Here is a 115,343-nt window from a genome sequence, read left to right as displayed (position 1 = left end):
GGTGGAGACCCGACCCGATCGAGACCTCACCGATCGGGGGATCTGACCGGCCAAGACCTCACACACCGCGATCTCAACGTCAGGGGTCTGACCGGCCCGGATCCGACCGGCCCGGATCCGGCCTAGCGGCGGGTGAGTGCCGGGAGGAGGTCGGCGACGCCGCGGCGGCCGTTGGTGGAGCCGTCGGGGGCCGGTGCGCCGTAGGTGACGTCGACGCCTCGGTCCTGGGCCGCCTGGACTATGGCGGGGATGGCGCGTTCGGCCAGGGCCGAGATGGTCATGGCGGGGTTGACGGTCAGGGCTCCGGGGACGGCGGAGCCGTCCGTCACGAAGATGCCGGGGTGGCCGCGGAGTTCGTGGCGGTCGTCGAGGGCCGAGGTGGCGGGGTCGTCGCCGATGCGGCAGGAGGCCAACGGGTGGACGGTGTAGGCGCCTACCACGTCGTTGGTCCAGGCGGCGACCTCGGCGAGGCCGTCGCGCTCCAGGATGTCCTTGCACTCGGCGTCGGCGAGGGCCCAGCCGCGCAGGGTGTTGGGGGTGGGGTCGTAGCGGAGGCGGCCCACTCCGAGCATCTGCTGGGAGAGGCGGTCGGCGTTGCCCTTGGCCGGTGGAGGGCCGAAGACTCCCTCGTTGTCGTCCTCGGTCATCTGGAAGATGATCAGCCAGGAGCGCCAGCGCTTCAGCATCTCCTTCTTGTCGACGCCGAACCAGCTCGGGCCCTGCGCGCCGGGGACCTGCGCGAGGATGGTGCCGAGGCCCGGCGGGAAGTAGAGCTGCTCCAGGGAGAAGCGCTCGTACTCCGGCAGGGAGCCGTCGAGGCGGTCCCAGTTGGCGACCACGGGGCCCTTGCCGATCTGGTTGGCCTCGTAGGCCAGGCCGTCGCCGCGTTCCAGGCCGAGGACCTCGCGGACCTTGTCCTCGTTGAGAATCGCGGTGTTGAGGCGTTCGCCGTTGCCGGAGAAGTACCGGCCCACGGCGTGCGGCATGGTGCCGAGGGTCGGCTCGCTGCGCTGCAGGATGACGGGGGTGGCGCCGGCGCCGGCGGCCAGCACGATGATCTTGGCGTCGATCGCGCCGCCGTCCGACCTGAGACGGTAGTCCTCCTCGTCCATCAGGTCGTAGTGCACGCGGTACGAGCCGTCGTGGTTGCGCTCGATCTTCTGCACCTCGTGCAGCGGCCGGATCTCGGCGCCGTGCGCCAGCGCCGCCGGCAGGTAGGTGAACAGCAGCGACTTCTTGGCGTCGAAGCGGCACCCGGCCATCATCCAGTTGCAGTTGACGCACTTGGTGGTGTCGATGGCCGCCGGCACGGGGTTGGCGGTGCGGCCGGCGTGGTTGCAGGCCGCGGCCCACAGCCCGCCGGCGTACGGCACGTCGGTCCAGGTCTGCTGCGTGATCGGGATGGACTCGGCGACCCGGTCGTACCACGGTTCGAGGGTGTCGCGACTGACCGCGGACGGCCACATGCGGCGGCCGATGCTGCCGTGCCGTTCGAACACGAAACGCGGCGCGCGCGGCATCGCGGCGAAGTACACGACGCTGCCGCCGCCGACGCAGTTGCCGCCGAGGATGCTCATGCCGTCGCCGACCACGAAGTCGAACGCGCGGGTGTAGGACGAGCCGAGCTTGTAGTCCTGGTCGAAGTCCTCGCCGTTCAGCCAGGGGCCGCGTTCCAGCACGACGACCTTGGCGCCGCCGGCCGCGAGGTGGTAGGCGGCGATGGCGCCGCCGAAGCCGCTGCCGACGACGAGGACGTCGGTGCGTTCGATGCCGGTCATGCGGGGCTCCCTGAGGGGGTGGTGTCCGGGTGCAGGTCGGCCAGCTCGCGGCCGTAGGAGAACTCGGGGAAACGCCACAGCCCGTCGGGGCCCGGCTTCTCGATGCCGAGCGCCAGCAGACCGGGGTGCCCCGCGGCGAGCGCGTCGACGGTGTGCATGTGGGCCGCCGAGTCGAAGGCCATGTTGCTGAACAGCGCGAGGCTGACCCACAGCGCCTTCTCGGGGTGGCCCGGGGTGGTGAGAATGCGCACCAGCTCGGTGCGCTGCGCGAAGTCGAGCGCCACGAAGGGTGGCACGCTGTCATCGAGAGTGACGCCGCGCTCGGCGGCGTAGTTCGTGGCGTGCGCGTCGAGCGCGGACGAGAAACCGTCAAGGCCCTCGGTGAGACCGGTGGCGTCCCATTCGAGCAATTCGATGGCGCCGGCCTGCACGGCGCCTCCACCGGTGGACGCGCCGGCGACGGAACGGTCGCCAGGAGAACGCTTCTCGCCGGGGACGATGGTGTCCGCGAACGCCTCAAGCGTCATCGTCCGCAGCTCTTCCTCTGGGGTACGCATAGGCGTTTTCCTCACGCGTGAAGTCCCTCTGGGTACTCGTACATCGTCGGCTCGGCCTCCGGCGTCCGCATCTTCCGCGTTGCCCTGCGGGCATTGACTGGGGTGACCCTGATGCCGCTATCCGGGTGCCGGTTCCGGCTATCGAACAGGCCCTTTTTCAGGCGCGATGCGGCGCATATCAGCAGGCAGGGGGCGAGTAGGGGTTGTCCCTGAGGCCCCTGAAGCCAATTGTTGATGTCATCGGCTCCGTGCTGTTGATGTGGCGTGTTCGGGCTCATTTCCCGGGTCGCACACCAAATACGGGCGGAAATCAATCATTTCCCCCGTCCGGTCCAGGCGGGCGTGTTTCACCTCCGATGCGCGGGAGGAGCGATGGAGAAGGAACTCGAACAGGCCGTCATGCGTGTCGTCAAAAGCATGCACGAGAACCTCAGTGAACAACTCACCATCAACGACATGGCACGCACGGCGATGTTCAGCAAGTTCCACTTCTCACGGGTTTTCCAACGTGTCACGGGTCTGTCCCCTGGCCGTTTTCTGTCCGCCGTGCGGCTGCAGGAGGCCAAACGGCTGCTCGCCTCGACGTCGCTGACGGTGACCGACATCAGTCACCGGGTCGGGTACTCCAGCGTCGGGACGTTCAGCTCGCGGTTCACCAGCAGCGTGGGTGTCTCGCCGACGAAGTACCGGCAACTGGAGGGAGCGGTGCCGGGGACGGCCCTGGCCGGCGCACGCAACGGCACGAGGAACGGCTTCACCTCGACCGTGCGCGGCGCCATCACCTCACCCCTGCTCGACCGGCCGGTGTTCGCCGGCCTGTTCCCCGACCGCATCCTGGAGGGTCGGCCCGTCCGGTACACGATCTTGAACCGGCCGGGCCCCTACGTGCTGGAGGACGTCCCCCAGGGGGAATGGCATCTGATCGCGCAGTCGGTGGCCGCGGGCCGCGAGGACGCGATGGACCACGCGCCAGGCGGCGACGAGGCGCTCTGCGTCGGCCGGCACGGGCCCATCACGATCCGTCCCGGCACGGTGCCACGACCGGCGGACGTGCAGCTGCGTCCGATGCGTCCCTTCGACCCGCCGGTGCTGCTCGCGCTGCGCGACCTGCTGAACGAGGCGGTACGCCAGGCGGGCTGAGCACCCGCGTACACGAAGACGCCGCCCGGACCGTGACGGTCCGGGCGGCGTTCGCGTTGCCGTATCAGCCGGCGAGGCCCGCCACCTGCCGTCCGCGCGCGGAGGACGACCCCCGCGCGGGGTGGACGGTCATCGGCAGGCCGCCGCGGATGCGCAGCGACAGCATGGGCTCGGGCACGACCTTGTACCCGGGGACCGTGGCGAGCCGCAGGTCCCGCGCGACCATGGCGATCACGAACGTGGCCTCCATCATCCCGAGGTGGTTGCCGACGCAGAACCGAGGCCCCGCGCCGAACGGGATGTGCGCGTACCTCGGCCGGCTGGAGGGCCGGTCGGGGTCGAACCTGTCGGGGTCGAACCGCTCGGGCTCGTCCCAGAAGGCGGGGTGCCGATGCAGCGTGTAGGGGCTGATCAGCACGTCCGACCCGGCCGGCACGTGGTACCCGCCGACCACGTCGTCGGCCTGGGCCTCACGCGGCAGCATCCACACCGGCGGGTACAGCCGCATGACCTCCTCGACGACCATCGCGGTGTACCGCAGCCGGTGCAGGTCCTCGTAGACCGGCAGCCGGTCGCCGAGCACCGCGACGGCCTCCTCGTGCAGCCGTTCCCGCACCTCGGGGTGCCGGTCGAGCAGCGAGAACGTCCACGACAGCGTGCTCGCGGTCGTCTCGTGGCCGGCGAGCAGCAGCGTGACCAGCTCGTCGCGCATCCGCTTGCGGCCGACACGCGCGTCGGCCTCCTCGCGCGTCGACACGATGAGCCGCGAGATGACGTCGTCCCCCGTGGCGCCGGTGCGCGCGAGGCGCTCGGCCGTCAGGTGGTCGACGACACGCTGCAGCTCGGCGCGGGCCCTGCGGAAACGCCGTTGCTTCGGCAGCGGCGTCCACAGCGGCACCATGCCGAGTGTCACGAGCTCGAACATCGCCTGGTCCTGCACGGCCTCGAACGACTGCCCGATGCCGCCGAACGCGCCGAGGTCGGCGTCCAGCAGGGTGCGGCCGAGCACGCCGAGGCTGAGCCCCGTCATCTCGTTGACGACGTCCACGGGCCCCTTGCCCTCGTGGGCCCGCAGCCGGTCCACCAGTGTGGCGGCCTCGGCGGCGATGACGCCGGCCTGCTGGGAGATCCGCTTGTTCTGGAACACCGGCTGGATCATGCGGCGCTGCTTGCGCCACAGGTCGCCTTCGCTGGTCAGCAGCCCGTCACCGATGGCGCGCCGCGCCTGCACCAGCCCCACGCCTTTGTGGTAGTTGGCGGCGTTGTCGGTGAGCACGTGCTTGACGTGGTCGGGGTGGTTGAAGAAGTACATCTTCTTCGGCCCGATCCGGAGCAGCGTCGCGTCGCCGTACGACGCGGCCACCGACATCAGCCCGAGCCGGTCCCCGACCAGCCTGCGGTACAGCGCGGGCCCGGCCCAGCGGGGCGGGCCGGGCGGCACCCGGCGCGTCCCGCCGGCCGTCATGTGATCACCTCGCTCCAGTCCGGCCCGACCTGCCGGAACCGGCCCTTGACCACGAGCAGCGCCTCCTGGTCGGTCTGCTGGTGCAGCGACAGCACCTTGCCGATGAAGATGGTGTGGTCGCCGCCGTCGTAGGTGCGCCACAGCTCGCACTCGAAGCTGGCCAGCGTGCCGCTGAGCAGCGGCACGCCGGTCGCCTCGCCGGGAAGCCAGTCGACCGCGTCGAACTGCGCCGCGCCGAGGGTGCGCCAGCGGTTGGCGAAGTGCATCGCCACCGGTTCCTGGTGCGCGGCGAGCACCGACACCCCGAACGCGCCGGCCTCGCTCAGGCACTGGTGCATGACGGCGCCACGGTCCACGCAGATCAGCACGAGCGGCGGGTCGAGCGATACCGAGGTGAAGGAGTTGGCGGTCATGGCGTGCGGGTTCGTCCCGCCGGTGGTCACCACCGTGACGCCGGTGGCGAACGTCCCGAACGCGCGCCGCAGGGTCTTGACGTCCGTCACCTCGCGAAAGGGCACGGTGTCGCTGAGTTTCACGTGCTACCTCCTGGCTCGCCTACGCGGCGTACGGTTCGAGGGCCGCGACCAGGGACTCGGGAACCCTGGCCGGGACCGTGCGGGTGTTGGGTCCGCGCATGCAGGCCACGCGCTGCCGTCCCCTGGCGATGAGGGTCTCGCCGCCGTCGCCGGGGTCCAGCCGCACGTAGTCGAAGGTGAACTCGACCTGGGTCTGCGCCAGGTCGTGCAGGCGCATCCTGATGGACAGCTCGTCGAACGCCGTGATCTCGGCGAAGAACTCGCAGTCGACCTTCAGCGTGAACAGCTTCAGGTCGTCCTGGAGCTCCGCCAGCACCGCAGGCGCGCGTTCCTTGAGGAACAGCTCGCGGCACCGGCCCTGCCAGCGCAGGTAGTTCACGTAGTACACGTTGCCGACGAGGTTGGTCTCCTCGAACCCCACCGTGTGCTGGTACTCGAAGTAGTTGCTCCCGGCCATGGCCTAGGACCGCCCTTCGGTGAGGAGTGCGAACACCACCGGCTGGGGAGCGTCCCGCAGGGTCGTGACGAGCGTCGCGATCCGCGTGTCTCCCGCGGCGAGGACGACCCACGCGTCCCGCCCCGCCGGGGTGAGGGTGAGGGGTACGGCGTCGCCGACGCCGGCGGCGGTGAGGCAGCCGATGGCGGCGAGCACACGCGCACCCGCCACGTCCGGCGACTCGCCGGTCGCCGCGGCCACCTCGCCGGCGAGCGCGGCACGCTCCCCGAGCCGTTCGGCCCACTCGGCGGCCGTCCCCCCGGTGACCGGGGTGACGTCGCAGCCGAGCGGCCCTGAGTCCGCCGCGACGGCGGCCAGGGTGACGCCGGCGCCGTGCGCCGCCGACACCGTGCGGCCGTCGTACGGCAGGGGCCTGCCGTCCGCCGCGAAGCCGATCTCCGCGGGCCCGGCGAGCGCGCGGCCGGCCGCGACCAGGGTGCGGTCCTGCTCGGTGGCCTCACCGGTGTGCGGTTCCACGGCGATGGCGACCCTGGTGCCGGTGAGGTCCTCCAGGGTGCGCTCCAGGTACGACCCGAGGAGCGGCGCGAGCCAGGGGCCGCGTCCGTCCTTCTTGCGCACCGCCTGCAGCCGCAGGCCCTCCCAGCGTTCCACGACGTCGCCTGCGGGGGTGCGCACCGCGATGTCGTAGAAGTAGGTGTCGCCGTCGCGGCTGCGCTCGGTGGCGCAGTACCGCAGCTCGCCGGCCGCGGCCAGGGCCGCGCCGCCGGGGTGGATGCGCTCCACGCCGACCGGCAGGAGCGTGGCGTCCGGCACGCAGACCTGGTTGCCGTGCATGAGAGCGTCGCGCATGCCGGGGTCGCCGAGCAGCAGCTCACCGGGGAGGTACCCGGCGAACCAGTCCGGCGCGTCCAGCGCGGCCACGTCGGCGTCGACGTGGCGTGCGGCGCCTCTGTGGTAACGGCGCAACCGGTGGAACCTGCCGCCTTGGAACAGCACGTCGCCGTACAGTTCGGTGGCGGGGTCCATCGGCACCGGCGGCAGGCCGTCGGCGGCCTGGTCGGGTGCGCCTTCCGGCGCGCCTTCCCCGGTGAGCCGCAGCGTGGCGCGGAAGTGGTCGACGTCGAAGCCGGTCTCCGCGCTGCGGATGGCGACCCGCACCGTGTCGTCGTCGACGACGGTGGCGGCGACCCTGATGGTGCCGCTGCCGGCCGGCGGCACGATGATCGGCCGCATGAACTCGGCCGACTCGATGACCGGCGCGACGTCGCGGCCCGTGACGGCCGCGGCGGCCTGCGCCATGGCCTCCATGCCGAACACCGCGGGGAACAGCAGGTTGCCGTCGAGCAGGTGGTCGGCCAGGTACAGGTCCGTCCCCGCGCTCATCTCGACCTCGGTGACCAGCTCCACGCCGTGGTAGCGGATCAGCGGTTTCTCGACGAACCGCAGCAGCGGCAGCGCCGGCAGGTCGTACCTGACGGTGTCGATGCCCTCGGTACGGCCGCTGACGACCACGACCGGCGGCGTCGCCGGGTCGGACACCAGCCGCCGCATGATGGCGACACCGTGCTCCGGCGAGATCGCCGTGACACCCTTGCGGGCCAGTCCGTCCACCACCGACAGGCGTTCCCCCATGCCGACGTCGGACCAGACCGACCATTCCATGCAGATGACGCGGAGACCGGGGTTGCGCTCCCCCGCCTCGCGGGTCAGCTCGGCGAGCCACTCGTTGGCGGTGGCGTAGTGCGCCTCGCCGTGCAGCCCGGCCCGGCCGATGATGCTGCCGAACGTCACCAGCAGCCGCAGCCGTCCCTCGTCCACGGCGCCGAGCACGTTGCGCAGGCCGTCGATCTTGGGGGCGAACGTGCGGCGGAACGCGGCCGCGTCGAGGCTCGCGATCCCGGCGGGCTCGTTGCGGCCGGCGCCGTGCAGCACCGCCGTGACGGGCCCGAGCACGGTCTCCACCTCGGCGACGGCGCGGCGCACCGCGTCGGCGTCGGTGACGTCGGCACGCGCGTAGTGCACGGCGGTGCCGTTCTCGGCCATGCGCCGGAGGTTCTCGGCGAGCTCCGGGTCCCCGGCGGGGTCGGAGCGGCCGAGCACGGCGAGGGCCGCGCCGGTGTCGGCGGCCACGGCCAGCGCGCACTCGGCGGTGATGCCCTTGCCGCCGCCGGTGACCAGCAGCACGTCGCCTTCGCCGAGCGGCTGCTCGGTGACGGCGGCGCGCACCGGCATGGCGCGCATGGTCGGGACGCGCCGCGTGCCGGCCTCGTCGTAGTACACCTCGGCGTACCGGGTGGTCGCGGCCACCTCGGCCACCACCCGCGCCGTGGCGTCGGCGGCGGACGGCAGGTGGACGATGGTGACGCGCAGGTGCGGCGCCTCCAGCGACAGCGTCTTGGCCAGGCCCGCCGCGCCGCGTCCGTGCTGCACCAGCACGAACCGCGTGCCGGGGCCGCCGCCGAACGCCTTCTGCGCGCCGAGCAGGGCCTGCGTGAGGTGTTCCTCGGCGCAGTCCTGCGGCAGGCACACCAGCACGCCTGACCCGAGGTTCTCCCGTTCGAGCGCCTGCCGCAGCGGCTCGGCGATCGCGGACTCCGGCGCGTAGACCTGCCAGCGGCCCTCCTCGCGCGGCGCGGTCCGCACCGGCAGGCGCACCTCGTCGAGGTCCACGGTGAACGGCCGCGACCAGGCTTCGGCGCCGGCGATCGTGGTGCTCACCGCGGTGCCGTCCTTGGCACCCTTGGCCAGCTCGTCCAGCGCCTCGCCGAGCTCACGCAGGCTCGCGGTGGCGAGGTTGGTCGGCGCCTGACCGGCGGGGACGCCGAGCCGTTGCGTGGCCTGGCTGATGATGTGCATGACCGTGACCGAGCTGAGGTGCAGCTCGTCCAGCGGCCTGCTGTCCTCGCGGACCATCTCCAGCGGCAGCTCGGCCCGCTCGGCCGCGAGGCGGCGCAGCAGGTCGATGCTGGACTCTCCTGCCGGTTCCTCACCGACCGCAGGCGCGGCGGGAACGGCGGCGGGAGCGGGCCGCTGCGCGGGGACGACGGTGCGCGCGCCGACGCCGATCAGCGGGGCCTGCTCGACGGGGCTGGCGAAGAACGAGAACTCGGTCCCGACCTCCAGCGGCCGGGTCAGCCGGCCGTGGAACAGTTCCTCCAGCACCACCGGGACGCCGGTGACGTACGCCGCCGCGGCGACCCGCAGCAGCCCGGCCAGCGACTCGTCGTCGGTGTCGAGCGCAACGGCCGGCACGTCGGAGACCGAGGACGCCAGACCGCTCAGCACCCGGCCGGGCCCGACCTCGACGAACAGGTCGATGTCCTTGGCCGCGAGCTGCACCGCCTGGCTGAACAGCACCGGGTCGGTGATCTGCCGCCGCAGCAGCGCCGGCACGTCGGTCGCGGGGGCCAGCATCTGACCGGTGACCGTGGAGACGACCCTGCGTGTGACGGGGCCGAACTCCTCGTCCGCCAGCGCCGCGCCGAACTCCTCGGCCGCCGGCGCGACCAGCGGCGAGTGGAAGGCGTGCGACACCGCGAGCGCCGTGCAGGTGAGCCCCGCCTCGGCGGCGCGGCGGCCCACGGCCTCGACCGCGTCCACCGGCCCGGCGATCACGGTCTGGTCGGGGCCGTTGTAGCCGGCGATCACCACAGGCAGGCCGATGAGCAGGTCGGCCACGACCTCCGGCGCCGCGCGCAGCCCCGCCATGGTCCCCGAGGCGCTGTGCTCGGTCATGGCCTTGCCGCGCAGCGCGGCGATCCGCAGCAGCGTGGTCTCGTCCATCGCGCCGGCCCACTGCAGGGCCGACAGCTCGCCGAGGCTGTGGCCGAGCGCCACGTCGGCCTCCACGCCGAGCAGCGACAGCGCGCGCAGACCGGCCATCGACCCGGTGACGATGCGGGGCTGCGCCACCGCGGTCGCCACCGTGTCGCCGCCGGACGGCAGCGCCGCCTCCTCGTAGATCTCCTCGACCTCGGCGAACCGGCGGCGCAGCGCGCCGCCGCTGGTGCCGCGGCCCGATCCCTGGCCGGGGAACAGGTACCCGACCCGGCCGGGGCCTTCGGCGTGGCCGAGGAACGCGCGGCCGCCGGTCGCGAGCAGCCGGGTCTCCCCGGCGTCCAGCGCCTCGACGACCTTCTGGATCTGCTGCTCGGCGTCCTGCGGCGAGGTCACCACCACGGCGGCCCGGTACGGCAGGTCGCGCAGCTCCGACTGCAGGGTGGCCGCGAGGTCGGCGAGCTGCGCGTACGACACCGTGGCGGCGAACGCGGCCACCTCGGTGAGCCGCTGACGCAGGCCCTCGGGGGACGCGGCGTCGAAGGTCAGCAGCTCGCGGTCCTGCACCGCGCGCAGCAGTTGCCTGGTGCGGCTGGTCAGCGGCACGCGACGGCGCGGGCCGCTGCGCTCCAGCACCACGTGGGTGTTGATGCCGCCGAACCCCATCGCGGTGACGCCGGCCCGCACCGGGGCCCCCGAGGGCCAGGGCTCGGCGTTGCGCAGCACACGCAGCGCGGCCCCGTCCTCGGTGAGCACCTTGTGCGGCTCGACGCACCCGATGGCCGGCGGCAGCACCTGCTCGTGCACCGCCATGGCCGCCTTGATCAGCCCGGCCACGCCGGCCGCGGCCTTGGCGTGGCCGATCATGCCCTTGATGGACGTGACCACGGCCGGACGCTCGGCGGGCCCCGCCGCGGCGCGGCTGCGCGACAGCGCGGTCAGCTCGGTGAGGTCGCCGACCGCGGTGCCGGTGCCGTGTCCCTCGAACAGCTCGACGGTGTCCATGCCGAACCCGGCGCGCTCGTAGGCGCGGCTGAGCGCGAGCTGGTACCCGCTGACCTCGGGACGGGTCATGCCGCCCTTGCCGTCGGAGGAGATGCCGTACCCCGCGACGCTCGCGTAGACGCGGCGCCGCTGCTCCACGGCGTCCGCCTCACGCATCAGGACGATCATGCCGCAGCCCTCGCCGGGCCAGAAGCCGTTGGAGTCGCGGTCGTACAGCCGCATCTCGCTCCTGGCCAGCGCGCCGGTCTTGGCGAAGCCGACGATCTCGAACGGGTCGATGGACAGGTCCACCCCACCCGCGATCGCGACGTCGACGTCGCCGTCGATGAGGGCCTTGCAGGCGGTGGTGACCGACAGCAGCGACGAGGAGCACGCGCCGTCGACGGTGTAGCCGCCGCCGTTGAGGTCGAAGTGGTTGCAGATCCGGCCGGCGATGGTGTTGGACAGGCCGCCGGCCAGGGTGTCCTCGTCGATGGCGGGGAACGGCGCCTTGTAGCCGGCCTCCAGGTCGGCGAGGAACCGCTCCAGCCGGTCGTCGTCCCAGCCCTGGTCCTTCAGGGCCGCGCCGACGGTGCGCCGCACGTACGGCCAGCGCAGCCGCATCACGTTGGCCCGGGTGAACTCCCCGGTCAGCGTGTTGCCGACGACGACACCCGTGCGTTCGCGGGGCAGGCCCTCGGCGCCGGGGAAACCGGCGTCGGCGAGCGCGCGGCCCGCCATGTCGAGGGCCAGCCAGTGCGTGAGGTCGGTCGAGCGGTACGTGCTTCCCGCGATCTTGTAGCCGATCCGGTCGAACTCGTAGCCCTCGATGACGGCCGCGGTGCGCGCGTAGAACCGGTCCGGGGTCCCCGGATCGGGATCCCAGTAGTCCTCCGACCGCATGCGCACGTCGGGCAGCCGCCGGAAGGCGCGCCGGCCTGCGAGAGCGTTCTCCCACAGTTCCTTAGGCGACGCCGCGTCCGGATAGCGGCACGCCATGCCGACGATCGCGATCCTGGTCATACCGCAGCGACCTCTTTCCGCGCGGTCGCGTCCACGGTGGCCTGCGCGGCGCGCAGCGCCTCGGCCTCACGCTGCTCGCGGGCCTTGTTGGCGAAGTGCAGGCCCCAGAACCAGCAGCCGCGGATGGCGCAGACGGCGGCGGTGGCGAAGAACAGCGCGTACGGGATGTGGACGCCGGTCAGCAGGCCGTACATCGCGGCGATGCCGCCGCCGAACAGCACCTGGTTCATGGGTCTCGACGGGCTGGTGCCGGGGTCGGTGACCATGTAGTTGCTGAACAGGACGAACGCGACACCGGTCATCATGGCGAGCCCGGCGGATATCGAGGTGCCGAACAGCAGCCCGCGGACGATCGCCTGGAGCGCGAACACGCCGACCCAGCCCATGATCAGCGGCATGCGGCCGGTGAGTTTGCCGTTCAGCATGGTGCCGCCGACGATGATCAGGCCGGGGATCAGCCAGTCCACCCAGCCGTCGGGGTGCTCGGTGAAGTGGTACGGCGGCGCGATGCTGGCCCACGGCAGCACCAGCAGGATGATGGCGATGCCGAAGTTGGACGGGTTCATGAAGTGCCGCATGCGGCCCTTCACCGGTGCGCGCAGGATCCACTTGGCGCCGACCGCCACCACCACGCCGAACATCATCACCAGGACCTGGTCGTTGACGTAGATCAGCATGTTCATGGCGAGGCTGGTGATGTGCGCCGGGTAGAGGAACTCGATCAGCCCGCGCTTGCCGTTGCCGGCGTAGCGGGGAGCGCGGCCCTCGACCCTGGCGCCGATCTTCTCAAGGAGGATCTCGGTGCTGTAACCGGTGGCCAGCGCGATGAAGGGCCACAGCCACGGCTGCTCGAATCCGAGGAAGATGTAGCCGATGGTGTTGAAGACACTGATGGAGATCGCGAAGTTGCGCAGCGCGATGACGACCTTCGGGTCGTGCCGCGGCGGAGCGCTCGGCTTCTTGTCGGTCATCTCGATCACTTCTCCTTGGCCTGCTGGCCGAGCTCGAACGAATGCCAGCCCGGGGTGAGCTGGAGAACCTGCATCTGGACCTTGCCTGTGGCGTCGCGCCAGCAGATCTCGGTCTTCACGGGTCCTGTGACGCCGGCGCCGAGACCGATGTGCACGTCGCTGCTGCGCCGGCCGGAGTGGCCGCTGCCGCCGTCGACCCGGCTGATGAGGACGCGTCCGTCCGGAGTCGTCACCTTGACCTGCGCGCCGGTCGCCGGGATGCCGGCGGTCTTCGCCGACCCCGTGGCGGTGGCGGCCAGCGGCTTGGTCAGCTTCAGGCCGAGGAACGAACCGGGGGCCGGGCTGGTGTTCTGGTAGAAGATCGGCGCGTCCCACTGCCGGGCCACCGCCATGTCGATCCGGCCGTCGCCGTCGGCGTCACCGGTCGCGATGCCACGGGTCGGCACCGGCACCGCGAGGCCGAGGCTCGGCGCGATGTTGGCGTACCGGCCGTCGGCACCCTTGGCGAACAGGTGCAGCGTCTGGCTGCCGCCGATGTCGTCGCCCTCGCGGACGTTCGGCCACCAGAACGGGTTCTGCAGCATCTGGTCGTTGGCCGTGGCGAGCTCCTGGAGCTGCGGCCACCGGTCGGTCTGGCCCTTGACGAACCCGGTCGCCTGCGCGATCGCGGGGACGCCGCTGTTGTTGAAGTCCTCGATCTTGACGTCCCAGCCCCAGCCGGACCACGCGGTACCGAGGGGAGCGCTCTTGTCCTCCCACGGCGCCTTGCCCTCGCGCAGCTTGGCGCGCAGCGCGGCCTGGTCCTTCACCGTGGACTCGAACTGGAAGTTGCTCTCCTGGATGCCGAACGAGGTGGTGATGTTGCTGACGAACATGTCGTACACGCCGTCGCCGTTGAGGTCGCCGAAGTCCAGGCCCATGCCCTTGAAGGAGTCGTGGCCGACCGACTTGGACTTCGGGATCAGCGGCGTGCGCACGCCTTCCACCAGGGAGAACTTGATGTTCCCCGGGGTGGACCTGTTGTACAGCATGCGGTCGGGGCCGAAGTCGTTGGCCAGGTACAGCTCAGGCAGCAGGTCGCCGTCGAGGTCGTTGGACGCCGCGCCGAGCTCCCAGCCCTTGGACACCCAGCGAGGCAGGACGTTGTCCAGCTTCTGGTACGTCACCGAGGTCGCGGTGGCGCCGGTGAAGCGGAAGAAGTAGTCCTCACCGCCGTTGCTGGCGTCCGACATCGAGTGGTTCATGTGCACTTCGCCGGCGAGCTTCGGGTCCAGGATGGGACCGTTCTCGAAGTAGTTGCCGATGAAGACGTCGTCGTGGCCGTCGCCGTCGAAGTCGGCGACCGTGGCGACGTTGGTGTTCCACTGCGGGCCGGTGTACTTGCCGCCGGAGGAGTTGGCGCCGGGCACCAGCTCGACCGGGGTGAACGCGGCCGCGTCCAGCTTGGTGGCCGACGCCTTGGCCAGGTACACGATCGGGGTGCGGCCCCACAGGTAGACGAGCAGGTCGCGGCGGCCGTCCTCGTTGAAGTCACCGGGGACGCAGCCCATGGGGGCCATCACGCCGTTCATCGGCAGCACGCCGGGGTTCAGCGCGAACGGCGCGTACCGGTTGGAGCCGGCGCCGGGGGTCGGGGTGACCACGGCCTGGTCGATGCGGGTGTCGACGAGGCACAGGTCGTTGGACAGGCCGTCGCCGTCGAGGTCGTTCATCGAGATGGCCGCGCCGACCGACGAGATCCACGCGTCGATGTGCTTGTACCACTGGTTGACCTCGCGGACGGACTTCTGCTTGTAGCCGCTCGGCAGCGCGACGGACATCGGCGAGAACGAGTACTTGCTCGCGATCCCCGCCGTTTCCGCGGCCGAGTACGTGGGCAGGCGGGCGATCAGGAAGACGCTCGTGATCAGTACCAGAGCGACGACTCCCGGCAATTGCCTGCGAAGCCAGCCAACTGTCGCGGTCACTGGCTCACACCTCCAAGTGAGACGAATTGGTCGGCGATGCGCGCGCGCCACACCTCGTAGGCAGGCACATCACCATGGATCGGCTGGTCGGGAAGGTTGTCGGCGCTGATCCGCGCCGCCTGCTCAGGGGTGGTGCCGCAGAAGACACTCGTGGCGAGCAGCGTGTGCGGCACGACGAGGCCGGCACGCAGCCGCGCCTCGGCCGCGAACACCGAACCCTGGAACAACTGGGGGCGGTACGGCCCGGCGTGCTCGGCCAGGCGGTGGAGTTCGTCCTCCTCGGCGCCGCAGGCGTAGCTCGCGGCGAGGCCCGCGCCGGCGTACATGTCGGCGCGGCGGTGCTCGGGGAAGCCGCCGATCAGCGACGCGACGACGTCGGGGTCGGTGCCGCCGACGAACCACATGGCCCGGCCGATGCCCTGGTCGATCACCCGGTTGGCGTACTCGGAGGAACCGCCGCCGGGCCAGGTGAACTTGGGGTCCTGGTACTGCCCGTGCACGTACTGCGCGGTCTTGAAGTACGCCTGGTGGAAGCCGTAGCCGTCCAGGGCCAGCCACCGGAGCAGCGGGTCGGGTGCGTGCAGCTTCGGCCACAGGAAACGCGGCAGGCGGGCCATGGCCCAGCCGACCCCGACGTACACCATGTAGACGTGCTCGTCACCGCGGCCGGCGAGGAAGTCCGCGACCTTACGTCCGCCGGAGAACGGCATCACGTCGAGGATGCCGAAACCCATGCCGGCTCCCTCGTAGGCGAACCCCCGGAACTGCCGGGGGATCTGCTCGAGGCGTTCCTCCGCCTCGGCGGTGGTGCGGGCCTCGACGGCGTGCGCGAAACCGGTGAGAAAGCTCTCGCCGACCGTTTCGAGCAATTCTCGGGCCGCGTCGCTCTTCACGTGGAAACCACGCGTCGCGAGCTTCGTCTCCGAGACGTCGGGTGTCATGATACGGCGTCTCAATGAACGTAGAACGCTGGCCAAGTTCCTCTCCTCCCCCGGGGGTTCGCCCCTTGTCAACTGGGGTTATTTCTCTATATAGATGTACTCGTGAGGGCTCTTGTCCAGCCACTTTTAACGTGCGCACCGCATTTGCGAGAAGGACGTCCTCAGGGCATGGCGAAACAATCCGCCGCGCTTCGCTTTTCTCAGGCGCGCGAAATCAGATGACGGCCGCTTTCTCGTGCGCGGCTGCGGGGGTCAGGCGGCGACCGTGGCGGCGAGGCGCTCGCGGACGTTGCCGCGCCACAGTTCGTACGCCGGGAGCCGGCCGCCGTCCTTCGGCGTCACGGCGGTGGCGTCGGCCAGTGCGACGGCGTCCTCGACGGTGAGGCCGGTCAGCACGGCCGCCGCGGTCTCGGTGTGCGCGGGGACGCCGAGGCCCGCGTAGTGGCGTGCCTTGGCGGCGAACACCGAGCCCTGCGCGACCTCGGGCCGGTACTCGCCGGCCTCGTCCCGCAGGACCCGCAGCGCCTCGGCGGTGGCGCCGCCGGCGAACGTCGCGGCGAGCCCGGCGCCGCTCCACAGGTCGGCGTGCCGGTGCGCCGCGAACCGCCGGATCCCGGCGGCGACGGCCAGGGGGTCACCGCCGTGGATGAACCACAGGGCCCGGCCGATGCCCTGGTCGGCGGCACGCGGGAAGTAGTCCGCGTCGCCTTCCCACGGGTACGGCGCCAGGGGCCGCTGCTCGTCGACGTACCGCCGGGTGTCGAAGTAGGCCCGGTCGAACGCGTAGCCGTCCACCGCGAGCCAGGTCATCACCGGGTAGTAGTCCGAGCCCGTGAGGTCCGGCATGACCTTCTTCCACAGCGGCCTCGGCAGCCGCGCCATCGCGAACCCCACACCGATGTACGTCAGGAAGATGTGCGGCTGTCCCGGCCCCATCAGGAGGTCACGCGTCTTGTGACCCCGGCCACCCGCCATGGCGTCCAGCACGGTGAACGCCATGGTGGCGCCTTCGTAGGCGAAGCCGCGGAACTCGGGGTCCACGAGGTCGAGCCGCCGTTCCACCTCCCACTGGCTCCTGGCGTCGATCCCCCATTCGAACCCGCAGATCACCGACTGCGGAATGGCCTCAAGCCGCCGCGTGGCGTCGGTAGGCGTGACGGGAAAACCCCGCACCTCGAAAGTCACGTCGGCCATGGACGGTGTCAGCAACAACCGGCGAATCGATCCCAGCAAGGTCGGCATAATGGGCCTCCTTAACATTACGGCGGCCCGATGGCCGTCCGGCGCCACCAACAAGGCCATTTCATCGTCATATGCCGAATAGTTGCGCCACATCTCCCGTATTGCGGTGCTATGCCGCATTACCGCCGACCACCCGGCAGTCAGCTCACCCAGCCGCTCGTCCGCCAGGCGTCGCGGCCCGAAGGCAGGGGACGGCGCGCGGTGCGGGCACCGTCCGACCAGGCGGAGCGGGGGGTCTCGGGGACGGTGTCGTCCGCGTCCTCCAACCAGGCGAGGACGGCGACGAGAGCGGCGAGCTCCTCAGGAGTGGGATTGCCGCGGGTCACCTCGAGGTACGGGAAATGTGCCACGCCAACCTCCGGAGTCCGGCTCTTCGAGCGTCGCTCCGCCGGTGGCGCGGCACAACTTCCGTCGTGCGGAACGGCGCTCAGCCCTTGAAGGCGCCGTCCATGATGCCGGCGACCATGCGGCGGCCGACGAACACGAACAGCACGATCAGCGGCAGAGTGGCGAGGAACGACCCCGACATGGCGAGCCCGAGGTCGATGGCGAAGCTGTTCTGCAGCGCCTTGATCGCGATCTGCACTGTGTACATCTCCGGGGACTTCAGCACCACGAACGGCCACAGGAAGTCGTTCCAGGCCGTGACGAAGCCGAGCAGGCCGAGCACGAAGGCGGCCGGACGCACCAGCGGGAAGACGACGCGCCAGAAGATCTGCCAGACGGTCGCTCCGTCGATCCTGGCGGCCTGGAGGATCTCGTCACTGATGGCGGAGGAGATGTGCTGGCGCATCCAGAAGATCCCGAACGCGTTGGCGAGACCCGGGACGATCAGCGCCTGCAACGTGTCGGTCCACTCCAGCCACGAGATGATCATGTACCTGGGGACGATCGCGAGCTCCGTCGGCACCGTCATGGTGAGCACCACGACCAGGAGCAGGACGTTCCGGCCCCGGAAACGCAGTTTCGCGAACGCGAACCCCGCGAGCGCGCACAGCACCGCCTGTCCCGCGCCGATCGTCGCGGCCACGACCAGGCTGTTGACGATCGACTGCACGAACGGCACCGTCGTGAAGACCAGCTCGGCCAGGTGGAAGAAGTTGCCGCCTGGCACGATCTCGGGAGGCAGTTCGGTCGCCGCCGCCGTGTCGGTCGTGGCGACCACGAACATCCAGTACAGCGGGAAGACGCAGGCGAACACGGCGAGCGCCAGCAACGCGTAGGTCCACCACCGGACGCGGTCGCCGGACCGCCGGTTCGTCGTTGTCATCGTCACTCCGCTCATGGCCGTCCCGGGCGGATCCGGGTGGACAGGTAGAAGTTGATCCCCGCGAACACCACGACCATCAGGAACAGCGCCACGCCGATCGCCGATGCGTAACCGAACTCGAACTGGCCGAAGCCCTGCTCGTACAGGAAGAGGGTCAGCGTCTGGCACTGCCGGACCGCGCCGCAGGTGTTCAGCGTGGTCCGGGAGACCAGCAGGGGCTCGGTGAAGATCTGCAGGCCGTAGATCGTCGACGTCACGATCGTGAACACGATGACGGGCCGCAGCGAGGGAATGGTGATGTGCAGGAACTGCCGCCAGGTCCCCGCGCCGTCGACCGCCGCCGCCTCGTAGATCCCCCGGGGGACAGCTTGCAGCGAGGCCAGGTAGAGCAGCGTGGTGTAGCCGGTCCATCGCCAGGTGACCATCACGGCGATCAGCACGTGACTCCCCCAGACCGACTGGACGAAGTCGATGTGCTCGAAGCCGAACAGGCCGATCAGCCAGTTCAGCAGTCCGTAGTCGCGGTCGAAGATCTGTGAGAACACGATGGCGGTGGCCGCGACCGAGGTGATGTACGGCACGAGCATCGACATGCGGAAGAACACCGCGAAGCGCAGCCGCACGTGGTTGAGCAGGTGGGCCAGCAGCAGAGCGAAAGCCAGTTGCGGCACGTTCGAAAGGAACCAGATGCTGATCGTGTTGCGCACCGCGTTCCAGAACCGTACGTCGCCGAAGAGCCGGGTGAAGTTGTCCCAGCCGATGAACACGTGGTCGCCGATGGGGTTCCAGTCGAACAGTGCCACGTAGAACGTGAACAGCAGCGGGATGAGGCCGAACACCGCGAAGATCGCGAAGAACGGCGCGATGTAGGCGTAAGGCGCCAGGATGTCGGTGAGCCTGCGCCGCGGCGCCGCCGGAGCCGGCGGCGGGGTGATGGTGGCCCGGGCAGGGCTGATGGTCGTCACGCTTTTTCCGTCGCTTCCCCGCCGCCGGGGCCCGGCGCTCAGGCCGGGCCCCGGCGGCGCACGTGGCAGAGTGCCTAGCCGCCGATCGCGGTCCTGATGGCGGTCAGCGCCGCGTCCCAGGCCTTGGCCGGGTCACCCTTGCCCTGCTCGACGTTGGTGATGGCGTTCAGGAACTCCTGGCCCATCACGGCGCTGTCCGGCCCGATGAGGAACGGCTTCAGCCCGAGCAGCGAGTCGGTGTAGATCGTGCCGATGGGAGCGTCGTTGAAGAACGGCTCCTTCACCGAGGTGAGCTTCGGGTCCTTGTAGACCGACGGCGTGGTCGGCAGCGACCCCGCCTCGGTGAAGTGCTGGAGCTGGCCCTGCGGGGACTGCGTCGAGCTGATGTACTCCCAGGCCGCCTTGGGGTTCTTGGCCCGCTTGGGGATCGCGAGGTAACTGCCGCCCCAGTTACCGGCCCCACCCGGGATCTTGGCGAGGTCCCACTTGCCCTTGGTGTCCGGCGCGTTGTCCTTGAGCTGGCCGAGCATCCAGGACGGCGCGGCGATGACCGCGAAGTCACCCTTCTTGATGCCGGCGCTCCAGGCGTCGGAGAACGACGCCTGCCGCGCGGTGATCTTGGCGGCCACGGCCTTCAGCCCGAGGTCGAACGCCGCCTTCACCTCGGGGTTCTTGTCGTACACGGGGTTGCCGGCCGGGTCGTAGTACTTCTGCGACACCTGGTTGACCGCCTGGTAGAAGATCCCCGTGCCGGCGTTGTCGATGAACGCCTTGCCGGTGGCGGCGGTGTACTTCTTACCGGTCTCGATGAAGGCGTCCCACGTGGGCCACAGCTTGGACACCTCGTCGCGGTCGGTCGGCAGCCCGGCCTCCTTGAACAGGTCGGTCCGGTACGCGACCGCCATGCCGCCGACGTCCGTCGGGATCCCGATGATCGAGCCGTCCTTGGCGACGGACTGGCTGATCACCCAGTCCAGGTAGTCGCTCTTCATCTTGTCCGCGCCGAGCGTGCGCAGGTCGACGAAGTTCTGCGGCTGCTGCACGAACTTCGGCAGGTTGTCCCCCTGGATCAGCACCAGGTCCGGCACCTTGCCGCCGGCGAGCGCCGTGGTGAGCGCCTGCGCCGTCTCCGTGGCGCCGCCGACCTCGGTCAGCTTCACCTCGACGTCGGGTCGCTTCTCCTTGTACTTGGCGACGTCGGCCTTCTGGTTGATGCCGGTGAACGACCAGAACTCGAACGACTTGCCGGCGGCACTTTCGGAAGGCGTGCCACCCGACGAGCCGGAACAACCCGACATGGCGAGAACCGCCAAGGCGGAACCGACCGCTGCGACCATGCGGAATTTCACGGCGACCTCTTTCACTGTGCGGTGGTCAGGGGGGTGAGGTGCAGAAGCGGTGCCGACGCCGTCCCTCCGATGAGGACGACGGTCGTTGTCTCACACGAACCGCGTGTGGAATCGGCCCAGCGACCGTCCGATGAATACGGCCGCGTCGGCGGCGAAAGTTACATCGTGACTCCTAAACTTTCGGCCACAGATCGAGGAGAGCCCGCCACCATCTGCGTACCGGCTTACCAGAGCTCTTCTCGCAGAACCGTTTCCGTCTGCCGTACCGTAACGATGCCGAACCGTCACATAGTTCCGGCTCTCCGGCACGCAGCGGAGTCCGAAACTTTCGGCATCGTTCCGATCGGACCTAGCATGCCCCTTCCGCAGTCCCGATAATCCGTCGGCAACACATCCGTAATAATCGGATGTTTGCTCTGGTCAGTCCCACAGTCAAGAACCAGGAGCCACTTCACGTATCTCCAGCCTCGTGTGCCAGGCCCGGTGAGACCGCTGTCACGGCCGGTCGAGCGCGGGGGACGAGGCCTGCGGCACCAGCACCCTCGGGTGACCGGTGCCGTCGGCGGGGACCGTCCACACGTCGTTGACGCCGTCGGGACGCTGGAGGCCGTACGCGAGGGTGCGGCCGTCGAGCCAGACGGCCTGGTCGTCCACGCTCCGGGACTCGGCCGAGGCCGTGACCCTCCCCGTCGCGAGGTCCAGGACCGACAGCCGCCAGCCGCGGGCCGGGTCGCCGTTCACTGCGGACTTGAACGCCAGGCGGGTGCCGTCCGGGGACAGCGAGGGACACTCGATCCCTTCTCTGACGGCGCGCAGGGTTCTGGCCGTGAGATCACCCTCGACCAGGTGGCGGCGTCCGCCGGTGGACATCGTGGCGTAGAAGGTGGTGTCGTCCCGTGCGAAGGTGACACCCCAGACGTTGACGTCCGGCGCCTGGTACCGGCGTCCGCCGAGGGTGATCGCGAAGCGCTCCAGTGAGGTGACGACCGCTCCGGTGCGTGTGTCCAGGATGCCCGCGCCGGTGGAGAACCCGTCCGCCGCGTAGGAGTGGCCGTCGACGAACAACGTCCAGGCGACCATCCGGCCGCTGCCGGACACCTGCAGCCGGTTCGGGAATCCGGTGAGCGGCACCGAGCGCCGTTCCCGCAGGTCCCGGCCGAGCACGACGAGCCTCGTGCGGCGCAGCGCGTCCACCGGCCGCAGGCAGGCGACGGTGCCGCGCGCGGCGTACGCGCGGTCGCACCGCCACGTCGTGACGGTGCGCGGCCCGCTCGGGTCCCGTGCCGTCACCGTGGACAGCACACCGTTGCTCAGCACCTGCAACCGGCCGTCCCCGGCCCAGGCCGGTGCGCCTCCGGCATACGGCTCGCCGGGCCCCGCGCCGGCTCCGTCGCGCGGCGCGCCGGACCCGCTCGGCGCCACGCCACCCGGTGCGGAGCCGCCGTGCCGGGCCCGCAGGACGTACACGGTGGCCGTGGCGGCGAGCAGCAGGGCCGCGCACACGACGACCGCCACGCGCGTACGGACGCTCAGCTTCTCCATCGTCGTCCCGGCCGGTCAGTGGCAGGACGTCGTGCCGCTGTCGGTGAACGTCCCGCCGGCCTCGGGGACGAACTCCCAGGTGTAGGAATCCGGATGCAGGGTGAACTTCAGCACGCCGAAGGTGCCGTTGTCGCGAACCTCGCTGTTGGGGAGGATCGTGCCGAAGCGGTAGAAGGCCGCGCCTCCGGTGCCGGCCACGAAATGACGGATGCCGCGCGCCTCGTCCAGCCTGCCGCGCGGGTCCATCGGAGCGAACCGCTCGTACTGGTGGTTGTGCCCCGTGACGACCACCTCGGCGTCGTTGTCGTACAGCGCGCGCACCAGCGGCCCGACCGACGTGTCCGGCGCGTGGTCGGCGCCGGAGGTGAACCTCGGGTGGTGCCAGTACGCCAGGGTGCAGGGCTTCGCGCTCGCCACGAGATCCGCGCGCAGCCACCGCTCCTGCGGCGAGCCGGCGTCGCAGCCCCCCACCTCCCCGCAGTTGGAGTTCAGCGCCACCACGTGCCACTCGCCGAGGTCGTAGGAGTAGTAGCCCTTGCCCGGATCGCCGGCCGCGGCGCCGAAGTAACCGAAGTACCCGGCGGCACCCCCCGTGCGGTACTCGTGGTTTCCCGGCACCGGCCGCGTGCGCGCCTTGTGCCGGCCCCAGGTGGGCTCGTAGAACTCGGCGAAGTCGGCGGCCCTGCCGCTCGGGTAGGCGTCGTCGCCGGCCGTGAAGACCGTCCCCGGGATGTCGTCGAGCAGGTCGGCGGTGGCACTGTCGCCGTTCCCCGAGCTCGCGATGTCCCCAGCGCCGACCAGCACCGGGTCACCGGACGGCGTGGGACCGCCTGACGCGGCCGGTCCCTCGGACTCCTGCGGACCGGTGGACGTTCCGGGACCGGTGGACTCGCCGGGTCCGGCCGGCGTCCGGGGCCCGCCGGACGTTCCCGGCGTCCCGGAACCGGTGGTCGTGATCACCAGCTGTGGCGCCGTCGGGCCGCTCTCACGGGAGTCGTAGTCGGCGCCGTTCCCGTCGGCGGACGTCACGCCGAAGGCGTACGCGCCGTCACCGCGCACGGCCGAGGTGACGTCGAGTTCGTACCACGTGGCGCGGGCCACCCGGCCGAGGGAGCCGAGGGTCGCGCCGTCGACGGCGGGCTGGTCACGCCAGGTGACACCGGTCTCCTGCCACGTGTGGTCGCTCACGGCGCGGACCGTGCCGCCGCTGTCGCTTCCCGCGCCGGACACGTCGGCGGTGTGGACGTGGAGCCTGGCCGACGTGACGGCCCCGCTCAGCCCGGTGACGTCGAACCGCAGGAACATCCGCTTGACCGGCGAGCCGTCCACCCCGAGGCGCGGGGTCGTGCCGTAGTTGACGGACGCCGCGGAGGCGTCCACGTAGGTGTCGGCGGCAGGCGTGAAGGTGGTGGTGGCCGCGGAGGCGGCCGGCTCGTCACGGGCCATGGTCACCGCGACGGCGACGCCTCCGGCGACGACGGCGACGAGCAGCAGCACGATCACGAACTTGCGCCTGAGCATTCTGGCTTTCCTCCCGGGTGGGTCATTCTCCTCCACCCGGCCTCCGGCGCCGTGGGAGATGCTCGCCTACTGGCCGAACGAGTACCGCAGCCTGGCGTTGATCAGGTAGTTGAGGCGGTACCGGTAGTGGCCGACCAACGCGGCGGCCGGCGCCTCGTCGGGGGTCAGCAGCGTCCAGCGCAGTGAGCAGCCCTGACCCGCCTCACGCAGGTCGAACCGGATGACGTCCCTCGGCCGGGACGGCCACAGTGACGACCACACCACGAGCGTGGGCCGCACCGCCTCGACGATCCGCGGCTCGACCTCGCCTTCGCGCAGGTCCAGCCACGGCCGCGAGCCCGGCCGTCTCGGCTCGTTCAGGCACTCCCACACCACGTGCGGCGGAGGAGCCTGCTTGCGCTCCCGCGCGCCAAGTTCGATCACTACGCACCACGACCCCGTGTCCGGCAGGCAGCACTGTACACGTCCCGGGCCGCGCCACCGGTTTTGTCACCGCCGTCCGGCAGACTTCCCGCATGACCCGTGACATACGACTCCGTCCCGTCCAGGATTCCGACCTCGAGGTCTTCCACGAGCAGGAGCAGGACCCCGAGGCCGCGCGGCGCGCCAACTTCCCCCCGCGCGAGCGCACCCGCTTCATGAACCACTGGCGCACGGTCGTCCTCGGCGACCCGGCCAATCTCATCCGCGCCATCACCGTGGACGGCCGGCTCGCCGGCAACGTCCTGTCCTGGTGGGAGGAGGACCGCCGTTTCATCGGCTACTGGCTGGGCCGCGAGTACTGGTCCAAAGGCGTCGGCACCGAGGCCCTCGCGCTCTTCCTGCAGGAAGAGAAGATCCGGCCGCTGTACGCCGACCCGGCGGCCGGCAACACCGCGTCGGTCCGGCTGCTGCGGCGCCACGGCTTCCAGGACGCCGGCACGGTCCTGCACGACGGTGTGGAGCACCTGCTCCTGGTGCTCGGCGAGAGCTGACCCGCCGGCCGGGTTCCTTGTGCGGTGGCCCGCGGGTCGCGTTCCTTCCGCTCGGCGAAGGGTGTCCCCCCGCCGGTCAGAGCGCGGTGCGGCGGAACTGCTGGTTCTGGTTGGTGGTGCAGGGATACTGCTTGAACTGGACGTTGTCGGCCGTGCTGCTGCTCGGCAGGTCCATGCACTTGCCGGAGTGGCGGGCCACCAGGTTCACGTAGCCGTCGGAGGCGGTCTGCACCCGCCACTGCTGGTTGGCGCCGCCGTTGCAGGTGTACTGGATGATCCCCGCGCCGTCGGCGGTGCTGCCGCTGGTGACGTCGAGGCATCTGCCGGAGTTGCGCGCCACGATCTGCGCGTACCCGCCGCCGGCGTCACGGAAGGTCCACTGCTGGTTGGCGCCGCCGTTGCAGGTGTACTGGATGATCACGCCGTTGTCCGCGGTGGAGCCGTCGCGGACGTCCACGCACTTGCCGGAGTGCCGCACGTTCAGCCGCTCGTAGCGCGCGCTCGACGACGTGATCGTCCCCGCCTCCGTGTCGATGGTGACGGAGTCGGCGTTGGCCATGGTCATCGTCGTGGCCGTCGGGAACTGCAGCGGCAGCCAGACGTACCGCGAGTCGTTCACCGGCCCACCCCACGCGCCGGCCCACCGGTCGCCGAGATAGAGATACGCCGTACCCGAGGTCCCCTGTATCGGCTGCACGTACGCGGTCTGCGAACTGTACGCTGTGCCGTCACCGATGTTCTGCAACCCGCTCCACGAGCCCTCGACGCTGGACGCGGTCGCGTACTTCTGCTGGTTGGGTGACCAGCCGGTGGCGCCGGAGGTGAGCAGGAAGTACACCGATCCGCGCTTGAACATCGCCGGAGCCTCACGATAGGACCCCGGCCACAGCCGTTGCACCTGTGCCGCGATGTCGGTGTAGTTCGCGGTGAGCCGGTAGACGTGCAGGTCGGCGTTCTCGTTCGCCGCCGAGATCATGTACGCCGTGCCGTTGGTGTCCTGGAACAACGTGATGTCCCGCGACATGTAGTTGAGCGGCCGGAAACTCCGCAGATAGGTGTAGTCCCCGTCCACCGTGGACGACACCGCCACGGCCGCGCGCGCCTCACCGTAGTCGCGGCCGTTCTCCTTGTGCATCCACATCACGTACTGACCGGTGCTCGCGTTGTAGACGACCTTGGGCCGCTCGATGTTCGCGACCCGCAGCTCGGAGTGACTGTTCTGCGTGAGCACGTGCCGGCGGAACTCCCAGGTACGCAGATCCGTGGACCGATAGACCGACACGTACCGGAAGGTGGAGTCGGCGTTGCGGTTCTCCCCGAACCAGTAGTAGTACGAGCCCACCTTGAGCATGCCGCCACCGTGCGCGTGCACGGCCGCACCGCTCGTATCGGTGAACCCGGTACCGACCGGGATGGTCACCGGTGCCGCACTTGCGGCCGGCGCCAGGGCCATCGCCAAGATGAACGCACCGACTACCAGGAGAACGCGCCGGACCATCGCCTCGCTCCTCACCGGGGTGCGGCGACCCCGCGCGGCGGACGCTAGATCCGGTGCGCGGGACGGTCAAGGAAAGATCGCCTCTCCGGCGGAGCCGCCGCACGGCACGGCACGGCGGGAAGTGAGCCCTGCCTGCGGGTACGGCCCTCCTCGCGCGGCGGGCCGTACGGACGCCGCTTCTGAACCTTTCGCGGCGCTCGGCGCCTCGGTACCGGCAAACCGGCCGCGGGACGCGACCGGGCCGGACGACGGCTCGCGCTACTCGGCGAGGGTGCCGCAGGTGTGGTCCTGCGGCAGCTCGGGGTCGGACTCGATGGCGGCGAGCAGGGTCGCCTCGATCGGACGGCGGATGGTCTCCCCCTTGTCGCAGTCGTACAGGACGTAGGTCCCCTCGCTTTCGCCGAGCAGCATCATGCGCCGTCCCTCATACAGCGGCTTGTTGTCCTCGGGGTTCTTGAGATCGGCCCACTGGCTCTGGAAACCGACCGCGGCGAGCAGCAGGTCGGTCTGTCCGGTGCGGTGCGCGTCCGTGGCCGCGGAGAGCAGCTGGATGATGAGCAGGAACCCGAGCCCGAGGCCGGTGAGCGCACCGACCAGCAGTTTCATGCCTGCCCTGCCGACCGGCTTGCGGCGCAGCAGCCGGAACGGCACGAGGAACGTCAGCACGCCGAGGCCGACCGCGATGATCATCATGGCCGTGAGGTCCAGATCGCCGAAGACGCTGAAGAAGCCCCAGTACGAGGCGCCGCACCACAGCGCGGCCACCAGCGCCGCGATCCACGGACGGCGGCGCACGGCACGCGACAACCTGCCGATCGACCCGAGGGTCAGCTTGTCGAGCACCCACAGCACTCCGACGATCAGGCCGAGCGTGGGGAGCAGGAGCAGCAGGAGCAGCACCAGCGCACCGGAGAGCCGGCCGAACAGCACGGCCTGGTCGATCCCCGCCTGCTGCGGGCTGACGCCGAAGACCCCGTAGATCTCCTCGATCCCGATGTACAGGACGGCGTACAGCGCCACACCGACAGGCAGCACGACCGACCCGATGCGTTCGAGCAGCTCGACGACGCTTCCGCTCTCGTTCTCCACCGGAGCGTCGGTTTCGGGCCGCACATTATTAGAGGTATGTTCTACCGTTACTTGCGGATGCACGGCGCCAGACTCTAGCGCCTGCTAAATACTCACATCACCGATAAGACAGATTTGATCAGGCTTGTCGACCAATGGTGCATTTGCGGCGCCAACGTGCGCCGCGTCGCCGGTCAGCCCGTCATCTTCAGCAGCGCGCGCATCGTCTCGGCCGGAGTGACGCAGCGGAAGCCGGTGTCGTCGTCGAGCATGGTGGCCGAGGCGTCGTTGAAGGTGGAGGGGGTGGCCCGGGTGAAAGGGCTGGTGAAGGCGCTGCCCTTGAGTTCGTGGCGAGTGGGCTGGGAGCACGTGGCGAGCCATTCCCAGGTGTTGCCGCACATGTCGTAGACGCCGAAGGGGCTGACGCCGCTGTGGTAGCGGTCGACCGGGGTGGTGGTGCCGGGGCCGCTGTCGCGGACGTTGCACTTGGCGGGGGTGAGTTGGTTGCCCCAGGGGTAGACGTCGCCGCGGACGCCGCGTGCGGCCTTCTCCCACTGGGGGGCCGTCGGGAGGGCCTTGGCGGCCCACTCGGCGTACGCGGCGGCGTCGTGCCAGGTGACGTAGACGACCGGGTGGGTGGACAGGTCGCGCGGGGGGCCGGAGTCGGTGGCCCAGTGCGGGGGGCGGCGGTGGCCGGTGGCGGCGATGAAGCGTGCGTAGTCGGCGTTGGTGGTCGGGAAGATGTCGATGTAGAAGGCCGCGAGGTGGACGGGCTCAGCGGCGGGGCCGCACAGGAACACACCGGCGTCGACGAGGGTCATCAGTTTGCCGTCGATGGGGTGGCGCACCTGGGGGTGGCCTGTCGTGACGGGGGACGGGCCCGCTGAGGGATCGGCCCGCGCGGGGACGGCCGGGGTGGCGAGCCCGGCCCGCGCGGGGACGGCGGGGATGACGAGGTCGGCCCGCGCGGGGCCGGCCGGGACGAGGCCGGCACGCGTGAGGGTGGCCGGGGTGACGAGGCCGGCGAATCTCGCGTGTTCGTCGGAGGTGGAGGCGGCCAGGGACGAGTCGAGTGCCGCCTGGTTGACCGGCCGGGGGTGGATGCCGGTGCCGGCCGCCTCCCACTTGGACACCATGCGCTCGCTCACGCCTAAGTGGGCCGCGAACGCTCTGATGCTCATCCGCTTGGCCTCGCGCAGCGCGCGGACCTCACGGCCGGACCAGATCTGGATGGTGGGAGGCATCGGTCGGCATTCCTCAGGGGGCTACAGTCGCTCGGCGGGGATCTCCTCGTATTCCTTCTGCAAAGTCTGGAAGATGGGGTGGTCGCCGGGAAGTGAATGCGCGTTGATGGCCGTTATGGGACGCACGCCGATGGTGGTATTGGTGGCGAAAGCGGCCTCCATCCGCGGGACGTCCTTGATGTGCACCGGAATCGTGACGGTCTGCTCGTGGACCTGCTTCAGCAACCTCATGGTGACCCCCGCCAGCACCGGCGCGCTCGGCCACACCACCCGTTCTCCGTCGAAGAACCCGACGTTCCACGTGGTCCCCTCGGAGACGAACGACGCGTCGTCCACGAAAAGCGCGTCGTCGAAACCGTTGAGTTGAGCGTTCCTGCGGTCGAGCACCGCGCCGAACAGACCGATGTGCTTCACCTCGGGAAGATCGCGGCTGTAGCTGGCGGTACGCACGCGGATGGGAGTGGCCGGCAACCTGCCGGCGGGACGGGTGGTGACGAGCACACTAGGGGTGCCGGACGCCGACGGCTGGCCGAGCTCCATGGCGGGGTCGAACAGCGTCACCCGCACCACGAACGACCCCGTTTTCCCGGCTATGGCGTTTCGTATGAAATGCCTGATCCGCTCTCGGTCCAGCTCGGCGCCGAACAATATCCGGCAGTCATGGACAAGCCTATCTAAATGATGAGACAATCCACGGACCGACTGGTCGTCGACTCTAATCGAAGTAAAGTGACCGTAGTTGAGCAGCCCGAGCGCCTGCAGAGCCTCAGGGGCAACGGGCGTGCCGTTGAGTTCCGCCATGCCGGCAAGTCTCGCACATGCCCCTACCAGGGCATGCACCCTGGTTCAGCGATAATTCAGCCCTGAGGCAGGTGCAGGACCTGTAAAAGGTCCACAGGGTGCGAAAACCTTTGTACATGATCGAACGGCGCGACATTCGTTTCCAGAGAGCTGACCTCCGGCCGCGTCGGGCGGCCTTCGTCCGGCGGAAGGCGGCGCCGTGACCACGACGGAGGACATCGGCGACCGCCGGGCCAGAGCCCAGACCGAAGCACTGGCCGGCCTGCGCGAGGCACTCGCCGGGCCCGCGCTCCGCTGCGTCATCGTCGAGCGCGTCCGCCTGGTGCTCCCCCGCAAGTTCGGCCCCCGCGTGCACCTGCCGCCGTACATGGAGATCCACGGCAGGGTCGGCCTGCTCGCCACCGTGTCGGTCATCGCGCGCAGGACCGGCAGGTTCGCCTTCTCCATCAGCCGGCCCACCGCCACCCAGCCCACCGAGGTCAAGGACGCCGAGTCCCTCGCCGCGCACATCCTGGCCGACATGACCTCCGACGAGAGCCCCCTCCCCGGACCGGCCCGCTGACCCGCCGAGTTCCGCGACTCCTGGTCCACCGGCCACGCCTCACCGGCCCGTGCTCGCCTCACCCCGATCAGGCCAGGGGTGCATGAGGGGCCGGCGCCGGCGCCGGCCCCTCATCCGCCGTCCAGCGCCACCAGAGCCAGGCCCCACGGAAACCCGTCCTCCTCGCCGGAACCCGAGGCGTCCGGCTCGGACTCCCCCACGAGCACGCGCACCCCTTCGGCACGCAGCCGCTCGACGCTGTCCCGGAAGACCGCACGTCCCGCCAGCGCCGCGTTGACGGCGGGAACGACGACGACCGGGATCCCGAGCCCCGGCGCCTCCGCGAGCACGCCGAGCGCGTAGGTGTCGCTGATCCCCTGCGCGAACTTGTTGACCGTGTTGAACGTCGCGGGGGCCACGATGACGGCGTCCGCTCGCGGCGGCTTCGGCTCGCTCGGCCTGCGATGCCGGCTGCGGACCGGCCGGCCCGTGCGCTCCTCCAGGGCCGGCACGTCGATGAAGCCGAGCGCCGACGGGGTGGCGACCACCTGCACCACCCATCCGGCTTCCTGCGCGAGAGCGACCAGGCGTCCGGCGCCGGCGGCGGGCCAGGCGGCGCAGACGACGACGTAGAGGAGCTTGCTCATGAGGACACCTTTCCGCACCGTCCCCTTGGGGGCCCACCCCACCCGCGCGAGCGCCTGGCGGTGGCGCCGGCCACCTCGTTCCACGACCGCCTGTCGCGGCCACCGAACGTGTGCCTGATTTGGAAACTCATTGCGGATGACCCAAACATCGTCACGCTAAGCGCATTACAACGTCCGCTTTAATGCGAATTACCTACAATAATCCTCCATCATGGTGACGCAGCGTCCCGATGGACGGCAAAATCCGCTCGAAACCCCGATCAGGCCATCCATAAGCCGTTGGCCAGGCGAAATGCCGATCGAGGATCTCGCGGTACACGGCGTGGAAATGGTGGTTGAATCACGCGAGGCAGGTCCATTGGACCGTTACAACCCCAACCTAGACAGGGAGTGTCGATGGTTTCCCTCAACCAAGGCGCATACGTCCCCGGAAGCGACAGGTACGAGTACGGGTACAACTCCATCCCCAACATCCCCATCACCGGAGCGCCGGGAGACACCAACTTCCGCCGCTGGTCGATGCTGTACGACGGCACCACCTACCGCCTGTACGCCTTCAAGGGCAGCTCCCGCGACACGCTGTACCAGTTCGCCTGGAACGGCAGCTCCTACGCGTACGGCCACAACTCCATCCCCGTCCTCACCCTCACCAACATCCCCGCCGACGCCGACCCCGGCAGCATCTCCCTGCTGCACAGCGGCGAGGCCTACCACGCCTACCTGCGCCGCCTCGGCGACCCCACGACGCTCTACCAGTTCATCTACGTCCCCGGCACGACCACCTACCAGTGGTCCTACGGCAACTACATCCCCACCCTGCAGGTCACCGGCTTCCCCGCCGACACCGACTGGTCGCGCTGGACGATGCTGCACGACGGCACCGCCTACCGCATCTACGCCTTCCACTACGGCTCCAGCAACCAGCTCTCCCAGGGCTCGTGGAACGCCGCCGCCTCGCAGTACCAGTACGGCCACAACTCCATCCCCCAGTTGAAGCTCGTCAACTTCCCCGCCGACAGCGACGTGGGCCGCGCCGCCATGCTCCACGACGGTTCGAGCTACCGGTTCTACTTCCAGAAGCCCTGACAGCCGCGGGTCGCGCGGGCCCGCCTGCGCGAACCGAGGGACCACATCGGCTCTGATCTGGGAAAACGTGCGAGAAGCCGGGTACCTGTCACTCTGACGGGCCCCGGCCGCGCGCGTGGTCAGGCGGACAGGCGCTCCGCGCGGCCGGCGCCTCGCGACCGCGAACGCGCACCGAGAATCGGAGCAAGAGCATGCCCTACATCACCACCAGCGACGGCACGGAGATCTTCTACAAGGACTGGGGTTCCGGTCAGCCCGTCGTGTTCAGCCACGGCTGGCCGCTGTCCGCCGACGACTGGGACACGCAGATGCTGTTCTTCCTGGGGCACGGCTACCGGGTCGTCGCGCACGACCGCCGGGGCCACGGCCGGTCCGCGCAGGTGGCCGACGGACACGACCTGGACCACTACGCCGACGACCTGGCCGCGGTCACCGCTCACCTCGATCTGCGCGACGCCATCCATGTCGGCCACTCGACCGGCGGCGGCGAGGTGGTGCGCTACCTCGCCAGGCACGGCCAGGATCGTGTCGCCAAGGCCGCGATCATCTCCGCGATCCCGCCGCTCATGCTGCGGACCGAGGCCAACCCCGGCGGCCTCCCCAAGAGCGCCTTCGACGACCTGCAGGCACAACTGGCCGCGAACCGGTCGGAGTTCTACCGCGCGCTGCCGTCCGGCCCGTTCTACGGCTTCAACCGGCCCGGTGCGGAGGCGTCCGAGGCGATCATCGAGAACTGGTGGCGGCAAGGCATGATGGGTGGCGCGAAGGCCCACTACGACGGCATCGTGGCGTTCTCACAGACCGACTTCACCGAGGACCTCAAGAAGATCACAGTGCCGGTGCTGGTCATGCACGGCGACGACGACCAGATCGTGCCGTACGAGGACTCCGCTCCCCTGTCCGCCGAACTCCTGCGCGACGGCACACTGAAGACGTACTCCGGCTTCCCGCACGGCATGCCGACCACCCAGCACGACGTCATCAACGCCGACCTGCTGGAGTTCTTCCGCTCCTGACCCGGCGGCGCCACCGTACGGCCGGCGTGCGGCTCACGTCCGGCCGTACCGCATGGTCACCTGCTCGCTCGTGCGATGACCTCCTCGGTGGTCAGCGGCGCTCTCGGGTGATGGGTCAGGCACAGCGGCGTACGCACCTTCGTGAACGCCGCACCCTCAGGCGCGACGTAGAACTGGCCGCTGCGAAGCGAACCGATGTCGTCGACACTTCCGCCTTTGACGCGGGCCATCGCCTTCGCGGCCTCGATCTGCACGTCCGCGTTCAGCAGACCGTAGAACTGCGTCGCGGCGTTGCCGGGGATCCCGTTGTGCAGGCCCTTCGGCGCCTGGGTCGCGAACACCAGCCCCAGCCCGTACTTCCTGGCCTGCGAGGCCAGTGCGAGCGTGCTGCGCGTACACGCGGTCATCGCACCCGAAGGGGCGAACGTCTGCGCCTCGTCCATGACGAACAGCCCGCCGAGCGGCCGGTCGCCGGCGGGATTCCTCTTGATCCAGGCGAACAGCGCCATCTGCAACTGGTTCACGAAGGACTGCCGCTCGGCCTCACCCTGCAACCCCACGAAGCTGATGACCGAGACCCTGGCCCGCTTCCCGTCGGCCGGGGTGAGGAGCCGCGCCGGATCGACCGGCGTGCCTTCACCACCGAACAGCGGATCGGTCACGACGGCGGCCCGCAACACCTGGGCCAGCCCATCGGCGATCTTCGTCGCGCCGCCGATCCGGCTCAGATCCTCCGGGAAGTCCGCCAGCAGATCGATCAGCCCGCCGAGCCCGCCGCTCCTGTACCTGCCGAAGTGGACGACCGCCTCGGTGAGCACCCCCCGCGCGACCTGGGCCTTGCTGGTGTTCCCCTCCACCTTCGCGCGCGGGCCGAGCGCCGCCATGGCGGCCTGGACGGCCTCGTTGAACTCGTCGACGTCGTCCCTCACGCTCGCGAAGTCAGGCAACGGCTGGAAGGCCAGCGGCCGGCCCTTCTCCCTGCGCGGCGTCCAGACCACGACATCGGTGTCCGCGAGGTACCGGGCCGCGCGTCCCGCGTCACCGGGTCCCCAGCCGGACTGCTCCTCCGGCCAGGGGTCACCGAGCCGCGCCAGGTCGTTGTTCGGGTCCAGCACGATCGAGGACACACCTTGAAGAGCGCACTCCTCGACGATCCGCCTGATCAGCACGGTCTTCCCCGAACCGGAGCCGGCGAAGATCGCGACATGCTTACGCAGGGCCTCCAGCTCGACGGAGACCTTGACGCCGCGCTCGAACGAACGTCCCACGATCAGCGACGGCACACCGGCGGGCCGCGTCTCCGGGGACCGGCCGGGGATGCCGGTCTCCTTCGCCGGGCCGGCGCGGCCGGCGTCCTTGGCCGGTGCGGGCTTCGTCTGTGCGGACTCTCGCACAGGGGCCTCCTGTACCGGCGGCCGTCGCACGGCCGACTCCGGTACGGCCGACTCCTGTGCAGGTGGTTCGTCAGTGGCTTGCCGGGCCGGCGGCTCCGGTGGAACGGTCGGATCCGGCCAGTCGTCCAAGGCGTCCTTGAGGAGCTTCAAATCCGCGACCGGTCTTCTGCTTGCGATCCACTGGTCGAGATGCGCGACGTTCTCCGCGTAGAGGTCCCGCAGCGCGCAGAGCACCTTGAGATCCTCCTCGTCGGCCGTGATCACCCGGCCGCCTCTGGCGTGGAACTCGGCCACCGCCGCCTGCGTCTTCGGCCCCGAATTCCACGGGATGTTCCTGATGATGATCAACCGGCGCTTGGGGGTTCCGTCCTCAAGACCGGCTTTGAGCACCGCCTTCTTGAGACGGGTCAGCGCCGCGAGATGGTGCTTGGCGGCGATGCCGCGGAAGGCCCAGTGGATCTCGTCCTCGGTGGCCTCGTTCAGAACCTGCTTGAGACCGGCATGAAGAGAGGTCTTCTGACCCATCGGGGGGTCGACACGGTAGTGCGCGGACGTCTCGCGCCGCTCCGCGATCCAGGCCCGCAGACCGGCCGAGATCAGATCAGGAAGCACCGCGTCCTCCCGCTGCGCGTCCAGTGCTCCGCTGACCTCTGCCGAATCGGCGAGCATCGCGAACTTGACGTCGATCGCTTGAAGCATCTGCGGTGTCGGACCGGGTGGCTTGGGGATCACGACCATGTTCGAGGGAGCTTCGATCTTGTCAAGCTCGGTGATCTCGCCTTGGAGCTGACATTTCTGAATGTGCCTGGACAGGCATTCCAAGACCTGACGCGGAGTGTAGAAGGAGGCCTGTTCGAATGCCTCCGGTTTGATGGGCCACGTCGGATACGGCCTGTCGAAACCGATGCTTTTAAAGTGCTCCTCAAGCCGGAGAGTGACGAGCTCAGCCCCGACCGCGGGAGTAGGAATACGCCGGAGGAACGCGGCTTTCCGGAAGCGGTCCCGGAAGCTCTGGACCCCCAGATCCTCCATGAGCTCCCACGTTTCCGGCAAGCAGGAGAGAACCGTCAGGGTCCGGCTCGTCAGCTCACGAAGGTTGGTGAGCCCATGCGCGAACTGAAGAACGGCAGGAGTCGCCGAACCGACCCTGCCGCTCTCGACAAAGGGACTGCTCTGCGCGACGAACGCGTCGAGTTGGTCGAACGCCATGACACTCGGACCCGTCAGGGCCAGCAGGCGCGAGATGTCGCGGACGATCTCCTGAGGGGATTTGTGTACCTGCCGGAAGCCCCACTGCAGCCGGTAGCTCTCGCCGTCCTCGACCGAGCAGATGTACGACTCGCCGATGTCCGACAGAGCATGCTGATTGGCCCCCAGGAGGACCAGAGCCCGAGCGGCGTCCTGCGCCTCCTTGGCGACCCGGCGATCGACCCGGAACAAGGCCTCGATGAACTGGTCGAGGTCCTCACGGGTGAGCGTCTGGTTACCGATGATCGTCTGCTGGGTCTTCCGCGGAAGCTCCATCAGGCCCGTCAGACTGCGAAGAAACCGCTTGAGCTGGGTTTCCTCGTCCATCCCCACCCGGGCCAGTCCGTCCTGGATGGACACGACGGCGCTTTCCCAGAAGTTGCGCGCGTCGAGGACACCCATGAGGAAGAAGTAACCATGGCGCTGGATGGCTTGCTCGCGCAGCCAGCTCATGAGGTGCGTCTTCCCGCTTCCCGCACCCCCCTCCAGGACCACCCCGACCGGGCTGGTCACTTGAGAATCGGCGGCGACGTCCAGTCCGGAGCGAAGAGCGTAGTCAGCCGCCGGATGCATGTCGGGTACATGGAACGGAACCGGCTGCCAGACATCCTCACTGGCGTTGACGGTCGAGAAGATCTTCAGACTGTTCAGCGCGTACCACTCGGTGACCATCATCACGCTCCGATGCGGAACTGATGGTTCGGTGTGCTGCCGATGATGATCGCGGCAGCGTGGTCCTCAGGCTTGAGGTCCCCCAGGATCGCGACCGGCTCGATGTCCACCCGGCCCGCCAGCATCATGGCGCGGAGAACCTCGTCCTGGAGGTCCCGGTCGATATCCGTCAGAGCAGCCCGCAACTTCGTCATCGTGGCCCACCGGCCGGGGCTACGCGCGATCTGGCCATAAGCCTCGCGAATCCGGCCCTCTACTTCGTCCGCCGACATTGTTGTGACAGGTGCCTCAACGGACTCCTTGGGGACAGGAACCGCTGCTGTGGAGACCCGGAGCGACCGCAGGTACAGAAGAGCCAGGGTCTTACCCGAACGAGAGGTGACAGCTATCTCCTTCGTGGAGACCTCTTCAATCACGCGCTCCTCACCAGGCGGTGTGATGGTGTACCAATAAGCACCCCTCACCCTCCTTTCCGACTCGATCAACTTGTCATCGACGAGACCGGTGCGGTTCTTGGGACTAAGGTCCAAGCCCCACTTGTCTTTCAATTCCTTATGGGCTACAGAGGTTCCCAGCTCCTTGAGCACAAGCAGAGTGGCGACCTGCTGGTACGTGAGTTTGTCTCCGGACATGGACCTGCTCCTTAGCTGTTTCCAAGGCGACGCGCCTGCAGAATTTCCCGAATGTGCCGCAGAACCCCCCGCAGATCACCCCTGACCTGCTGATTGGTGAACCGCAGCACCGTGAACCCGTCACGCTCCAGATGCCGATCACGAACGAGGTCCCGCTTCATCTGCGCGTATCTCTCGTGTTCCGGCCCGTCGAGCTCCACCACGCACTTCTCCCGGACCCACATCAGATCCGTACGGATCATGACGAACAACGCGTCCGCCGACTGGTACGTCTGATTCCAGGCCCGGCCATGGGCCCAGTCGCACTCGGCCAGCGCCGCCTCCATGGCCCGCTCCACCGCGCTCCCCGGATGCGGCCGGCCGGCGACCGGCGGCACCCCCACGGTCCCGGTGTCCGGCGACTCCGTCATCTCCTCGGCCAGCCGTCTGACCGCCGCCGGCACCTTCAGGTACCGGGTGTCGACGCGGTGCAAATCGGGCCCGACGAGCCAGATCCCCATGCCGCCGCGATGGGCCAGCCACTCGCATCCGGCGACCAGCACCGTCTCCCCGTGGCCGGTCAGCTTCTCCGGCACGTAGACGACCAGCGCCATCGCGTCCCGGCCGAACGTGGCGGCGACGACCCGGGCCAGTCCGGCGGCCCGTATCTCAGCGGGGAACGACCGTCCCTCAGGTCCGCGCCGGCCGGGGACCAGCACACCTCGGTGCTGGACGGCCCGGCCGGCGAGGTCCGCCAGGAACGGTCCGAAATGACGACTGCCGGACGCCAGGCGCATCGCGAGGGACCGCGCCGCCGCCACTCCCCCGCCGCCGGGGCCGGAAAGCCTCTCGCCATCGGGTAACCAGCCGGGGAAAAGCCCGATGGCCAGTATTTCCAGCTCACGGAGGATGGACTCCGCGAACTCCGAAACCGATTCACATTCAGCGGCGGCATATGTGACGACAGCAGGCCCGGTCCCAGGCATGGGGTCCAGCAACAATTCCATTACATTCGCATCGATGTCGGAATCGTGTCCAGCGAGGCGGAGCACCCTCCCCACCGGGAGTTCGCTCCACGGGAATGCCACACCGACCCCCTCCGACCAGTCCACTGAAACGCGACTTTGCGAAGGGTAGCGGGCACGAGCCGTAACTAGCAGGAATTCCTGAGATATCTTCCTTTTCGGAGCTTACAAAACCCTCCAAACAGGTTTCCTGGCCGTCCTTCACCCCACCATTCAGGTCAGCTGGGGTCCGCACCGGCGTCGATCCGGTAGCCGACACCGGGCACGGTGGCGATGAGCCAGGGTTCGCCGAGGCGTTTGCGCAAAGCGGAGACGGTGATGCGGACGGCGTTGGTGAACGGGTCGGCGTTGGCGTCCCAGGCCCGCTCCAGGAGCTCTTCGGCGCTGACGACACCGCCTTCTGCGGCGACGAGGACTTCGAGCACGGCGAACTGCTTGCGGGTCAGCGCGACGTAACGTCCGTCGCGGTAGACCTCACGGCGGAAGGGGTCCAGCCGCAGGCCGGCCAGCTCGCGGACCGGCGGCCTGGCGTGCGCGCGCCTGCGGTCGAGCGCGCGCAGCCGCATGACGAGTTCTCGCAGCTCGAACGGCTTGGTGAGGTAGTCGTCGGCACCCAGCTCGAACCCCGAGACCTTGTCGTCGATCCGGTCGGCGGCGGTGAGCATGAGGATCGGCATGCCGCTGCCGGAGGCGACGATGCTCCTCGCGATTTCGTCACCGGAAGGGCCGGGGATGTCGCGGTCGAGGACCGCGAGGTCGTAGGAGTTGACGCTGAGCAGTTCCAGTGCGGACTCGCCGTCCCCGGCGATGTCGGCGGCGATCGCCTCCAGCCGGAGACCGTCCCGTACGGCCTCGGCCAGGTAGGGCTCGTCCTCCACGATCAGCACACGCATACCCGCAGCGTAGGCGCCACGGCATATCGCCGGCATATGCGAGCCCGCGCCGCCGGTCGGCGCACGACCCTTACCGGTCTCAGGGCCGCATCCTCGGGTCCTCGGTCGGATCGGCGTACATCGGCGGGCAACCGTCGTGGACGGCATCGGGACGCAACTCGTAATGCCACGGCTCGTTGCCGTAGATCTGGCACAGCCCGTAGGCCGTGCCGTGCCTGGACAGCCAGGACGCGGCGTCTGCCGGGCCGACGTCGACCGCCTCACCTTTCACATGTTCGGACGTGCCGGGGGTGGCCACCCACCGCGCGGCCTCTTTCGCCGATCCGTACCTGCGGACCGCCTCCCGCAGCAACCGCCGCTGGTAGGCCGGTGACCGCCAGCCGCTGCTGACCCCGATCCCGACACCGTCGGCTTCGGCGTCCCTCGCCGCCTGGCGCAGGGCATCGAGGAGATCCGGGTCGAGATTCCGCACGGCCGCCTTCTTGTCGTCGAAGACCGAGACCGTCCTCCCGGGAGGGATGACACCGTCCCTCCCGTCCACCGAGATCCGTTCGCCGGCCGACTGGACGGGCCGCACCGGCGGAGCCGACGCCACGAGCGGCCGCCACGCGACCGACGCGGCGATCACGGCACCGACGATCACCAGACCGGCGAGCAGGATCCATCGCCTCCGACGGGCCGGCATTGACAGTGAAGCGCTGTGATTCATGCCTCCACCGAAGGCAGAAGCCTGTGGCGACGACGTATGCGCTTTTCCATACGCCTGCGACACACCACCGTCAGGGCCCGAGGAGCACCGACACGGTGAGTGCGGCTGACCATTCACCACGGACCGGCGCGCGCTCCGGCACACCGGGACGGGTGGCTACGTACCGGCTCCAGAACCGGCGGAGGTGAAGTAGGCGGCGCTCTCCGCGTCCGCCGGGTAGTAGGACTCGATCGTGACCTCGTCCAGGGTGATGTCGAGCGGGGTGCCGAACGTGGTGGTGGTCGAGAACAGCCGTAGTTCCCGCTCGCCGAACCGGAAGATCATCGGGATGGCGATCTCGGACCCGGCCGGATGGCGCACATTCTCACCGCCGGGTGCCAGCAGTTCCTCGTAGAGCGCGGTGAGCCCGGGGTCGGGAGCGGCGGCGAGCTGGCGTGCGATGCGGGTGCGCAGCAGCGAACGGACCTCGGCCAGATTGACGATCCGGGGGGCGAACCCGCGCGGGTCCAGCCCCAGCCGCACCATGTTGACCGGCGGCCGTAGCAGGTCGGGGGCGACGTTCGCGAGGAACGGGTCGATGGCGCGATTGGTCATCACGATGTTCCAGCCGCGATCCACGACCAGCGCGGGGTACGGCTCGTGTGCGCGCAGCACCCGTGCGATCGCGTCCCAGGCCGCCTTCAGCGCGTCCCCGTCCAGCGGTCGCCGGGCATAGCGGGGTGCGAAGCCGGCGGCGAGCAACAGCCGGTTGCGCTCACGCAACGGCACGCCGAGCTGCTCGGCCAGGCGGAGGATCATGTCGGCGCTCGGGTTGGACTTGCCGGTCTCCACCAGGCTGACGTGCCGGGCCGAGACGTCGGCGGCGATCGCGAGATCGAGCTGGCTGAGCCCCCGGCGATGCCGCCACTGCCGTAGCAGTTCCCCGACCGTGTACATGACCGCCGATGCTACTCATCGTGGAGCGAGGCGCCATGAAACGCGAGTTCATCGACACCGTGGCGATCGGCCGGAAACACTGCGTCCCGTGACCACAGACAACAAGACCATCGTCCTGCAGGCCCTGACGACCCTGGTCGCGACCGGCGACGTCGACGCACTGGCGCCCTTGCTGACCGACGACTTCCGCCACCACCGGCCGGACTCGGCCTCGACGGCCAAAGCGGAATGGCTCGCCGCCGTACGCGCCGCACTCGTCCCCCTGGCCGGCATGCGGGTCGAGATCCACCATGTACTGGCCGACGGCGACCACGTCGCGATGTACTCCCACCGGCGGTTACCCGGCGCCGGGCCGGAAATCGCGGTCGTCGACATCTGGCGCCTCGACAACGGCCTGATCGCCGAGGCCTGGGAGCTCATCGAACCGGTGTCCCAGGCGGCCGCCAACCTGACGTGGTGGCGAACTGCCGAGCACTGACCCGGCTTGGTGCCGCTCGCGTCAGGTGATGTTAGCGCTCACATAATGCGTCTACCCGGACTTCCTCTCTCTTGAAATGACGGTGTGTGGTGTGATCGAGTAAATACGGAAAGTCGCTGCCGACGGATGCCGGTGGCGATGGCGTGAGCCGCCGGGGAGGCCTGCCGCGGGATATCGGCATCGACACACCTTCGCGACGAAGGGCCTGTAGTTGAAACTTTCACGTGTGAACTTTCATCTCGCTTCCTCAGGAAACAGTCGCAGGTGTCCGACGACAAGCGCCTGAGAGCCCGCGCGAGCGGCAACCGGACAGTGCCCTGGGACCGCGACCCAACTCGACGCGCTGTCCGAGCAGGAGAAAGTGGACATCACCCGTAGTTCGAGGCTTGACGCCGGCATCCCGTGCACTTGCCTCCATTGGCACACCCTCGCCGTCATCGATGAACCACGACTTTTCCCCTCAAGTCATCCAGGCCGGCAGCCGCCTTTCGAATCTTGACCGCACAGTTGTGACCGCTCACACTGTCGTAACGCCGATGTAACCTTCACTTCCGCTGCGGATACAGGATGCGCGTTCGGCGCCATTCAGATCTAGTGATGGGACAATTCATGGCACTGACCATGGCGTCTGCTGGCTACTCGTCAGGACCATCGCGGAACACCCCGCCGTTACGCCGGCTGCTGATCGCTCTCGTGGTGACCACGCTCACCGCGGCGGCAGCCCTCGTCTCCGCGCCGTCGGCCAATGCCGCCACCGGCCACTTCCGAGGCATGAACTGGGCCGTGTTCGGTGACAACTTCAGCACCGGCCCGCTCGTCCTGCAGGGCCTGAGCCAGTCCGACAGCAACGCGACAGTGCGGGCCAAGGCCAACTCGCTCTACGACCACATGGAATACATCATGGGGGTCAACACCGTCCGGTTGCCGATCAACACCCACACGGTGGCCAACACGACGTGGTGGAATTCCTACCGCGGCGCCATCGACGCCGCCGCCGACCGCGGATTCAAGGTCATCCTGGCCTATTGGGAGGACGGCGCCGCCTCCGGCGGCAGGATCACGAACCTCGCCGCGTGGAACTCGATGTGGTCCACCGTGACCAACACCTACGGCTCGAACGGCAACGTCTACTTCGAGCCGATGAACGAGCCGCACGGCTACTCGTCCGCGGACTGGCGCAACGTGGCGGCGAACTGGCTCAGCACCCACACCAGCGCGGTGCCCGGCCGGGTGCTCATCGGCGGCACCGGCTTCAGCCAGGACCTCCGCGACATCTGCAACGACAGCCGCTTCAACTCGACGCTGCTGTCCTTCCACTACTACGCCTTCTTCTACAGCGCGATGACCTACGACGGCTTCCGGAGCCACATCCAGTCGCTGCTCGGCAACTGCGCCTCCCGCGCCATCGCCACCGAATACGGCGCGCCGATGTCCACCGGCCTCAACTACGCCGACCCGGCCGGCACCGACAACTTCGTGCGCTACATCCGCGCCATGGCCCAGGTCATGCGGGACAACCAGATGGGCGGCACGTACTGGCCGGCCCTCGGCGGCAAGCCGACCGCGAACCTCGGCTACGACCACTACTCGATGTACTCCCTCGGCGGCAGCGGCACCAACCTCACCCTGGCCGTCCGCAACCAGTCCGGCGCCGACCGCATCCGCTACGGCTGGGGCGACACCGTCGGCAACCAGACCCCCACCCCGACGCCGACGCCGACCCTGACCCCGACGCCGAACCCGTCGGCGTTCTACCGCCTGAACGCGCGCCACAGCAACAAGGCCATGGACGTCCAGGACGCGAGCACCAGCAACAACGCACGCGTCGACCAGACCCTCTACGGCGGCAACGCCTGGCAACAGTGGCGCTTCGTGGACGCCGGCAGCGGCTACTGGCGAATCGTCGCCCGTCACAGCGGAAAGTGCCTCGACGTGACAGGCGCCTCGACCGCCGACGGCGCCGAACTCATCCAGTACACCTGCGGCACCGGCGCCAACCAGCAGTTCCAGATGGTCCCCAACGGCGACTACTTCCAGCTCCGCGCACGCCACAGCGGCAAATGCGTGGACGTCCCGGCCGCCTCGACCGCGGACCGCGTGATCCTCAAGCAGTACACGTGCAACGGCGGCACCAACCAACAGTGGTCACGCAGCACGATGATCTGACGGCCGTCCCGGCATGACCGCCGATCCGCCGGTACAGCGCACCCCCGGCGCCGAGCTCGCGCTGTGTGCTCGGCGCCGGGGAACACAGGAATCGTCTGGAATTCTCGAAGGGAGACGTCTCATGGCGCCAAGGACCCGGGCTGGAAAACTGCTCACCACCGCGGCCCTCATCGCCGCCGGCATCACGTTCTCGGTCCCTGTCCATGCCGTGGCCGATCACATCGCAGGCGGTAAGCGGGGCCAGGTGACAGTAGCCGGATACACCTGGTCGAACTGACCCCGAGAACGCACCGTCACGCGCCGGTCGCCTGGATCAGGACGGCACGGGAGGGCTTCGGTGCACCTGGAACGGTGCGAAGCTCTGGGTGACGGGCATGAGCTCGATGACGTTGACGTTGACGTGCGCCGGCAGCGATGCGGCCCAGGACACGGCCTCGGCGATGTCGGCGGGGCCGAGCGGCCGCATCCCGGCATAGAGGGCCCGGGCCCGCTCCCGATCCCCGCCGAAGCGCACGGTGGAGAACTCGGTGTCCCCACACATGCCGGGTTCGACGCAGGTGACGCGGACGCCGGTGCCGTGCAGGTCGCTCCGCAGGTTCTGGCTGAACTGGTGGACGAACGCCTTGCTCGCGCCGTAGACGTTGCCGCCGGGGTAGGGGTAGGTGCCGGCGACCGAGCCCACGTTGACCACGTGGCCCCGGCCGCGTGCCACCATGCCGGGAAGGATCGCCCGGGTGCAGTACATGAGGCCCCTGCAGTTGGTGTCGAGCATCTGGTCCCAGTCATCCAGGTCGGCGTCTTGAGCGGGGAGCAGACCCTTGGCGAGGCCGGCGTTGTTGACCAGCAGGTCGATCTCGGCGAACTCGGCCGGCAGAGACGCGATCGCCTGCTCGACCGCGGCCCTGTCCCGGACGTCCAGTCCAAGAGGGTGGACGGTGCCCGGGTGGCCGGCCGCCGCCTTGGCGAGCAGGTCCGCTCTCCGCGCCGACGCGACGACGCGGACGCCGTCGGCCGCGAGGCGGCGGGTGATCGCGGCGCCGAAGCCACTGCTGGCGCCGGTGACGAACGCGGTCATGGTCATAGGGCTCGTCGCCTGCGGGAGATCGAGTCGAGGAACCTGCTCAGCGCCGCGTTGAACTCGGCCGGCCGTTCGAGGTTGGGCATGTGCGCGGTGTCCTCGATGACGACGAGCGCGGAGCCCGGGATGACCTCGTGCATGAGCCGGGCGTCACCGATCGGGGTGAACTCGTCATCGCTGCCGACGACGATGAGGGTGGGCACGCGGACGCGCGACAATGACGCCAGGTAGTCGGGACGCTCGGCGCGGCCTCGCAGTGCGGCGGCCGCACCCTCCGGAGGCGTCCTCCGCATCATTCCGATGACATGCTCGGCCACCGCGGAGGACCGCCGGATACTGGCCGGCGCCACCATCTTGGCCAGGACCTCCTCCGCGTAACCGTCCAACCCCTCCCGCAGCAGCCGGTCGGCCGTGGCGTTGCGGATCCGCCTGCCTTCTTCGGTCTCCGCCTGCGGGGCGGTAGCGGCGAGCACCAGCCCGCGCAGCCGGTCCGGGAACAGGCGATGAAACTCCATGACGATCTGTCCACCCATGGACAGGCCGCCGAGGACGACCTCTGCGACGTCGAGGTGGTCGAGAAGTGCGGCGATGTCCTGGGCGAAGGTCTGAAGTGGCGTCTTTCCCGGGACGACGCTGCTGCGGCCGTAGCCACGCAGATCCGGGACGATCACCCGGCGTCCGTCCCGGCCGAGATGCTCGACCTGGGGTGCCCACATCGAACGGTCGAACGGGTGCCCGTGGACGAGCATCAGCGGCGGCCCAGTGCCCTCGGGATTGTGGTCGTCATAAGCGATAGCGATCTGACCGGTGATGAAGGTGTCCACCGTGAATCTCTCCTGTTCGGCCAGCCTTGACAGGTCGATGCTATTAGCGGCAATATCTCGGTGCAATAGAGAAATTGCACTCGGAGCAATAGCGACCAGAGGTGACATGGACGACTTCCGGCGGATCGCGGACGCGCTCGCGGCAGAGGTCGCCTCCGGTCGCCTCAGGCCCGGGGACCGGCTACCGCCGCAGCGGCAGTTCGCCCGCAGGCACGGCATCGCCGGCTCCACCGCGGCGAGGGTGTACGGCGAGCTGATCCGCCGCGGCATCGCGGTCGGCGAGGTCGGACGCGGCACCTTCATCCGCGCCGCCGCGCCGTCGAGCGAGCCCGCACTCGCCGAGCCGGCCCGAGCGCGAGTGGACCTGGAGCTGAACTTCCCCATGCCTCCGGAGCAGCCCGCGCTCCTCGCGGAGAGCCTCGGCGGAATGCTGCGTCCCGACGTGCTGGCGGATGCGCTCGCCCCCGTAGGCGCGGCAGGTACGCCGGCCGTGCGGGAGGCGGCGGCCACGATGCTGTCGTGTCCCGGCTGGGCCCCCGAGCCCGGACGCCTGCTGATCACGGGCAACGGCCGGCAAGCGATCGCCGCCGCGCTCGCGGCACTCGTCCCGGCCGGTGACCGCCTCGGCGTCGAGGAACTGACCTACCCGCTGGTCAAGGGCATCGCCACCCGCCTGGGCATCACCCTGGTCCCGCTCACCATGGACGACTGCGGGGTACTCCCGGAAGCCATCCGATCGGCCGGGCCGCTGCGCGCCATCTATCTCCAGCCGACACTCCACAACCCGCTAGGCGTCACCATGCCCGAACGGCGGCGCGCCGAGATCGCCGCCGCTCTCCGAGAACTCGGGATCCACGCGGTCGAGGACCGCATCTACACGTTCCTCCGCGATGACCCACCACCGCTGGCCGCGTTCGCACCCGAACACGTCATCGTCGCCGACAGTCTGTCGAAGCGAGTGGCACCCGGCCTGACCATCGGCTTCGCGGTGACACCTGAGTCCATCGGCGACCGCGTCGCCTCGGCGCTGCGCTCAGGCGGCTGGACCGCCCCGAGATTCGCCGTGGAGGCCGCCACGCGATGGCTCACCGACGGCACCGTCGCCACCCTCCAAGAGCTCAAACGCCGCGACGCCGCCACGCGCCAGAGGCTCGTGCGCGACCACCTCGCCGAGTTCGCCGTCCAGGCCGACCCGCACGCCTACCACTGCTGGTGGCGCCTACCCGACCCATGGCGAGCCGACACCTTCGTCGCCGCCGCCGCCCGTCGCGACATCGCGGTCACCCCCGGCGCCGCCTTCACCGTCGTCACGGCCCACTCCCCCAACGCCGTCCGCCTCGCCCTGTCAGCACCACCGCTCGGCACCCTCGCCCCGGCCCTGGCCACCCTCGCCGCACTGGCCAGGAGCGCTCCCGAGGACACCGAGATCGAGTAGGAGCCGAATCACCGGAGGCACATACCGCGCTCATCGGCGATGGCACCCGAACCGACCCGCCCGCCGCTCGGTAAGCTCGATACGGCTACGGCGCGGGAAACGCTCGCCGGCAAGGACGCCGGCCCCTGGATCGACCCCCACCCATCCGGCCTGGCGAACGTCCCGGTGCCAGCGGCCTCACCGATCAGAAATCCTCCGCCACGTCGTCAGTCCTGTCGGCCCTCGCATCTGTCGGCCCTCGCACCGGTGGAAGGATCGACGACCATGACCGACACCAGACCGCTCGGCGCCGACGAGGCCACGTTCCTCGCGGCGGCCCGCTCGGGCGACACGGCGCGGTTCGCGCTTGTCACCGAGCGCCACCGGCGTGAGCTGCAGGTGCACTGCTACCGGATGCTCGCGAACTACGAGGATGCCGAGGACCTGACGCAGGAGACGTTCCTGCGAGCGTGGAACAAGCGGGAGTCGTTCAAGGGCCAGGCGGCACTGCGGACCTGGCTGTACCGCATCGCGACGAACGCCTGCCTCGACTTCCTGGAGAAGCGCAACGACCGCATACCCGTACCGTCCGAGCTGCCGGACCTCGGCTCCGAAATGCTGTACCTGCAGCCCTACCCCGACCGGATGCTCCCGCAGGACCCACAGGAATCGGTGGTGGCGCGGGAAACGATCGAGCTGGCGTTCATCGTCGCCGTCCAGCACCTGCCGCCGAGGCAGCGAGCGGCGTTCATCCTGCGCGACGTCCTCGGCTGGCCGGCGTCGAAAACCGCCGACGCTCTCGAACTGACCGTCGCATCGGTGACCAGCGCACTGCAGCGGGCCCGTGTGACGATGCGCGAGCAGCTGCCCGACCGCCGCCTCGACTGGCGGAGCCCCGCCACCCACGAGCTGTCGAACGACGAGCGCGGCGTGGTGAAGTCGTACATAGAGGCCCATGAGCGCAACGACCTCGACGGGCTGATGGCCCTGCTGCGCGACGACCTGCGCTTCACGATGCTGCCCCAACCGGGAACCTCGGTCATCACAGCCAAGGACGCCGTGGACGGCTGGGTCTCCGGCGGGCTCTTCCAGCGCGGCCACGACGACTGGCGCTGTATCACCACGACGGTCAACCGCATGCCTGCCGCCGTGCTCTACCTCCGCACCCCCGACGACCCCGAGTACCGGCTGTTCACCATCGCGGTCCTGCACATCGTCGACGGAAAGATCGCCGAACTCACCGGATTCGACGCCACCGACAAACCCTGGCTGGGCCTGCCCCCGACACTGTGATCAGCCAGGGCCCCATCGCCGACGAGTCCAGCGCACGGGCCGCCGTCACCGAAGTCACCGAGGAATGAGCACCCCGACCAGCCGAACACCACCGCCCCGCCGGCAGCGCCGGCGGGGCGGCTTCATGTCCGAGGAACATCGTCACGATCAACGACGCAGTCGTCCCCCATCTCCAGCAAGCCGGCCAGCAGCTCACTCAGAAGGCAAGGAAGGCCCGGGAAGGGTCCCTCATAGCCGAGGGTCACGGTGAGCACACCAGGAAGGATCTCGTCCTGGCCTCACGAGCCGAACATCTGGCCCGTGCTCATCGCCTCGTCTCGTAACGGGTCAGCACCATGCCGCCGGCAAACGTCCGCGTCTCCAGCAGGTTCAGGTTCACCCAGCTGTCCAGTGCCGTATAGAACGGCGTGCCGCCGCCGACCAGGACCGGGTGGGTGACAAGTACGTACTCGTCGATCAGCCCGGCCCGCATGGCCGCCCCGGCGAGCGTGGCGCCGCAGATGTCCATCGGGCCGCCGTCCTCGGCCTTGAGCCGGCTGATCTCGGCGACCGCGTCACCGGTGACCAGACGAGCGTTCCAGTCGACCGTGCTGATCGTCGAGGAGAACACCACCTTCGGCATCTCCCGCCAGCGGCGGGCGAACTCGATCTCCGCCGGGCTGGCGCCAGGCCGCTGGTCAGCGGTCGGCCAGTCGGCGCTCATCGTCTCCCACAGCTTGCGCCCGTACAACGCCAGACCGGTCCCCGCCACCCGGTCGGACCACCACTGGAACAGCTCATCGCTCGGCGCGCTCCAGCCGAGCTCGTCGCCGGCCGCAGCGATGTAGCCGTCCACACTCAGGTTCATGCCGAAGATCAGTTTCCGCATCGTGCCAGCCTCTCGTGAGTCGATCTCACACATACAGACGGACACGGCCCGGAAACCTGATCGGTGCACGATCTGCGTCCACAGGGAATCCCCGTGTTCCGAGACCCGGCCCGGCGTACTCAGCTGAGCCCGAGTGCCGACGGTGGGCATGCCGACCCCGATAGAGGTCGAGACCATGGTCATCGTGGCATCACGAATCCAGTGATCCAGCTCCACGGAGCTTGGAGCACACCAGAGTCTCCATCGACCCGGCACGGTTCGGCCACGTCAATCGCGTCAAGGCCCTCAAGCGCCAGATGTACGGCCGAGCCAACCCCGGCCGTCTGCGCAAACGCGTCCTCCTCGCCGACTGAAGCGGCTCGCTTCACGGAATCAGTGCCAGAGCCCACATCACGCGCCGTCGACAGGTTGTCATCTCTCCAGGGATGATCAACGACCGACACGATAAAAGCCTCAATCCTGGCCATATTGGAAAACGATTTATAGTCAGAATTGTCGCTTTGGCCCCCTTATCACGCCGTATATCTGACTTAACGGATAGAGATATCTCCGCGGATTCGACGCCATCCTGATGATCTGTGCGGGAAGATGACCCCACCATCGGCTTACCACGAGCACGGAGTGCTGGAGAGACATATATGACCGATATGCGCATCCTCGCGATCGTCATCGGCGTTCTGGTCCTGGCCGCGGGGATCGCGATCGGCGTTCTCGCGCGCAGACACCGCCGTGCGGGGAAGGCGACAACGTTCTGGCGGTCGATGGAACGGCTCGGATTCGTGATCGCAGTGCTGAGCGGATCGGCGAGCCTGATCATCACCCTCCTGGTCCTTGTCCTGGAGCGGCCGGCCTCCCCCGTGACGGAGGGACGGCAGCCGGGCAGAACAACCGGCTCGCCGCCGACCACCGCACCGCCCGGGAGCCCGCGGGTGGTGATCGACAGGCAGGGCTTCGCGCTCGGCCCGCCCTCGTCGTTCCCGGCGCCGGAGACGGACAAAGTCGATCTGGACAGCGGCCACCGGGGCTACGGGACGATCGTCGAGCAGTGGGGGAAGGATTTCCAGCCGGACCCGGGCGGACGGACGGACATCATCATCGAGGACGGCGAGATCCACTCATACGACGGGACCGAGCGGTCGATGGTCCTCCTCGCGGACGCGGGATCCGGGGGGTACGCCGCGTGCAGGAGGGCGCTGGCCGAGGAGGACAGCCGGGTCGCCCGGATCCCCCTCGCCGACCTGGCGGCCGGGTCGCAGGTGTGCTCGCGCACCGACCAAGGCCGGACGGCGCTGGTCACCGTCCAGGAGGCCGGCCAAGGCCCCGTGCTGACGATCGCGTTCACCACTTGGGAGAGGTGACAAGCTCTCGGTGGAGAGCTCGCGTCACCCGGTGCGGGGACGTAGTCGAGGCCGGTGAACGGCCAGGAACTGCGCAGCCAGCCCTCGACCAGCTCGTAAAGCGGCTTGTCCAGGTGCGCGACGCTCAGGCGCACCCACGAGCGCACCGTGCGTGGCACGACCGGCCGAAGGGGTAGATGTCCCCGCAGCCCACCACCTCATCGCCGATCAGGACGGAGTAGGTGAAACCGGTCCGCCGACGGGGGCCGCCGACGTACCAGATGAGGTCGCGCAGGTTGTCGTCGAGGCTCATGGGCTCGGGCCAGGAACATCTCGAAGCCAGGTGTGCGGCGGATGTGCGCCACGCTCGACGTCCAGGCGCGGTAGTCGCGCTCGTTGTGCTCCGGACCGAGCGGAACCAGGTGGAGACCGCCATGCGCGACCCCGAAAGGACTGGGCCCCAGAGAACTGCGGCGCAGCCCGGTCATCCAAGAGGGTGCGACCACCATGGACGGCATCTTCCCGATGCCCGAGAACCCTTAGTCACTCACGTTGTCACCCACGCCCCGTTTCCATGATCGGAGATGGGGCGTTTTGGCTGGTGGGCGCTACTGGGTTCGAACCAGTGACCCCTCGCTTGTAAGGCGAGTGCTCTACCGCTGAGCTAAGCGCCCTTCCTGGTGGACCACAACCTTACGGTACCGGTGGGTGGGTGGGCACATCGAGAGGTGGGGTGGGGGGTTGTGTCGATTTCCAAGCCAGGAGGGCGGCGCCTAGCATGCCGGCGTTGGTGCCGAGGAGGGTGTGGTGGATCTGGGGGGCGGTGCGCCAGGTGAGTTTGCGTTGGAGGCGTTCGGCCACGGGGGTGCTCAGGGTTGGGCCTGCTTGGGACAGGCCGCCGCCGAGGACGATGGAGGTGGGGTCCAGGAGGAGGGTGTAGGTGGCCAGGGCCAGGGTCAGGGCTTCCAGGGCTTCGTTCCACACCTCGGTGGCTTGGGGGTCGCCGCGTTCGGCTCGGGTGATGACGTCCTCGGCGGTGGGTGGGGTGGCGGGGGCCGGGGTGGGGGTGATGGAGCTGGCTCTGGTCAGGGACTCGGTGTAGCGGCGGGCTATGGAGGCGGCGGAGGCGTAGGTTTCCAGGCAGCCGGTCTGGCCGCAGGCGCATTGTTCGCCGGTGGGGAAGACGGGGATGTGGCCGATCTCGCCGCTCCAGCCGGTGGCGCCGGGGTAGGGGGTGTTGTTCAGGATCATGGCGCCGGCGATGCCGGTGCCTATGGAGAGGAAGAGGAAGTCCTGCTGGTGGCGTGCGGCGCCTAGGACGCTCTCCGCGAGGCCGGCCGAGCGGACGTCGTGGCCCAGGCGGATCGGGACGTCCAACGGGTTGAAGTCCGATGCGGGGACGTCGCGCCAGCCGATGTTGGAGGAGTAGACGGCGGTGTTGTCGGATACGGGGCCGGGGACCACGACGCCTACGGCGGTCGGAGGGGTTTCGCCGGCGCCGGCGAGGTCGGCGATGAACTCACGGATCGTGGCGATGACCTTGCCGGGGCCCTCGGTGCGGGGGGTGGGGCGGCGGTCGGTGAGGAGGATGTCGCCTCCGGCGGTGACCAGGCCGCCTTTCATCGAGGTACCGCCTACGTCCAGGGCCACGACATGGGTGGTCATACGGCGGCCTCGCCGAGGATGAAGCTGTGCACCGGAGTCTTTCCCCTTCGCCACTCACCGTGTGTCCCGCGCAGTGTCGCGGACGAGTCTCCCGCACGTCAAAACCGCCCTGAGGTCCGCCTCCACCGGCCGGTCACCGTAAGGCGGCGCCGATTTCGCCGTACCACTTCCCACCGCGTCGGCGCCGGAAAGCGTCGCTGCTGGACCGAAACGGAGAAGTTCGGTTGCCGCGGTGGTGGAGTGCAGTGGGTGGAGTGGGTTGTGGCCCTTCGACCAGCACACCTCAGAGGCCAGGTGAGTGGGGTGCAAGAGAGTGAGATCGAGTGAGTCAGGTGCAGTGAGGTGCACTGAGTGAGGTGCTGTGGGTGGGTTGTGACCCTTTGACCAGCCGGACAGCCCGGAGGCGAGGGTGGGTGGGGTCAGGGCACTCGGGTGCGGCGGGGGGGTGGGTCCGGGGGGTGGGGGGTGGTGCCTAGGACTCTGGTCAGGGCGGCGGCTACTTCTTCTGAGAGGCCGGTTATCTGGGGGGTGGGGGTGGGAGGGCTGGTTTGGGTGGGGCGGGTGGTGCCGCAGGTGCGGCATTCTATTTCGCCGAGGCGGCAGATGAGGGTGGTGGAGTCGCAGGTGGTGCAACGGTCCAAGTCCAGGTCGTGGTTGGTCTGGCAGGTGGGGCAGATCAGGACCTGGGAGTCGTGGTGTACGGCGCGGCGCCAGGGGCTGGCGCCGCGGATGGGGTCCGTCTGGCGGATCCCGCATCGGTAGCAGGGCATCGTCGCCACCGCCTTCGTCCTCGCCTTGGCCGTCTCCGGGGCTGAGAGGCGGCCGGTGCTACGAGATGTCGTCGAGTACCCGGAGGTACCCGGAGATGTCGCGCGGCGCGGCGGTGGGGTTGATCGCCTTCCAGCGGACCACGCCTTCGCCGTCGATGACGAAGGTGCCTCGCACGGCGAAGCCCTTGTCCTCATCGAAGACACCGTACGCCTGCGCCACCGCTCCGTGCGGCCAGAAGTCCGACAGCAGGGGGAAGTTGAACTTCTCCCGGTCGGCCCAGGCCCGGTGGCTGAACATGGAGTCGACGGAGACGGTGAGCACCTGGACGTCGGGGGGTGCGGCGACGAGGAAGTCGTCGCGGATGGCGCACAGCTCTCCGTGGCATCCCCCGCTGAAGGCCAGGGGGTAGAACATGAGCACGACACGCTTTCCCAGGAAGTCGGAGAGCCGTACCGGCGCGCCGTGCTGGTCTCTGAGGGCGAAGTCCGGGGCCTTGTCGCCGATGTCGACCGCCATGCCGCTTCTCCCTTCGCACGTTGAACATTTGACCGTCTGGGCACATCCGTCTGCCGTACGGCTCGAAGCGTCAGCCGTACGGCAGCGATGGCGGCGGAGGAAGTCTCTAGCGGCGTCCCTTGGGCGCGACGAGCCGCGTACCCGACCAGTCGCGGGCCGCGCTGACACTGCTGGTCTGCGAGAGGCCCGCAGTGGCGGCGTCCTCTCCGATGTCGCTGGGCTCGACGTGGCCGTCCCTGCCGACCTTCGGCGTGAGGAGCCAGATCTGCCCCCCGTCGGCCAGCGCGGTCATGGCGTCGCTCAGCGCGTCGAACAGGTCGCCGTCGCCGTCCCGCCACCACATGAGCACCACGTCGACGACGTCTTCGGCGTCCTCGTCGAGGAGCTCGTTGCCGGTGAGCTCCTCTATCGACTGCCTGAGTTCTTCGTCGGTGTCCTCGTCCCAGCCGATCTCCTGCACCACCTGACCCGGCTTCAGACCGAGTCGCTCGGCCAGGCCGCGCTCGCCCTGCGCCTGACCCGCGGTCGCGCTCACGTTTGTCCCTCCTGCTTGGATGGCCCCGCACGTATGCGGTTCACCGGCCTCCGTGAGGCCGCTTCGGCACAGTCCACACGCTGTGACCCGTCGTCGTCAACGGTCGCCACGGCCGGTGACCCGCACCGTTATCTGTTAGTTCGACAAAAACGACAAACGAACACGTCGTTCCGTGTTGTCGATGTTGAGGTCCACGATCGCCACAGACTGCCATGTGCCGAGCGCCAGCCGTCCGTCGATGACCGGGATGGTCGCGTACGGCGGGATCAGCGCCGGCATGACGTGTGATCTGCCGTGGCCGCGCGAGCCGTGCGCGTGCCGCCACCGGTCGTCGGCCGGCAGCAGTTCCCGCAGCGCGTCGAGGAGGTCGTCGTCGCTGCCGGACCCGAGTTCCAGCAGCGCCACCCCCGCGGTCGCGTGCGGGACGAAGACGTGCAACAGCCCGTCGCCTCCGCAGGAACGCGCGAACTCCTCGCACCTTCGGGTGATGTCATGCACCCTTTCCGTGCTCCCGGTATTCACCTCGAACGTCTGAGATCTCACCTTCGGATCTTATGGTCCCCGTTGAGCTGGGACGACAATCGCGTCCGGCCCTGGGAACACCAGCCCGACATGGCCGTCGTCGAAGCGCACGACGTAGGGCGGACATCCGTCCGGGCCGCGGACCTCGATGATCAGGCCCGGCCGGTCCGGGTGCCCCACCGTCGTCCCGTGCACGACGAGCCGATCCCCTATGGTCGCGTACACCTTTGTCCTCCTTCCCCTCCTCCTTCCAAGGCTCGTACGACCTCATGCCCGCCGGGAAGAGCCGGGGACCCTCCCCCGGCAGAGGGAGGGGAAATAACTACCGAAACGTTACGCTGCGGGGATGTGGCGGTTCGGGCTGCGGTCACGGATGGCGGCGTCCTACGTACTGGTCACCGCGGCGGCGGTACTGATCGTGGAGAGCGTGCTGCTCGGGCTGATGGTCACCTCCGAATCAAGGTCGGATCTGGTGCGGCGGGTGCAGAACCAGGCCGGCAGGGACGCGAAGGTCATCGGCGCCACGCTCGGCAAGGTGAACGTCTTCGCGCCGGGCCTCAGCCAGTGGGGCGTGCTCGCCATGGCGGCGAAGAACTCCTCCGCCGAGACCGGATTCGGCGACCGGGACGGCAAGAGGCGGGAACTGCCGTTCGACAGCACGTCAGGGGCGGTGGAGGTGCTGACGGATGCCACAGGCCGTGTGGTGACCGGCACGGCGGACGACGTGTACCCGCCGGGGGTGGTGCTCTCCGCTTCGCGGTCGCAGTTGCCGCAGGGCACCGGCGGCAAGGGGGTGACTCCGCTCGGCCTCGCCGTGTGGTGGATGAGCCCGGTGCTCGCCGGTTCCGGCCCGCTGGACAAGGACGGCGAGCCCGGTGTGCCGGATCCGGTGGGGCCGGCGGACGGTCGGACGGGGGCCGCCACGGGGAAGCCCACGGAAACTTTCAGGACCGTCGGGTACGTCTACGTCCAGGCGCCGGCGGACCTGCGAGTGGTCCCGCTCACCGACTCCGTCGGTCCTCTGCTCGCTCCCGGGCTGCTCGTGCTCGCGCTGGTGGTGCCGGTGGGGGTGGTTTTCGGCATGCTGAGCACCCGCAGGCTGATCGTCCGCGTCACGCGACTGGCCGCGGTCACGTCAGCGGTGGCCGAAGGCGACTTCACGCGCAGGGTGGCGGTGCGGGGCGACGACGAGGTGGGGCGGCTGGAGGACGGCTTCAACCGGATGACCGACCGCCTCGGCGCGGCCGTGGCGGCCGAGCGGCACGCGGCGACGGCCGAGGCACGGCAGGCCGAGCGCGCGCGGATCGCCAGGGAACTGCACGACTCCATCTCGCAGGACCTTTTCTCGCTGAGCCTGCTCGCCGCGGGCCTGCGCCTGGCCGCGCCGGCCGCGCTCGGCCGCGAGGCCGAGGCCATGGAGCGGACGGCCGCGCGCACCATGCGAGAGATGCAGGCCCTGCTGCTGGAGCTGCGTCCGGTGGCCCTGGAGGACGCGGGGCTCGTCCCCGCGCTGGAGGAACTGTGCCGTGCGTACGAGTCCCGGCTCGGCGTCACCGTGCGCACCGTTCTTGAGGAGGTCGTGCTGCCGCCGGCGGCCGAGCACGCGCTGCTGCGCCTCACGCAGGAGGCCCTCGGGAACGCGGTCAGGCACGGTTCTCCGCGCGTCGTAGAGGTGCGGCTGAGCGGTGCGCCGGGTGCGGTGCGGTTGCGGATCGCCGACGACGGACGAGGGTTCGACCCGGACCGTCCGTCGCCGGGTCACGGGATGGGGCTGAAGCTCATGCGCGAACGGATGGCGGAACTCGGGGGGACGTTCGAGGTGGCGGGAGAGCCCGGTGCCGGGACCGTCGTCTCGGCGTCGGTGCCGCTGCCGGGCCACGTGGCGGCCCGGTGATCCGGGTGCTGATCGTGGACGACCACGAGGTGGTGCGGCAGGGTCTGCGCTTCGTCCTGGAGCAGGTGGACGGCGTCGAGGTGGCCGGCGAGTGCGCCACCGGCGAGCAGGCCCTGGCGCTGGTTCGCGCGCTGCGGCCGGCGGTGGTGCTGCTCGACCTGGTGATGCCCGGCATGGACGGGCTGGACGTGCTGCGCCGCCTCGGGGAGGGCCGGCCGGCGGTGATCGTGCTGACGTCCTTCCACGAGGACGACCGGATCGTGGAGGCGCTGCGCCTCGGCGCGTTGTCGTACCTGCCGAAGACCACGCCGGTGGACCGCGTGGTGGAGGCCGTGCGGGCCGCCGCGACCGGAGGCAGCGTGCTGGAGCCCCGCATCGCGAGCCTGCTGGTGAGACGGATGCGCGGGTCCGGTCCGCCGGACCCGCTGGCCGCGCTCACCCCCCGTGAGCGCGAGGTGCTCACGGCCCTGGCGCGAGGCCGTTCCAACATCGAGATCGCGCGTTCGCTGTCCCTCGGCAAGGAGACGGTGAAGACCCACGTGTCGAGCATCCTCGCCAAGCTCGGGGTCGCCGATCGCACCCAGGCCGCCATCGTCGGGCTCCAGCAGGGCCTCGTCCCCTTGGACGAGGCCCTGCTGGACGGCGACGGCTGACGTGCGGACCGGCGGTCACATGGCGCGCAGTGCCTCGGTGGGCTGGAGGCGAGCGGCGCGCAGTGCGGGGTAGAGCCCGGCGAGGGCTCCCACCAGCACGGCCACGCCGAGGCCGCCCCACAGTGCCTCGGGAGGGATCAGCGCCGGCCAGCCGCGGTGCCGGGCCACGACGGCGGTGACCAGTGAGCCGGCCGCCACACCGGCCGCGCCGCCGAGCGCGGAGAGCAGGAACGACTCGGCGAGGAACTGCGCGGCCACGTGCCGGCGAGCGGCGCCGAGCGCGCGGCGCAGGCCGATCTCGCCACGGCGCTCCAGTACGGAGATGACCATGATGTTGCCGACGCCGATGCCTCCCACGAGCAAGGCGATCGCCCCGAGGCCGAGGAACAGCGCGGCGCCGGTCTCGGCCACCGACAGGCGGACGGTGAGCGTGTCCGAGGGACGGCTCACGTCGGCGCGTTCGGGGAACTCCGGGTTGGTGGTGGCGGCGAGCAGCGCGGCGACGGCCTCCACACGGTCCTGCGCGGCGCGGACGTACAGGCGGCTGGGGTGGCCGTCGTGGCCGAGCAGGCGGCCCGCGACGGGGAACCCGACCAGCGCGGCCCTGTCGATCTCCGGGGCCAGGGTCAAAGGTGCGAGGACGCCGGCGACGCCGAACCAGTGGCCGCCGAGCCGTACCCGGGTGGCGCCGTCCACGCGGCTGATCCCGAGCATGCGGGCCGCCTCGTGGCCGAGCACGGTGACCGGGTACCCGGCGGTCGCGGCGTCGAGGAACCGGCCCTTGGCGACCTGACCGTCCAGCGTGGCCAGCAGTGCGGCGTCACAGGCCCGTACGTCCAGCCCGCCGGTCTGCCCTGCCGGGATCAGGTCGTTGCGGTAGACGGAGAACCCGTTCAGGCGCGTGGTGGGTGCGACGTGCTCCACCCCCGGCAGCCGGCGGATCATCGTGCTCGCGCGCTCCGGCAACGGGGCCTCGGCGCCACCGATCTCCTTGCCGTCGGCGACGGTGAGCAGGTTGGTGCCGAGCCGGTCGATCTGCTCGAGCAGCGCCGCCTGGCTGGACCGGGTGACCCCGAGCACCGCGACGATCGACGCGACGCCGATCGCGATGCCGAGCGCCGAGAGCACGGCGCGCAGCGGCCGCGACCGCAGCCCGAGGGTGCCGGCGGCCAGCAGGTCGGCTCCCCGCATCCGGCTGACGTCGCTCATGGCGTCACCGGCCCGCGGTCCCCGACGACCAGGCCGTCACGCAGTTCCACCCGGCGCGGGCAGGCGCCGGCGACCTCGGCGTCGTGCGTGACCACCACCAGGGTCGTCCCCTGGCCGTTCAGCTCGCGCAGCAGTTCGATGATCGCGGCGCCTGAGGCGGAGTCGAGGTTCCCGGTGGGTTCGTCGGCCAGCACGATCGCCGGTCGTCCGGCCAGAGCGCGTGCGACGGCGACCCGCTGCCGCTCCCCGCCGGACAGTCTGGACGGACGGTGCGCGGCACGGTGCGCGAGGCCGACCCCGGCCAGCGCCTCCGCGGCGAGACGCCGCCGCTCGGCATCCGGCATGCCGCGGTACACCAGCCCTGTGGCGACGTTCTCCAGCGCGGTCATGCCCTCCAGCAGGAAGAACCGCTGGAAGACCACCCCCACGTGGCGGGCCCGCAGTCCGGCGAGCCGCCGGTCGCGGTAGGTCCCCGTCTCGTGGCCGGCGAGGCGCACCGAGCCGGAGGTGGGGCGGTCGAGTGCGGCCATGAGGTGGAGCAAGGTGGACTTGCCCGAGCCGGACGGCCCGAGCAGCGCCACCATCTCGCCGGGCCGGACGTCCAGCGACACGCCGCGCACCGACTCCACCGGCGGCTCGCCGGGGTACACCTTCCAGACCTCCGACAGCCGCAGCACCGGTTCTTCCGTGTGGTCCTTCACGGTCATCCGGCCGGCACCTCCACCATGGTCCCCTCGGTGACACCGGTCACCTCGACGGTCCCCGCGACCTCGTCGAACAGTCCCACCTCGACCGGCACGGCCGTCCGGCGTCCGCCGTCCACGGTCACGACGGCGTACGTGCCGCCGGGCCTGGCGAGCAGGGCGACGACGGGGACGGTGAGGACGTTCGCGCGTCGCTCTGTGGTGATGTCCACCTGGACCAGCGCCTGGTCCAGCATGCGGAACCGCTTGCCGGCGAGCCGGACGGTGGCGGGGATGGTGGACGGCGCCTGCGCGCCGTCCTGCTGTTCGCCGGGCTGCGCGACGCCGCTGACCCGGGTCACGCGACCGGGGCGGACGGCACCGTCGGGGAGCGTGACGCGCACCCGGTCCCCCCGGCGCACCGACGGCGCCACGGCGGGGTCGAGGTCCAGCGTGACCACGGGGGCCGCCCCGGTGCCGTGCAGCACCTGCCCTGTGGCGGGCCGTCCGGTCCCGATGTCGTGACCGGTGACCCGGAGGGCCCCGGGGAGGAAGACCACCTGGCCGAGGGGGACGGCGCCGGTCACCGGCAGCCGCGCGGCGCGCTGCCACCGGCGTACCGCCCAGTACGTGCCGAGGTCGTAGTGACGGTCCACCGTGAAGCCGGTGTACCCGAGGGCCCGGAGGTTGCGCTCCAGTTGCCGCACGTCCGTCCCGTCGGTCACGCCGAGTCCCAGGTCGCGCCAGGCGGGGCGGGGGCCGTACAGCAGAGGCACCCGGCGGCCGTCCGACTCGTACAGGGTGGCGCCCCGCCGGACCGTGGTCCCGGTCGCGGGCAGGCGGGTGACCGTGCCGCCGTGGCCGGTGACCGTGTACGCGCCGTCGTAGGTCAGGGTGCCGTTGACCTGCTGCCGCGCGACCACGTCGCCGAGCGTGACCGCGACGGCCGAGCCCGCGGGTGGAGCGGTGGTGGCCGGCGGGGGTGGTTCACGAAGCAGGACCCAGCCGCCTCCGGCGGCGGCGAGGACCACCACCCCGGCCAGGGACAGGCCGACAGGTCTCATCGCCGGGGTCATCCTTCCGTGATGTGGAGGCCTTTGCCGGGCAGGATGCTCCGGCATTTGCGCAGCTGGTCGATGAACCCGCGCTTGCCGAGGTCGCGCAGACGGCGGGGCAGCGGGAAGGCGCCTTCTGTCGTGGGGTCGGGCCAGTCGCGCAGACCGTTGGCACGCATGCATTTGGCGAACTCGCGTGTCTTCGCCAGCTCGGCGGGTGGGATCGTCTCGCTCTTCATGCCGGGGATGTCGCGCAGGATGGATCGGCATGCCTCGGTCGCCTTGGTGGACGGCAGCTTGCCGTGACCCTGCGGCACCGGGAAGGTGATCCTCCCGTCGGCCCCTCGCACCGGGTCGGGGAAGCCCGGCATGCCGTTGGCGCGCACGCATCTGGAGAATTCCCTGAAGGTGGCGAACTCGTCGACCCGGGGGGCCGGACTCGCGGAGGTCCCCGCTCCGCCTGCCGGTGACGCGCAGCCGGCCGCGCCGGCGATCAGCGCCATCACCGATATGATCAAGGTTGTACGTTTCATCAGTGGAGCCTCCGGTGTGGACGGCTCCCGGGGAGCCGTACGATCAAGGCTCGTGACACCGGTCCGGCCGCGCATCGCGCGCGAGCGGGGTTGGGAGTCCCCCCGGCGGGGGAGGCAGAGGGGTGCGGGGCACCCAGAGGCGACCCCTGAGCCGAGGCCGGGACGTCTCATGCTTAGATGCCAATTGTCATTGTCGGGGGAAAACGTCCTACCATCGGTGGTCTAGGCCACGCCTGGCCCACTGCCAGCAGGGACATCTTGGTTACCGGACGGTAGAGATGCACTTTCCGGAGTAACCGGCCAGGATGGAGGGCGACCTAGACAACGATGCAGAGGCTTACCAGTCGATCCTCGGAAGGCGATGACCCAGTGGCTTCCGGACGCCAGCGTTTCTCGATCATCAGCGACGGTCTACCCAGCCAGCTCCCTGATGTCGACCCCAGCGAGACCCAGGAGTGGCTTGAGTCGCTAGACACCGTCGTCAAGACGGAGGGTCGGAGCCGAGCCCGTTACCTGATGCTGCGCCTGCTAGAGCGCGCGCGCGAGCATCAGGTCGGCGTGCCCGGTCTGCGCAGCACCGACTACATCAACACCATCCCCCCGGAGCGCGAGCCCTGGTTCCCCGGCGACGAGTACGTCGAGCGCCGGATCCGGGCCTACATCCGGTGGAACGCCGCGGTGATGGTGACCCGGGCCAATGCCCGCACCAACGTCGGTGGCCACATCGCCACCTACGCCTCGGCGGCCTCGCTGTACGAAGTGGGCTTCAACCACTTCTTCCGCGGCAAGGACCACGGTGAGTCGGGTGACCAGGTGTTCATCCAGGGTCACGCCGCGCCGGGCATCTACGCTCGCGCGTTCCTGGAGGGCCGCCTCAACGAGGCGCAGCTCGACGCCTTCCGCCAGGAGCTGTCGCAGGGCTTCAAGGGCCTGCCGTCCTACCCGCACCCCCGCCTGATGCCCGACTTCTGGGAGTTCCCCACGGTGTCGATGGGCCTCGGCGCGATCGGCGCGATCTACCAGGCGCGGTTCAACCGCTACCTGCTCAGCCGCAAGATCAAGGACACCAGCCGCAGCCACGTGTGGTGCTTCCTCGGCGACGGCGAGATGGACGAGCCGGAGTCGCTCGGCGCGATCGGCCTCGCCTCCCGTGAGGAGCTCGACAACCTCACGTTCGTCATCAACTGCAACCTGCAGCGCCTGGACGGCCCGGTCCGCGGCAACGGCAAGATCATCCAGGAGCTGGAGTCGTACTTCCGCGGCGCCGGCTGGAACGTCATCAAGGTCGTGTGGGGACGCGACTGGGACCAGCTTCTCGCCGCCGACGTCGACGGCGTGCTGGTCAACAAGATGAACACCACGCCGGACGGCCAGTTCCAGACGTACTCGGTGGAGTCCGGCGAGTACATCCGCGAGCACTTCTTCGGTGACGACCCGCGGCTGCGCAAGATGGTCGAGCACCTGTCCGACGACGACATCCGCAAGCTGTCGCGCGGCGGCCACGACTACCGCAAGGTCTACGCGGCGTTCAAGGCGGCACGCGAGCACGTCGGCCAGCCCACGGTCATCCTCGCGCAGACCATCAAGGGGTGGACCCTCGGCAAGGACTTCGAGGCCCGCAACGCCACCCACCAGATGAAGAAGATGAGCAAGGCCGAGCTCAAGGAGTTCCGCGACCGGCTGTACCTGCCGATCCCGGACAAGGACCTCGAGGGCGACCTGCCGCCGTACTTCCACCCCGGCGAGAACGACGAAGAGATCGCCTACATGCGCGAGCGCCGCGCGGCCCTCGGCGGCTACCTGCCGAAACGTGTAGTACGTGCCAAGCCGCTCAAGCTCCCCGGCGACAAGGTCTACGCCGACCTGAAGAAGGGCTCCGGCAAGCAGAACGTCGCCACCACCATGGCGTTCGTCCGCCTGCTGAAGGACCTCATGAAGGACAAGGAGATCGGCGCCAGGTTCGTGCCGATCATCCCGGACGAGGCCCGCACGTTCGGTCTCGACGCGATGTTCCCGACCGCCAAGATCTACTCTCCGCACGGCCAGACGTACGACGCGGTGGACCGCAACCTGCTGCTGTCGTACAAGGAGTCGCTCGAGGGCCAGATCCTGCACGAGGGCATCAGCGAGGCCGGGTCGATGGGCTCGACCATCGCGGCCGGCAGCGCGTACGCCACGCACGGCGAGCACATGATCCCGATCTACATCTTCTACTCGATGTTCGGGTTCCAGCGCACCGCCGACCAGATGTGGGCTCTCGGCGACCAGATGGGCCGGGGCTTCCTGCTCGGCGCCACCGCCGGCCGCACCACGCTGAACGGCGAGGGGCTGCAGCACGAGGACGGCCACACGCCGCTGATCGCCTCCACCAACCCGGCGGCGGTCTCCTACGACCCGGCGTGGGCCTTCGAGATCGCGCACATCGTGCGGGACGGCCTGCGGCGCATGTACGGCGAGAACCCTGAGGAGATCTTCTACTACCTCACGGTGTACAACGAGCCGTACCCGCAGCCGGCCGAGCCGGAGGACCTCGACGTCGAAGGCGTGCTGAAGGGTCTGTACCGCTTCGCCGCGGCCCCCGCGGTCGAAGGGCCGCGGGCCAACATCCTGGCCTCCGGTGTGGCGGGCCGCTGGGCCCTTGAGGCGCAGCGCCTGCTGGCCGAGGAGTGGGGGGTGGCGGCCGAGGTGTGGTCGGCGCCGTCGTGGTCGGAGCTGCGCCGCGACGCGCTCGACTGCGACGAGCACAACCTGCTCAACCCCGAGGCCGAGCAGCGCGTGCCGTACGTCACCAAGGTGCTGACCGACGTCCCCGGGCCGTTCGTCGGGGTCAGCGACTACATGCGGGCCGTTCCCGACCAGATCTCCCGGTGGGTGCCGGGTGACTGGTCCTCGCTCGGCACCGACGGTTTCGGCCTGTCCGACACCCGTTCGGCACTGCGCCGCCACTTCCACGTGGACGCCGCGTCGATCACCCTGGCGGTGCTGACGCAGCTCGCGCGGCGCGGCGAGGTCAAGCAGGAGGCGCTGCGTGAGGCCATCTCGCGGTACCACCTGAAGAACGGCGTCACCGAGGTCGCGGCGAACCCGACCCGCGAGAGCAACGAGACGCAGTCCATGGGGGTCTGACCACCTCTCCGCCCGGCCCTCGCACGCACGGCGTGCGGGGGCCGCCGCGTTCCCGCCGGGCCGCTCAGTCCCGGACCGGGTCCTCGGTGGCGAGGCCGGCGATGTCGGGGACGTACTGTTCCAGCCGGCTGCGTGGCCAGGCGGGTTCGCCTGTGGTGGCCGCGGCGCCGATGCGGTCCAGGCGGAAGACCCGGACGTCCTGGCGTAATCTGCACCAGGCGACGAGGTACCACAGGCCGCCGCGTCCGCCGATGAACACGCCGGGCTCGACCTCGCGCTCGGTGGTGGCGCCGGCGCGGTCGTCGTAGGTGATGCGCAGCACCTGGGTGCGCAGCAGCGCGTCGGAGATGACCTTGGCGATGGCCGCGCGGCGCGCGGTCAGGGCCTCACCGGGGAGGGAACCGGCGGGGGGCGCGGGGCTCGCGGCCACCAGTTTGCGCAGCGCGCTGTGCGCGTGCGCCGCGAACGGCCGCTTGCCGGCGCGGCTCAGCGCGACGGCCACGGCCACCGCCTCAGCGGGGGTGAGGTCGAGCGGCGGCGGCGCGTGGGCCTCGCCGATGGCGTAGCCGCCGCGGCGGCCGGGTTCGGCGCGGATGGGGACGCCGGCGCGCTGGAGGGCCGCGATGTCGCGCTCGACGGTGCGGACGCTCACCCCGAAGCTCTCGCTGAGCTGTCGTGCGGACCGCCACCTGGGGGAGATCGCGCGCAGCTCCTCGACGAGAGCGTAGAGCCGATCGGTACGGTTCACATCCCGAAACTACGCCGCGCGCGCGACATTCGGCCGCTCAGCCGCGAAACAGGCACCTCGCTAGGAGGCGGTCCACTCCAGCAGGCGCTCCAGCGGCCAGGTGCCGACCACCCGGCCGGCGGGGACGCCGCACAGCGCGGCGCGCTCGCAGCCGAACACCTGCCAGTCGAGCTGGCCGGGTGCGTGCGCGTCGGAGTCGATCGAGAACAGGCAGCCCGTCTCGTACGCCAGCCGCAGCAGGCGTTTCGGCGGGTCCAGCCGGTCGGGCCGTGAGTTGATCTCGACGGCCACGCCGAAGCGGCGGCACGCCTCGAAGACGATCTCGGCGTCGAACGCCGACTCCGGCCGCAGGCCCCCGCGCCTGCCGCCGGAGCGGACGATGCGACCGGTGCAGTGGCCGAGCACGTCCACCAGCGGGTTCGCGACGGCCGTGACCATGCGGCGGGTCATGTCCTCGGCGTCCATGCGCAGCTTGGAGTGCACGCTCGCCACCACGACGTCCAGGCGGCCGAGCAGCGCGGGATCCTGGTCGAGCGACCCGTCCGGCAGGATGTCCACCTCGATGCCGGTGAGCACGCGGAACGGCGCGAGCCGCTCGTTGAGCGCCTCGATGACGCCGAGCTGCTCGCGCAGCCGTTCGGCGGACAGGCCGCGCGCCACGGTCAGGCGCGGCGAGTGGTCGGTCATGGCGAGGTAGTCGTGGCCGAGGTCGCGCGCGGCGGCGGCCATCTCGTCGATCGGGGAGCCGCCGTCGGACCAGTCGGAGTGCGCGTGCAGGTCGCCTCTGAGCGCGGCGCGCAACGCGGCGGCGCTCTCGCCGAGGTCCTGTCCCGCGGTGTCCTCAAGGCGGCGCAGGTACGTCGGCACGGCGCCGTCCAGCGCCTCGGTGACGGCGAGCGCGGTGACCTTGCCGACGCCTTTCAGGCCGGTCAGCTCCCCCGACGCCGCCAGCCTGGCCAGCTCGTCGCGTGGCAGCGGCTCGATGGCGGCGGCGGCGCCGCGGAAGGCACGCACCCGGTAGGTCGGCTCACCGGCGCGCTCCAGCAGGAACGCGATCCTCTTGAGCGCCTCGGCCGGTTCCACAGTTCCCGGTCTACCGCACGCGGGCCCGCCTTGTCGCCTCCCACGCGGCGCGAGCGGGGTCCCACAGGGGCCGTACGGCTGTTCCACGCGCGCTGACCTGGCACCCTATGGGTGTGAACGACCGGGTACGCAAAGACACCGCGCGGCGGCTCGAACGCGCCATGGGAAGCCTTGGCACCGCCGCCATGGCGCGCATGGACGACCGGCTGGCGTGGTACCGCCAGCTGTCGGCCGAGGACCGCTCGTGGGTGGGGCTGGTCGCGCAGGCCGGCATCGCGGCGTTCGTCGACTGGTTCCAGAGCGCGGACGGCGGCACACCGGCCCCGAGCGTCGAGATCTTCGGCACGGCGCCGCGCGAGCTGAAGCGCTCGGTGTCGCTGCAGCAGACGGTGGACCTGGTGCGCATCGTGGTCGAGGTGGTGGAGGCCGAGGTGCAGGAGCTCGCCGCCCCCGGCGGCGAGGACCAGCTCCGCCAGGCCATCCTGCGCTACACCCGCGACGTGGCGTTCGCGGCGGCGCACGTGTACGCGCGCGAGGCCGAGGTGCGCGGCGCGTGGGACGCGCGGCTGGAGGCCCTGATCGTGGACGCGCTGGTGCGCGGCGAGGTCGGCGACGGCCTGCACTCCTGGGCCGCGGCGCTCGGCTGGACGTCGTCCCCGGTGGTGGTGCTCGCCGGCCACGCGCCGGAGGCCGACCCGCAGACCCTCATCGACGGCATGCGCGACAAGGGCAGGCGCCTCGGCCACGACCTGCTCGCCGGGGTGCAGGGGGAACGCCTGATCGTCATCGTCGGCGGCGCCGGCAGCGTCAAGGACGCCGCGCGGCACGTCGTGCCGCGGTTCGGCCCGGGGCCGGTCGTGATCGGGCCCGAGGTGCCGGACCTGCAGGCGGCGGCGAGCTCCGCGCGGGCCGCCATGGCGGGTCTGCGCGCGGCGGCGGGCTGGCCGGACGCGCCGCGTCCGGTACCGGCCGAGGACCTGCTCGCCGAGCGGGCCATCGACGGCGACGAGGACGCGCGCGCACAACTCGTCGAGAACGTCTACCGGCCGCTCGAAGGCACCCCCCTGCTCGACACGCTGGCCACTTACCTCGAACAGGGCACATCTTTGGAAGCCACGGCACGCCTGCTGTTCGTCCATCCGAACACGGTGCGTTATCGTCTGAAAAAGATCACAGAGCTGACGGGGTACCTGCCGACGGAGGGCCGGTCGGCCTTCACTTTGCAGGTGGGCCTGATCCTTGGCAGGCTGTCGCGCACTGCCGTAACCTGACCGGACTTTGGTAACGGGCCGGAAATCTCCGATGGAGGTTTCCTACAAAAACACAGTGACAAAGTTCGTACGGATCATTAGCACTGTGGTGAACTCCTACAGGGCATGGTGGTTTTTGTGCTCGTTATCGTCGCTCCCGGCCAAGGCGCCCAGACTCCAGGCTTCCTGACCCCGTGGCTTGAGACCCCCGGTCTGCGTGACCGGCTCTCGGCATGGTCGGAGGTCGCCGGCCTCGATCTGATCGCCTACGGGACCACCGCCGGCGCCGACGAGATCCGTGACACCGCGGTCGCGCAGCCACTGTTGGTAGCCGCCGCGCTCGCCTCGGCCGAGGCACTGCTCGACGGCTCCCCCCTTCCCGCGGCGGTGGTCGCGGGCCACAGCGTCGGCGAGTTCGCCGCCGCGGCGCTCGCGGGGGTGCTGACCGCCGAGCAGGCCCTCGGGCTGGTGCGCGAGCGGGGCCAGGCCATGGCCAAGGCCGCCGCGGTCACCGAGACCGGCATGACGGCCGTGCTCGGCGGCGACGAGCAGGAGGTCCTCGCGGCCCTCGACAAGCACGGCCTGACCCCGGCGAACGTCAACGCCGCGGGGCAGATCGTCGCGGCCGGCACGCTCGATGAGCTGGCCGCGTTCGCGGAGGCTCCCCCGGCCCGCGCGCGCCTGCGTCCGCTCGCGGTGGCCGGCGCGTTCCACACGGTCCACATGGCTCCGGCGGTCGAGCAGTTGCGCGAGGCCGCGGCCGGCCTCACGCCGGCCGACCCCGGGCCCGTCCTGCTGTCCAACGCCGACGGCGCGGCCGTGCCGCGCGGCGAGGAGTTCCTGCGGCGCCTGGCCGAGCAGGTGGCCCGGCCGGTCCGCTGGGACCGCTGCATGGCCACGATGGCGGAGCTCGGCGTGACCGCCATGATCGAGCTCGTCCCCGGAGGCACCCTCACCGGCATCGCCAGACGCGCGCTGCCCGGCGTCGCGACGGTCGCCCTCAAGACCCCGGGCGACCTCGACGCCGCCCGCGACCTCATCAGCAAGGAGACCACCGCGTGAGGATCCTGCGGGGCGCTCCCGGCGCCAGGGTGCTGGCGTTCGGCGCCTACCAGCCGGCGGGGGTCGTCACCAACGACGACCTCGCCAAGACCATCGACACCACCGACGAGTGGATCCAGAGCCGCGTCGGCATCAAGGAGCGCCGCGTCGCCGGGCCCGAGGAGTCGGAGGTCGATCTCGCGGTGCAGGCCGGCGGCAAGGCCCTGGCGGCGAGCGGGCTCGCGGCCGGTGAGGTGGACCTCGTGATCGTGGCCACGTGCACGCCGGAGACGCCGATCCCGAACGTCGCGGGGCGGGTGGCGCACCGGCTCGGCATCACCGCGCCTGGCGCGTTCGACGTGAACGCCGCGTGCGCCGGCTTCTGCTACGCGCTGTCGGCCGCGGCGGACGCCGTCAGGTGCGGTTCGGCCACCCACGTGCTGGTCATCGGCACCGAGAAGCTCTCCCAGTGGGTCGACTGGACCGACCGCGCCACCTGCGTGATCTTCGCGGACGGCGCCGGCGCGGCCATCGTCGGCCCGTCGGACACCCCCGGCATCGGCCCGGTCGCCTGGGGCAGCGCCGGCGACAAGCACGACGCGATCGCCATCAAGGACCGCGCGTCCTTCCTGCACCAGGAAGGTCAGACGGTGTTCCGCTGGGCCACCACCGAACTTCACCCGGTGGCGAAGGAAGCGTGCGACCGTGCCGGGGTGGACCCGGCGGAGCTCGCGGCCTTCGTCCCGCACCAGGCGAACCTCCGCATCGTCGAGTCGATCGCACGCAGGCTCGGCGCGGACAACGCCGTCATCGCCAAGGACATCGTGCTGGCCGGCAACACCTCCGCCGCCTCGATCCCGCTGGCGCTCAGCCGCATGATCGAGCGCGGCGAGGTCCAGTCCGGCGGCCTGGCTCTTCTCCTCGGTTTCGGCGCCGGCCTGACGTACGCCGGCCAAGTGATCGAGATCCCCTGAGTTCGCGCGGACGGCCCCCGGGTCGCCGCGCATCCACCAAAGAAAACACATCCGATAAAGGGAGAAATCGCGACATGGCTTTGACCGAGCAGGAGATCCTCGCGGGCCTCGGCAAGATCGTCAACGAGATCACCGGCATCCCTGCCGCCGAGGTCACCCCGGAGAAGAACTTCGTGGACGACCTCGACATCGACTCGCTCTCGATGGTCGAGATCGCCGTCGCCGCGCAGGACGAGTTCGGCGTCGAGATCCCCGACGACCAGCTCAAGCACCTCAAGACCGTCAAAGACGTCATCAACTTCATCCAGAACTGACCGACGGCGGCCCGAAGGCCCGGACCACACCGCCGGGCCGGGGCACGCCGGCGGCTGCATGACCTCGATGGGAGCGCGTTGAAGTGAGTTCAGACCGGATTCGAGTCGTGGTCACCGGCCTCGGCGCGACCACCCCGCTCGGCGGCGACGTCGCCTCGTCCTGGTCCGCGCTCCTGGCCGGCCGGTCCGGCGTGGCGACGCTGACCGAGGACTGGATCGACAGCGTCCCGGTGCGGTTCGCCGCCAGGGCAGCGGTCGAGCCGGGGGAGGTGCTGCCGCGGCCCGAGGTGCGGCGGCTCGACCGGGCCGAGCAGTTCGCGCTGATCGCGGCACGCGAGGCGTGGGCCGACGCCGGTTCCCCCAAGGTCGCCTCCGACCGCCTCGGTGTGGTGGTCGGCAGCGGCATCGGCGGCATCACCACCATCCTCGAGGCCTACGACAACTTCCGCGAGAAGGGCTGGAAGCGCCTCTCGCCGTACATCGTCCCCATGCTCATGCCGAACGGCTCCGCCGGGTGGATCGGCATCGAGCTCGGCGCCACGGCCGGCGTGCACGCCACCGTCAGCGCCTGCGCCACGGGTGCGGAGTCCATCGGCTACGCCATCCAGATGATCCGTTCGGGACGCGCCGACGTCGTCGTGGCCGGTGGCACGGAGGCGGCCATCCACCCGCTCAACGTGGCGTCCTTCGCCGCGATGCGCGCCATGTCGACCCGCAACGACGAGCCCGAGCGCGCCTCGCGTCCCTGGGACCGGACCCGCGACGGGTTCGTGCTCGGCGAAGGCGCGGGGATCATCGTGCTGGAGTCCGAGGAGCACGCGCGGGCCCGCGGCGCTCGTGTCTACGGCGTGGCCGCCGGGGTGGGGTACTCCGCCGACGCGCACCACATCGCGCAGCCCGACCCGACGGGGGCCGGCATCAGCAGCGCCACCCGTCACGTGCTGGAGGACTCCGGCCTCACCGGGGCGGACATCAAGCACGTCAACGCGCACGCGACCTCCACCCCCGCGGGGGACGTCGTGGAGGCCATCGCGATCCAGGAGATCATCGGGGACCACCCGCTGGTCACCGCGACCAAGTCGATGACCGGCCACCTGCTCGGCGGAGCCGGCGGCATCGAGTCCATCTTCACGATCAAGGCACTGTACGACCGGCTCGTACCGGCCACCGTCAACCTGGAGGACCTCGACGACGGTGTCGAGGTGGACATCGTGCGCGGCGAGCCGCGGGCCCTGCCCGGCGGCCAGATCGCCGCCATCAACAACTCCTTCGGGTTCGGCGGCCACAACGTGGCCGTGGCCTTCGCAAGCATCTGACCTTGGAGCCGACCTTGACTGTGCTCGACAACGGGGTGGTGAGTGCCGCCTCTTCTCCGGAGGCGGCGGAATCCGACCCCCGAGATCCCCGTACCCGCCTCACCGCCCTGTTCGACGAGGGCTCGATGCACGCGATCTCCCCCGAGGACCGCAGCGGCGCGCTCGCCGCGATGGGCCGCGTGGAGGGGGTCCCCGTGGTCGCCTTCGCCAGCGACGCGCGGGTGCAGGGCGGCGCCATGGGCGGCGAGGGCTGTGAGCACATCGTGCAGGCCTACGACGTCGCGGTGCGCGAGCGGGTGCCGATCATCGGCCTGTGGCACTCCGGCGGCGCCAGGCTGGCCGAGGGTGTGGAGTCCCTGCACGCGGTGGGACGGGTGTTCACCGCGATGACCAGGGCCTCCGGCATCGTGCCGCAGATCTCCGTGGTGCTCGGCCCCGCGGCCGGCGGCGCGGCGTACGGCCCGGCGCTCACCGACCTCGTGATCCTGTCCGACCAGGGCCGCATCTTCGTGACCGGGCCCGACGTCGTGCGCAGCGTCACCGGCGAGCAGATCGACATGGCCGCGCTCGGCGGCCCGGAGCCGCACAGCAAGCGCAGCGGCGTGGTCCACGTGGTCACCAAGACCGACACCGACGCGCTGGTGCAGGCGCGGCGCCTCGCGGTGCTGCTCGGCCACCAGGGACGGGTGCGCGCGGCGTCGGTGCAGGACGCCGACTTCTCCGGGCTGCTGCCGACCGAGGCGCGGCGCGCGTACGACGTGCATCCGCTGGTGAAAGGCCTGCTGGACGAGCCCGGTGTGGAGCTGCACCCGAAGTGGGCCCCCAACATCGTGACCACGCTCGGCCGGCTCGGCGGCCGCACGATCGGCGTCATCGCGAACAACCCGATGCGGCTGGCCGGTTGCCTCGACTCGGCCTCCGCCGAGAAGGCCGCGCGGTTCGTCCGCATGTGTGACTCCTTCGGGGTGCCGCTGGTCGTCCTGGTGGACGTCCCCGGCTATCTCCCCGGCGTGGGCCAGGAGCACGACGGCGTGGTGCGCCGCGGCGCCAAGCTGCTGCACGCCTTCGCCGAGGCGTCCGTGCCGAGGGTCACGCTGGTGACGCGCAAGGCGTACGGCGGCGCATACATCGCGATGAACTCCCGGTCCCTCGGCGCGACCAAGGTGTTCGCCTGGCCGACCGCCGAGGTCGCCGTGATGGGGTCGCTCGCCGCGGTGCGCGTGCTCAAGCGCCGCGAGATCGCCGCCGCTCCCGAGGAGGAGCGTGCCGAGCTGGAGGAGAGGCTCGCCGCCGAGCACGAGAAGGTCGCCGGCGGCCTGGACCGCGCGCTGGCGATCGGGGTCATCGACGAGGTCATCAAGCCCGACGAGACCCGCGGCGCCATCGCCAAGATCATCGCGCAGGCCACCCCCGGCCGCGGCGCGCACGGCAACATCCCGCTCTGACCGCCGCCACAGCCGTACGGAACAGGCGGAAGGCCACGCACGACATGTGCGTGGCCTTCCGCCGTTCCGGCGCGGCAGCGGCCCACCTGAGGGCCGCGGGGAGGGTGCGAGGTCAGACGGCGGCGTGGAGCCAGCGGACGGGAGCGCCGTCGCCGGCGTAACGGAACGGTTCGAGCTCCTCGTCCCACTGCTTGCCGAGGAGCTTGTCGAGCTCCTCGGACAGGTCGGCGCGGCCCTGGCTGGCCATGAGCATGACGTTGCGCAGGCGGTCCTCGGGGACATGGATGTCTCCGGAGACGCCGATCACCGCCGTGAAGGCCCCCAGGGTGGGGGTGTAGGCATGTCGAGCGCCGTCCACCCCCGGGGAGGCGTCCTCGGTGATCTCGAAGCGGATGCGCTGCCAGCCCATGAGCGACGAGGTGATGGCCGCGGCCGTGCCGGGACGACCCTCCCACTCGGCCTGCGTGCGCACGGTGCCAGGCTGCGCTGGCTGAGGTGTCCACGACAGGTCGACAGGGACGCCAAGGACACCCGCGACCGCCCATTCGATGTGCGGGCACAGCGCGGGCTGAGCCGAGTGGACGTACAGCACGCCACGAGCAGACACCGGACCTCCCGTTTCGTACGAGGTGCGCCTTCCCCAACGTCCTCATACTGGGATGATCACAAGTGACTGAGGGAGAGACTACCGTCCGTCGCGGCAGGGCACCAGAGCCGGGTCATACCTAATCAAGCTTGGCCACCTTCCGTATGGGGAATGACACACTCCGTGTTTACTCTATCGTGAAGGAGGCCGTCATGAAGGTTCAGGTCGTCGAGAGGGACCCCGGCAGAGGCGCGCTCATCCGGCCGGGTGAGCTGCTGGCCCGCTCCCCCGTGGCCGCCGAGCGGTGGACGCAGTCGGCCGAGCGCCGCGACGGTTTCTACGTCCTGCGGCTCGCCCCCGGCGCCGACCCCTGCCTGCTCGCCGCCGAGCTCGCCGAGCAGGGCCATGTGGTGTCGCCGAACCACGTGGTGATCGGCCAGCCGCTGTTCTTCGGCGGCCCCACCGGCGCGCCGCGGCCCGCGGCCCCGCCGCCGTACCGCGCCGGTGAGCCGTCCCGCGTGACCGCGGCCGTGCTCGACACCGGGGTGGCCCCGCACCCGTGGTTCACCGGCAGCGACTGGTTCCACGACCAGGCGCGGGAGGTGCCGGACGCCGACGGCGACGGGGTGCTGGACGGCCAGGCGGGACACGGCACGTTCATCGCGGGCCTCCTGCTGCGCCAGGCCCCCGGCGTGCGGCTGCGCGTGCTGAAGGTCCTGGACGGCAACGGCGTCGGCGACGAGGCCGGGGTGCTGCGCGCGCTGGCGTGCCTGCGCGGCGAGCGCGTCGACGTGCTGCTCATGTCCTTCGGCTGCCACACCTACGACGACCGGCCCTCCCCTCTCATCGAGAGCGCGCTGGCCGCCATGCCGGACACGGTCGTCGTCGCCTGCGCCGGCAACACCGCCTCACCCCGGCCGTTCTGGCCCGCCGCGCTCCCCGGAGTGATCGCCGTGGCGGCCCTGGACACCTCGGGTGCGGCCCGCGCGCGGTTCTCGGCCTTCGGCCCATGGGTGGACGCCTGCGCGCGCGGCGAGGCGCTGGCGAGCAGTTTCGTGAGCTTCGACCGCTTCGACGGGTACGCCGTGTGGAGCGGCACGTCGTTCAGCGCCGCCGTGGTCGCCGGCGCCATCGCCGACGCGGCACGCCACATGTCCCCCGCCGAGGCCGCGGCCCACGTCCTCGACGAGCGGCGCAACCCCCGCATGCCGGATCTCGGTGTCATGGTCCCCGCTCCCCGCTAAGGTGCGTTCATCACGCGAAGCACTCATCCGACCACGTGAAGTAATCACCCTGACGTCCCCGCTCCCTCGAAGATCCCCAAGTGTCACGACTTCTTCGAAGACCCCCAAGGCTCACGACTCCCTCGAAGACCTCCATGTCTCATGACTTCCTCGATGACCCCCATGTCTCATGACTTCCTCGACGAACGGTCCTGGCGAGAGCTGGTCGACCGCTACGGCCACCGCATGTGGGCCGTGGCCCGGGCCTTCGGCCTGAGCGCCGCCGACGCCTCCGACGCCGTCCAGGCCGCGTGGCTCCGCCTGGCCGAGCACCACCACACCGTCCGCGACCCCGCCCGCGTCGGCGCCTGGCTCGTCACCGTCACCCGCAACGAGGCCTGCCGCATGACCCGCCACACCGCACGCCACCACCCCGGCCTCCCCGACGACCTCCCCGCTCCCCGTACCCCCGATCCCATGACCACCGTCCTCGACACCGACGAGGCCCACCGCCTCTGGTCCGCCGTCAAACGCCTCCGGTCCCCCTGTCCCGCTCTCCTGCGCCTGATGGCCACCGCGCCGGAGGCCCGCTACACCCAGATCTCCCACCACCTGGACATGCCGATCGGCAGCATCGGCCCCACACGGAGCCGCTGCCTCGCGCAGCTTCGCGCCATCTGGCAGCAGGAGAACCCATGACGTCACCACCGGAGTCCCGGCGGCCACGCGAACAGGAAGGCACTGTCATCGACGGCGACGAATATCTCCTCGCGGCCCTGCGGATCGCGGCGGGGACCGACCCCGTGCCGGCGCGGGTGGGGGCCGACGCGCGTGCCGTGCACGCGTTGCGGTTGCCGGGTGCGGTGATGGCGCTCCCCGTGCCGGTCCAGGGAGATGGAGGCCACCGGGGGATGGCCGCGCCGCGGCGAGGCGCGGAGACGTCGCTCACCGACCACGAGGACGCGGGGACCCGGCTCCTGCGGTTCGCGGCCGGTGAGATCACCTTCGACCTGGAGGTCACGGTGTACGCAGAGCACTTCGACCTCGCGGGACAGATCCTCCCCGCGCCGCAGGCGGGAACACGGGTCGAGATCCGCACGCCGTACCTGAGCAAGGTCCGTTTCCCCGCCGGCTCCGGTGACTTCGCGACCACAGGCCTGCCGCACGGCTGGCTCAGCGTCGTCTGCCATCGCCCCGAACTGCCGCCGGTCGCCACCCGCTGGCACCGCGTGCGATGACGGGACGGCCTGAAGGCACGCTCGGCCGTGAGCTGGTCACCGCCGCGGAGGAGGCGGTGCGGCTGTGCGGGGCCGATCCTTCGGCGGCGCGGAGGCTGGCGGGGGACGTGCTGGCGCGGGCTGTCACGGTCCGGTGCGCGGAGGCCGAGTCGGTGGCGCACCGCGCGCTGGCGCTCGCGGCGCGGGAGTTCGGACGGCTGGCGCTCGCCGCGGAGCATCTCGGCAGAGCCGTGGACGCGGCGGAGGGGCTGCCGTCCCGAGCGGCGCAGGCCCGGCTGTCGCTGGTGCCGATCCTCGCCGACCTCGGCGACCCGCTCGGGGCCCTTGAGGTCGCGGACGCCGCCGAGGGACACCTGGCCGGGCTCGACCTCGCGAGGCTCGGCGTGCAGCGCGCCGTCGCGCTGGTGCGGCTCGGCAGGCACGCCGAGGCCGTCGCACGGTGCGACACGGCCGTCACCGCGCTCACCGGCGCCGGGGACCCCAAGTTCCTCGCCGGAGCCCTGCTGAACCGCGGGATCGCGCTGACCTACCTGGAGCGGTACGACGCGGCGTCCCGCGATCTCGCGGCGTGCGCCGCCGCCGCGGGGGCCGCGGGGCTGGACCACGTCTCCGCCTTGGCGCAGGCGAACCTTCCGTTCGTCGCCACCAAGCGCGGCGACATCGCGTCCGCGTTCACGGCCTACCGGCGCGCGGTGACGGCGCTCGCGCCGTACCCCGAGCGGCTGGCCGCCATGCGCGCCGACTTCGCCGACGCGCTGCTCGCCGCGCACCTCCCCGGTGAGGCCCGCGCGGTGCTCGCGCAAGCCGTCCCCGACCTGACGGCGGCCGGGGCCCAGGTCACCCTGGCCGAGTCGCGCCTGGTGCTGGCCCAGATCGAGCTCTTGCAGGGTGACCCGCGCCAGGCGTACGTGACCGCCGTTCACGCGGCGGCCGAGCTGACCGCGCAGGGCCGTCTCACCTGGGTGTCGCTGGCCGAGGAGACCATGTTCCGCGCCAGGCAGGCCGAGAACCCCGCGCACGCCGCCAGGTCGCTCACCGAGGCACGCGCTCTGGCCGCCAGGCTCGCCGCCGACGGCTGGGCCGGCCCCGCGGCGGCGTTACGGCTCACGACGGCCGAGACGACCCTTACCCTCGGCAAGATCGCGGACACCCGTGCCGAGCTGGCGCACGTCCTCAGCGGCCGGCCCGCCGCCAGAGCGCACCGGGTGGTGCTGCGCCACGCCGCCGCCTTGAACCGCTGCCTGGACGGCGACATCCCCGGCGCTCAGGCCGAGCTGCGCGCCGGGCTGCGCGCCGCGACAGAGGGCAACGACCGGCTGGCCGACCCGGCCGTCCGCGCGCACGCCGTGCGGGACGGTGAGCGCCTCGCCGACTTCGGCCTCGGCCTGGCCCTGCTGGACGACGAGCCGGAACCGGTGCTCGCCTGGGCCGAGCACTGGCGTGCCCTGGCCCGGGGTCGCCGCACACGCCGGGTGACCCCCGACCACCTGCGGCCCGCGCTGCGCGGCGCCGCGCTGGTGGAGCTCGTCCGCCACGGCGACGCGCTGACCGCCGTCGTCGTCACCGAGAGCCACTGCGCGCTGCGCCGCCTCGGCTCGCTGACCACCGCCACCGAGGCCACCCTCCGCCTGCGCCATGCTCTCCGCCGCGCCACCGCTGACCCGGCCGGCCCGGATCGGCTCCGCGGCAGAGATCACAGGCTCACGCCGGCGAGTCCCGCGTGGCACCCCGCCGCGGCGGCGCTGGCCGCGCAACTTCTCGGCCCGCTGGCCAGGGACATCGGCGACCGTCCGCTCGTACTCGTCCCCACCGGGGCCCTGCACACGGTGCCGTGGCCGGCGCTCCCCCCGTTACGCGGCCGACCCCTCTGCGTCGCCGCGAGCGCCGCCTCCTGGCTGGCCGCGGCGCGCCGCCCCCCGGTGGGCCCGTCCCCGCACGTGATCGCCGTAGCCGGTCCCGGCCTCGCGCACGCCGCCGCCGAGGCCGCCGCCGTCCGCCGCGTCCACCGCGCGCCTGAGCCGTCTGATCCGCATGACCCGCATGTCCCGTCTGACCGGTCTGAGACGCCTGAGGAGGCGGCCACCGTGTCCGGGGTGCTCGACGCACTCGGCGAGGCCGGCGTCGCTCACATCGCGGCCCACGGCCGCTTCTGCGCACGTTCCCCGCTTCTGTCGAGCGTCGCGCTGCACGACGGCCCGCTCATGGCCTACGACGTCCTCGCGCTGGCACGCGTGCCGTGGCTGGTCGTGCTGTCGGCCTGCGACGCCGGCATGGCGTACGCACCGGTGGACGGCACCCCGCTCGGCCTGCCGGGGGCCTTCCTCGACCGCGGCTCCGCCTGTGTCGTCGCCGGGCTGCTACCGGTGCGCGACGAGGAGGCCCACGCGCTCATGACGACCTTCCACTCGCTGCTAGCACGTGGCGGCGGCCCCGCCGAGGCCCTGGCCGCCGCCGGCGAGCGCACCGCCGTACCCGGCTTCATGTGCTTCGGCTCCCTCGGCCGTCCGCTGACCGGCCGGCCGGTGGCGACACAGTGACACCGGCCACGCAGCCGGCGGTGGTGGCCGTCCGCGCGGGCCACCGTGCCGGCTCCGTGTGCTTCGGCTCTCCGGGCCGCCCGCCGGCCGGTCAGCCGGTGGCGACGGGCCTTGCGGGGTCGGTGACCCAGTGGGACCACGAGCCGGGGTAGAGCGCGGCCGGCAGGCCCGCGATCGTCAGGGCCAGCACCTGGTGGGACGCGGTCACGCCTGAGCCGCAGTAGGCCCCCACCGGGACGCCGGGGACGGCGCCGAGGGTGTTGAAGCGTTCGGTCAGGAACTCACGTGAGTGGAAGCGGCCGGAGGGCTCGACGTTCTCCATGGTGGGTGCGCTGACGGCGCCGGGGATGTGACCGGCCACGGGATCGACCGGCTCCACCTCGCCGCGGTACCGCTCGGCGGCGCGCGCGTCGAGCAGCACGCCGTCACCGGCGACGGCGGCGGCCTGCTCGGGGGTGAGGATGTCCATGCCGCCGGGGACGGCGGCGAAGTCGCCGGGAGGCGGAGGCGGCGGGATCTCCTTGGTCACGGGGAGGGACTCCTCGGCCCAGGCCCGCAGGCCGCCGTCCAGGACGCGGACGCGAGGGTGGCCGAAGTAGCGCAGGGTCCACCAGGCGCGCGCGGCTGAGGTGGAGTCGGCCTCGTCGTAGACGACGACGGGCCGGGACGCGGAGACCCCCAGGCGGCGCATGGCCGCCTGGAAGTCCTCACCGGACGGCAGGGGGTGACGTCCGCCGGGACCCGGCGGAGCGGCGAGGTCGTGGTCCAGGTCGCAGAAGAGCGCACCGGGGATGTGGCCCTCGCGGTAGGACTCGATGCCCGGCGGGCCGCCGAGCCGCCAGCGGACGTCGAGCAGGGTGATCTCACCCTCACGAAGCTCCGCGGCGAGCCCGGCGGCGGTGACGAGCGGGGACGGGTCAGCCGTTGGCACGGGCCGTCGCCTCCGAGAGCGCCTTGGCGAACGCGAGGACGTTGTTGACGGCCTCGGGGCCGTCGGCGGCCTCGCTGACGCGCAGGGACAGGTCGTCGGCGGTGATGGCGCCGGTGTATCCGTGGTCGGCGTCGCAGTTCTCGTCCCCGCAGGTGGCGGGCTCCAGGTCCACGTGGGAGATCGCTCCCCAGCCGATAGTGAGGGTGACCTCCGACGGCGGGACCCCCGGCACGTAGGAGGCGGGGTCGGGGACGACCCTGGTGACCGCCACGGACTGCACGCGGCTGAGACGCACGGCCTCTGTGGTGGTGGACGCGTGCGAGGTCGGCATGCCGTCCGCGGGTGGGTGCTCGTCGGTGTGGCAGACCAGCAGCCGGGTGGGTGACAGGACCACGACGGTGACGTGTCTGCGCACCTCCATCGCGGGGTCGAAGGTGGCCTCGTGATGCACCACGAACGCCGTCACCGGCTCCTTGCCTAGCGCGGACTCCGCGGCGTCGGCGACGAGATCGGGGTAGTAACCGCTGCGTTCGATGGCCTCGCGCAAACCAGCGGCCGAGACTCGGGTTTCCCTCATAGGTCCATCCTGCCCTGTCCGGGCACGGTGTTTCACCTCGCGACCGACCACTGTGACCGGCATGTCCTAATTAAGAAGTATGTGGGGACTACCGGTGGTGCGCCGCTTCTTCTCCTCGGCATCAAGACCGGCGTCCCGTCGCAGAGGTCACATCCGTTTCGTTGACTGTCCGTTTCCGGTCATTTCGCGCACAGCTCAGCGCAGGCGCCGGGGCCCGTGGTCGGGCCGCGGCGAGATCGGCGGCCGTACGGCGGCACGCGCGCCGAGGACGTACACGCCGTCCGCCGACACCAGCACCGGATCGAGGTCGAGCCGGGTCACACCGGGCAGCTCGTCGGCCAGCACCCCCACCCGCAGCAGCAGATCGGTGAGCGCCGGCACCGCGACCGGCGGGTACCCGTGGCCGCCGAACAGCAGCGGCGCGGCCCGCACCGACCGCACCAGGCCCGCCGCGTCCCGCGCGGTGAGCGGCGCCAGCCGGTACGCCTCGTCGCCGAGCAGCCGCGCGGTGGCGTCGCCGAGGCCGAACGACACCACGGCGCCGAAGTCGGGGTCGTCCACGGCCCGCACCACCACGCCGACCGCCGGCTGCGGCGCCATACGCTGCACCGCGAGCCGGACCCCGGGCCCGAGCAGGCCCGACAGCTCCTCGAAGGCCCGTCGCACGTCATCGGCGCCGGCCAGGCCGAGCCGTACCGCGCCGGCCCGGTGCGCGACCTGCGGGTCGGCGGACCGCAGCGCCACCGGCCACCCGAGCTTCTCCGCCGCCGCCTCCGCCTCGTCAGGCGAGGCCGCCGCCACGGCCGGCCAGACCTCCACGCCGTACCTGGCCAGCAGCCCGGCGGCGTCGATCTCGCCGGCCGGTCCCGACGCGATGGCCTCGGCCACCAGCGTCCGCGCGCCGGCGGTGTCGATGCCGTCGGGCCGCGAAGGCGCGGCCGGCGCGCGCTCACGGCCGCAGGCGTAGCGGACGACGTGCGCGAGGGCCCGCACGGCCTCCTCCGGGGCCGGGTACGACGGCACCGAACCCTTCGCCGGGCCGGTCGCCGTGTCCGCCTCCCCGGCGGCGCGCAGCTCCTCCGGCATGCCGAGACGACCCTCGAAGGTCGCCAGCAGCGGCTTTCCCGACTCGGTGGCCGCGCGGACCAGCTCGGCCGCCACCTCGGCGGCGTTGCCAGGCACCGGCGGCATGTAGATCGCGACGACGGCGTCCACCTGGTCGCGCAGCTCGGCGAGCGCGCGCCGGTAGTCGGCGGCCCCGGCGCGCGCGCCGAGGTTGGCCGCGGGGCTCGGTTCCAGCCCGGCGGCGAGGCAGGCGTCCACGGCGAGCAGCGCCAGCGCGTCGGAGTTGCTGACCACACCGACCCGGCGGCCGGCCGGCAGCGGCTGGTACGCCAGAAGCTGCGCCACGTCGAACAGCCGGGTGAGGTCGTCGACCCGGATCACCCCGGCCTGCTCGAACAACGCGGTGAGCGCGCTGTCGGGCAGCCGCAGCTCGGGGGCGGCGTGGCCCACCGGCACCCCTTGCGTCATGCCGCCGCTCTTGACCACCACGATCGGCTTGACGCGGGACGTGCGGCGGGCCAGCCTGGCGAACTTGCGCGGATTGCCGAGCGACTCCAGGTACAGCAAGATCACGTCGGTGGCCGGGTCCTCCTCCCAGTACTGCAGCAGGTCGTTGCCCGATACGTCGGCCCGGTTCCCCGCCGACACGAACGTCGAGATCCCCATGCCGCGCTGCGCGACCCGTTGCAGCAGCGCGGTGCCGAGCGCGCCTGACTGGCTGAAGAACCCCACGCGGCCCCGTCCGGGCAGCCGCGCGGCGAGGGTGGCGTTCAGGCGTACCGCGGGGTCGGTGTTGGCGATGCCGAGACAGTTGGGGCCGACGACGCGGAGGCCGTGCGCGCGAGCGATGCGCACCAGTTCGTCCTGCCGTTCCCGGCCGGCGGCCCCGGTCTCACCGAACCCGGAGGAGACCACGATCAGCCCTTTGACCCCCTTGCGCGCGCATTCCTCCACGACGTCGAGCACGCTGTCGGCCGGCACCGCGACCACGGCGAGGTCCACGTCCTCGTCGATGGCCGACACGCTCTTGTAGGCCCGAACCCCGGCCACGGCGCGGACCTCCCGGTGCACCGGGTACACCGGGCCGTTGAAGTCCGCGCCGAGCAGGTTGCGCAGCACGGTCTGGCCGATGCCGCCGGCCTCGCGTCCCGCGCCGATCACCACGACCGAGGACGGGGTGAGCAGCCGTTCGATGGAGCGGGCCTCGGCGCGGTGCTCGCGGGCCATGGTGACCTCGCGGGAGGTCTCGGTGGCCGCGAGGTCCAGCGTCATGCGCACGACCCCGTCGGCGAACCGGCTGCGCGCGGTGTACCCCGCCTGGCGGAAGAAGGCCGTCATCCGGCTGTTGGACGGCAGCACGTCGGCCACGAACGTCGTGATGCCGCGTTCTCGCGCCGCGGCGCGCAGGTGCTCCATGAGCACCGACGCCACTCCCCTGCCCTGGTGCGCGTCCTCGACCAGGAACGCGACCTCCGCCTCCTGGTCGGCGACGCGGTCGTAGCGGACGACGGCCACCATCTCGGCGCCGAGGGTGGCGATCAGCGCGACGCGGTCCACATAGTCGACGGTGGTGAACCAGGTGACCTCGCGGTCCGACAGTCTGGGACGGGGGCCGAAGAAGCGGAAGTAGATCGACTGATCGGACAGACGGGAGTAGAACGAACGGAGGAGATCGGCGTCCTCGGGACGGATGGGGCGCAGGTGCGCGGTCCCTCCGTCGGCCAGGACGACGTCGGCCTCCCAATGCGCGGGGTACTGAGGTTCCACATTGATGAGACTAAGGCGCACTATGTCGGGATTGTTCAGCAACGCTTGTGCATCGACTGTGCCCGCGTGTCCGCTCTATGCCCCACGCCCCGGCTTGAAGCTGTTAGGTTTTCTGTCAGCAGCCTCCTGTAGTGCCAACAAGGTGGTGACATCATGACGCGGGTTGTCGTGGTGGGCGATCTGATGACCGATGCGGTCGCACGCGCCCGCTACCCCCTCGCCCGGGCGAGCGACACTCCGGCCGTCGTCACCATGCACGGTGGCGGCTCCGGGGCCAACATCGCCTCCTGGCTGGCCGTCGAAGGCGCGGAAGTCGCCTTCGTGGGCCGCCGCGGCGCCGACATCACGGGCCGCAACCGGGACATGGAGCTGATGGGGTACGGCGTCGACGCCCGTCTGGTGATGGATCCCGAGCGTCCCACCGGCACCTGCGTGGTGCTGGTCACCCACAAGGGTGAGCGCACCCTGCTCTCCGACCCCGGCGCCAACGCGGCGCTCTCCCCCGACGACCTGCCGCGCGACCTGTTCATGCAAGGTGGCCATCTGCACGTCTCGGGATACACGTTGCTCAACGACGGCTCCCGCGACGCCGGGCTCGCCGCACTGGAGCTCGCACGCCGGGCCGGCATGTCCATCTCGGTCGACTGCGCCTCCGCCGCGCCACTTGAGCGCACCGGCGCCGAAGCCTTCCTGGAGTGGACGCAGAGCGCCAAGCTGCTGCTGCTCAACGAGGCCCAGGCCAAGGTGCTCACCGGCCGCGACGACCCCGCCTCCGCCGCCAAGGTGCTCACCGCCTGGTTCCCCCAGGTCGTGATCAAGATGGGTGCCGAAGGCGCGCTCTGGTACACCAACAACCGGCCCGAGCCGGTGCGGGTCCCGGCCGACCACATCGAGCGTGTGGTGGACGGCACCGGTGCCGGCGACGCGTTCGCCGCGGGCTTCCTCCAGCCCTGGCTGGAAGGCAAACAGCCCGCCGACGCGCTCGCCGCCGGCAACGCCTTGGCCGCCAAGGCCATCGGCAACCTCGGCGCACGTCCCCGTCTTTGATCCCGCGCCGCGTCTCGCGGCGCGACGGGCCATGACCACACCCCTGCGGCCGACCCCGTCGCGCCGCGCCGGCCGCCGCCGTACCGGACCCTGATGCGCGGCCAAGGCCGCCGTTGCCGATCAAATGGCGGCGTTCACCGCCGAGAACGGCCATAGGTATCAAATCCGACATTCTCCACGTATGTGGTTAATGCGCCATTCGGGGTAAGACAGGTACCGAGGTTTCTCGCAAAGGGGGATGTGATCGGCATGCCTTCTGAAACGGCGTGCCTTTCCTAGGAAAACCACGTTCCACGACACCAGATGCCGGGACCGCCGGCCGTCGAACCCTCTCACCACACGGACTCCGCGGTCCAGCAACCCTCCGGTGATCTTCATGTGTTCACGTCGCCCGTGATCCCGGGCCGGCGTACTCGCACGTGCTGGTTTCCACCGCCGGCCGATCGGCGTACAAGGACGCCTCGACGCGGCCGGCTTCGGATGGGAGGAACAATGGGCATTCGTCGCCACGGACGTAAGGCGATCCTGCTGGTGATCGCCGGAGGCCTCGGCCTCACGGCACCCGGCACCACCGCCGCCCTCGCCACCACCGCACCGTTCACCACGGCCCTCGCCACCGCCGCACCGGCTTCCACCACCCCGCTCGCCGCCGCACCGGCTTTCACCGCCGTGCTCACCACAGCACCGCTCACCGCGAGCGCGACCGCGCCGGACGACGACATCCGCTTCGCCCCCGTCTGGTACACCCCAGCGGACCTGGCGGCCTTCGCCGAGATCCGGCGGCGCCAGGAGACCGCCTGGGCCCACGGCGACGCCAAGGGCTACGCGTCGATCTACACTCCCGACGCCGACCTGGTGAACATCCTCGGCGAGCACCTCCACAGCCGCCAGACCATCACCACCAAGCTCCAGCAGTACTTCAACACCCAGTTGAAGAACACCCGCCTGCTGGAGATGGACGAGCGCATCCGGTTCGTCTCCCCCACCATGGCGATCATCGTGCGCAAGAGCTGCGTGCTCTACAACAAGGAGACGGCCTGCCGTCCGGACACCCTCTCCATCAACACCAACGTGGCGGTGAAGAACTCCGGCCTCTGGCAGATCGCCTCCTTCCAGAACACCCTCATCCGGCCTCACCGGTAACGCGACCGCCGACCGCAAGTCCGGCCGGACGGGGACCTGCCCGTGGCCGCGACCGCCGACCGCAAGCCCGGTCGGACGGGAACCTGCCCGTGGCCGCGACCGCCTGCCGGGGGACCGGCCGTACGGCGGCGCCGAGGGAGACACCGGTGATGATCCCCTCGGCGCCGCCAGGCGCCGGCGACCGTGCCGGTCAGGTCGTGGTGGCCAGGGTCAGCGGCAGGACGGCAGGGGCTCCCGAGCCGCGCAGGAGGGTGGTGGCGTAGGCGAGGGTCCAGCCGGTGTCGGTGTGGTCGTCGATCAGCAGGACGGGGCCGGCGGTCAGGTCGGCGGACGGCGGGGCCAGAGTGTGGCGCAGGGCTTTGACGCGTTGCGCGCTGTTGTGCTGGTGGCCGGGTGGGCCGTGGAGGTAGGTCAGGGACCCGAGGTGAGCGAGGCGGCCGATGGCGGCGAGGCGGTGGCCGAGGTCGGCGATCAGGGTGGGCCGGGTCGCCGACGGCATGGTGACGACGCCGGTGGGACGCTCCCGCCAGTCCCAGGAGGCGAGGAGCCGGACCACGGCGTCGAAGACGTCATCGGGGACGGGGCCGTCGGGGGTGCCGGCGGACAGCAGGCGGCGCAGGGTGTGGCCCCAGCCGATGTCGGTGAGACGGCCGAGCGCGCGGCCGGGCTCGGCGGTGAGGCCGGCGGGGATGCGGCCGGAGAGCCCGAGGTCGCGCAGGCCCGTGGGCCACATCTTCCTCGGCTCGATCTCCACGCCGGGACGCTGCAGCCGCTCGCGTGCGGCGCTGACCGCCGCGGGCTCGGCCTCCGCGGTGCGCCGGGTGCCGGTGCAGTTGTCGCAGCGGCCGCAGGGGACCGCGGTGTCGTCGTCCAGGTGGAGGCGCAGGAAGCGCTCCCTGCACTCGCCGGTGGCGATGTAGTCGAGCATGGCGCGCTGCTCGTCGGCGCGGGCCGCGGCCACCCTGGCGTACCGCTCGGCGTCGTACGACCACGGCACCCCGGTCGCCTGCCAGCCGCCGCGCACCCGCCGGACCGCGCCGTCCACGTCCAGGACCTTGAGCATGGTCTCCAGGCGGGTGCGGCTGAGGTCGACGCCGGTCTCCAGAGCGGCGGTGGACATGGTGCCGCCGTGCTCGGCCAGCACCGCCAGGGTGGCGCGGACCACGGTCTCGGACGGGAAGGCCAGCGAGGCGAAGTAGGCCCAGATCTCCCGGTCCTCCGGGCCCGGCAGCAGGATCACCTCGGCGCGTTCCACCCCGCGTCCGGCCCGGCCGACCTGCTGGTAGTACGCCACGGGGGACTGCGGCGCGCCGATGTGGACGACGAAACCGAGGTCGGGCTTGTCGAAGCCCATGCCGAGCGCGGACGTCGCGACCAGGGCCTTGACCTCGTCGGCCAGCAGCGCTCGCTCGGCCTCCACGCGCTCGGCCGGATCGGTCTGCCCCGAGTACGCCGCGACCTTGTGCCCCTGCTCCCGCAGGTAGGCCGCGACCTCCTGGGCCGCCGCCACCGTGAGGGTGTAGACGATCCCCGACCCCGGCATCTCGCGCAGCGCTCCGGCCAGCCACGCCAGCCGCTGCTCCGGCGTGGCGGCGCGCACGACGCTCAGCCGCAGGCTCTCGCGCTCCAGCGGGCCCCGCAGCACCAGCGTGCCGCCGTTCGCCGGGACCGGCTCCCCGGCCCCCGCGGCGTCACGGGCCTCGAAGGCGAGTTGCTCGGCGATGTCGCGGGTGACGCGCGCGTTGGCGGTGGCCGTCGTGGCGAGGACGGGGGTGCCGGAGGGCAGCGCGGCGAGCAGGGTGCGGATGCGGCGGAAGTCGGGACGGAAGTCGTGGCCCCAGTCGGAGATGCAGTGGGCCTCGTCCACCACGACCAGGCCGGCGTTCGCGGCGAGGCCCGGCAGCACCTGGTCGCGGAAGTCGGGATTGTTGAGCCGCTCGGGACTGACGAGCAGGACGTCGACGGCGCCACGCGCCACGTCGTCGTGCACGCGGTCCCACTCGTCGACGTTGGCGGAGTTGACGGTGGCGGCCCGCACACCGGCACGCTCGGCGGCGGCTATCTGGTTGCGCATCAGGGCGAGCAGCGGGGAGACGATCACCGCCGGCCCGGAGCCGCGGGCCCGCAGGAGCGCGGTGGCCACGAAGTAGACCGCGGACTTGCCCCACCCGGTGCGCTGCACCACCAGCGCTCTGCGGCGATCGACGACCAGAGCGCGGATCGCCGTCCACTGGTCCTCGCGCAGCACGGCGTGCTCCCCCGCGAGCGCGCGCAGCCTCGCCTCGGCCTCGGCGCGCAGGTCGCCGTCCGGGTCGTGACCGGCGGCCACGCGCGGGGTCTCGGGGCGGGTGGGGTCGGGTGAGGTGGCCATGGGTCCTTGTTACCAGGTCCGGGGGACACTCCGGCGGCAGGTGCGCGAGCCTGTGGACGGAGGCCGCGAACGGCCTCGTGGCCGGAGAGACCCGGAGAGACCCGGAGAGACCCGGAGAGCGCGGTACGTATGGGGGTGAAACGGCGCCGAGTCGCGTAGGGGTTCCGGTCTTCGGCACAATGTTCGATATGGCCCGACGGAACACCGCACCCCCGCTGGACGAGGACTTCGAGGAACGCATCGTCGACATCGACGTGTCGGCCGAGATGCGTACCAGCTTCCTCGAGTACGCATACTCGGTGATCTACCAGCGCGCGCTGCCCGACGCGCGCGACGGCCTCAAGCCGGTCCAGCGCCGCATCCTCTACTCGATGAGCGAGATGGGCCTGCGGCCCGACCGGGGGCATGTGAAGTCCTCACGTGTGGTCGGGGACGTGATGGGCAAGCTCCACCCCCACGGCGACACGGCGATCTACGACGCGCTCGTGCGCATGGCGCAGCCGTTCTCGATGCGGTTGCCGCTGGTCGACGGCCACGGCAACTTCGGCTCACCGGACGATCTGCCGGCCGCCATGCGGTACACCGAGGCGCGGCTGGCCCCCGCGGCCATGCTCATGGTGCAGTCGATCGACGAGGACACCGTCGACTTCAAGCCCAACTACGACGGCCAGGAGACCGAGCCGACGGTCCTGCCGAGCGCCTTCCCCAACCTGCTGGTGAACGGCGCGGCCGGCATCGCGGTCGGCATGGCGACCAACATGGCGCCGCACAACCTCAACGAGGTCATCGCCGCGGCGCGCCACCTGATCGACCACCCCGACGCCACGCTTGACGATCTGATGCGGTTCGTCCCCGGCCCCGACCTGCCGACCGGTGGCCTGATCATGGGCCTCGCCGGCATCCGCGACGCGTACGAGTCGGGCCGTGGCACGTTCCGCATGCGGGCCAGGACCACGATCGAGCAGGTCACACCGCGCCGCAAGGGCATCGTGGTCACCGAGCTGCCGTTCAACGTCGGGCCCGAGCGCGTCGTCACCAAGATCAAGGAGTTGGTGACGTCCAAGCGGCTGCTCGGCATCGCCGACCTCAAGGACCTCAGTGACCGGCACAAGGGCCTGAGCCTGGTCATCGAGATCAAGAACGGCTTCCATCCCGAGGCGGTGCTCGCCGAGCTGTACCGGCTCACGCCGATGGAGGAGACGTTCGGCATCAACAACGTCGCGCTGGTCGACGGCCAGCCGCGCACGCTCGGGCTGCGCGAGCTGCTGCGGGTGTACGTCGACCACCGCATCGACGTGGTGCGGCGGCGGTCGCAGTTCCGGCGGCGCAAGCGCGAGGACCGGCTCCACCTGGTGGACGGCCTCATCGTGGCGCTGCTGAACATCGACGAGGTCATCGCCGTCATCCGTTCCTCCGAGGACACCGCCGACGCGCGCGCGCGGCTGACGCAGGTGTTCGACCTGTCGGAGATCCAGGCCTCCTACATCCTCGACACGCCGCTGCGCCGCCTCACCAAGTACGACCGGCTGGAGCTGGAGACCGAGCGCGAGACCCTGCGTGCGGAGATCGCCGAGCTGACCGCGATCCTGTCCTCGGACGACCGCCTGCGCAAGGTCGTGTCGGCCGAGCTGAAGGACGTCGCCAAGACCTACGGCACGCCGCGGCGCACCGTGCTGCTGGAGGCGGACGCCGTCCCGGTCGCCGGCGGCATCCCGCTGGAGGTCGCCGACGACCCGTGCCTGGTGCTGCTGTCCTCCACCGGCCTGCTGGCCCGCACCAGCGGCGCCGAGCCGCTCGGCGCGGGAGAGGAGCGGTCCTCACACGACGTGCTGGTGTCGGTGGTGCGCACGACGGTGCGCGGAGAGGTCGGGGTGGTGACCTCGGCCGGACGGCTGATCCGGGTGTCGGTGGTCGACCTGCCCACGCTGCCGCCGTCCAGCTCACCGCCGTCGCTGTCGGGGGGGCATCCGGTGAGCGAGTACGTCACGTTGTCGGCGGGTGAGACGGTCATCGGGCTCGGGTCGCTCGATCCGTCCGGGCCGGGGCTGGCGCTCGGCACGGCGCAGGGCAACGTGAAACGGGTGGTGCCGGAGTACCCGGCCAACCGGGACGAGTTCGAGGTGATGGGCCTCAAACCGGGGGACACCGTGGTCGGGGCCGTGGAGCTGACGTCCGAGGAGCACGACCTGGTGTTCGTCACGTCGGACGCGCAGTTGCTGCGGTTCCCCGCCTCGTCGGTGCGTCCCCAGGGCCGGCCCGCCGGCGGCATGGCGGGGATACGGCTCGGGGACGGCGCACGGGTGATCTGGTTCGGCGCGGTCGACGCCGCGCAGGAGTCCCGTGTGGTCACCGTGGCCGGGGCCGCGGACGCGCTGCCGGGGACCGGCACGAGCGGCGTCAAGATCGCCGACTACGCCGAGTTCCCCCCCAAGGGCCGCGCCACCGGCGGGGTCCGCGCGCAGCGGTTCCTCAAGGGTGAGGACCGCCTGATCCTCGCCTGGGCCGGCCCGGCTCCGGTCAAGGCTGTGTCCTCGACCGGCAAGCCGGTGCCGCTGCCGTCCGAGCTCGGCCGCCGCGACGGGTCCGGCACGGCGCTCCCCCATCCGATCGCCGCACTCGGCGGCGCGCTCGGGGCCGTGGCCATCCCGGCACCGGGGCTCGGCGTGCCTGCCGTGGAGGAGACCGACTGACGGCCGTCCCCGGCGCGCCGCACTCGGCAGTCGGCGCGCCGGGTCCGCTCGCGCCATGGGGCCGATCGGCAGGCGGCCGGTCGGCGGACGGTCGATCGGCAGGTGGCCGGTCGGCGGACGGTCGATCGGCAGGTGGCCGGTCGGCATGCGGTCAGTCGGCGTCCACCAGGCAGAAGGGGTGGCCGGCGGGGTCGGTGTAGACGGTGAAGTCCTTGCCGGGCTGGTGCGCGTGCTTCTGCGCTCCGAGGGCCTCGACCTGGCGGCCCGCCTCGGCGCGGTTCACGACGGTCACGTCCAGGTGGAACTGCTGCGGGTGCGCCGAACCGGGCCACACGGGAGGCCGGTGATCCTCGACGCGCTGGAACGAGATGCGGTAGCCGGCGCCGTCCTCCGCCAGGGTGACCCAGTCGTCGTCCTCGTACGTCACCGGCCAGCCGATGACGGCCGAGTAGAAGCGGGCCAGGGCCCTTGGGTCGGGACAGTCGAGGACCACGGCGCGCATCGTCGCGATCGGCGGCATGAGGAGGCTCCTCTCCGGGATATGTGAGACGGCTGCCGGCAGCCGGTACCGGTTCGCCGGGGTACCTGCCCGCGGGACGTGGGTGAAACCGGATGGCCGACAATGGTCACATGGCTGTGTCTTCATTCATGGTTCCGCTGGGTTCCCCGGCACCGGAGTTCGATCTGCCCGCCGTCGACGGCACGCGGGTGTCGCTGACCGATCTCAAGGGTGCCTCCGCGACTCTGGTGATCTTCCTGTCCAACCACTGCCCGTACGTGCGGCGGATCGAGGAGGGCATCGGGGCCCTCGCGTCCGACTACGCGGGCCGGGTCGCGACCGTCGCGATCTGCAGCAACGACGTGGCGAACTACCCCGACGACGGCGCCGCGCGCCTGGCCGAGCAGGCGGCGCGAGCCGGCTTCACGTTCCCGTACCTCGTGGACGAGTCACAGGAGGTGGCGCACGCCTACCGAGCGGCCTGCACACCGGACTTCTTCCTGTACGACGGCGACCTGCGGCTGGCGTACCGCGGGGAGTTCGACGACGCGCGTCCGTCCAACCAGGTCCCGGTGACGGGGTCGTCGCTGCGCCGCGCGATCGACGCGGTCCTCGCCGGCCAGGAGGCGCCGGGAGACCAGGCGCCGAGCCTCGGCTGCGGCATCAAGTGGAAGCCGGGCAACGAACCCGCCTAGCACTCCACGAGAGGCTACGAAGCCAGCAGATCGAAGTGGAAGCCCACCACGACGCAGACCAGCGCGCCGATCCGCATGATCGTCACGTTGCGTTCGTGGGCCAGCAGGCGCGCCACCTGCTCCTGAACCCACATCAGCACCAGTCCAGGCGCGTAGAACAGAAAGAGCGGACCGAAGATCACCAGGACCATGGTCACGAGGAAGGCGGCGACGTAGAGCACGAACCTGATCACCGGGATGTCGGGCATCCGTTCCACCAGGTCCAGCAGGAAGAACAAATGCTCCGCCGCGGCCGGCGCCAAGAAGAACGCCGACCCGTAACAGGCCAGCACGAGCAGGCAGCCACCTTTCCTGATGGCGGGAGCCAGGCGCCGCAGACGCTCGGCACCGATGATGTCCAGCAGGAGGGTCAGGCCGCCTGCGAAGCTCAGGATCTTCCCGATACGGCCCACCCACACCATGGACATGACACCGAAGAGATCATGACCGAGCGTGGACTTCCCTTCCCACCACATCCCCCAGGCCTCGAAGTAGTTGATGCTCGCCACGACCGGAGCGTAGAAGCGGGCCGGCGATACCGCCAGTGGTCCGAGGAGACGTCGCGATCACGGCGGAACCTTCGCTCGTAGCGGCATTCTCCGGCCGCGGCCGACAGCGTGGTCAGCGGCGCACGGCGTCCCCCCGGGCCACCGGGGGGATGGCCGTGAGGAGTTCCCACGGCTCGCCTTCTGACCAGAAGTCGATGAGTTTCGCGACGGCTTCCACCGGCTCGAAGTCGCCGAGGCCGTGCGGGCCGAAGCAACCGGCGTCCTCCAGGGCGAGGATCAGCGGGTCGTCCTCGGGGAGCGCCTGCGCGTAGGCGGCGGCGTCCAGCAGGGCCAGTGCGCAGCGCGCGTTCCAGGCGCCGTCGTTGCGCTGCACACGGTCCAGGCGCCATCTGGCCCGGCCGCGCAGGTAGCCGGCCACCGAATCGTTCATGCCCACGATGAGGAACCCTCCCACGAACCACACTCCGAGTGACTTCATCATCACCCCGAGCGACGGCGCGGTGCGGGATCTTTACGATCCTGATTCCGGACCCACCCACTGCTATTACGGATTTCGGCATCCGGGAAGATTGGTGGCATGACCGGAGCTTTTGACGACCTGCTGGCCGCCAATGAGAAGTACGCGAAGAACTTCTCGATCTCCTCTCTGACCGGCCGTGCCGCGCGCACCCTGGCCGTGGTCACGTGCATGGACTCGCGCATCGACCCGCTCGGCCTGCTCGGGCTCAAAGCCGGTGACGCGAAGATCCTGCGCAACGCCGGGGCCCGGGTGACCGACGACGTGCTGCGCACGCTCGTGCTCGCCGTCTACCTGCTCAACGTGGACCGCGTGCTCGTGATGCCGCACACCGACTGCCGTATGGCCAAGTCAACCGACGAGGACGTGCACCGCCTGCTCCTCGACGACTTCGGGATGGACACCCGGAGCCTGGAGTTCCACACGGTGCCCGACCAGGACGCGGCCCTGCGCCGCGACCTCGTGCGCATCCGCACCTACCCCTACCTGCCGGAGCGGCTGAACGTCGGTGGCGCGGTGTACGACGTGCACAGCGGCAAGCTCATGCCTGTCGAAGTGTGATCGAGCACGCCTGGGCCGGGGCCTCACGCTCCGGCTCAGGCGTCGATGCTGTCGCGGTCGACCTCGGTGGCGTTGCTCACCAGGAACTCGCGGCGCGGCGCCACGTCGCTCCCCATCAGCAGGCTGAAGATCTGCTCGGCGGCCTCGGCGTCCTCGATGCGCACGCGCCGCAGCGTGCGGTGCCGCGGCTCCATGGTGGTCTCGGCGAGCTGGTCGGCGTCCATCTCACCAAGGCCCTTGTAACGCTGGATGGGGTCCTTCCAGCGGCGGCCCCGGCGCTCCAGGTCGCGCAGAGTGCGCTGGAGCTCGGCGTCGGAGTAGGTGTAGACGTACTTGTCCTTGCCTCTGCCGGGGTTGGTGATCTCGATGCGGTGCAGCGGCGGCACCGCGGCGAACACCCGGCCGGCCTCGATCATGGGCCGCATGTAGCGGTGGAACAGGGTGAGCAGCAGGCACCGGATGTGCGCGCCGTCCACGTCGGCGTCGGCCATCAAGATGACCTTGCCGTACCGCGCGGCCTCGATGTCGAAGCCGCGGCCCGAGCCCGCGCCGATCACCTGGATGATCGCGGCGCACTCGGCGTTCTTCAGCATGTCGGCGACGGACGCCTTCTGGACATTGAGGATCTTGCCGCGGATGGGGAGCAGGGCCTGGAACTCCGAGTCGCGGGCCGCGCGCGCGGTGCCGAGCGCCGAGTCGCCCTCGACGATGAACAGCTCGCTGCGGTCCACCGCGTCACTGCGGCAGTCGACCAGCTTGGCGGGCAGCGCGGAGTTCTCAAGAGCGCTCTTGCGCCGCTGGGTGTCGCGGTGCTCGCGCGCGGCGATGCGGGCCTTGGCGGCGGCCACGATCTTCTCGAGGACGGCGCGCAACTGGAGCTTGTGCGCGCGCTTGGTGCTGGCGAACAGCTCCTTGAGCTCCTTGGAGACCACATGGGACACGATGCGGCTCGCCGCGGAGGTGCCGAGCACCTCCTTGGTCTGCCCCTCGAACTGCGGCTCGGGCACCCGGACGGTCACCACGGCGGTGAGCCCTTCCAGGATGTCCTCCTTGGTGACCGGGTCGTCGCCGTTCTTCAGCAGGCGGGTCTCGCGGAGCTGCTCGTTGACGGTGCGGACCAGGGCCCTCTCGAAGCCGCTGACGTGGGTGCCGCCCTTGGGAGTGGCGATCACGTTGACGAACGACCTGACGGCCGACTCGTAGCCCTTGCCCCAGCGGATCGCCACGTCCACCAGGAGCTCGCGCTCGACCTCGGTGGAGGTCATGTGACCCTGCTCGTCCAGCACCGGGACGGTCTCGTGGAAGTGGCCCGAGCCCTGCAGGCGCATCACGTCGCACACGGCCTCGTCGCGGGCCAGGAACTCGGTGAACTCCGAGATGCCGCCGTCGAAGCGGAACTCCTCGGAGATCGGCTCCTCGCCCCGCGCGTCGAGCACCATGATGGTGAGACCCGGCACGAGGAACGCGGTCTGCCTGGCGCGGACGTGGATCTCGTCGAGCGAGACCTCGGCCTCGCGCAGGAAGATCTGCCGGTCGGCCCACCACCGCACGCGGGTGCCGGTGCGCCTTGCGCGCAGCGGGCCGCCGTCACGCAGGCCGGACTTCTTCTTGAACCGGGCCGTCGGCCCGTCCCCGTCGAAGACGCCGGGCACGCCGCGCCGGAAACTGATCTCGTGGATCCGGCCGTCCCTGTCGACCTCGATGTCGAGCCGCGAGGACAGCGCGTTGACCACCGAGGCGCCGACGCCGTGCAGGCCGCCTGACGCGGTGTAGGACCCGCCGCCGAACTTGCCGCCGGCGTGGAGCTTGGTGTAGACGAGCTCGACACCGGCGAGGCCGGTCTTGGGCTCGATGTCCACAGGGATGCCACGGCCGTCGTCGCGGACCTCTATGGACCCGTCGGCGGACAGCTCCACCTCGATGCGCGTGCAGAACCCGGCCAGCGCCTCGTCCACGGCGTTGTCGACGATCTCCCAGAGGCAGTGCATGAGACCGCGGCTGTCAGTCGAACCGATGTACATGCCGGGACGCTTACGGACGGCCTCAAGGCCCTCCAGCACCGACAGGTGGCGGGCGGTGTAGCCCGTCTCCGCGCTGACTGCGGTCACTCCCACTCCCACTGAACATCGAACATGTGTGCGTAGCCTACCGTTTCCGCTGCCACGCCGCCCCTAAGCGTCCCACCACTACGGTGTACTGCGTCGTCCCGCGGCGGAATCACCTCACTTAACGACACATTCTGCTCTCGGCGTATCGCGGGCACGATTGGGAACGTCCGCCGCGGGTTAGATGTTGTGCCAAGTGACTGACGCCAAAATCCCCACGTCAGTGGGGTGACCCGAAAGGCGATACGTGACTGGAGCTCTCGCCCCCACCAAGCCGCTGACCGCCGTGGACCGGTGCGACCGGTGCGGCGCCCAGGCGTACATCCGCGCGTCTCTCCCCGTGGGCGGGGAGCTGTTGTTCTGCGCCCACCACGGGCGACGGCACGTCGCGGCTCTGCGCGACAAGGGTGCCGAAATCCAGGACGAGTCGGCACGGCTCAGCGAAACCCCTTCGACCGCGACCAACGACGAGCGCTGAGCCCCTGCTCGACGCTCCGCATCCAATAGATCACAACCGCACACCAGACGCGGCGGCACGGTGCCCTGACGGGCTCTGACCCCGCCGCGTGCCATGGCGGGACGCCGGCACATCCGGCGCCCCGCAGAGGATCGCCGGGACGCTTAGGGCTCGCCAGGTCCCCTGACCTGGGCGGGCGCTAGGATCGCGCCGTGCTGATCCTGTTGCCGCCGTCCGAGGGAAAGGCCGCCGAAGGCGACGGCCGGCCCCTGGACCTGGACGCCCTGAGCTTCCCCGCGCTGACCTCGGCCCGGGAGAAGGTCCTCGACGCGCTCACCGCCGTGGCCCGCGGGCCACAAGGCGACGCGCTGGCCGTCCTCGGCCTCACCCCCGGCCAGGCCGGGGAGCTCGCCGTCGACCGTGAGCTGCGCACCGCCGCCACGCTGCCGGTGGGCCGGCTGTACACCGGGGTCCTGTACGACAACCTGGGCCTCGCCACCTTGGACGCCGCCGCGCGCCGGCGCGCGGGCCGCTCCGTGATCGTGTTCTCGGGCCTGTGGGGCGCGCTGCGCCTACGGGACCGCGTTCCCCCCTACCGGTTGTCCATGGGGGTGCGGCTGCCGCCTCTCGGCGGTCTGGCGGCCCACTGGCGGCCGTTCCTCACCGAGGCCCTCGGCTCCGAACGGGGGCTCGTCGTCGATCTGCGTTCCTCGACCTACGCCGCCGCCTGGCGGCCGGCGTCACCGGCCGTCACGATCCGGGTGCTGCGTGAGGTGAACGGCGCGCGCTCGGTGGTCAGCCACATGGCCAAGGCGACCCGTGGCGCGGTCGCGCGCTCCCTGCTCGAAAGCGCGGCGAGCCCCCGCAGCCCGAAGGCGCTCGCCGCGCTGCTCACCGAGATCGGTCACACGGCCGAACTCGGCCCGCCGCCGAAGGCCGGCGATCCGTGGACCGTGGACATCGTCATCAGTTCGTGATGTTCAGTCGCGAGCAGGCCTTGCCGTACTCCTTCGCCGGGTCACCGAGATGCGACCACGGCAGAGTGCTGAATCTACCGGCCGTGCGGGAAAGGTGACCGCGAGCGGGCCGGCGCATGTCGGCCAGGTAGAACGCCGCGCCGAACGCGTTGTGCGCCTCCACGGCCCTCGGGTGCGGGGGGCCGCCGCGGCCGTCGTGCCACAGGCCGGCCGCCACGGTGAGCTCCCGCTGCACCTCGAACGAATCCCATAATCGCGACCGGCTCACCCGCTCGGCGGACATGTACTCGAAGTAGGCCAGCGGCAGCAACGCCGACATCGGGTCACCGGTGCGGGCCCGGGTCGCGGAGGCGCGGGCGAAGGCCAGCATCTCCTGGGTCGTGCCGCCCCAGCCCGGCGACAGGCTGACGAGGCGGGCCACGGCGGTCGCGTACAGACGCGGCGCGCGGGCCATGGCTTCCTCGTAGATCTCGTCGCGTTCCCGCCTCGGCCACTCCAGGCCGATGGCCATCCACAACAGGCAGATCCACGGCACCGGATCGTCCGGCGCGAGCCGCGCCGCGGTGTGCAGCGGCGTTCTCGCGGACTCCATGGCACGCTGGTACATCTGTAACCGGTCGGCCTGCACGGCCCGCGCGCGCACGTCCGGTTTGACGTGCCAGGCCTCTTCGATACGGACCCGGGCCAGCCACAGCCACAGATCGGGATTGGCTCGGTCTCGCGACAACAGGGCCTCGATGCCCCCGGTGAGACCCACGGCGGCCCTTCCCAGCGCCTCCACACGTAGAGCGCGCACCTCGTGGTCCCCCCGGGAACCGACGAGAGCGGGAAGGGCGTATTCGAGGTGCCCACGCCCTAGGGCATGCACGGCCTCGTCGAGCACGTCGTCCGTCCACGGACGGCCTGCGATCAGTCGTGGCCCCCGAGCACGAGCCCGATCCACTTCGATCACACCCATGGCGCGGAGCCTAGAAAACGTCAAGACTTACGGCGCTACCGGAGGGTTACGGCCATGTTAACCCCCAGTCCGAACCCCCGCGTCAACCCTCCCCCACCACCTCCCAACCCCCAAGCCCCCCTAACCCACCCTCACCACCCCAAATCAATCACCCTCACCCCCACCTCCTCCACCACCCACCCCCCAGAACCCCCCCAAATCTCCATCAATCCCCCGCTAAGAACCACCAACTACCCAGCGACCGACGACACCTGCCCGTGCCGATCAATCACACCACCTACCCGCGGCGACCACACACACCACGTCGCCCGCAGCGACCCCAAGCACCGTCCCACTCCTGTCGACCCAAGCACCGCCTTACCCCTGGCGACCACACACACCACGTTGCCGTGGCGACTACAAGCACCGTCCTACTCGTGGCGACCACACACACCGCGTTGCCGTGGCGACCACACACACCGCGTTGCCGTGGCGGCCACAGGCACCGCGTCGCTCGTGGCGACCACAAGCACCGTCCTGCTCGTGGCGATCCAAGCACCGCCTTGCCCGTGGTGGCCCCCACGGAGCCGGGGTTTGGAGCGGTCTCGGCGGACCTTCCGCACCGTCACGTCGGTGTGCTGGTTTTGGCGCCGACGCGGTGGGGTGTGGTGCGGTGGTTCCGGCGCCGCGGTACGGCGGCTCACCGGTCAGTCGTCGGCACGTCGGACGCTCACGGCCATTGTGAGCTGGGCCGCCTGCCAAGGGTAGACGCTTGTGACCTGCTGGTCAGGAACACGATCCCCCTCGGGACGTAGTGGGTGGCCTCCGGCGTGTTGGAGTGATGATCCGCCGGTCAGCGGCCTTCAAGACGATTGCCGAGAGGGCTTTGGAGGGGGTATGGGAATTGCCGCATTGGTCAAGGCCCGTACGGCGGCTTCGGGCCGTCATGCAATGACCGGAATCGTGTGTTCTATCCAGTGGGTTCGACGTACGGCAAACAGAGATCACCGCGCAGTGACCTGGTCGCACTGACCACCCCGTTTCACCCTCACGAGCAAGCGGGTAACCGCCGTGTGTCCCACATCGACCGTCCAGGACCGACCCGGCCACCACAGACCGGCGGACCACCGTACGATGGCGCCGAATTCACCGCACCACGACCCACCGCCTCGGCGCCAATCGAGAACGCGCCGACGGCACGACACGAAAAGGTCATCGCGCAGTGACATAGTCCACTGACCACCGCGTTTCACCGTCACAAGCGATCAGGTAACCGCCGTGTGTCCCACACCGATCGTCCAGGACCGACCCGGCCACCACAGACCGGCGGACCACCGTACGATGGCGCCGAACTCACCGCACCACAACCCACCGCCTCGGCGCCAATCGAGAACGTACCGACGGCACGACAGGGAAAGGCCATCGCGCCAGGAATCGGCGACCGCTGGCTCGCGCCATATGCGTGACGGGACGCCATATGCGTGACGGGAATCGTGTGTTCTATCCAGTGGGTTCGACGTACGGCAAAGAGAGATCACCGCGCAGTGACCTGGTCGCACTGACCACCTCGTTTCACCATCACGAGCAAGCGGGTAACCGCCGTGTCCCACATCGGCCGTCCAGGACCGACCCGGCCACCACCGACCGGCGGACCACCGTACGATGGCGCCGGATTCACCGCACCGCAACCCACCGCGTCGGCGCCAGTCGAGAGCGTGCCGACGGCACACACGGAGAGGTCATCGCGCCAGGAACTGGCGACCGCTGGCTCGCGCCAAGGGCCAGTGGCGGCTGGCCGGCATCATGGACCAAAACTGTCGATCCGCGCCACGGACCGAAGGGCCCACCCGACTACGAATCAAAACGGCCGGTCCGCACCATGGACGAATGACGGCCGGCACGCGCCACGAACCAAAACGGCCGACCCGCACCACGGCCGGTAGCGGCCGGCCCGCACCACGGCCGGTAGCGGCCGGCACCACGGACCTAAACGGCCGGCCCGCGCCACGGCCGATAGCGGCCGGCCCGCACCACGGACCTAGACGACCGGCACCACGGACCTAAACTGCCGGCCCGCACCACGGACCTAAACTGCCGGCCCGCGCCATGGACCTACGAGGGCGGCCCGCATCATGGGCCAGTGGCGGCTGGCCGCATGTGGATGCGAGGGTGGTGGAGCCGGGCTGGTTGGGGGTGGTGGCCACCTTGGGGTGGGTGGGGTGGTGGCCACCGGGGTGGGTTAGTCGAGGTAGTCGCGGAGGACTTGGGAGCGGGAGGGGTGGCGGAGTTTGGACATGGTTTTGGATTCGATCTGGCGGATGCGTTCGCGGGTCACGCCGTAGACCTTGCCGATTTCGTCCAGGGTTTTGGGCTGGCCGTCGGTGAGGCCGAAGCGCATGGAGACGACGCCGGCTTCGCGTTCGGACAGGGTGTCCAGGACGGAGTGGAGTTGCTCCTGCAGGAGGGTGAAGCTGACGGCGTCGGCGGGGACGATGGCTTCGGAGTCCTCGATGAGGTCGCCGAACTCGCTGTCGCCTTCTTCGCCCAGTGGGGTGTGCAGGGAGATGGGCTCGCGGCCGTACTTCTGGACCTCGACGACCTTTTCGGGGGTCATGTCGAGTTCGCGGGCCAGCTCTTCGGGGGTGGGCTCGCGGCCGAGGTCCTGGAGCATCTGGCGTTGCACACGGGCCAGCTTGTTGATGACCTCGACCATGTGCACCGGGATGCGGATGGTGCGGGCCTGGTCGGCCATGGCGCGGGTGATCGCCTGCCGGATCCACCACGTGGCGTAGGTGGAGAACTTGTAGCCCTTGGTGTAGTCGAACTTCTCGACCGCGCGGATCAGACCGAGGTTGCCCTCCTGGATCAGGTCCAGGAACAGCATGCCGCGACCGGTGTAGCGCTTGGCCAGGGAGACGACCAGGCGGAGGTTGGCCTCCAGCAGGTGGTTCTTGGCGCGGCGGCCGTCCTCGGCGATCCATTCGAGCTCGGCGCGCACGTCGACGGGCAGTCGCTCGCCGTCGGTGGCGAGCTGCTCCTCGGCGAACAGGCCGGCCTCGATGCGCTTGGCCAGCTCGACCTCCTGCTCGGCGTTCAGCAGGGGGACCTTGCCGATCTGCTTGAGGTAGTCCTTGACCGGGTCGGCGGTGGCGCCGGCGGCGGCGACCTGCGCGACCGGCGCGTCGTCGTCGTCATCGGAGATGATGAGGACTTCGTCGTCGGACTGCGGCTCGGTGCCGGTCTTCGCGGCCTCCTCGGCCTCGACCTCGGCCTCGACCTCGGTGTCGGGCTCGCCCTCGGAGTCCGTGTCGGACTCGCTCTCGGACTCGGTCTCCGCCTCGGCGTCCACCTCGACGTCGAGGTCGAAGTCCTCGAGCTCGAGGTCGCCCTCGATCTCGAGATCCTCGTCGTCCTCGGAGGCGACCTTCGGCTTGGTTTCGATCTTTGGCGATGGCGACGCGGGCACGGCGACCTCCGGCTTGGCCTTCTTGGCGAGGGCGGCAGGGGTGGGGACCTTGGCAGGCGCGTCGGTGGCGGGCGCGGCGGCGCTCTTCGCCGGGACGGCCTTCTTGGCCGCGGGCTTCTTGGCCGCCGGTTTCTTCGCGGCCGGCTTCTCGCCGGTCGCGGCTGCCTCGCCTCCGGCACCGCTCACCACGGCCGTGACGGTATCGGGCTGCTCCTTGGCCGCCGCGGTGGCGGGCTTGGTCTTCTTGACGGGGGCGGCGGTGCGACGCTTGGCCGGGCCACGAGACCTCTTGGGGGCCGCCGAGTCCGCGGCGGTCACCACGACGGTCACACCCTCCTTGCTGAGGTTCCTGAGGAACCCAGCGGCGTGCGACATCGGGATGTCCGCCTCCTCGAAGGCCTTACGGACATCCTCGGACTCGAGGAAACCCTGCGAGCGCCCACGCTCGATCAGTCGCTGAATGACGGGCTCGTTCAGCTCAGACGACGGCTTCGAGCGAGTCGAACTTGCAGGCGACACGAACACCTCTCGAACGAACGCATGGTGAGAATGGACCCAGGTGCCCGCTAGGGGCGCTTGCTTCTTTTCGGTGGTGGGCCGTGCGAACCGCGACGTACCTGCCCAGCATTGTGGCATGACCCCGCAGTCCTTACGGCCGCCTCACGGCGGTTGCCCCTCCACCCTAGGCCGACCGGAACAGTAGTGCGTACGGAAGCGGGTCACCGATACCCGAAAGCAACCCTTATGACTGATTCATTCAGTCACTCTTTGTGGCGGCAGGCACGTGGACGGCGAGCACAGTGACGTCATCGTCCTGCTCATACCCCGCCAGCATGCGATCCACCAGGAAGTCAAGCAACATGTGCGGATTTCCCAGGACCTCTGGGGGTGCCTCGCCGACGACAGAACAAAGTTCTGCCAGCCCGGCGTCCAGGCCGCGCTTGCGGTTCTCCACCAGACCGTCGGAGTAGAGCACCGCGGTGTGGCCCGGCGGGACGGAGAACTTCAGCTGCTTGCGGGTGGTCGGCCAGCCGAGCGGCGTGCCCGGCTCGCCCTCCGCCAGCACCGCCGTGCCCTGTGGGGAGACCAGCAGAGGCGGCGGGTGACCGGCCAGGGCCAGCGTGCCCTCACCGCTGCCGGGCTCGACGACCATGTAGGCCAGGGTGGTGACCTGCTCTTCCTCCTCGGTGGCGCCGAACACCCGGTCGAGACCGGTCAGCACGGCCGCGGGAGGCGGGTTGGTCAGCGCGAGGGCCCGCATCGCGTTGCGGATGCGGCCCATGCCCGCCGCGGCCTTGACGCCCTTGCCCATGACGTCGCCGACCACCGCGGCCACCCGGGAGTCCTCCAGGAGGAACGCGTCGTACCAGTCGCCACCCACCTGGACGTGCCTGCTGCCGGACCTGAACCGCTGCGCGAGGACCACGCCGGGGATCACCGGCAGCCGATCAGGCAGCAGGCTGCGCTGGAGCGTCTCGGCGGTGCGGTGCTCGCGCTCGAACAGCGTCGCGCGCTCCACGGCGAGCGCGCACTGGCCGGCGAGCGCCTCCAGGAAGACGCCGTCCTCCTGGGAGATCTTCTGCGGACGGGTGTGCGCGAACCTGAGCGCGCCGAGCGCACGGCCCGCCGCGAGCAGCGGCAGCCCCACCCAGGACCGCTCGTCGCTGTGCTCCAGGAACCCCGCGATCGTGGCCTCGTCCGCGCCGGCCTCCACGAGCTGGGCTCGCAGGCTCTCGGGGGACTCGGCGAACACCGGCCGCCGGCTGTTGACGGCCATGGTCATCACGCTGGCATGGCCGAGCGGGATCTCCTCACCGGCGACACCCGGGATGTCGGGCATGCCGCCGCTGTTGGTGAGCTTGAGCACGGCGCGGTCGGTGTCGAGCAGCGCCACGGCGGACCGGTCGGCGGCCAGCGCGGTGCGGCCCACGTCGATGATCACCTGGACGACCTGCTCGACGGTGAGCGCCTCGGCCAGCATGGCGGTGGCGCCCTGCAGCCTGGCCGTGCGCAGCGCGGCGGCGCCGAGCTGGTCGGTGAGCCTGCCGCGCATCTCCTCGGCCTCACGCTGCGGCGTGACGTCGCTGTTGGCGCCGACCCACTCGACGACGCGGCCGTGCCGGATGATCGGCACCGCGCGCACCTCGAAGTGGCGGTAGCCGCTGGCCCTGGTGCGGACCCGGTAGCTCCACTCGAACATGGTGCGGCCGCGCAGAGCCTCGCGCCACGCCTCTTCCGCGGCGGGACGGTCGTCGGGGTGCACGACCTCGAGCCAGCCGTGCGCGAGGTACTCCTCAAGGCTCTGGCCGGTGATGGCACGCCACTGCGGCGCGTCCTCGATGACGGCGCCGGACGGCGCGGTGATCCACACGAGCTGCTGCTGCGACTCGACCAGCGAGCGGTAGCGCTCCTCGCTGCGGCGCAGCTCCTCCTCGGTGAGCTGGCGCTCGGTGACGTCCACGCCGAACAGCGCGACCCCGGCGAGCGCGCCCTTGTCGCCGTGGATGGGGTAGAACGACAGGACCCAGTGGCGGATGCCGCCGGTGGAGGAGGCGGCGCGCAGGCGCTGGTCGCCGTTGGCGACGGCGCGGTGCTCTTCGAGCACGCGGTTGAGCGCGGCCTCGACAAGGGAGGCGAACTCGCCGGAGAGTGCCTCGGCCACGGAGCGGCCCACCAGGTCGCCGGCGGTCAGCCCGCCGATGTCGGCGAAGCTCTGGTTGACCCGGGTGAACCTGCCGCCGGTGTCGAAGAACGCGAAGGCGAACGGGGCCTCGGCCAGCAAGCCCTCGAAAAGGGCGGGGTCTGAGATGTCCACACCCGACTCCCGGGGACGGGGCACGGAGGTTTCGGCGCTCATGGTCGGCACCTCCGTCGCGTGCCAGGGTCTCCCACGAGGCACATCTCCATAACTGTGATTGGTAGCGCGGAACTGCACTACATCATCGGCGATGCGCACGCGCGGACGGAAGCCCCGGCCGCGATGCGGTCAACGCATCCTGTCAAAAAGCCACCGCCGTGTGCAGCGAGATCGGCCGACTTTCTCGTCACCGGCCCCGGGCTCCGCACGGTCTTCGGCGGATCGGCGAAACCCTCCCTCCGCGCTCCGCCGCCGCGGGACCCGCTCCCGCGGCACGGCGCGGCCGGACGGCAGCCGGACGCGCCCGGAGAACAGCTTCCCACAGGTTGGGCCGCGAGGTGCGGGAGTACCCCTAACCCTTACGGGACAAGGGGTTGACAGCTTGGCGAGACACGATGGAATTGGATACGCACGTCCCCTCAGAGCACTGCACGGGGGTGACCATGCCCCCGGCCTTCCGGGAGATTGCGAACGCCTATCATGCCTGCTCTCGCACTGCGTCCGTCCGGGGGAACCACCGATCCGCGTACCGTCGCGCCACCCGCGCCTGTCGTCGCCCGCCTCTCCGGCGAGTTCGCCGGCGTGCCCGTGGAACTCATCGGCAGATATGTGCGCGATGTGTCGGCCTGCGCCGCACACCTCGGCGTCGAGGCGACCGCCGCCGTCGTGGAGCGTCTGGCCCGTGAGCGCCTGCTGGCCCTCGCGTGGTCGGCCCCGCTCCTCGAACCCGCGAGGTCACGCCGCTGAGCCGGCGGATCTCCCCGATCCATAACACAGCTCTCATATGACGCATATGGGCCATAAGCGGATGATTCACATGGGTCACGACCGGATGGCTCCAGAGGGCCATGACCGGCCTCGCTGACCGGCCCACTGGGAGGAAAGTAAGAATTTCCGGGTAACAGCGGGGTCACCGGCGTGCGTTCCGCGCGACGTCCGGCCGGAGAATGCGAGAGGGTAAGGAGCGTGAGCCGCCGACGACGACGCGCCCCCAGGGGCACCCGACCGCCGGACGACGTGTTCGCCGAGATGCTTCTCGCGGCACGAGAGCTTCTCGCCGTGCGCACTCCGCTGGACGCCGAGCTGATGGTCTCCGACATGCTCGGCGCGTGGTGGGGTCGCCGGCTGCGCCGTGGGGACGTCGAGGAGTTCCTCGGCGAGGGCCTGGTCGAGTACGCCGCCAAGGCCGGCACCCCGGCCGCGCTCACCCTGCTCATCGCCATCGCCTACCTCGGCACCTCCCGCCAGGCCGCCAAGGCCGAGGGGGCCGCGCTCGCGCTGATGGAGTCGGACGTCGCACGGCCCCGCTGGGCCGAGCGGGTCGGCGCCGTCAAACCGCGCGGGTGCTACGTCTCACGTGACGCCTACGGCGACCAGGACACCGTGGTGTGCACCTTCGCCTACCGCACGGACACCCCCGGCACGGCCGGGGCCGCGGCCTCCGCGCACGCGCGGGTCGCCGCCGAGGCGGCCGCCGGCCGCGCGGGTGAGCACCAGCCGGGTGTCCCCGCCGCGCGGCCCGGGCCCGACGCCGCGGCCCAGGTACGGGAGACCCGTCCCGCGTCTCAGGAGACGGCCCAGGTGGCGTCCGAGGAGCCGCACGCGCTGGTGGTGGTCGTCGACTACAACATGCGCGGCATGGCCCGCGACGCGTGGGTCTCCTCCGAGGTCGACGAGCTGCTGGTGCGTGCCGACGCCGAGGCCGCGGGCAATCCCATGCTGCGGTTCGAGGAGCTGGAGCCCAAGCAGGCCCGTGCGCTGCTGGAGTTCGCGATGCGGGCCACCGCCGAGTCCCTCGGCCGCAAGTCCCCCGCGGCCGTCAGCGAGGGCTACAGCGCCTTCCACGCCTTCGCGCGTGCCCGCATCAAGGCGCTGCCTCCCGGACGCAAGCGGCCCGCGCCGCTGTTCAGCGAGGCGCCGTACAGCAGGGACCGCCGCGCCATGCTGGCGGCCGAGTTCCTCGCCTCAGACTTCGCCGAGCACCTGTCGGACCCCTCGGCGGCCTCGCGGTGCGCCGACCACATCATCGACTACGGCTGCGACCAGGACTTCAACCGGCCGTTGCGGGTCAGCCCCACCAAGTGCGAGACGTTCCTGCTCGACTGGCTGCCGCGCAAAGTCCTGCTCGACCCGGCCGAGCAGGAGGCCATGCCGCACGTCCTGCTGTCGTGGGTGCGGTTCGCGGCGCCGCGCACCGGCCTGCCGCAGGAGGGCCTGAAGGCCACGCTCGACGCCGTGTGGGAGGCCGCGGGCCGCTTCACCGAGGCCTACCGGGACCCGACGACGTTCGGGCTGGACCGCTCCCTGGTGCGCCGCCTGCTTCCCGACGGCGACCTGTCGGCCCTGGCGCGCCGCGCCTTCGCGTTCCCCTTCCTTGAGGGCACGCACGGCGACGTCGACCTGGAGTCGCTCCACCCGGCCGAGGACGCCGACCGGCGGGTGCTGCTGGAGATCGACCACATCGCCGACCACGACCGGCCGGACTTCGCCGAGCACCTGGCCTGGCACGAGGAGATCGCCACCCGCCTGTGGGACGGCGACCCCGAGCAGATGTGGGAGGCGGCCCAGCGCCTGCTCGACCTCGGCCACGACCGCCACGACGTCCTCCACGTCCTCATGGAGATCGCCGAGCGCATCGGCGACCACCCCGACGAGCTGGCCGCCGCCCTGGACGACATCGCCGACATCCCCGACGAACCACCGGACTGAGGGGCCGTCAGGCCGTGAAGCCGATGTCGGCGTAGCGCAGGGTGTAGAAGCCCGGAGCGCCGATGTTGGCGAGGGTGGCCTTGACCCCCCAGTTCTGCGGACGCTGGTAGAGAGGGATCACGTTGACCTCGCGCCAGATCATGCGGTCGGCCTCGTTGGTCTCGGCGCGGGCCCGGCCGGGGTCGAGGTAGGACGACGCGCGCCGCATCGCGGTGTCGATCTCGCGGCGGCCCGTACGGCCGAAGTTGGCGTTCCAGCGGGGCTTGCCGTCGGAGCCCTTCACGGCGGCGGCGTACGTGGCGTAGCTGCTGGAGACCGGGAAAGGCGTGCCGAAGTAGGAGAACGGCGCGATGTCGAAGTTGCCGGGGATGATGTACTTGGCGAAGAAGTCGTCACCCGGCACCGCCTGGATCGTGACCTTCACCCCGATGCGTTCGAGCATGGCCCGCGCCAGTTCCCCCTCGGACTTGCTGAGCTGCAACCCCGCCGGCACCACGAACCGCACGGTGAGCTCCGTGCCGCCGCGCCGCCTCGTGGGACTGGCCCGCCGCCAGCCCGCCTCGTCCAGCAGGCGCTCGGCGCGCGCCGGGTCGTACCTGCCGAGCTCACCGGAGTTGTCCTGGTAGCCCTCCTGGGTGTTCATGAAGAAGTGGTTGCCGAGCAGCGCGCCTTTCCACCCGAGGCCCTGCAGGTCGGACCGTGCGATGGCGTCGCGGTCCAGGCCGAGCGCGATGGCCTGGCGCACCTTGGGGTCCGACAGGGCCGGGCTCTCGCCGTTGACGGTGAAGTGCCGGAAGTCCGGCCCCGCGGCCTGCCGGATCACCGCGCCTTTGGCCCCCTTGGCGCGCGCGTAGTCGGGTGCGGACGGCCCGATGTCGAAGACGTCCAGCTCCCCGTTGGTGAACGCGCCGACGAGCGCCTCACCGTCGAGCGCGCGAAAAACGATTTTGTCCAGCTTGGCCCTGTCCCCCCACCACCGCTCGTCGCGGACGACCGTGACGGTCTTGGCGGTCTGGTCGAACGCCGCGAACCTGAACGGGCCCGCCGTGACGGGGATGCGGTTCAGCCACCCGGTGTTGAACGCCTGGGGGGTGGCGTTGGCCGAGCGCGGGTACAGGGGCCAGAACAGCGACTGCCACTCCGAGAACGGCGTCTGGAACGTGACCTTCACCTCGTGGTCGTTCTCGCCTTTCTCCACCGAGGCGATGTCCTGGTAGCCGGTGGTCGAGGCGACGTGGAAGTCGGGGTCGGCGCCGCGCATGGCCTTCCACTGCGCCTGGTAGTCCTGCCAGGTGATGGAGGTGCCGTCCGACCACCTGGCGCGGGGGTTCAGCGTGTACGTCACGACCTGGCGGGGGTTCGTGGCGGTCACCGTGGCCGCGGTCACGTAGTCGGTGTTGGGGGACGGCGCGGCCTTCTCGTCGGCGCGGAACGCGGCCGGCATCAGCGCGTCGACGACCTTCTTGACGTCGGCGAGGTTGCCGTCGACGTGGTTGAGGTTCCACTGGGCCGGGAACTCGGTGAGCCCCCACTGCAGCGTGCCGCCGTCGCGCACCCGTGACCGCGGCAGCGGGTTGACGTCGTACGCCTTGATCGCCTGCCGCGCGTCCCCGGCGTGCCGTCCGGCCCTCTCGCCGCCGCTCCCGCACGCGGCGGACGGCAGGACGGCCGTCAGCGCGAGCACCGCCGCGGCTCCGCGCGTCCACAAGGAGAGACGGCGTGCGGATCTCCGGGTTGCTGTCACGATTCCTCCACGTTCGTCGGCGGGTCCGCCGGCCACCTGAGGTGGTCCGGATCGGCCGCGGACTTCTGGAACGATCCACTATGGGCGAGACGTCCGGGGTAGTGGCAGGCCGCGCCGTGCTCGGCCTCCCCGGCGACCTGCCGTATCTCGGGCCGCTCGTCGGCACAGCGCTTGCGCAGCGGCTCGGGAAGCGTCCGGTAGGCGGGGCAGCGGCCGCGGAACCGGCAGCCGGACGGCGGCCGCGCCTGGCTCGGCACCTCGCCGTCCAGCAGGATCCTGCGCCGCTCACGCTCCTTGCGCGGGTCGGGGATCGGCACGGCCGACAGCAGGGCCTCGGTGTAAGGGTGCGCCGGCGCGCCGTACACCCGCTCCACGGGGCCGATCTCGGCGATGCGGCCCATGTACATCACGGCCACCCGGTCGGCGACGTAGCGCACCACGGCGAGGTCGTGCGCGACGAACAGGTAGGACAGGCCGAGTCTGTCGCGCAGCGACCCCAGCAGGTTGATCACGCCGGCGCGCACGGAGACGTCGAGCGCCGACACCGGCTCGTCCAGCACCACCAGCCGGGGTTCGAGAGCGAGGGCCCGCGCGATGGCGACGCGCTGCCGCTGGCCGCCGGAGAAGTGCCGCGGGTACCGGACGGCGTCCGCCGGGTCGAGCCCGACCAGCCGCAGCAGCCGCCGCACCCGGCCCGCGACGTCGCCGCGGCCGTGGGTGACCAGGGGCTCGGCGACGATGTCGTGCACCGTCATGCGGGGGTCGAGGGACGCCAGAGGGTCCTGGAAGACCACCTGCATGCGGGCCCGCACGGCCATGCGCTCGCGGGCCGTGAGCGTGGAGGCGTCCCTGCCGAACACCGTGACCCGGCCCTGCTGCGGCGCGGTGAGCTCCAGGATCTGCATGAGCGTGGTGGTCTTGCCGCACCCCGACTCCCCCACCAGTGCGAGGGTCTCGCCCTCGCGGATGTCGAAGCCGACGCCGTCCACCGCGCGCACGCTGCCGGCGCGCCGCCGCAGCACACCGCCTCTGACCAGCGGGTGGTGCTTCACCAGCCCTTCGACCTCCAGCACCACCGGCCGCGCCGGCCGCGGCGCCGTCGCGTCGGCGGCGAGGGCCGGCGTCTCACCGGCCGCCGGAGAGCCGAGGCGAGGAACGGGCTCACGGCGCTCCTCAGGCGACTCTCCACGGCCGGGAACGAGCCCTACGCGCGGAGGATGTCCGCCGGACGGCTCGGCGGCCCTCAGGCACGCCGCGTGGTGGCCGGGGGTGATCTCGGTCAGCGGCGGCTCGGCCTCGCGGCAGCACGGCAGGCGGGCCGCGCAGCGCGGCTCGAACGGGCAGCCGGGGGGGAGGGCCGCGGGGGACGGCGGCCCGCCTTCGATCGGGGTGAGCGGCAGGTCGCGGCCGGCGTCCACGCGTGGCACCGAGCCCAGCAGCCCGCTGGTGTACGGCATGCGCGGACGTTCGTACACCTCGCACACCGGCCCGACCTCGACCGCGCGGCCCGCGTACATCACCAGGACCCGGTCGGCGAGGCCCGCCACCACCCCGAGGTCGTGGGAGATGAGCACGACGGCCGCGCCGGTCTCGGCCCTGGCGCGTCTCAGCACCTCGATGACCTGGGCCTGGATCGTGACGTCGAGAGCGGTGGTCGGCTCGTCGCAGATGATGACGTCGGGGTCGTTGGCGATGGCCATGGCGATCACGGCGCGCTGCCGCATGCCGCCGGAGAACTCGTGCGGGAAGGCCCTGGCCCTGCGGCGCGGGTCGGGGATGCCGACGAGGCCGAGCAGCTCGACGGCGCGCTCGGCCGCCGCGCGCCTGCTCACCCGCTGGTGCACCCGCACGGCCTCGGCGATCTGGTCGCCGACGCGGTGGACCGGGGTCAGCGCCGACAGAGGGTCCTGGAAGACCATGGAGATGGCCCGGCCGCGGAACGCCGCGAGCCGCCGGTCCGGCAGGCCGACCAGCTCGGTGCCGTGCAGCCGCACCGAACCGCCGACCTTCGCCTGACGGGGCAGCAGGCCCATCACTGCGAGCGCCGCCGCCGACTTGCCCGCCCCCGACTCCCCCACCACGCCGAGCACCTCGCCGGCCCGCAGGCTGAAACCGAGGCCGCGCACCACGGGAACGCCGCCGAACCGCACCGACAGGTCGCTGACCTCAAGCACCGGCGCGGTCTCCCCGGTGCCGGACCCGGTGCTGGACCCGGTGCCGGACACGGCGCGGAACGCGGGACGGCCCGCCATGGCGGCCCCGGTGCCGGTGCGGCCGGTCACCTGGCGCACCCACCGGGGTCGAGCGCGTCGCGCAGCGCGTCGCCGATGAGGTTGACGGCGAGGACGGTGACCACGAGCACACCGGCGGCGAACCAGAACGTCCACGGCGCGTACACGGCCGTCGTGGCGCCGTCGGCGATCAGGCCGCCGAGCGAGACGTCGGGGGGCTGCACGCCGAACCCGAAGTACGACAGGCTCGTCTCGGTGAGGATGGCCGCGCTGACGTTGAGCGTGGCGTCCGCCACCAGCAGCGAGGCGAGGTTCGGCAGGACGTGCCTGAAGATGATCACCGGAGGGCTCACCCCCATGTAGCGCGCCGCTCTGATGTACTCGCGCTCCTTGATCGACCTGGTCATGCCGCGGACGATCTTCGAGGTGATCATCCACAGGAACAGCGCCAGCATGACGGCGAACAGCAGCCAGCGTCCCCCGGTGAACAGCGGCGACATGACGGCGAGGATCAGGAACGCCGGCAGCACCAGCAGCAGGTCGGTCATCCACATGACGGCGCGGTCGGTCCAGCCGAGGAAGTAGCCCGCGAACGAGCCCGCCACCGCCGCGAAACCGGTGGACAGCACCGCGACCAGCAGGCCGACGATCAGCGACTTCTGCGCGCCGCGCATGGTCAGCACGAAGACGTCCGACCCGCTCTGCGTGGTGCCGAACCAGTGGAGCGCGGACGGCGGCCGCAGGAACGCCTGGAAGTCCAGCTCGTCGGGGGCCCACGGGGAGACCAGCGGCCCGGCGAACGCCAGCAGGAACATCGCCAGCAGCACCGCCGCGCCGAGGCGGCCGCGCCGCGCGCGCAGGAACAGCGCGGCCACCACGCGCAGCCGCGTCGGGGCCGGGGTGCGCGTGGCGGCGGCCTCGGCCAGTTCCTGCTCGGGGAGGGTCGTCATGTCAGCCCGCCCGCACCCTCGGGTCGAGGACGGCATGCAGCACGTCGGAGGCCAGCGAGGCGAGCAGGACGGCGAACGCGGCGAAGCAGCTGATCGCGGCGACGGTGTTGACGTCGTTGGCGCGCACGGACGCGACGAGCTCCTCGCCGAGGCCGTGCCACCCGAACACCGACTCGGTGATGGTGGCGCCGACCAGCAGGGAGCCGAAGGTGAACGCGAAGTAGGTGACGGCGGGGATGAGCGCCGTGCGCAGCGCGTGGCGCAGCAGCGCGGTGCGCCTGCGCAGGCCCTTGGCCATCGCGGTGCGGACGAAGTCGGCGTCCAGCACGTCGAGCATCATGGTGCGCTGGTAGCGGCTGTAGACGGCCATCTGGCCCACGGCGAGCGACACCGTCGGCAGGATCAGGTGCTTGGCACGGTCGAGCAGCCCCGCCGGCGTGCCGGCGTCGAGGCCCGGCGTGGCCTCGCCGCTGACCATGAAGAGCTGCGCGCCGAGGCGGTCGTTGACCCAGACGGCGCCGAGGATCAGCATGTTGGCCAGCACGACGGTCGGCACGGCGAGCACGGTGAACGCCGAGACCGACGACAGCCGGTCGAACCAGCCGTACTGCCGGACGGCCGCGGCGGCTCCGGCCAGCACCCCGGCGACGCCGCCGAGCACCGCGCCGGCCAGCACCAGCCGCAGCGTGACCCCGGCCCTGCGCGCGATCTCGGCGCCGACCCGGTCGCCGTTCCAGCTGTGGCCGAAGTCGCCGCGGAGCACGCCGCCGGCCCAGCGCAGATAGCGCTCGTGCAGGGGGGTGCGGTCGTTGAGGTTGTACATCGACAGGCGCGCGTCGACCACGGCCGGCGGCGGAGGGGGGTTGCGGCCCTCGTAGTTGGCCCTGGGGTCGAGCGCGGTGGCCGCCAGCAGGTAGGCGAGGCTGGTGGCGACCGCGATCAGCACGAGGTAACCCACCGTGCGGCGGAGCAGGAACCCGGCCATCGCCACCCTTCCGCAGCCTGTCGGTCGGCCGTGCGCCATCAGGTCCCTTGGCGGACCGGAGGCGCCGTCGCGAGGGTTTCCGCTTCCCTCCGTGCTCATACTGCTACATCCTGTGACCACCTGATGACAAGACAGTCGTCAACGGCCCCGGTGTCGGGGCCGTCTCACCGGATCGAGCGTCGTGCGCGTGCGGCACGGAGGCCGTCCCGCGGCCCGGCCGGCGCAGGCGTGCCAGGTGGAGACGTCAGCGTTCGGCCAGCTCGTCCACGGCGGCGCGGACGTCCTCGCTGGTGATGGTGGTGAGCTCGGCGGTGCTCGCGGTGCCGCCGCGGCCGGCGAGCCGGACGTCGCGGCCGAGCGCGGCACGCTCGAACAGCGACCGCGCGAACCTGCCGTTGCCGAGGTCGTCGATCAGGCCCTCGGCGCACACCCAGGCGAACACCTCGCCGAGGTCGCGCCGCGCGGCGTCGTCGAAGCGGTCCCCCGCGCGGCTCGCGAGCAGCGTGGCGATCTCGGTGAGCTCGGCGGGACGGTAGGACGGGAAGACGATGCGCTGGTCGAACCTGCTGGCCAGGCCCGAGTTGCTCGCGAAGAACCGCTCCATGTCGGCGGCGTAGCCCGCGAGGATGATGACCAGCCGGTCGCGGTCGTCCTCGGCGCGTTTGAGCAGGGTCTGCACGGCCTCGGCGCCGAACGCGTCGCCACCCTGGTATCCGCTGTTGACCAGGCTGTAGGCCTCGTCGACGAACAGCACGCCGCCGAGCGCGCGGTCGACCAGCTCGTTGGTCTTGATGGCCGTGGCGCCGAGGTGCTGGCCCACGAGGTCGGCGCGGGACGCCTCCACCACGTCGGGCCGGGAGAGCAGGCCGAGCGCGGAGAAGACGCGGCCGAGCACGCGCGCCACGGTGGTCTTGCCGGTTCCGGGAGGGCCGATGAACACGAAGTGCCGCATCTGCGGCGGCGCCGGCAGGCCCTGTTCCTCGCGCATGCGCGCGACGCGCAGCTGCGCGGCGATGGCGCGCACCTGCCGCTTGACGGGCTCCAGGCCCGCCATGCTGTCGAGGTCGGCCAGCGCGTCCTCAAGGCTCGGCCGGGCCTGGAAGCCGCTGAACCGAGCCGTCAGCTCGTTGAACGCCTTGGTGAGGTCGGCGGTGGTGGTGGTCACCAGGTCCTCACGCTGCGGCGCGCCTCCGGCGCCGACGACGCGCACGTCGCGGGCCTGCGCGGCCGTCTCCACCAGGCTGCGTGCGAAGCGCGCGTTGCCGAGCTCGTCGACCAGGCCGCGCCGGTGGAGGTCGTCGAACAGCCCGAGCAGCACGCCTGGCGCGTCGGGGGAAAGCCGCTCGCCGCGGCGGGAACGCAGCAGCTCGACGATGCGCACCAGCTCGGCCGGGGAGTACGACGGGAATCGGACGCGGGTGGAGAACCGTGACGACAGGCCGGGGTTGGACGCCAGGAACGCCGTCATCTCCTTGTCGTACCCGGCGAGGATGACGATCAGTCGGTCGCGGTCGTCCTCGGCGCGTTTGAGCAGGGTCTGCACGGCTTCGGCGCCGAAGCGGTCCGGCTGGCCCTCGGCCGAGTTGATCAGTCCGTAGGCCTCGTCGATGAACAGCACGCCGCCGAGCGCGCGGTCGACCAGCTCGTTGGTCTTGATGGCCGTGGCGCCGAGGAACTCGCCGACGAGGTCGGCGCGTGAGGCCTCGACGACGTACGGGGTCTCCAGCAGCCCGAACGCGTAGAAGATCTTGGCGACGGTGCGGGCCACGGAGGTCTTGCCGGTGCCCGGGGGGCCGGCGAACACGAAGTGACGCATCGGCGGCTCGGTGGAGTACCCCGCCTCCGCGCGCAGCCGGGACGCCTCGATGGACGCGGCGATCGAGCGCACCTGCTCCTTGACCGGCTCAAGGCCGATCATGCTCTCCAGCTCGCCGAGCGCCTCGTCCACCGAGATCGGCGGCGGCGCGGCGCGCTCGTGGTGCTCACGGTCGCCGGCCCCGTCTCTGGCCCGCTCCCCCGAGGGGGCCGCGGAGACCGCGGACGCCGACAGCCGGCCGCGTGCCTGACCGGCCTGGATCAGGCGGTAGGCGAGCACGGCGGCGGCCACGCCGTACGCGGCCCACAAAGCGATGCCGGACGAGAACGTGGCGACGGCGAGCGCGACCATGGCGGCGGCGCCGAGCGCGGCCACGGTGCTGACCCACGGCGTCACCCACCTGATGAGGTGGGCCGCCACGCCGACGACGAGACCGAGCAGCAGGTACAGGGTGGGGAGCGCGGAGTGCGGCTGGAGGTAGTTCCCGGTGACCACGACCGCGCACGACCACGCCACCACGACCAGGACGGTCGCGGCGGCGCGGGGGTAACGCAGGGTCAGCTCGGCGAAGCCCAGAAGTAAGACAGTAGTGACGAGCGCGGTGAAGAACGAGCCGCCGGTGAGGACGGCCGCGACGACCGAGACGATCAGCACCACGGCGAAGATCAACCGGCGCATGCCGCGGGAAAGCGCGAAGTAACGCCGCCTTACGTGCTCGAACGCATCGCGGGCCGCGGCGCGCCCCGCCGGCCGGGCCCTGTCGGAGTCTCGCATTTCGCCTCCCCGGTCGCCTCCCGGTTATACCGCACCGGGCCCCGCCACGCGCGCCGTCGCCACGCGCGCCACGCGCACGATTTGCCCTGGCGAGTCCGGCTGACACCTCACAGGAGGCGGACGGGGAGGCCGGTCAGCGGTGGCGGGTGGACGTCCTCGCCTCGTGCCGGCCGGGGAACTCGGCGATGTGGACGTGTTTGGGGGTGACCCGCAGGACGTCCTGCGCGGGATCGGGGAGCGCGACGCCGCGCACCTCGGCCCAGAAGCGGCGTTCCCCCGGATCGGCGGCGAAGACGGCGACGCGCGGGTCGCGCGCGGCGGCGGCCCACGCCTCCTCTGTCGCGATGAGACGCAGTTCCCCCGACGAGCTGACCGAGGTGACGGCCGCCACGGCGAGCGCGCGCGGGCCGCCTGTGTCGCTGAAGGAGAGCACCACACTTCGTGAGAGGGTGAACGCGCGCCGCACCTCCTCACTGAGCGGGACCGGCGGCACCACCTCCCCCGGCAGCCGGGGCCCGCAGCTCTCGCACGGGACCAGGGACGCGCGCCACGGCCCCGCCGACCCGCGCCACCAGGCGCGCAGCCCGCGCGCGGTGAAGCTCAGCACCGCGACCGCGAACATGGCCGCCACCGTCCACCAGGCCCCGGCCAGCGCCGGAACCGGCAGGCCCACCGTGAACAGCGCCGCGGACGCCGGCAGCAGCGCCAGCAGCGCGAGCGCGAGCGTCCGGTCGTGGCGCAGCACCTCGCCGAGGCGGTTCCGCAGCCCGCCGCGCCACCGCACGTACAGCATCGCGAACGGGACGCACACCGCGGCGAGCGCCGCTCTGGTGTCCCCCGCGAGCGGCGGGACGACGGCCAGCAGCACGACCAGGGTCCACAGCCGCGCCGCGACGATCCACAACGTGACCCCGGTGTCGCGCAGCCCCACGCGTCCGGGGGCCACGGCGGTGAACTCGGCGAGGGCACGCACCGGCCGTCCCTGCCATGTCTCGGTGAGCCCGCGCAGGCACAGCACGGCGAGCCCGTTGAACAGCACCAGGCCGAACAGCCCGGCCCAGAGGCCGCCGAGGATGTCCTCCCACTCGACGGTCACCGGGGCCGGCGCGTACACCAGCGGCACGACGAGCGAGCCCGGCGTCCAGTCCGGCAGCGTGGCGAGCGCCGTCACGTACGCCGCCGCCACCAGGACCGCCACCGACACCGACACGCACAGCCACAGGTCCCTGGCGAGCATGCCGGGGACGTACCGCCACACGCCGACGCGCCTGGCCTGCCGCACGGTGGCGGCCAGCATCAGGACCGGTACGGCCGCACCGCCGATCAGCGCCTGGTCGCGAAGTTCGTACCAGAACGCCAGCACGGCCACGGCGGTCAGCGCGACCGCCGCGAGCACCCGCACCTGCCGTGACCACACCTCAAGGGCCCTGCGGGCCCTGGCGGTCTCGCGGGGGTCGACGGCCCAGGTGGGGTCGTGGTGGTCGCGGGGCCGTTCCCAGCGCAGGTGGGTGAGGCCGAGGTTGACGCGCGCCGCGGGGTGGTCCTCGTCGCGGCGCAGCGCCGTGCGGTACGCCGCCGCGGCCTGCCTGAAGTCACCGCGCGCCAGCGCGAGGTCGCCGATCAGCACGTGGGGGTCGGGCTGCTCGGGGGCGAAGCGAACGGCCTGCTGCGCCTGGGCCCAGGCGTCACGCCAGCGGCCCGGGGTCCTGCGCAGCACCGACCCGAACCGGAGCCGCGCGGCCCAGGAGCCGGGTGCGAGCCGGACGGCGTCCTGAGCCGCGACGGTCGCCTCGGAGTCGCGGCCGAGGCGTTCCAGGGCGAGACTCATCAGCCGATGCCCCCATTCACCGCCGGGATCGCGCTCGACCGCCTCTCCTGCGGCCTCCAGCGCTCCCTCCGGCTGGTCGCGGGCCAGCCTCGCGACGGCTACCGCGCACCAGGCCCGGGGATCGGAGCGGTCTCGCGGGGACGGCACCGTCGAGGGTTCATGCTCGCTGGTGTTCCCCACCCCGTCATGGTCCGTTGCCGAATGAATCTTGCCTAGATGCCGGACATATACCTATAGCTCTCTAGAGAGGTCGGCCCCACCCCACGTCGATCACCTTCCTCAACAGCCCCGCGAACCCCGGCCGGACCGCCGGCGGCGCGGACGGCACCGTGCCGCCGGCCTCGCTCCACGACTCCAGGTGCCTGTCCGACCGGTCGGTCATTCCGGCAAGACGCTGATAGATCAAGGCGGTTGGCCGTAAGCTGCCACGCAGATTCAGCAGTCACATCCCTTTAGGTAGTTGATGACCGTTTTGCGGACTTGGCTGGACGACCGGCGGACCACGGGACCCCGGCCGGATCGGTGGGCCATCCTCGCTCTGCTGTGCTCCAGTCTGCTGCTGATCGCCGTGGACGCCACCGTCCTGCACATCGCGGTGCCCGCGCTCACCGCGGACCTGGAGCCGACGGCCGTCGAGTTGCTGTGGATCATCGACGTGTACTCGTTGGTGGTCGCGCCGCTGCTCATCGTGTTCGGCACGCTCGGCGACCGGTACGGCAGGCGGCGGCTCGTCCTGCTCGGCTATGTGGTGTTCGGGGCCGCCTCCCTGTCGGCCGCGTACGCCGCCACCCCGGCGGGCCTGATCGCGTCCCGTGCGCTGCTCGGAGTCGGCGGCGCGATGATCATGCCGGCCACCTTGTCGATCATCCGGCA

Annotated in this window: 97 protein-coding genes and 1 tRNA gene (1 of these 98 running past the window's edge); 35 read left to right on the top strand and 63 right to left on the bottom strand. The window is 70.7% G+C overall.

The window, feature by feature from the left end; all coding sequences use genetic code 11:
• Nucleotides 1-122 precede the first annotated feature (122 nt).
• Together BJ992_RS10210 and BJ992_RS10205 are read right to left on the bottom strand one after the other, a co-directional pair.
• Nucleotides 123-1,778 carry an FAD-dependent oxidoreductase gene (locus BJ992_RS10210; protein WP_184979821.1) on the bottom strand — a complete coding sequence of 552 codons (1,656 nt, stop codon included), beginning with the start codon at nt 1,776-1,778 and terminating at the stop codon, nt 123-125.
• On the bottom strand, nt 1,775-2,335 hold the full coding sequence (locus BJ992_RS10205) for a DUF5987 family protein (RefSeq protein WP_184979819.1): 561 nt from the start codon (nt 2,333-2,335) through the stop codon (nt 1,775-1,777). Before BJ992_RS10205 ends, BJ992_RS10210 begins: the two co-directional genes overlap by 4 nt.
• Before the next feature lie 372 nt (nt 2,336-2,707).
• Between BJ992_RS10205 and BJ992_RS10200 the strand changes: the two genes are divergently transcribed.
• A complete protein-coding gene (locus BJ992_RS10200; RefSeq protein ID WP_184979817.1) occupies nt 2,708-3,475 on the top strand; it encodes a helix-turn-helix transcriptional regulator in 768 nt (255 codons plus the stop codon).
• 64 nt (nt 3,476-3,539) lie between these two features.
• Here BJ992_RS10200 and BJ992_RS10195 read toward each other — a convergent pair whose 3' ends face one another.
• The 15 genes from BJ992_RS10195 to BJ992_RS10125 form a co-directional block, all read right to left on the bottom strand.
• A complete protein-coding gene (locus BJ992_RS10195) occupies nt 3,540-4,940 on the bottom strand; it encodes a cytochrome P450 (protein WP_184979815.1) in 1,401 nt (466 codons plus the stop codon).
• Complete coding sequence (locus BJ992_RS10190) at nt 4,937-5,476, bottom strand: flavin reductase (protein WP_184979813.1); 540 nt, start codon at nt 5,474-5,476, stop codon at nt 4,937-4,939. The genes BJ992_RS10195 and BJ992_RS10190 overlap by 4 nt, the downstream gene beginning before the upstream one ends.
• 19 nt (nt 5,477-5,495) lie before the next feature.
• Nucleotides 5,496-5,933, bottom strand: a complete 438-nt coding sequence (locus BJ992_RS10185; protein ID WP_184979811.1) for an acyl-CoA thioesterase — start codon at nt 5,931-5,933, stop codon at nt 5,496-5,498.
• A 3-nt stretch (nt 5,934-5,936) separates the two neighbouring features.
• A complete protein-coding gene (locus BJ992_RS10180; RefSeq protein WP_184979809.1) occupies nt 5,937-11,717 on the bottom strand; it encodes a type I polyketide synthase in 5,781 nt (1,926 codons plus the stop codon).
• Nucleotides 11,714-12,688, bottom strand: coding sequence for an enediyne biosynthesis protein (locus tag BJ992_RS10175; protein WP_184979807.1), 975 nt, complete (start codon nt 12,686-12,688; stop codon nt 11,714-11,716). Before BJ992_RS10175 ends, BJ992_RS10180 begins: the two co-directional genes overlap by 4 nt.
• 5 nt (nt 12,689-12,693) lie before the next feature.
• Complete coding sequence (locus BJ992_RS10170; protein ID WP_184979805.1) at nt 12,694-14,655, bottom strand: ASPIC/UnbV domain-containing protein; 1,962 nt, start codon at nt 14,653-14,655, stop codon at nt 12,694-12,696.
• A complete protein-coding gene (locus BJ992_RS10165) occupies nt 14,652-15,611 on the bottom strand; it encodes a DUF1702 family protein (protein WP_281390324.1) in 960 nt (319 codons plus the stop codon). The genes BJ992_RS10170 and BJ992_RS10165 overlap by 4 nt, the downstream gene beginning before the upstream one ends.
• Nucleotides 15,612-15,848: 237 nt before the next feature.
• Nucleotides 15,849-16,838 (bottom strand): DUF1702 family protein, encoded by a 990-nt coding sequence (locus BJ992_RS10160; protein ID WP_184979801.1) that lies wholly within the window; start codon nt 16,836-16,838, stop codon nt 15,849-15,851.
• Nucleotides 16,839-16,978: 140 nt separating this feature from the next.
• Nucleotides 16,979-17,188 carry an acyl-CoA carboxylase epsilon subunit gene (locus tag BJ992_RS10155; protein ID WP_184979799.1) on the bottom strand — a complete coding sequence of 70 codons (210 nt, stop codon included), beginning with the start codon at nt 17,186-17,188 and terminating at the stop codon, nt 16,979-16,981.
• Nucleotides 17,189-17,265: 77 nt separating this feature from the next.
• On the bottom strand, nt 17,266-18,108 hold the full coding sequence (locus tag BJ992_RS10150; RefSeq protein ID WP_221474750.1) for a carbohydrate ABC transporter permease: 843 nt from the start codon (nt 18,106-18,108) through the stop codon (nt 17,266-17,268).
• Between the two features lie 11 nt (nt 18,109-18,119).
• Nucleotides 18,120-19,073, bottom strand: a complete 954-nt coding sequence (locus tag BJ992_RS32735; protein ID WP_343072582.1) for a carbohydrate ABC transporter permease — start codon at nt 19,071-19,073, stop codon at nt 18,120-18,122.
• 74 nt (nt 19,074-19,147) lie between these two features.
• Entirely contained in the window at nt 19,148-20,410 is a 1,263-nt protein-coding gene (locus BJ992_RS10140; protein WP_184979795.1) for an ABC transporter substrate-binding protein, read from the bottom strand.
• A 507-nt stretch (nt 20,411-20,917) separates the two neighbouring features.
• The gene (locus BJ992_RS10135; RefSeq protein ID WP_184979793.1) at nt 20,918-21,964 is read right to left on the bottom strand and encodes a TolB family protein; all 1,047 of its coding nucleotides are present in this window, start codon (nt 21,962-21,964) and stop codon (nt 20,918-20,920) included.
• Between the two features lie 15 nt (nt 21,965-21,979).
• Nucleotides 21,980-23,485, bottom strand: a complete 1,506-nt coding sequence (locus BJ992_RS10130; RefSeq protein WP_221474749.1) for a CBM96 family carbohydrate-binding protein — start codon at nt 23,483-23,485, stop codon at nt 21,980-21,982.
• 66 nt (nt 23,486-23,551) lie between these two features.
• Entirely contained in the window at nt 23,552-23,908 is a 357-nt protein-coding gene (locus BJ992_RS10125; RefSeq protein ID WP_184979791.1) for a hypothetical protein, read from the bottom strand.
• Between the two features lie 92 nt (nt 23,909-24,000).
• On the opposite strand from BJ992_RS10125, the gene BJ992_RS10120 reads away from it, so the two are divergent.
• A complete protein-coding gene (locus BJ992_RS10120; protein ID WP_184979789.1) occupies nt 24,001-24,459 on the top strand; it encodes a GNAT family N-acetyltransferase in 459 nt (152 codons plus the stop codon).
• Between the two features lie 76 nt (nt 24,460-24,535).
• On the opposite strand, the gene BJ992_RS10115 is transcribed toward BJ992_RS10120, so the two are convergent.
• The 4 genes from BJ992_RS10115 to BJ992_RS10100 form a co-directional block, all read right to left on the bottom strand.
• Nucleotides 24,536-25,879: an RICIN domain-containing protein gene (locus BJ992_RS10115; RefSeq protein ID WP_221474748.1), complete on the bottom strand. Its 1,344-nt coding sequence runs from the start codon at nt 25,877-25,879 to the stop codon at nt 24,536-24,538.
• A 336-nt stretch (nt 25,880-26,215) separates the two neighbouring features.
• Nucleotides 26,216-27,070, bottom strand: coding sequence for a hypothetical protein (locus BJ992_RS10110; protein WP_184979785.1), 855 nt, complete (start codon nt 27,068-27,070; stop codon nt 26,216-26,218).
• A gap of 149 nt (nt 27,071-27,219) precedes the next feature.
• Nucleotides 27,220-28,269, bottom strand: coding sequence for an SUMF1/EgtB/PvdO family nonheme iron enzyme (locus BJ992_RS10105; RefSeq protein WP_184979782.1), 1,050 nt, complete (start codon nt 28,267-28,269; stop codon nt 27,220-27,222).
• Between the two features lie 21 nt (nt 28,270-28,290).
• The gene (locus BJ992_RS10100; protein ID WP_184979772.1) at nt 28,291-29,070 is read right to left on the bottom strand and encodes an aminotransferase class IV family protein; all 780 of its coding nucleotides are present in this window, start codon (nt 29,068-29,070) and stop codon (nt 28,291-28,293) included.
• A gap of 199 nt (nt 29,071-29,269) precedes the next feature.
• Here BJ992_RS10100 and BJ992_RS10095 point away from each other — a divergent pair, with 199 nt between their 5' ends.
• Nucleotides 29,270-29,632: a hypothetical protein gene (locus BJ992_RS10095; RefSeq protein ID WP_184979770.1), complete on the top strand. Its 363-nt coding sequence runs from the start codon at nt 29,270-29,272 to the stop codon at nt 29,630-29,632.
• A gap of 110 nt (nt 29,633-29,742) precedes the next feature.
• Here BJ992_RS10095 and BJ992_RS10090 read toward each other — a convergent pair whose 3' ends face one another.
• Nucleotides 29,743-30,258 carry a flavoprotein gene (locus tag BJ992_RS10090; RefSeq protein ID WP_184979768.1) on the bottom strand — a complete coding sequence of 172 codons (516 nt, stop codon included), beginning with the start codon at nt 30,256-30,258 and terminating at the stop codon, nt 29,743-29,745.
• A 396-nt stretch (nt 30,259-30,654) separates the two neighbouring features.
• Here BJ992_RS10090 and BJ992_RS10085 point away from each other — a divergent pair, with 396 nt between their 5' ends.
• Nucleotides 30,655-31,344 carry a hypothetical protein gene (locus tag BJ992_RS10085; protein ID WP_184979766.1) on the top strand — a complete coding sequence of 230 codons (690 nt, stop codon included), beginning with the start codon at nt 30,655-30,657 and terminating at the stop codon, nt 31,342-31,344.
• A gap of 191 nt (nt 31,345-31,535) precedes the next feature.
• Complete coding sequence (locus BJ992_RS10080) at nt 31,536-32,360, top strand: alpha/beta fold hydrolase (RefSeq protein WP_184979764.1); 825 nt, start codon at nt 31,536-31,538, stop codon at nt 32,358-32,360.
• Between the two features lie 56 nt (nt 32,361-32,416).
• Here BJ992_RS10080 and BJ992_RS10075 read toward each other — a convergent pair whose 3' ends face one another.
• The 6 genes from BJ992_RS10075 to BJ992_RS10050 form a co-directional block, all read right to left on the bottom strand.
• A complete protein-coding gene (locus tag BJ992_RS10075; protein ID WP_221474747.1) occupies nt 32,417-35,677 on the bottom strand; it encodes an ATP-binding protein in 3,261 nt (1,086 codons plus the stop codon).
• Nucleotides 35,677-36,306 carry a hypothetical protein gene (locus BJ992_RS10070; RefSeq protein ID WP_184979762.1) on the bottom strand — a complete coding sequence of 210 codons (630 nt, stop codon included), beginning with the start codon at nt 36,304-36,306 and terminating at the stop codon, nt 35,677-35,679. Before BJ992_RS10070 ends, BJ992_RS10075 begins: the two co-directional genes overlap by 1 nt.
• 11 nt (nt 36,307-36,317) lie before the next feature.
• Nucleotides 36,318-37,106: a DUF559 domain-containing protein gene (locus BJ992_RS34215; RefSeq protein WP_184979760.1), complete on the bottom strand. Its 789-nt coding sequence runs from the start codon at nt 37,104-37,106 to the stop codon at nt 36,318-36,320.
• A gap of 422 nt (nt 37,107-37,528) precedes the next feature.
• A complete protein-coding gene (locus BJ992_RS10060; protein WP_184979758.1) occupies nt 37,529-38,203 on the bottom strand; it encodes a response regulator transcription factor in 675 nt (224 codons plus the stop codon).
• 79 nt (nt 38,204-38,282) lie between these two features.
• Nucleotides 38,283-38,846 carry a M15 family metallopeptidase gene (locus tag BJ992_RS10055; RefSeq protein WP_343072581.1) on the bottom strand — a complete coding sequence of 188 codons (564 nt, stop codon included), beginning with the start codon at nt 38,844-38,846 and terminating at the stop codon, nt 38,283-38,285.
• A gap of 222 nt (nt 38,847-39,068) precedes the next feature.
• Nucleotides 39,069-39,848 carry a helix-turn-helix domain-containing protein gene (locus tag BJ992_RS10050; protein WP_184979754.1) on the bottom strand — a complete coding sequence of 260 codons (780 nt, stop codon included), beginning with the start codon at nt 39,846-39,848 and terminating at the stop codon, nt 39,069-39,071.
• A gap of 88 nt (nt 39,849-39,936) precedes the next feature.
• Between BJ992_RS10050 and BJ992_RS10045 the strand changes: the two genes are divergently transcribed.
• The 3 genes from BJ992_RS10045 to BJ992_RS10035 all read left to right on the top strand — a co-directional run bounded on the left by BJ992_RS10045 (nt 39,937) and on the right by BJ992_RS10035 (nt 42,769).
• Nucleotides 39,937-40,326, top strand: coding sequence for a nuclear transport factor 2 family protein (locus BJ992_RS10045; RefSeq protein WP_343072580.1), 390 nt, complete (start codon nt 39,937-39,939; stop codon nt 40,324-40,326).
• A 609-nt stretch (nt 40,327-40,935) separates the two neighbouring features.
• Nucleotides 40,936-42,492, top strand: coding sequence for an RICIN domain-containing protein (locus tag BJ992_RS10040; RefSeq protein ID WP_221474745.1), 1,557 nt, complete (start codon nt 40,936-40,938; stop codon nt 42,490-42,492).
• Between the two features lie 121 nt (nt 42,493-42,613).
• Nucleotides 42,614-42,769, top strand: a complete 156-nt coding sequence (locus BJ992_RS10035; RefSeq protein WP_184979750.1) for a hypothetical protein — start codon at nt 42,614-42,616, stop codon at nt 42,767-42,769.
• Nucleotides 42,770-42,805: 36 nt separating this feature from the next.
• On the opposite strand, the gene BJ992_RS10030 is transcribed toward BJ992_RS10035, so the two are convergent.
• Both BJ992_RS10030 and BJ992_RS10025 read right to left on the bottom strand, forming a co-directional pair.
• Nucleotides 42,806-43,573 carry an SDR family NAD(P)-dependent oxidoreductase gene (locus BJ992_RS10030; protein ID WP_184979748.1) on the bottom strand — a complete coding sequence of 256 codons (768 nt, stop codon included), beginning with the start codon at nt 43,571-43,573 and terminating at the stop codon, nt 42,806-42,808.
• On the bottom strand, nt 43,570-44,502 hold the full coding sequence (locus BJ992_RS10025; protein ID WP_184979746.1) for an alpha/beta fold hydrolase: 933 nt from the start codon (nt 44,500-44,502) through the stop codon (nt 43,570-43,572). The genes BJ992_RS10030 and BJ992_RS10025 overlap by 4 nt, the downstream gene beginning before the upstream one ends.
• On the opposite strand from BJ992_RS10025, the gene BJ992_RS10020 reads away from it, so the two are divergent.
• Together BJ992_RS10020 and BJ992_RS10015 are read left to right on the top strand one after the other, a co-directional pair.
• On the top strand, nt 44,501-45,829 hold the full coding sequence (locus tag BJ992_RS10020) for an aminotransferase-like domain-containing protein (protein WP_184979744.1): 1,329 nt from the start codon (nt 44,501-44,503) through the stop codon (nt 45,827-45,829). The genes BJ992_RS10025 and BJ992_RS10020 overlap by 2 nt on opposite strands.
• A gap of 264 nt (nt 45,830-46,093) precedes the next feature.
• Nucleotides 46,094-47,101 carry an RNA polymerase subunit sigma-70 gene (locus tag BJ992_RS10015; RefSeq protein ID WP_184979742.1) on the top strand — a complete coding sequence of 336 codons (1,008 nt, stop codon included), beginning with the start codon at nt 46,094-46,096 and terminating at the stop codon, nt 47,099-47,101.
• A gap of 304 nt (nt 47,102-47,405) precedes the next feature.
• Here the strand turns inward: BJ992_RS10015 and BJ992_RS10010 are convergent, their stop codons facing one another.
• On the bottom strand, nt 47,406-47,969 hold the full coding sequence (locus tag BJ992_RS10010; RefSeq protein ID WP_184979740.1) for a dihydrofolate reductase family protein: 564 nt from the start codon (nt 47,967-47,969) through the stop codon (nt 47,406-47,408).
• Nucleotides 47,970-48,190: 221 nt separating this feature from the next.
• Between BJ992_RS10010 and BJ992_RS33710 the strand changes: the two genes are divergently transcribed.
• Together BJ992_RS33710 and BJ992_RS10005 are read left to right on the top strand one after the other, a co-directional pair.
• A complete protein-coding gene (locus BJ992_RS33710; RefSeq protein ID WP_281390323.1) occupies nt 48,191-48,322 on the top strand; it encodes a hypothetical protein in 132 nt (43 codons plus the stop codon).
• Between the two features lie 294 nt (nt 48,323-48,616).
• Nucleotides 48,617-49,327, top strand: a complete 711-nt coding sequence (locus tag BJ992_RS10005; RefSeq protein WP_184989467.1) for a hypothetical protein — start codon at nt 48,617-48,619, stop codon at nt 49,325-49,327.
• Between the two features lie 124 nt (nt 49,328-49,451).
• Here the strand turns inward: BJ992_RS10005 and BJ992_RS32120 are convergent, their stop codons facing one another.
• The 8 genes from BJ992_RS32120 to BJ992_RS09965 all read right to left on the bottom strand — a co-directional run bounded on the left by BJ992_RS32120 (nt 49,452) and on the right by BJ992_RS09965 (nt 53,540).
• A complete protein-coding gene (locus BJ992_RS32120; protein WP_221474744.1) occupies nt 49,452-49,619 on the bottom strand; it encodes a hypothetical protein in 168 nt (55 codons plus the stop codon).
• 286 nt (nt 49,620-49,905) lie between these two features.
• Nucleotides 49,906-49,980, bottom strand: a tRNA-Val gene (locus BJ992_RS09995).
• Between the two features lie 19 nt (nt 49,981-49,999).
• Nucleotides 50,000-50,971, bottom strand: coding sequence for an ROK family protein (locus BJ992_RS09990; RefSeq protein WP_184979738.1), 972 nt, complete (start codon nt 50,969-50,971; stop codon nt 50,000-50,002).
• 419 nt (nt 50,972-51,390) lie between these two features.
• The gene (locus BJ992_RS09985) at nt 51,391-51,741 is read right to left on the bottom strand and encodes a hypothetical protein (protein ID WP_184987822.1); all 351 of its coding nucleotides are present in this window, start codon (nt 51,739-51,741) and stop codon (nt 51,391-51,393) included.
• 58 nt (nt 51,742-51,799) lie between these two features.
• On the bottom strand, nt 51,800-52,258 hold the full coding sequence (locus BJ992_RS09980) for a peroxiredoxin (protein ID WP_184979736.1): 459 nt from the start codon (nt 52,256-52,258) through the stop codon (nt 51,800-51,802).
• Nucleotides 52,259-52,364: 106 nt separating this feature from the next.
• Complete coding sequence (locus tag BJ992_RS09975; RefSeq protein ID WP_184979734.1) at nt 52,365-52,793, bottom strand: DUF3052 family protein; 429 nt, start codon at nt 52,791-52,793, stop codon at nt 52,365-52,367.
• A gap of 135 nt (nt 52,794-52,928) precedes the next feature.
• The gene (locus tag BJ992_RS09970) at nt 52,929-53,336 is read right to left on the bottom strand and encodes a secondary thiamine-phosphate synthase enzyme YjbQ (RefSeq protein WP_184979732.1); all 408 of its coding nucleotides are present in this window, start codon (nt 53,334-53,336) and stop codon (nt 52,929-52,931) included.
• 9 nt (nt 53,337-53,345) lie between these two features.
• Complete coding sequence (locus BJ992_RS09965) at nt 53,346-53,540, bottom strand: DUF1918 domain-containing protein (RefSeq protein ID WP_184979731.1); 195 nt, start codon at nt 53,538-53,540, stop codon at nt 53,346-53,348.
• Between the two features lie 121 nt (nt 53,541-53,661).
• Between BJ992_RS09965 and BJ992_RS09960 the strand changes: the two genes are divergently transcribed.
• Nucleotides 53,662-55,209 carry a HAMP domain-containing sensor histidine kinase gene (locus BJ992_RS09960; RefSeq protein ID WP_184979729.1) on the top strand — a complete coding sequence of 516 codons (1,548 nt, stop codon included), beginning with the start codon at nt 53,662-53,664 and terminating at the stop codon, nt 55,207-55,209.
• A complete protein-coding gene (locus BJ992_RS09955) occupies nt 55,206-55,862 on the top strand; it encodes a response regulator (protein WP_343072579.1) in 657 nt (218 codons plus the stop codon). The genes BJ992_RS09960 and BJ992_RS09955 overlap by 4 nt, the downstream gene beginning before the upstream one ends.
• 15 nt (nt 55,863-55,877) lie before the next feature.
• On the opposite strand, the gene BJ992_RS09950 is transcribed toward BJ992_RS09955, so the two are convergent.
• Genes BJ992_RS09950 through BJ992_RS09935 form a run of 4 tightly spaced genes read right to left on the bottom strand, consistent with a single transcriptional unit; the run spans nt 55,878 to nt 59,342 of the window.
• On the bottom strand, nt 55,878-57,071 hold the full coding sequence (locus BJ992_RS09950) for an ABC transporter permease (protein ID WP_184979727.1): 1,194 nt from the start codon (nt 57,069-57,071) through the stop codon (nt 55,878-55,880).
• Nucleotides 57,068-57,778 carry an ABC transporter ATP-binding protein gene (locus tag BJ992_RS09945; protein ID WP_184979725.1) on the bottom strand — a complete coding sequence of 237 codons (711 nt, stop codon included), beginning with the start codon at nt 57,776-57,778 and terminating at the stop codon, nt 57,068-57,070. The genes BJ992_RS09950 and BJ992_RS09945 overlap by 4 nt, the downstream gene beginning before the upstream one ends.
• Nucleotides 57,775-58,818 (bottom strand): peptidoglycan-binding protein, encoded by a 1,044-nt coding sequence (locus BJ992_RS09940; protein WP_184979723.1) that lies wholly within the window; start codon nt 58,816-58,818, stop codon nt 57,775-57,777. The genes BJ992_RS09945 and BJ992_RS09940 overlap by 4 nt, the downstream gene beginning before the upstream one ends.
• Nucleotides 58,819-58,826: 8 nt before the next feature.
• Complete coding sequence (locus BJ992_RS09935; protein ID WP_184979716.1) at nt 58,827-59,342, bottom strand: hypothetical protein; 516 nt, start codon at nt 59,340-59,342, stop codon at nt 58,827-58,829.
• Nucleotides 59,343-59,711: 369 nt separating this feature from the next.
• Between BJ992_RS09935 and aceE the strand changes: the two genes are divergently transcribed.
• Nucleotides 59,712-62,468 carry a pyruvate dehydrogenase (acetyl-transferring), homodimeric type gene (gene aceE / locus BJ992_RS09930; RefSeq protein ID WP_184979714.1) on the top strand — a complete coding sequence of 919 codons (2,757 nt, stop codon included), beginning with the start codon at nt 59,712-59,714 and terminating at the stop codon, nt 62,466-62,468.
• A 64-nt stretch (nt 62,469-62,532) separates the two neighbouring features.
• Here the strand turns inward: aceE and BJ992_RS34210 are convergent, their stop codons facing one another.
• Nucleotides 62,533-63,216, bottom strand: a complete 684-nt coding sequence (locus tag BJ992_RS34210) for a WYL domain-containing protein (protein ID WP_184979712.1) — start codon at nt 63,214-63,216, stop codon at nt 62,533-62,535.
• A 60-nt stretch (nt 63,217-63,276) separates the two neighbouring features.
• Complete coding sequence (locus BJ992_RS09920) at nt 63,277-64,299, bottom strand: PHP domain-containing protein (RefSeq protein ID WP_184979710.1); 1,023 nt, start codon at nt 64,297-64,299, stop codon at nt 63,277-63,279.
• Between the two features lie 107 nt (nt 64,300-64,406).
• Here BJ992_RS09920 and BJ992_RS09915 point away from each other — a divergent pair, with 107 nt between their 5' ends.
• The 6 genes from BJ992_RS09915 (at nt 64,407) to BJ992_RS09890 (ending at nt 70,639) form a co-directional block, all read left to right on the top strand.
• Nucleotides 64,407-65,570, top strand: a complete 1,164-nt coding sequence (locus tag BJ992_RS09915; protein ID WP_184979708.1) for a PucR family transcriptional regulator — start codon at nt 64,407-64,409, stop codon at nt 65,568-65,570.
• A gap of 117 nt (nt 65,571-65,687) precedes the next feature.
• Nucleotides 65,688-66,611: an acyltransferase domain-containing protein gene (locus tag BJ992_RS09910; protein WP_184979706.1), complete on the top strand. Its 924-nt coding sequence runs from the start codon at nt 65,688-65,690 to the stop codon at nt 66,609-66,611.
• Nucleotides 66,608-67,564: a beta-ketoacyl-ACP synthase 3 gene (locus tag BJ992_RS09905; RefSeq protein ID WP_184979704.1), complete on the top strand. Its 957-nt coding sequence runs from the start codon at nt 66,608-66,610 to the stop codon at nt 67,562-67,564. Before BJ992_RS09910 ends, BJ992_RS09905 begins: the two co-directional genes overlap by 4 nt.
• A 74-nt stretch (nt 67,565-67,638) precedes the next feature.
• Complete coding sequence (locus tag BJ992_RS09900; RefSeq protein WP_184979702.1) at nt 67,639-67,878, top strand: acyl carrier protein; 240 nt, start codon at nt 67,639-67,641, stop codon at nt 67,876-67,878.
• Between the two features lie 83 nt (nt 67,879-67,961).
• Nucleotides 67,962-69,194 (top strand): beta-ketoacyl-ACP synthase II, encoded by a 1,233-nt coding sequence (locus BJ992_RS09895; protein ID WP_184979700.1) that lies wholly within the window; start codon nt 67,962-67,964, stop codon nt 69,192-69,194.
• A 14-nt stretch (nt 69,195-69,208) separates the two neighbouring features.
• The gene (locus tag BJ992_RS09890) at nt 69,209-70,639 is read left to right on the top strand and encodes an acyl-CoA carboxylase subunit beta (protein ID WP_221474741.1); all 1,431 of its coding nucleotides are present in this window, start codon (nt 69,209-69,211) and stop codon (nt 70,637-70,639) included.
• A gap of 112 nt (nt 70,640-70,751) precedes the next feature.
• On the opposite strand, the gene BJ992_RS09885 is transcribed toward BJ992_RS09890, so the two are convergent.
• Complete coding sequence (locus tag BJ992_RS09885) at nt 70,752-71,246, bottom strand: DUF3145 family protein (RefSeq protein ID WP_184979698.1); 495 nt, start codon at nt 71,244-71,246, stop codon at nt 70,752-70,754.
• Between the two features lie 191 nt (nt 71,247-71,437).
• On the opposite strand from BJ992_RS09885, the gene BJ992_RS09880 reads away from it, so the two are divergent.
• The 4 genes from BJ992_RS09880 (at nt 71,438) to BJ992_RS09865 (ending at nt 76,223) form a co-directional block, all read left to right on the top strand.
• Nucleotides 71,438-72,469, top strand: coding sequence for a S8 family peptidase (locus BJ992_RS09880; RefSeq protein WP_184979696.1), 1,032 nt, complete (start codon nt 71,438-71,440; stop codon nt 72,467-72,469).
• A gap of 153 nt (nt 72,470-72,622) precedes the next feature.
• A complete protein-coding gene (locus tag BJ992_RS09875) occupies nt 72,623-73,147 on the top strand; it encodes an RNA polymerase sigma factor (protein WP_246496592.1) in 525 nt (174 codons plus the stop codon).
• On the top strand, nt 73,144-73,686 hold the full coding sequence (locus tag BJ992_RS09870) for a hypothetical protein (RefSeq protein ID WP_184979693.1): 543 nt from the start codon (nt 73,144-73,146) through the stop codon (nt 73,684-73,686). Before BJ992_RS09875 ends, BJ992_RS09870 begins: the two co-directional genes overlap by 4 nt.
• The gene (locus BJ992_RS09865; protein ID WP_184979691.1) at nt 73,683-76,223 is read left to right on the top strand and encodes a CHAT domain-containing protein; all 2,541 of its coding nucleotides are present in this window, start codon (nt 73,683-73,685) and stop codon (nt 76,221-76,223) included. Before BJ992_RS09870 ends, BJ992_RS09865 begins: the two co-directional genes overlap by 4 nt.
• Before the next feature lie 91 nt (nt 76,224-76,314).
• Here the strand turns inward: BJ992_RS09865 and BJ992_RS09860 are convergent, their stop codons facing one another.
• The 3 genes from BJ992_RS09860 to BJ992_RS09850 form a co-directional block, all read right to left on the bottom strand.
• Nucleotides 76,315-77,154 (bottom strand): rhodanese-like domain-containing protein, encoded by an 840-nt coding sequence (locus BJ992_RS09860; RefSeq protein ID WP_184979689.1) that lies wholly within the window; start codon nt 77,152-77,154, stop codon nt 76,315-76,317.
• The gene (locus BJ992_RS09855; RefSeq protein ID WP_184979687.1) at nt 77,141-77,731 is read right to left on the bottom strand and encodes a DUF5998 family protein; all 591 of its coding nucleotides are present in this window, start codon (nt 77,729-77,731) and stop codon (nt 77,141-77,143) included. Before BJ992_RS09855 ends, BJ992_RS09860 begins: the two co-directional genes overlap by 14 nt.
• Before the next feature lie 195 nt (nt 77,732-77,926).
• Complete coding sequence (locus tag BJ992_RS09850; protein WP_184979685.1) at nt 77,927-80,563, bottom strand: GNAT family N-acetyltransferase; 2,637 nt, start codon at nt 80,561-80,563, stop codon at nt 77,927-77,929.
• A gap of 153 nt (nt 80,564-80,716) precedes the next feature.
• On the opposite strand from BJ992_RS09850, the gene BJ992_RS09845 reads away from it, so the two are divergent.
• Nucleotides 80,717-81,610 (top strand): carbohydrate kinase family protein, encoded by an 894-nt coding sequence (locus BJ992_RS09845; protein WP_184979683.1) that lies wholly within the window; start codon nt 80,717-80,719, stop codon nt 81,608-81,610.
• Nucleotides 81,611-82,102: 492 nt separating this feature from the next.
• Nucleotides 82,103-82,753 (top strand): SgcJ/EcaC family oxidoreductase, encoded by a 651-nt coding sequence (locus BJ992_RS09840; RefSeq protein WP_184979681.1) that lies wholly within the window; start codon nt 82,103-82,105, stop codon nt 82,751-82,753.
• A gap of 190 nt (nt 82,754-82,943) precedes the next feature.
• Here BJ992_RS09840 and BJ992_RS09835 read toward each other — a convergent pair whose 3' ends face one another.
• Complete coding sequence (locus BJ992_RS09835) at nt 82,944-85,124, bottom strand: DEAD/DEAH box helicase (protein ID WP_184979679.1); 2,181 nt, start codon at nt 85,122-85,124, stop codon at nt 82,944-82,946.
• A gap of 188 nt (nt 85,125-85,312) precedes the next feature.
• On the opposite strand from BJ992_RS09835, the gene BJ992_RS09830 reads away from it, so the two are divergent.
• Complete coding sequence (locus BJ992_RS09830) at nt 85,313-87,814, top strand: DNA gyrase/topoisomerase IV subunit A (protein ID WP_184979677.1); 2,502 nt, start codon at nt 85,313-85,315, stop codon at nt 87,812-87,814.
• A gap of 151 nt (nt 87,815-87,965) precedes the next feature.
• Here the strand turns inward: BJ992_RS09830 and BJ992_RS09825 are convergent, their stop codons facing one another.
• Nucleotides 87,966-88,334, bottom strand: coding sequence for a VOC family protein (locus BJ992_RS09825; protein ID WP_184979675.1), 369 nt, complete (start codon nt 88,332-88,334; stop codon nt 87,966-87,968).
• Between the two features lie 110 nt (nt 88,335-88,444).
• On the opposite strand from BJ992_RS09825, the gene BJ992_RS09820 reads away from it, so the two are divergent.
• On the top strand, nt 88,445-89,008 hold the full coding sequence (locus BJ992_RS09820; RefSeq protein ID WP_184979673.1) for a thioredoxin family protein: 564 nt from the start codon (nt 88,445-88,447) through the stop codon (nt 89,006-89,008).
• Nucleotides 89,009-89,022: 14 nt separating this feature from the next.
• Here BJ992_RS09820 and BJ992_RS09815 read toward each other — a convergent pair whose 3' ends face one another.
• Both BJ992_RS09815 and BJ992_RS09810 read right to left on the bottom strand, forming a co-directional pair.
• Nucleotides 89,023-89,556: a hypothetical protein gene (locus BJ992_RS09815; protein ID WP_184979671.1), complete on the bottom strand. Its 534-nt coding sequence runs from the start codon at nt 89,554-89,556 to the stop codon at nt 89,023-89,025.
• 112 nt (nt 89,557-89,668) lie between these two features.
• Nucleotides 89,669-89,986, bottom strand: a complete 318-nt coding sequence (locus BJ992_RS09810; RefSeq protein ID WP_246496590.1) for a hypothetical protein — start codon at nt 89,984-89,986, stop codon at nt 89,669-89,671.
• A 147-nt stretch (nt 89,987-90,133) separates the two neighbouring features.
• Here BJ992_RS09810 and BJ992_RS09805 point away from each other — a divergent pair, with 147 nt between their 5' ends.
• Nucleotides 90,134-90,634 (top strand): beta-class carbonic anhydrase, encoded by a 501-nt coding sequence (locus BJ992_RS09805; protein ID WP_184979667.1) that lies wholly within the window; start codon nt 90,134-90,136, stop codon nt 90,632-90,634.
• Nucleotides 90,635-90,669: 35 nt separating this feature from the next.
• On the opposite strand, the gene BJ992_RS09800 is transcribed toward BJ992_RS09805, so the two are convergent.
• Nucleotides 90,670-92,742, bottom strand: a complete 2,073-nt coding sequence (locus BJ992_RS09800; protein ID WP_184979665.1) for a DNA gyrase subunit B — start codon at nt 92,740-92,742, stop codon at nt 90,670-90,672.
• Nucleotides 92,743-92,986: 244 nt separating this feature from the next.
• Between BJ992_RS09800 and BJ992_RS09795 the strand changes: the two genes are divergently transcribed.
• A complete protein-coding gene (locus BJ992_RS09795; RefSeq protein ID WP_184979663.1) occupies nt 92,987-93,217 on the top strand; it encodes a DUF7455 domain-containing protein in 231 nt (76 codons plus the stop codon).
• 191 nt (nt 93,218-93,408) lie between these two features.
• Nucleotides 93,409-94,173: a peroxide stress protein YaaA gene (gene yaaA / locus BJ992_RS09790; RefSeq protein ID WP_184979661.1), complete on the top strand. Its 765-nt coding sequence runs from the start codon at nt 93,409-93,411 to the stop codon at nt 94,171-94,173.
• Here the strand turns inward: yaaA and BJ992_RS09785 are convergent.
• From BJ992_RS09785 to BJ992_RS09775, 3 genes are all read right to left on the bottom strand, one after another.
• On the bottom strand, nt 94,163-94,969 hold the full coding sequence (locus BJ992_RS09785; protein ID WP_343072578.1) for a hypothetical protein: 807 nt from the start codon (nt 94,967-94,969) through the stop codon (nt 94,163-94,165). The two genes, yaaA and BJ992_RS09785, sit on opposite strands and share 11 nt — an antisense overlap.
• A gap of 2,380 nt (nt 94,970-97,349) precedes the next feature.
• A complete protein-coding gene (locus BJ992_RS09780; protein WP_343072577.1) occupies nt 97,350-99,095 on the bottom strand; it encodes an RNA polymerase sigma factor in 1,746 nt (581 codons plus the stop codon).
• Between the two features lie 238 nt (nt 99,096-99,333).
• Nucleotides 99,334-101,433 carry a SpoIIE family protein phosphatase gene (locus BJ992_RS09775; RefSeq protein WP_184979655.1) on the bottom strand — a complete coding sequence of 700 codons (2,100 nt, stop codon included), beginning with the start codon at nt 101,431-101,433 and terminating at the stop codon, nt 99,334-99,336.
• A 480-nt stretch (nt 101,434-101,913) separates the two neighbouring features.
• Between BJ992_RS09775 and BJ992_RS09770 the strand changes: the two genes are divergently transcribed.
• A complete protein-coding gene (locus BJ992_RS09770) occupies nt 101,914-102,180 on the top strand; it encodes a hypothetical protein (RefSeq protein ID WP_184979653.1) in 267 nt (88 codons plus the stop codon).
• A 282-nt stretch (nt 102,181-102,462) separates the two neighbouring features.
• Nucleotides 102,463-104,142, top strand: a complete 1,680-nt coding sequence (locus BJ992_RS09765) for a hypothetical protein (protein WP_184987817.1) — start codon at nt 102,463-102,465, stop codon at nt 104,140-104,142.
• Nucleotides 104,143-104,149: 7 nt separating this feature from the next.
• On the opposite strand, the gene BJ992_RS09760 is transcribed toward BJ992_RS09765, so the two are convergent.
• The 6 genes from BJ992_RS09760 to BJ992_RS09735 form a co-directional block, all read right to left on the bottom strand.
• Nucleotides 104,150-105,886 (bottom strand): ABC transporter family substrate-binding protein, encoded by a 1,737-nt coding sequence (locus tag BJ992_RS09760; RefSeq protein ID WP_343072576.1) that lies wholly within the window; start codon nt 105,884-105,886, stop codon nt 104,150-104,152.
• Nucleotides 105,883-108,138 carry a dipeptide ABC transporter ATP-binding protein gene (locus tag BJ992_RS09755; protein WP_184987813.1) on the bottom strand — a complete coding sequence of 752 codons (2,256 nt, stop codon included), beginning with the start codon at nt 108,136-108,138 and terminating at the stop codon, nt 105,883-105,885. Before BJ992_RS09755 ends, BJ992_RS09760 begins: the two co-directional genes overlap by 4 nt.
• A gap of 26 nt (nt 108,139-108,164) precedes the next feature.
• Nucleotides 108,165-109,067 carry an ABC transporter permease gene (locus BJ992_RS09750; RefSeq protein WP_184979651.1) on the bottom strand — a complete coding sequence of 301 codons (903 nt, stop codon included), beginning with the start codon at nt 109,065-109,067 and terminating at the stop codon, nt 108,165-108,167.
• A 1-nt stretch (nt 109,068) separates the two neighbouring features.
• Nucleotides 109,069-110,052 (bottom strand): ABC transporter permease, encoded by a 984-nt coding sequence (locus tag BJ992_RS09745; RefSeq protein ID WP_184987811.1) that lies wholly within the window; start codon nt 110,050-110,052, stop codon nt 109,069-109,071.
• Between the two features lie 244 nt (nt 110,053-110,296).
• Nucleotides 110,297-112,642, bottom strand: coding sequence for an AAA family ATPase (locus tag BJ992_RS09740; RefSeq protein WP_184979649.1), 2,346 nt, complete (start codon nt 112,640-112,642; stop codon nt 110,297-110,299).
• Nucleotides 112,643-112,775: 133 nt separating this feature from the next.
• Nucleotides 112,776-114,650 (bottom strand): CHAT domain-containing protein, encoded by a 1,875-nt coding sequence (locus tag BJ992_RS09735; protein WP_184979647.1) that lies wholly within the window; start codon nt 114,648-114,650, stop codon nt 112,776-112,778.
• 283 nt (nt 114,651-114,933) lie between these two features.
• Between BJ992_RS09735 and BJ992_RS09730 the strand changes: the two genes are divergently transcribed.
• Nucleotides 114,934-115,343: the start of an MFS transporter gene (locus tag BJ992_RS09730; protein ID WP_184979645.1), read on the top strand. Its footprint extends 1,192 nt past the window's final position; the window shows 410 of its 1,602 coding nt (coding positions 1-410); the start codon lies at nt 114,934-114,936; its stop codon lies beyond the right edge, outside the window.

The sequence above is a fragment of the Sphaerisporangium rubeum genome (genome assembly GCF_014207705.1).
GTDB lineage: Bacteria > Actinomycetota > Actinomycetes > Streptosporangiales > Streptosporangiaceae > Sphaerisporangium > Sphaerisporangium rubeum.
This window is presented reverse-complemented; position numbering and strand designations above follow the sequence as displayed.

Coding starts and splice junctions, on each gene's coding strand:
- BJ992_RS10060 (WP_184979758.1), bottom strand. CDS start 38,203: ATGCGTGTGCTGATCGTGGAGGACGAGCCCTACCTGGCCGAGGCCGTA.
- BJ992_RS09985 (WP_184987822.1), bottom strand. CDS start 51,741: ATGCCCTGCTACCGATGCGGGATCCGCCAGACGGACCCCATCCGCGGC.
- BJ992_RS09880 (WP_184979696.1), top strand. CDS start 71,438: ATGAAGGTTCAGGTCGTCGAGAGGGACCCCGGCAGAGGCGCGCTCATC.
- BJ992_RS09825 (WP_184979675.1), bottom strand. CDS start 88,334: ATGCCGCCGATCGCGACGATGCGCGCCGTGGTCCTCGACTGTCCCGAC.
- BJ992_RS09755 (WP_184987813.1), bottom strand. CDS start 108,138: ATGGCGGGCCGTCCCGCGTTCCGCGCCGTGTCCGGCACCGGGTCCAGC.
- BJ992_RS10005 (WP_184989467.1), top strand. CDS start 48,617: ATGCGCATCCTCGCGATCGTCATCGGCGTTCTGGTCCTGGCCGCGGGG.
- BJ992_RS10180 (WP_184979809.1), bottom strand. CDS start 11,717: ATGACCAGGATCGCGATCGTCGGCATGGCGTGCCGCTATCCGGACGCG.
- BJ992_RS09870 (WP_184979693.1), top strand. CDS start 73,144: ATGACGTCACCACCGGAGTCCCGGCGGCCACGCGAACAGGAAGGCACT.
- BJ992_RS10040 (WP_221474745.1), top strand. CDS start 40,936: ATGGCACTGACCATGGCGTCTGCTGGCTACTCGTCAGGACCATCGCGG.
- BJ992_RS10150 (WP_221474750.1), bottom strand. CDS start 18,108: ATGACAACGACGAACCGGCGGTCCGGCGACCGCGTCCGGTGGTGGACC.
- BJ992_RS09740 (WP_184979649.1), bottom strand. CDS start 112,642: ATGCGAGACTCCGACAGGGCCCGGCCGGCGGGGCGCGCCGCGGCCCGC.
- BJ992_RS09750 (WP_184979651.1), bottom strand. CDS start 109,067: ATGACGACCCTCCCCGAGCAGGAACTGGCCGAGGCCGCCGCCACGCGC.
- BJ992_RS10015 (WP_184979742.1), top strand. CDS start 46,094: ATGACCGACACCAGACCGCTCGGCGCCGACGAGGCCACGTTCCTCGCG.
- BJ992_RS10135 (WP_184979793.1), bottom strand. CDS start 21,964: ATGGAGAAGCTGAGCGTCCGTACGCGCGTGGCGGTCGTCGTGTGCGCG.
- BJ992_RS09840 (WP_184979681.1), top strand. CDS start 82,103: ATGGGCATTCGTCGCCACGGACGTAAGGCGATCCTGCTGGTGATCGCC.
- BJ992_RS09865 (WP_184979691.1), top strand. CDS start 73,683: ATGACGGGACGGCCTGAAGGCACGCTCGGCCGTGAGCTGGTCACCGCC.
- BJ992_RS10075 (WP_221474747.1), bottom strand. CDS start 35,677: ATGATGGTCACCGAGTGGTACGCGCTGAACAGTCTGAAGATCTTCTCG.
- BJ992_RS10210 (WP_184979821.1), bottom strand. CDS start 1,778: ATGACCGGCATCGAACGCACCGACGTCCTCGTCGTCGGCAGCGGCTTC.
- BJ992_RS09980 (WP_184979736.1), bottom strand. CDS start 52,258: ATGGCGGTCGACATCGGCGACAAGGCCCCGGACTTCGCCCTCAGAGAC.
- BJ992_RS10140 (WP_184979795.1), bottom strand. CDS start 20,410: ATGGTCGCAGCGGTCGGTTCCGCCTTGGCGGTTCTCGCCATGTCGGGT.
- BJ992_RS10200 (WP_184979817.1), top strand. CDS start 2,708: ATGGAGAAGGAACTCGAACAGGCCGTCATGCGTGTCGTCAAAAGCATG.
- BJ992_RS09990 (WP_184979738.1), bottom strand. CDS start 50,971: ATGACCACCCATGTCGTGGCCCTGGACGTAGGCGGTACCTCGATGAAA.
- BJ992_RS10185 (WP_184979811.1), bottom strand. CDS start 5,933: ATGGCCGGGAGCAACTACTTCGAGTACCAGCACACGGTGGGGTTCGAG.
- BJ992_RS09745 (WP_184987811.1), bottom strand. CDS start 110,052: ATGGCCGGGTTCCTGCTCCGCCGCACGGTGGGTTACCTCGTGCTGATC.
- BJ992_RS10050 (WP_184979754.1), bottom strand. CDS start 39,848: ATGTACACGGTCGGGGAACTGCTACGGCAGTGGCGGCATCGCCGGGGG.
- BJ992_RS09950 (WP_184979727.1), bottom strand. CDS start 57,071: ATGAGCGACGTCAGCCGGATGCGGGGAGCCGACCTGCTGGCCGCCGGC.
- BJ992_RS10175 (WP_184979807.1), bottom strand. CDS start 12,688: ATGACCGACAAGAAGCCGAGCGCTCCGCCGCGGCACGACCCGAAGGTC.
- BJ992_RS09765 (WP_184987817.1), top strand. CDS start 102,463: ATGCTTCTCGCGGCACGAGAGCTTCTCGCCGTGCGCACTCCGCTGGAC.
- BJ992_RS10195 (WP_184979815.1), bottom strand. CDS start 4,940: ATGACGGCCGGCGGGACGCGCCGGGTGCCGCCCGGCCCGCCCCGCTGG.
- BJ992_RS10010 (WP_184979740.1), bottom strand. CDS start 47,969: ATGCGGAAACTGATCTTCGGCATGAACCTGAGTGTGGACGGCTACATC.
- BJ992_RS09770 (WP_184979653.1), top strand. CDS start 101,914: ATGCCTGCTCTCGCACTGCGTCCGTCCGGGGGAACCACCGATCCGCGT.
- BJ992_RS09875 (WP_246496592.1), top strand. CDS start 72,623: ATGACCCCCATGTCTCATGACTTCCTCGACGAACGGTCCTGGCGAGAG.
- BJ992_RS09775 (WP_184979655.1), bottom strand. CDS start 101,433: ATGAGCGCCGAAACCTCCGTGCCCCGTCCCCGGGAGTCGGGTGTGGAC.
- BJ992_RS10160 (WP_184979801.1), bottom strand. CDS start 16,838: ATGCCGACCTTGCTGGGATCGATTCGCCGGTTGTTGCTGACACCGTCC.
- BJ992_RS09940 (WP_184979723.1), bottom strand. CDS start 58,818: ATGAGACCTGTCGGCCTGTCCCTGGCCGGGGTGGTGGTCCTCGCCGCC.
- BJ992_RS10205 (WP_184979819.1), bottom strand. CDS start 2,335: ATGCGTACCCCAGAGGAAGAGCTGCGGACGATGACGCTTGAGGCGTTC.
- BJ992_RS10035 (WP_184979750.1), top strand. CDS start 42,614: ATGGCGCCAAGGACCCGGGCTGGAAAACTGCTCACCACCGCGGCCCTC.
- BJ992_RS10090 (WP_184979768.1), bottom strand. CDS start 30,258: ATGAGCAAGCTCCTCTACGTCGTCGTCTGCGCCGCCTGGCCCGCCGCC.
- BJ992_RS10025 (WP_184979746.1), bottom strand. CDS start 44,502: ATGTCACCTCTGGTCGCTATTGCTCCGAGTGCAATTTCTCTATTGCAC.
- BJ992_RS10070 (WP_184979762.1), bottom strand. CDS start 36,306: ATGTCCGGAGACAAACTCACGTACCAGCAGGTCGCCACTCTGCTTGTG.
- BJ992_RS09935 (WP_184979716.1), bottom strand. CDS start 59,342: ATGAAACGTACAACCTTGATCATATCGGTGATGGCGCTGATCGCCGGC.
- BJ992_RS10020 (WP_184979744.1), top strand. CDS start 44,501: ATGGACGACTTCCGGCGGATCGCGGACGCGCTCGCGGCAGAGGTCGCC.
- BJ992_RS09915 (WP_184979708.1), top strand. CDS start 64,407: ATGGGTGTGAACGACCGGGTACGCAAAGACACCGCGCGGCGGCTCGAA.
- BJ992_RS09945 (WP_184979725.1), bottom strand. CDS start 57,778: ATGACCGTGAAGGACCACACGGAAGAACCGGTGCTGCGGCTGTCGGAG.
- BJ992_RS09835 (WP_184979679.1), bottom strand. CDS start 85,124: ATGGCCACCTCACCCGACCCCACCCGCCCCGAGACCCCGCGCGTGGCC.
- BJ992_RS09900 (WP_184979702.1), top strand. CDS start 67,639: ATGGCTTTGACCGAGCAGGAGATCCTCGCGGGCCTCGGCAAGATCGTC.
- BJ992_RS10130 (WP_221474749.1), bottom strand. CDS start 23,485: ATGCTCAGGCGCAAGTTCGTGATCGTGCTGCTGCTCGTCGCCGTCGTC.
- BJ992_RS10120 (WP_184979789.1), top strand. CDS start 24,001: ATGACCCGTGACATACGACTCCGTCCCGTCCAGGATTCCGACCTCGAG.
- BJ992_RS09960 (WP_184979729.1), top strand. CDS start 53,662: ATGTGGCGGTTCGGGCTGCGGTCACGGATGGCGGCGTCCTACGTACTG.
- BJ992_RS09855 (WP_184979687.1), bottom strand. CDS start 77,731: ATGAGGGAAACCCGAGTCTCGGCCGCTGGTTTGCGCGAGGCCATCGAA.
- BJ992_RS09830 (WP_184979677.1), top strand. CDS start 85,313: ATGGCCCGACGGAACACCGCACCCCCGCTGGACGAGGACTTCGAGGAA.
- BJ992_RS09805 (WP_184979667.1), top strand. CDS start 90,134: ATGACCGGAGCTTTTGACGACCTGCTGGCCGCCAATGAGAAGTACGCG.
- BJ992_RS10105 (WP_184979782.1), bottom strand. CDS start 28,269: ATGCCTCCCACCATCCAGATCTGGTCCGGCCGTGAGGTCCGCGCGCTG.
- BJ992_RS10085 (WP_184979766.1), top strand. CDS start 30,655: ATGGTTTCCCTCAACCAAGGCGCATACGTCCCCGGAAGCGACAGGTAC.
- BJ992_RS10080 (WP_184979764.1), top strand. CDS start 31,536: ATGCCCTACATCACCACCAGCGACGGCACGGAGATCTTCTACAAGGAC.
- BJ992_RS32120 (WP_221474744.1), bottom strand. CDS start 49,619: ATGAGCCTCGACGACAACCTGCGCGACCTCATCTGGTACGTCGGCGGC.
- BJ992_RS09820 (WP_184979673.1), top strand. CDS start 88,445: ATGGCTGTGTCTTCATTCATGGTTCCGCTGGGTTCCCCGGCACCGGAG.
- BJ992_RS09845 (WP_184979683.1), top strand. CDS start 80,717: ATGACGCGGGTTGTCGTGGTGGGCGATCTGATGACCGATGCGGTCGCA.
- BJ992_RS09810 (WP_246496590.1), bottom strand. CDS start 89,986: ATGAACGATTCGGTGGCCGGCTACCTGCGCGGCCGGGCCAGATGGCGC.
- BJ992_RS10100 (WP_184979772.1), bottom strand. CDS start 29,070: ATGGCGGAACTCAACGGCACGCCCGTTGCCCCTGAGGCTCTGCAGGCG.
- BJ992_RS10030 (WP_184979748.1), bottom strand. CDS start 43,573: ATGACCATGACCGCGTTCGTCACCGGCGCCAGCAGTGGCTTCGGCGCC.